The 115,343-nt window shown below is 47.7% G+C and carries 93 protein-coding genes, 3 tRNA genes, 1 pseudogene and 1 other annotated feature (2 of these 98 running past the window's edge); of the genes and pseudogenes, 52 read left to right on the forward strand and 45 right to left on the reverse strand.

Annotated features, from left to right (window positions below):
* The 4 genes from bchH to phoU form a co-directional block, all read right to left on the reverse strand.
* A protein-coding gene (gene bchH, locus OZ401_RS12320) for a magnesium chelatase subunit H (protein ID WP_341468541.1) crosses the window boundary here: on the reverse strand, positions 1 to 77 show its 5' portion. 3,802 nt of this gene lie to the left of the window's left edge; 77 of the gene's 3,879 nt are visible here — the first part of the coding sequence; the start codon lies at positions 75 to 77; its stop codon lies off the left edge, out of view.
* 157 nt (positions 78 to 234) lie between these two features.
* Positions 235 to 1,542: a glycosyltransferase gene (locus tag OZ401_RS12325; protein WP_341468542.1), complete on the reverse strand. Its 1,308-nt coding sequence runs from the start codon at positions 1,540 to 1,542 to the stop codon at positions 235 to 237.
* 237 nt (positions 1,543 to 1,779) lie between these two features.
* Complete coding sequence (locus tag OZ401_RS12330) at positions 1,780 to 2,592, reverse strand: SDR family NAD(P)-dependent oxidoreductase (protein ID WP_341468543.1); 813 nt, start codon at positions 2,590 to 2,592, stop codon at positions 1,780 to 1,782.
* A gap of 17 nt (positions 2,593 to 2,609) precedes the next feature.
* A complete protein-coding gene (gene phoU / locus OZ401_RS12335; RefSeq protein ID WP_341468544.1) occupies positions 2,610 to 3,314 on the reverse strand; it encodes a phosphate signaling complex protein PhoU in 705 nt (234 codons plus the stop codon).
* 281 nt (positions 3,315 to 3,595) lie between these two features.
* Between phoU and OZ401_RS25900 the strand changes: the two genes are divergently transcribed.
* Positions 3,596 to 4,006 (forward strand): response regulator, encoded by a 411-nt coding sequence (locus OZ401_RS25900; RefSeq protein WP_425607602.1) that lies wholly within the window; start codon positions 3,596 to 3,598, stop codon positions 4,004 to 4,006.
* Here the strand turns inward: OZ401_RS25900 and OZ401_RS12340 are convergent.
* The 3 genes from OZ401_RS12340 to OZ401_RS12350 all read right to left on the reverse strand — a co-directional run bounded on the left by OZ401_RS12340 (position 3,969) and on the right by OZ401_RS12350 (position 7,724).
* Positions 3,969 to 5,591 carry a ComEC/Rec2 family competence protein gene (locus OZ401_RS12340; RefSeq protein WP_341468545.1) on the reverse strand — a complete coding sequence of 541 codons (1,623 nt, stop codon included), beginning with the start codon at positions 5,589 to 5,591 and terminating at the stop codon, positions 3,969 to 3,971. The genes OZ401_RS25900 and OZ401_RS12340 overlap by 38 nt on opposite strands.
* 6 nt (positions 5,592 to 5,597) lie before the next feature.
* Positions 5,598 to 7,580 carry an amidohydrolase family protein gene (locus OZ401_RS12345; protein WP_341468546.1) on the reverse strand — a complete coding sequence of 661 codons (1,983 nt, stop codon included), beginning with the start codon at positions 7,578 to 7,580 and terminating at the stop codon, positions 5,598 to 5,600.
* Positions 7,581 to 7,650: 70 nt separating this feature from the next.
* Positions 7,651 to 7,724 (reverse strand) — tRNA-Arg (locus OZ401_RS12350).
* 152 nt (positions 7,725 to 7,876) lie between these two features.
* Between OZ401_RS12350 and OZ401_RS12355 the strand changes: the two genes are divergently transcribed.
* The 5 genes from OZ401_RS12355 to OZ401_RS12375 all read left to right on the forward strand — a co-directional run bounded on the left by OZ401_RS12355 (position 7,877) and on the right by OZ401_RS12375 (position 13,074).
* Complete coding sequence (locus tag OZ401_RS12355; protein WP_341468547.1) at positions 7,877 to 10,492, forward strand: ABC transporter permease; 2,616 nt, start codon at positions 7,877 to 7,879, stop codon at positions 10,490 to 10,492.
* An 18-nt stretch (positions 10,493 to 10,510) separates the two neighbouring features.
* Positions 10,511 to 11,203: an ABC transporter ATP-binding protein gene (locus tag OZ401_RS12360; RefSeq protein ID WP_341468548.1), complete on the forward strand. Its 693-nt coding sequence runs from the start codon at positions 10,511 to 10,513 to the stop codon at positions 11,201 to 11,203.
* A gap of 137 nt (positions 11,204 to 11,340) precedes the next feature.
* Positions 11,341 to 11,544, forward strand: a complete 204-nt coding sequence (rpmI, locus tag OZ401_RS12365) for a 50S ribosomal protein L35 (protein ID WP_341468549.1) — start codon at positions 11,341 to 11,343, stop codon at positions 11,542 to 11,544.
* Positions 11,545 to 11,653: 109 nt separating this feature from the next.
* Positions 11,654 to 12,037, forward strand: a complete 384-nt coding sequence (rplT, locus tag OZ401_RS12370; RefSeq protein WP_341468550.1) for a 50S ribosomal protein L20 — start codon at positions 11,654 to 11,656, stop codon at positions 12,035 to 12,037.
* 71 nt (positions 12,038 to 12,108) lie between these two features.
* Positions 12,109 to 13,074 (forward strand): TrmH family RNA methyltransferase, encoded by a 966-nt coding sequence (locus OZ401_RS12375; RefSeq protein ID WP_341468551.1) that lies wholly within the window; start codon positions 12,109 to 12,111, stop codon positions 13,072 to 13,074.
* A gap of 230 nt (positions 13,075 to 13,304) precedes the next feature.
* On the opposite strand, the gene OZ401_RS12380 is transcribed toward OZ401_RS12375, so the two are convergent.
* Positions 13,305 to 16,142 (reverse strand): nSTAND1 domain-containing NTPase, encoded by a 2,838-nt coding sequence (locus OZ401_RS12380; RefSeq protein WP_341468552.1) that lies wholly within the window; start codon positions 16,140 to 16,142, stop codon positions 13,305 to 13,307.
* 212 nt (positions 16,143 to 16,354) lie between these two features.
* Positions 16,355 to 16,625 (forward strand) — a binding site (T-box leader).
* A gap of 54 nt (positions 16,626 to 16,679) precedes the next feature.
* Here OZ401_RS12380 and pheS point away from each other — a divergent pair.
* The 4 genes from pheS to OZ401_RS12400 all read left to right on the forward strand — a co-directional run bounded on the left by pheS (position 16,680) and on the right by OZ401_RS12400 (position 21,630).
* A complete protein-coding gene (pheS, locus tag OZ401_RS12385) occupies positions 16,680 to 17,711 on the forward strand; it encodes a phenylalanine--tRNA ligase subunit alpha (protein ID WP_341468553.1) in 1,032 nt (343 codons plus the stop codon).
* A gap of 21 nt (positions 17,712 to 17,732) precedes the next feature.
* Positions 17,733 to 18,491 carry a hypothetical protein gene (locus OZ401_RS12390; protein WP_341468554.1) on the forward strand — a complete coding sequence of 253 codons (759 nt, stop codon included), beginning with the start codon at positions 17,733 to 17,735 and terminating at the stop codon, positions 18,489 to 18,491.
* Between the two features lie 59 nt (positions 18,492 to 18,550).
* A complete protein-coding gene (pheT, locus tag OZ401_RS12395; protein WP_341468555.1) occupies positions 18,551 to 21,058 on the forward strand; it encodes a phenylalanine--tRNA ligase subunit beta in 2,508 nt (835 codons plus the stop codon).
* Positions 21,059 to 21,144: 86 nt separating this feature from the next.
* A complete protein-coding gene (locus OZ401_RS12400; RefSeq protein WP_341468556.1) occupies positions 21,145 to 21,630 on the forward strand; it encodes an NUDIX hydrolase in 486 nt (161 codons plus the stop codon).
* Positions 21,631 to 21,634: 4 nt separating this feature from the next.
* Here OZ401_RS12400 and OZ401_RS12405 read toward each other — a convergent pair whose 3' ends face one another.
* Entirely contained in the window at positions 21,635 to 21,991 is a 357-nt protein-coding gene (locus tag OZ401_RS12405) for a VOC family protein (protein ID WP_341468557.1), read from the reverse strand.
* 140 nt (positions 21,992 to 22,131) lie between these two features.
* Between OZ401_RS12405 and OZ401_RS12410 the strand changes: the two genes are divergently transcribed.
* Complete coding sequence (locus OZ401_RS12410) at positions 22,132 to 22,527, forward strand: TIGR03618 family F420-dependent PPOX class oxidoreductase (RefSeq protein ID WP_341468558.1); 396 nt, start codon at positions 22,132 to 22,134, stop codon at positions 22,525 to 22,527.
* 168 nt (positions 22,528 to 22,695) lie between these two features.
* Here OZ401_RS12410 and OZ401_RS12415 read toward each other — a convergent pair whose 3' ends face one another.
* On the reverse strand, positions 22,696 to 23,322 hold the full coding sequence (locus OZ401_RS12415; protein WP_341468560.1) for an SH3 domain-containing protein: 627 nt from the start codon (positions 23,320 to 23,322) through the stop codon (positions 22,696 to 22,698).
* 287 nt (positions 23,323 to 23,609) lie between these two features.
* Here OZ401_RS12415 and OZ401_RS12420 point away from each other — a divergent pair, with 287 nt between their 5' ends.
* The 8 genes from OZ401_RS12420 to OZ401_RS12455 all read left to right on the forward strand — a co-directional run bounded on the left by OZ401_RS12420 (position 23,610) and on the right by OZ401_RS12455 (position 30,335).
* Positions 23,610 to 24,677 carry an alpha/beta hydrolase gene (locus OZ401_RS12420; protein ID WP_341468561.1) on the forward strand — a complete coding sequence of 356 codons (1,068 nt, stop codon included), beginning with the start codon at positions 23,610 to 23,612 and terminating at the stop codon, positions 24,675 to 24,677.
* Positions 24,678 to 24,697: 20 nt separating this feature from the next.
* Positions 24,698 to 25,240 (forward strand): hypothetical protein, encoded by a 543-nt coding sequence (locus OZ401_RS12425; RefSeq protein ID WP_341468562.1) that lies wholly within the window; start codon positions 24,698 to 24,700, stop codon positions 25,238 to 25,240.
* A 153-nt stretch (positions 25,241 to 25,393) separates the two neighbouring features.
* Positions 25,394 to 26,617 carry a C39 family peptidase gene (locus tag OZ401_RS12430; RefSeq protein ID WP_341468563.1) on the forward strand — a complete coding sequence of 408 codons (1,224 nt, stop codon included), beginning with the start codon at positions 25,394 to 25,396 and terminating at the stop codon, positions 26,615 to 26,617.
* A gap of 64 nt (positions 26,618 to 26,681) precedes the next feature.
* Positions 26,682 to 26,755 (forward strand) — tRNA-Val (locus OZ401_RS12435).
* A 96-nt stretch (positions 26,756 to 26,851) separates the two neighbouring features.
* On the forward strand, positions 26,852 to 27,844 hold the full coding sequence (locus OZ401_RS12440; RefSeq protein WP_341468564.1) for a polysaccharide deacetylase family protein: 993 nt from the start codon (positions 26,852 to 26,854) through the stop codon (positions 27,842 to 27,844).
* A 376-nt stretch (positions 27,845 to 28,220) separates the two neighbouring features.
* Positions 28,221 to 28,481, forward strand: coding sequence for a hypothetical protein (locus OZ401_RS12445; RefSeq protein WP_341468565.1), 261 nt, complete (start codon positions 28,221 to 28,223; stop codon positions 28,479 to 28,481).
* Positions 28,482 to 28,620: 139 nt separating this feature from the next.
* Positions 28,621 to 29,193 carry a DUF4126 domain-containing protein gene (locus tag OZ401_RS12450; RefSeq protein ID WP_341468566.1) on the forward strand — a complete coding sequence of 191 codons (573 nt, stop codon included), beginning with the start codon at positions 28,621 to 28,623 and terminating at the stop codon, positions 29,191 to 29,193.
* A complete protein-coding gene (locus OZ401_RS12455; protein ID WP_341468567.1) occupies positions 29,190 to 30,335 on the forward strand; it encodes a glycosyltransferase family 4 protein in 1,146 nt (381 codons plus the stop codon). Before OZ401_RS12450 ends, OZ401_RS12455 begins: the two co-directional genes overlap by 4 nt.
* 5 nt (positions 30,336 to 30,340) lie before the next feature.
* On the opposite strand, the gene OZ401_RS12460 is transcribed toward OZ401_RS12455, so the two are convergent.
* The 11 genes from OZ401_RS12460 to aroQ form a co-directional block, all read right to left on the reverse strand.
* Positions 30,341 to 31,276 (reverse strand): alpha/beta fold hydrolase, encoded by a 936-nt coding sequence (locus OZ401_RS12460; protein WP_341468568.1) that lies wholly within the window; start codon positions 31,274 to 31,276, stop codon positions 30,341 to 30,343.
* A gap of 37 nt (positions 31,277 to 31,313) precedes the next feature.
* Positions 31,314 to 32,048, reverse strand: a complete 735-nt coding sequence (locus OZ401_RS12465; RefSeq protein ID WP_341468569.1) for a hypothetical protein — start codon at positions 32,046 to 32,048, stop codon at positions 31,314 to 31,316.
* A complete protein-coding gene (locus OZ401_RS12470; RefSeq protein WP_341468570.1) occupies positions 32,045 to 33,781 on the reverse strand; it encodes a penicillin-binding transpeptidase domain-containing protein in 1,737 nt (578 codons plus the stop codon). Before OZ401_RS12470 ends, OZ401_RS12465 begins: the two co-directional genes overlap by 4 nt.
* Positions 33,778 to 35,106 carry an FtsW/RodA/SpoVE family cell cycle protein gene (locus OZ401_RS12475; RefSeq protein WP_341468571.1) on the reverse strand — a complete coding sequence of 443 codons (1,329 nt, stop codon included), beginning with the start codon at positions 35,104 to 35,106 and terminating at the stop codon, positions 33,778 to 33,780. Before OZ401_RS12475 ends, OZ401_RS12470 begins: the two co-directional genes overlap by 4 nt.
* Positions 35,107 to 35,243: 137 nt before the next feature.
* The gene (locus tag OZ401_RS12480; protein WP_341468572.1) at positions 35,244 to 35,396 is read right to left on the reverse strand and encodes a hypothetical protein; all 153 of its coding nucleotides are present in this window, start codon (positions 35,394 to 35,396) and stop codon (positions 35,244 to 35,246) included.
* Between the two features lie 302 nt (positions 35,397 to 35,698).
* Positions 35,699 to 36,886: an exodeoxyribonuclease VII large subunit gene (gene xseA / locus OZ401_RS12485; RefSeq protein ID WP_341468573.1), complete on the reverse strand. Its 1,188-nt coding sequence runs from the start codon at positions 36,884 to 36,886 to the stop codon at positions 35,699 to 35,701.
* Positions 36,887 to 36,908: 22 nt separating this feature from the next.
* The gene (locus OZ401_RS12490; RefSeq protein ID WP_341468574.1) at positions 36,909 to 37,049 is read right to left on the reverse strand and encodes a hypothetical protein; all 141 of its coding nucleotides are present in this window, start codon (positions 37,047 to 37,049) and stop codon (positions 36,909 to 36,911) included.
* A gap of 76 nt (positions 37,050 to 37,125) precedes the next feature.
* The gene (locus tag OZ401_RS12495; protein WP_341468575.1) at positions 37,126 to 37,923 is read right to left on the reverse strand and encodes an alpha/beta fold hydrolase; all 798 of its coding nucleotides are present in this window, start codon (positions 37,921 to 37,923) and stop codon (positions 37,126 to 37,128) included.
* A gap of 190 nt (positions 37,924 to 38,113) precedes the next feature.
* Entirely contained in the window at positions 38,114 to 38,659 is a 546-nt protein-coding gene (accB, locus tag OZ401_RS12500) for an acetyl-CoA carboxylase biotin carboxyl carrier protein (RefSeq protein WP_341468576.1), read from the reverse strand.
* A complete protein-coding gene (efp, locus tag OZ401_RS12505; protein ID WP_341468577.1) occupies positions 38,660 to 39,217 on the reverse strand; it encodes an elongation factor P in 558 nt (185 codons plus the stop codon).
* A 33-nt stretch (positions 39,218 to 39,250) separates the two neighbouring features.
* Positions 39,251 to 39,697, reverse strand: a complete 447-nt coding sequence (gene aroQ, locus OZ401_RS12510; RefSeq protein ID WP_341468578.1) for a type II 3-dehydroquinate dehydratase — start codon at positions 39,695 to 39,697, stop codon at positions 39,251 to 39,253.
* Positions 39,698 to 39,965: 268 nt separating this feature from the next.
* On the opposite strand from aroQ, the gene OZ401_RS12515 reads away from it, so the two are divergent.
* The gene (locus OZ401_RS12515) at positions 39,966 to 40,661 is read left to right on the forward strand and encodes a SanA/YdcF family protein (RefSeq protein WP_341468579.1); all 696 of its coding nucleotides are present in this window, start codon (positions 39,966 to 39,968) and stop codon (positions 40,659 to 40,661) included.
* A gap of 1 nt (position 40,662) precedes the next feature.
* On the opposite strand, the gene OZ401_RS12520 is transcribed toward OZ401_RS12515, so the two are convergent.
* Positions 40,663 to 43,194, reverse strand: coding sequence for a serine/threonine-protein kinase (locus OZ401_RS12520; RefSeq protein ID WP_341468580.1), 2,532 nt, complete (start codon positions 43,192 to 43,194; stop codon positions 40,663 to 40,665).
* A gap of 358 nt (positions 43,195 to 43,552) precedes the next feature.
* Here OZ401_RS12520 and OZ401_RS12525 point away from each other — a divergent pair, with 358 nt between their 5' ends.
* The 4 genes from OZ401_RS12525 to OZ401_RS12540 all read left to right on the forward strand — a co-directional run bounded on the left by OZ401_RS12525 (position 43,553) and on the right by OZ401_RS12540 (position 48,446).
* Complete coding sequence (locus OZ401_RS12525) at positions 43,553 to 44,962, forward strand: S41 family peptidase (RefSeq protein WP_341468581.1); 1,410 nt, start codon at positions 43,553 to 43,555, stop codon at positions 44,960 to 44,962.
* A gap of 20 nt (positions 44,963 to 44,982) precedes the next feature.
* Positions 44,983 to 46,095 carry a M24 family metallopeptidase gene (locus OZ401_RS12530; protein ID WP_341468582.1) on the forward strand — a complete coding sequence of 371 codons (1,113 nt, stop codon included), beginning with the start codon at positions 44,983 to 44,985 and terminating at the stop codon, positions 46,093 to 46,095.
* Between the two features lie 59 nt (positions 46,096 to 46,154).
* Positions 46,155 to 46,766 carry an RdgB/HAM1 family non-canonical purine NTP pyrophosphatase gene (rdgB, locus tag OZ401_RS12535; RefSeq protein ID WP_341468583.1) on the forward strand — a complete coding sequence of 204 codons (612 nt, stop codon included), beginning with the start codon at positions 46,155 to 46,157 and terminating at the stop codon, positions 46,764 to 46,766.
* Positions 46,767 to 46,841: 75 nt separating this feature from the next.
* Positions 46,842 to 48,446 (forward strand): DNA repair protein RadA, encoded by a 1,605-nt coding sequence (locus tag OZ401_RS12540; RefSeq protein ID WP_341468584.1) that lies wholly within the window; start codon positions 46,842 to 46,844, stop codon positions 48,444 to 48,446.
* 58 nt (positions 48,447 to 48,504) lie between these two features.
* On the opposite strand, the gene cofC is transcribed toward OZ401_RS12540, so the two are convergent.
* Positions 48,505 to 49,170, reverse strand: coding sequence for a 2-phospho-L-lactate guanylyltransferase (gene cofC / locus OZ401_RS12545; protein WP_341468585.1), 666 nt, complete (start codon positions 49,168 to 49,170; stop codon positions 48,505 to 48,507).
* Between the two features lie 152 nt (positions 49,171 to 49,322).
* On the opposite strand from cofC, the gene OZ401_RS12550 reads away from it, so the two are divergent.
* Entirely contained in the window at positions 49,323 to 49,550 is a 228-nt protein-coding gene (locus tag OZ401_RS12550) for a hypothetical protein (RefSeq protein ID WP_341468586.1), read from the forward strand.
* 44 nt (positions 49,551 to 49,594) lie between these two features.
* Here OZ401_RS12550 and OZ401_RS12555 read toward each other — a convergent pair whose 3' ends face one another.
* The gene (locus OZ401_RS12555; RefSeq protein WP_341468587.1) at positions 49,595 to 50,113 is read right to left on the reverse strand and encodes a hypothetical protein; all 519 of its coding nucleotides are present in this window, start codon (positions 50,111 to 50,113) and stop codon (positions 49,595 to 49,597) included.
* 86 nt (positions 50,114 to 50,199) lie between these two features.
* A complete protein-coding gene (locus OZ401_RS12560) occupies positions 50,200 to 50,970 on the reverse strand; it encodes a hypothetical protein (protein WP_341468588.1) in 771 nt (256 codons plus the stop codon).
* 348 nt (positions 50,971 to 51,318) lie between these two features.
* On the opposite strand from OZ401_RS12560, the gene OZ401_RS12565 reads away from it, so the two are divergent.
* The 4 genes from OZ401_RS12565 to ltaE all read left to right on the forward strand — a co-directional run bounded on the left by OZ401_RS12565 (position 51,319) and on the right by ltaE (position 56,545).
* Positions 51,319 to 52,746, forward strand: a complete 1,428-nt coding sequence (locus OZ401_RS12565) for a hypothetical protein (RefSeq protein WP_341468589.1) — start codon at positions 51,319 to 51,321, stop codon at positions 52,744 to 52,746.
* A gap of 139 nt (positions 52,747 to 52,885) precedes the next feature.
* Positions 52,886 to 53,950: an ABC transporter ATP-binding protein gene (locus OZ401_RS12570; RefSeq protein WP_341468590.1), complete on the forward strand. Its 1,065-nt coding sequence runs from the start codon at positions 52,886 to 52,888 to the stop codon at positions 53,948 to 53,950.
* Positions 53,950 to 55,473 (forward strand): stage II sporulation protein M, encoded by a 1,524-nt coding sequence (locus OZ401_RS12575; protein ID WP_341468591.1) that lies wholly within the window; start codon positions 53,950 to 53,952, stop codon positions 55,471 to 55,473. Before OZ401_RS12570 ends, OZ401_RS12575 begins: the two co-directional genes overlap by 1 nt.
* Positions 55,474 to 55,501: 28 nt before the next feature.
* Positions 55,502 to 56,545 (forward strand): low-specificity L-threonine aldolase, encoded by a 1,044-nt coding sequence (gene ltaE / locus OZ401_RS12580; RefSeq protein WP_341468592.1) that lies wholly within the window; start codon positions 55,502 to 55,504, stop codon positions 56,543 to 56,545.
* 830 nt (positions 56,546 to 57,375) lie between these two features.
* Here the strand turns inward: ltaE and OZ401_RS12585 are convergent.
* The 8 genes from OZ401_RS12585 to OZ401_RS12620 form a co-directional block, all read right to left on the reverse strand.
* The gene (locus tag OZ401_RS12585; protein ID WP_341468593.1) at positions 57,376 to 58,437 is read right to left on the reverse strand and encodes a DUF362 domain-containing protein; all 1,062 of its coding nucleotides are present in this window, start codon (positions 58,435 to 58,437) and stop codon (positions 57,376 to 57,378) included.
* On the reverse strand, positions 58,434 to 59,483 hold the full coding sequence (locus OZ401_RS12590; protein ID WP_341468594.1) for a prenyltransferase/squalene oxidase repeat-containing protein: 1,050 nt from the start codon (positions 59,481 to 59,483) through the stop codon (positions 58,434 to 58,436). Before OZ401_RS12590 ends, OZ401_RS12585 begins: the two co-directional genes overlap by 4 nt.
* Positions 59,484 to 59,507: 24 nt before the next feature.
* Positions 59,508 to 60,242 carry a nuclease-related domain-containing protein gene (locus OZ401_RS12595; protein ID WP_341468595.1) on the reverse strand — a complete coding sequence of 245 codons (735 nt, stop codon included), beginning with the start codon at positions 60,240 to 60,242 and terminating at the stop codon, positions 59,508 to 59,510.
* 8 nt (positions 60,243 to 60,250) lie between these two features.
* Positions 60,251 to 61,807 (reverse strand): ArnT family glycosyltransferase, encoded by a 1,557-nt coding sequence (locus OZ401_RS12600; RefSeq protein ID WP_341468596.1) that lies wholly within the window; start codon positions 61,805 to 61,807, stop codon positions 60,251 to 60,253.
* Between the two features lie 353 nt (positions 61,808 to 62,160).
* The gene (locus OZ401_RS12605; RefSeq protein ID WP_341468597.1) at positions 62,161 to 62,334 is read right to left on the reverse strand and encodes a hypothetical protein; all 174 of its coding nucleotides are present in this window, start codon (positions 62,332 to 62,334) and stop codon (positions 62,161 to 62,163) included.
* A gap of 413 nt (positions 62,335 to 62,747) precedes the next feature.
* Positions 62,748 to 63,845, reverse strand: a complete 1,098-nt coding sequence (locus OZ401_RS12610) for a sensor histidine kinase (RefSeq protein WP_341468598.1) — start codon at positions 63,843 to 63,845, stop codon at positions 62,748 to 62,750.
* A 164-nt stretch (positions 63,846 to 64,009) separates the two neighbouring features.
* On the reverse strand, positions 64,010 to 66,772 hold the full coding sequence (locus OZ401_RS12615; RefSeq protein ID WP_341468599.1) for a S8 family peptidase: 2,763 nt from the start codon (positions 66,770 to 66,772) through the stop codon (positions 64,010 to 64,012).
* Between the two features lie 234 nt (positions 66,773 to 67,006).
* Positions 67,007 to 69,472 (reverse strand): S8 family serine peptidase, encoded by a 2,466-nt coding sequence (locus OZ401_RS12620; RefSeq protein WP_341468600.1) that lies wholly within the window; start codon positions 69,470 to 69,472, stop codon positions 67,007 to 67,009.
* A gap of 455 nt (positions 69,473 to 69,927) precedes the next feature.
* On the opposite strand from OZ401_RS12620, the gene OZ401_RS12625 reads away from it, so the two are divergent.
* From OZ401_RS12625 to OZ401_RS12675, 11 genes and pseudogenes are all read left to right on the forward strand, one after another.
* The gene (locus OZ401_RS12625) at positions 69,928 to 70,317 is read left to right on the forward strand and encodes an NADH-quinone oxidoreductase subunit A (RefSeq protein ID WP_342398981.1); all 390 of its coding nucleotides are present in this window, start codon (positions 69,928 to 69,930) and stop codon (positions 70,315 to 70,317) included.
* Positions 70,305 to 70,769 (forward strand): annotated as a pseudogene (locus OZ401_RS12630) (NADH-quinone oxidoreductase subunit B); the annotation flags it as partial. The gene OZ401_RS12625 and the pseudogene OZ401_RS12630, both read left to right, overlap by 13 nt.
* A 324-nt stretch (positions 70,770 to 71,093) precedes the next feature.
* A complete protein-coding gene (locus tag OZ401_RS12635) occupies positions 71,094 to 71,555 on the forward strand; it encodes an NADH-quinone oxidoreductase subunit C (protein ID WP_341468601.1) in 462 nt (153 codons plus the stop codon).
* Between the two features lie 109 nt (positions 71,556 to 71,664).
* Entirely contained in the window at positions 71,665 to 72,822 is a 1,158-nt protein-coding gene (nuoD, locus tag OZ401_RS12640; RefSeq protein ID WP_341469881.1) for an NADH dehydrogenase (quinone) subunit D, read from the forward strand.
* A 78-nt stretch (positions 72,823 to 72,900) separates the two neighbouring features.
* Positions 72,901 to 73,992 carry an NADH-quinone oxidoreductase subunit NuoH gene (gene nuoH, locus OZ401_RS12645; RefSeq protein WP_341468602.1) on the forward strand — a complete coding sequence of 364 codons (1,092 nt, stop codon included), beginning with the start codon at positions 72,901 to 72,903 and terminating at the stop codon, positions 73,990 to 73,992.
* 62 nt (positions 73,993 to 74,054) lie between these two features.
* Positions 74,055 to 74,915 (forward strand): NuoI/complex I 23 kDa subunit family protein, encoded by an 861-nt coding sequence (locus OZ401_RS12650; RefSeq protein WP_341468603.1) that lies wholly within the window; start codon positions 74,055 to 74,057, stop codon positions 74,913 to 74,915.
* An 11-nt stretch (positions 74,916 to 74,926) separates the two neighbouring features.
* Positions 74,927 to 75,718 (forward strand): NADH-quinone oxidoreductase subunit J family protein, encoded by a 792-nt coding sequence (locus OZ401_RS12655; RefSeq protein WP_341468604.1) that lies wholly within the window; start codon positions 74,927 to 74,929, stop codon positions 75,716 to 75,718.
* Between the two features lie 85 nt (positions 75,719 to 75,803).
* Positions 75,804 to 76,115 (forward strand): NADH-quinone oxidoreductase subunit NuoK, encoded by a 312-nt coding sequence (gene nuoK, locus OZ401_RS12660; protein WP_341468605.1) that lies wholly within the window; start codon positions 75,804 to 75,806, stop codon positions 76,113 to 76,115.
* Between the two features lie 71 nt (positions 76,116 to 76,186).
* Positions 76,187 to 78,550: an NADH-quinone oxidoreductase subunit L gene (locus tag OZ401_RS12665; protein WP_341468606.1), complete on the forward strand. Its 2,364-nt coding sequence runs from the start codon at positions 76,187 to 76,189 to the stop codon at positions 78,548 to 78,550.
* Positions 78,550 to 80,325, forward strand: a complete 1,776-nt coding sequence (locus tag OZ401_RS12670) for a complex I subunit 4 family protein (protein WP_341468607.1) — start codon at positions 78,550 to 78,552, stop codon at positions 80,323 to 80,325. Before OZ401_RS12665 ends, OZ401_RS12670 begins: the two co-directional genes overlap by 1 nt.
* Before the next feature lie 14 nt (positions 80,326 to 80,339).
* The gene (locus OZ401_RS12675) at positions 80,340 to 81,902 is read left to right on the forward strand and encodes an NADH-quinone oxidoreductase subunit N (RefSeq protein ID WP_341468608.1); all 1,563 of its coding nucleotides are present in this window, start codon (positions 80,340 to 80,342) and stop codon (positions 81,900 to 81,902) included.
* 131 nt (positions 81,903 to 82,033) lie between these two features.
* Here the strand turns inward: OZ401_RS12675 and OZ401_RS12680 are convergent, their stop codons facing one another.
* Together OZ401_RS12680 and OZ401_RS12685 are read right to left on the reverse strand one after the other, a co-directional pair.
* Positions 82,034 to 82,270 carry a hypothetical protein gene (locus tag OZ401_RS12680; RefSeq protein WP_341468609.1) on the reverse strand — a complete coding sequence of 79 codons (237 nt, stop codon included), beginning with the start codon at positions 82,268 to 82,270 and terminating at the stop codon, positions 82,034 to 82,036.
* A 256-nt stretch (positions 82,271 to 82,526) separates the two neighbouring features.
* Positions 82,527 to 83,552, reverse strand: coding sequence for a CPBP family intramembrane glutamic endopeptidase (locus OZ401_RS12685; RefSeq protein WP_341468610.1), 1,026 nt, complete (start codon positions 83,550 to 83,552; stop codon positions 82,527 to 82,529).
* 191 nt (positions 83,553 to 83,743) lie between these two features.
* Between OZ401_RS12685 and OZ401_RS12690 the strand changes: the two genes are divergently transcribed.
* Entirely contained in the window at positions 83,744 to 85,687 is a 1,944-nt protein-coding gene (locus tag OZ401_RS12690; protein ID WP_341468611.1) for an NAD-binding protein, read from the forward strand.
* Between the two features lie 4 nt (positions 85,688 to 85,691).
* Here OZ401_RS12690 and OZ401_RS12695 read toward each other — a convergent pair.
* Together OZ401_RS12695 and OZ401_RS12700 are read right to left on the reverse strand one after the other, a co-directional pair.
* Positions 85,692 to 85,764, reverse strand: a tRNA-Arg gene (locus tag OZ401_RS12695).
* 45 nt (positions 85,765 to 85,809) lie between these two features.
* The gene (locus OZ401_RS12700; RefSeq protein WP_341468612.1) at positions 85,810 to 86,568 is read right to left on the reverse strand and encodes a phosphatidylserine decarboxylase; all 759 of its coding nucleotides are present in this window, start codon (positions 86,566 to 86,568) and stop codon (positions 85,810 to 85,812) included.
* Between the two features lie 105 nt (positions 86,569 to 86,673).
* Here OZ401_RS12700 and OZ401_RS12705 point away from each other — a divergent pair, with 105 nt between their 5' ends.
* The 5 genes from OZ401_RS12705 (at position 86,674) to OZ401_RS12725 (ending at position 93,454) form a co-directional block, all read left to right on the forward strand.
* Complete coding sequence (locus tag OZ401_RS12705; protein ID WP_341468613.1) at positions 86,674 to 88,434, forward strand: sensor histidine kinase; 1,761 nt, start codon at positions 86,674 to 86,676, stop codon at positions 88,432 to 88,434.
* Between the two features lie 120 nt (positions 88,435 to 88,554).
* Positions 88,555 to 89,007 carry a response regulator transcription factor gene (locus OZ401_RS12710; protein WP_341468614.1) on the forward strand — a complete coding sequence of 151 codons (453 nt, stop codon included), beginning with the start codon at positions 88,555 to 88,557 and terminating at the stop codon, positions 89,005 to 89,007.
* 31 nt (positions 89,008 to 89,038) lie between these two features.
* Entirely contained in the window at positions 89,039 to 92,725 is a 3,687-nt protein-coding gene (locus tag OZ401_RS12715) for a tetratricopeptide repeat protein (protein WP_341468615.1), read from the forward strand.
* Between the two features lie 112 nt (positions 92,726 to 92,837).
* A complete protein-coding gene (locus OZ401_RS12720; RefSeq protein WP_341468616.1) occupies positions 92,838 to 93,059 on the forward strand; it encodes an Os1348 family NHLP clan protein in 222 nt (73 codons plus the stop codon).
* A 173-nt stretch (positions 93,060 to 93,232) separates the two neighbouring features.
* Positions 93,233 to 93,454, forward strand: a complete 222-nt coding sequence (locus OZ401_RS12725) for an Os1348 family NHLP clan protein (protein ID WP_341468617.1) — start codon at positions 93,233 to 93,235, stop codon at positions 93,452 to 93,454.
* 51 nt (positions 93,455 to 93,505) lie between these two features.
* On the opposite strand, the gene OZ401_RS12730 is transcribed toward OZ401_RS12725, so the two are convergent.
* Entirely contained in the window at positions 93,506 to 95,179 is a 1,674-nt protein-coding gene (locus tag OZ401_RS12730; RefSeq protein WP_341468618.1) for an ATP-binding protein, read from the reverse strand.
* 2 nt (positions 95,180 to 95,181) lie between these two features.
* Complete coding sequence (locus OZ401_RS12735) at positions 95,182 to 95,811, reverse strand: hypothetical protein (RefSeq protein WP_341468619.1); 630 nt, start codon at positions 95,809 to 95,811, stop codon at positions 95,182 to 95,184.
* 175 nt (positions 95,812 to 95,986) lie between these two features.
* Between OZ401_RS12735 and OZ401_RS12740 the strand changes: the two genes are divergently transcribed.
* Together OZ401_RS12740 and OZ401_RS12745 are read left to right on the forward strand one after the other, a co-directional pair.
* Positions 95,987 to 98,977: a hypothetical protein gene (locus tag OZ401_RS12740; RefSeq protein WP_341468620.1), complete on the forward strand. Its 2,991-nt coding sequence runs from the start codon at positions 95,987 to 95,989 to the stop codon at positions 98,975 to 98,977.
* Positions 98,978 to 99,001: 24 nt separating this feature from the next.
* Positions 99,002 to 101,548, forward strand: coding sequence for a penicillin acylase family protein (locus tag OZ401_RS12745; RefSeq protein ID WP_341468621.1), 2,547 nt, complete (start codon positions 99,002 to 99,004; stop codon positions 101,546 to 101,548).
* Positions 101,549 to 101,606: 58 nt separating this feature from the next.
* Here OZ401_RS12745 and OZ401_RS12750 read toward each other — a convergent pair whose 3' ends face one another.
* The 5 genes from OZ401_RS12750 to OZ401_RS12770 form a co-directional block, all read right to left on the reverse strand.
* Positions 101,607 to 103,463, reverse strand: a complete 1,857-nt coding sequence (locus OZ401_RS12750; RefSeq protein WP_341468622.1) for a DnaJ domain-containing protein — start codon at positions 103,461 to 103,463, stop codon at positions 101,607 to 101,609.
* 97 nt (positions 103,464 to 103,560) lie between these two features.
* The gene (locus OZ401_RS12755) at positions 103,561 to 104,889 is read right to left on the reverse strand and encodes a CCA tRNA nucleotidyltransferase (protein WP_341468623.1); all 1,329 of its coding nucleotides are present in this window, start codon (positions 104,887 to 104,889) and stop codon (positions 103,561 to 103,563) included.
* Positions 104,890 to 104,952: 63 nt separating this feature from the next.
* The gene (metG, locus tag OZ401_RS12760) at positions 104,953 to 106,740 is read right to left on the reverse strand and encodes a methionine--tRNA ligase (protein WP_341468624.1); all 1,788 of its coding nucleotides are present in this window, start codon (positions 106,738 to 106,740) and stop codon (positions 104,953 to 104,955) included.
* Positions 106,730 to 107,620 (reverse strand): dolichyl-phosphate beta-glucosyltransferase, encoded by an 891-nt coding sequence (locus OZ401_RS12765; protein WP_341468625.1) that lies wholly within the window; start codon positions 107,618 to 107,620, stop codon positions 106,730 to 106,732. The genes metG and OZ401_RS12765 overlap by 11 nt, the downstream gene beginning before the upstream one ends.
* 97 nt (positions 107,621 to 107,717) lie before the next feature.
* Complete coding sequence (locus OZ401_RS12770) at positions 107,718 to 108,347, reverse strand: hypothetical protein (RefSeq protein ID WP_341468626.1); 630 nt, start codon at positions 108,345 to 108,347, stop codon at positions 107,718 to 107,720.
* Between the two features lie 245 nt (positions 108,348 to 108,592).
* Between OZ401_RS12770 and abc-f the strand changes: the two genes are divergently transcribed.
* The gene (gene abc-f, locus OZ401_RS12775) at positions 108,593 to 110,251 is read left to right on the forward strand and encodes a ribosomal protection-like ABC-F family protein (protein ID WP_341468627.1); all 1,659 of its coding nucleotides are present in this window, start codon (positions 108,593 to 108,595) and stop codon (positions 110,249 to 110,251) included.
* Here abc-f and OZ401_RS12780 read toward each other — a convergent pair.
* Complete coding sequence (locus OZ401_RS12780) at positions 110,227 to 111,441, reverse strand: glycosyltransferase (protein WP_341468628.1); 1,215 nt, start codon at positions 111,439 to 111,441, stop codon at positions 110,227 to 110,229. The genes abc-f and OZ401_RS12780 overlap by 25 nt on opposite strands.
* A 248-nt stretch (positions 111,442 to 111,689) precedes the next feature.
* Between OZ401_RS12780 and OZ401_RS12785 the strand changes: the two genes are divergently transcribed.
* The 3 genes in view from OZ401_RS12785 to OZ401_RS12795 are tightly spaced (each overlapping or abutting the next) and all read left to right on the forward strand, a layout consistent with a single transcriptional unit that may run on beyond the window.
* Positions 111,690 to 113,150 carry a glycogen synthase gene (locus OZ401_RS12785; protein ID WP_341468629.1) on the forward strand — a complete coding sequence of 487 codons (1,461 nt, stop codon included), beginning with the start codon at positions 111,690 to 111,692 and terminating at the stop codon, positions 113,148 to 113,150.
* Complete coding sequence (locus OZ401_RS12790) at positions 113,147 to 114,232, forward strand: hypothetical protein (RefSeq protein ID WP_341468630.1); 1,086 nt, start codon at positions 113,147 to 113,149, stop codon at positions 114,230 to 114,232. Before OZ401_RS12785 ends, OZ401_RS12790 begins: the two co-directional genes overlap by 4 nt.
* Positions 114,214 to 115,343 carry the 5' portion of a THUMP-like domain-containing protein gene (locus OZ401_RS12795; RefSeq protein ID WP_341468631.1) on the forward strand. The gene runs 64 nt beyond the window's last position, so 1,130 of the gene's 1,194 nt are visible here — the first part of the coding sequence; its start codon is at positions 114,214 to 114,216; its stop codon lies beyond the right edge, outside the window. Before OZ401_RS12790 ends, OZ401_RS12795 begins: the two co-directional genes overlap by 19 nt.

Here is a 115,343-nt window from a genome sequence, read left to right on the forward strand (position 1 = left end):
ATTACCATGCGTGTTGTTATACGCGACTTGGGTGTTTCCGTAGCGTTACGCGGCGCTTGCCGAGTCTGCGTGGCCATTAACTACCTCCAGATTTTCGATTTTCATAAAAAGGGATCTTCCTTGCCTATAAAATGTTCTATCATAAGAATTAACCGATTCAGGCTTGCGTTACTGTAGTACAGACTACCAAGTGAGATCGGTATTAGGGAAACAAAATCTAATCTAAGTTAGAGTCTAGAAACTAGCTTTTTTTATAAATAAGAGTTTGAATTTCTTCCGAGCATTTGAAACAAACCCCATTAGACGCATAACGCGCCCCGCAGAAATTTTGTCAAGCAAAGCTTTCAATTCGCGATTATGGGCTTCAAGGGTTTTAAAGTCTTGCGCAGCATGGTTGTAGGTGGTTTCTAGAGTCGTAAACTCATAAAAAATGGTTTCAATGTAGCTCTGCAATTCCTTGCTCAAGTTAGGAGCATCAAGCACTTTCTCAAAAAGCCTGTTCTTTTTTACCAGTAACCCGGCGCTATTAGTATCCTGATCCTTGAGAAAGATTAAATAATCTCCCAAGTCCTTCAACATGGCTTGAGTTTTTTCTAGATAAGCAGCAGCAGTCCAGCGGGACTGAAAATCAGCAATGGCACGCTTGTAAACATTTAGCAATTTATCCGCAGCGCAACTGACATCCATTTCCTGGCGCACCCGATACATAACCGCTTCAGCGTCTTCGCGGTTATATTTATTAATTTCAGCCGCCAGTTGAGCAGCATCATAGTGAAAAGAAAAAGCTAGACTACTGAAATTATTGGCACATAGTTTTTCAAAGTTTTCGGTAGTAACCATGCCATCCGCGCCTACCGGTCTGTAAACAATCACAGCACGACCCATTGCCATAGCCTCAATCGCCCCTTTGCCAACAGTTATTACCAAATCGGCGCGCTCAATATAATTTTCAACGTCCCATACTAATTTGGAAGGTGCGCCAATTTTCTCAATTTCCTGAATACCGGCAAGGGTGCAGGCTTCACGAATAATGTCATTTATCTCGTAATAACTGGAGTTTATCAATACACGTTGGGGCTTTTCGGCAATACGGTTTTTTGCGGTAAAACGGGGAATATCTGCAAAATTTGGAACAATATCTATTAGGTCTGGTGATATGCCCTCAGTCTCTATTAGCAACTTGCCCACAGCTTCACTTACAGCCACATAGCGAGTAATGAGGTTTTTACCGCCGGTAGGGCGTTCCTGAGGATGGAGTGGACCATGGCTGACATAAACCAGCGGAGTAAAGGGAAAGTAAGCAGCCGCTATCTTAAATTCGTGACGATGGTGTGCGTGAATAACATCAATATCTTTAACGGTACTCAAATCATTAGTGGTTTCAATCCCGAATTCCTTGAGCTTATCCGCAACCTTTCCTGCATTAAGGGTAAAACAGGTAATCTGGTGATTACGTGCTTTTAGTTCTCTGGCAAGATCGTATATATAAAGCTCAGAACCCGCAAATGAATCTAGCGTGTTATTAGTAAAAAGTATATGCATTTTCCCTCAGGTTTATACTGGCACTAATTACGATGTATAACTTAATCTGTGCTCTTAGTATACTTAAAAACCCTTCCAGTTGTTTGGAATCAGCAGAGGGTTTCAATATAAGCTGAGGGAGAAATTATAACATGTATGATAGAAACCAAAAGCGCAGATTATACTTTCGGCGAACCGGGTAAGCGATCTTTCAAAGGCAGCGAAGGTTTGCAGATATTAACATTAAGATAGGAATTGTTAAATGTTGCTCCTGCCTTGGCTTCCATCTACCGACCAACATGCTCCGGTAACAAGGCTGGCACGTTCGCTGGCGAGAAAGGCGATTACATTCGCCACTTCTTCGGGAGTACCAAAGCGACCAAGCGGCATTTCTTGCTTTACGAACTCTGCCATTCCTTCTGGGTCACTCTCTACCTTACGTGCCCAACTTCCGCCGGGAAAGATAGTTGAACCGGGTGCAACGCTGTTCACCAGAATACCATAACGGGCAAGGTCGGTTGCCATTGATTTGGCAAGGCTTATTTCGGCAGCCTTAGCGGCATTATAAGCAGAACCGCCGCCACCCTCGCGTCCCCATACGCTACCAACATTGATAATACGCCCCCAGTTATGGGCTTGCATATAGGGTACAACCGCTTTGCTGAGATTATAGGAAGCGAAAAGATTAATTTCAAAAACCTTGCGCCATTGGTCTTCGCTGGATTGCGCAAAGCCGCCACCGCCAAAAGAACCGCCTACATTATTTACGGCAATATCAATACGCCCATAGGTAGCATGCACTTGCTCCACAAAACGGGTGACATCTACGGGATTATTCATATCGCCCTGAAAGGGAAAAGCTAAGGGTAAATCGGGTTGAGGCTTAAAGGCAGGGACTTCTCTACCAAAAGCTGCTTCAAACTCACGCCGAGTTTTCTCCAGAGATTCAAGACTTCGCCCTGAAAAAGCGATATAACAACCTTCTTCAGCCAACGTCAGCCCGGTGCAGCGTCCAATACCCTTGCTGCCCCCAGAAATTATTGCTACTCTACCTGCAATTCCAAGATTCATTTTACTTATATTCTCTTCTAGTCAACGTGCATATGAGGGTGATAAGATAGGGTTTGACCGGTTTCTACAAAGATGATTCTTTCACAAATGTTGGTAATCCGATCGCCCAAACGCTCAACATTGTGTACTGCCCAAAGCATATAAGTCGCAAGATCCACTATCTTGTTATCTTCCATCATACGTTTCAGCAAATCGTGATAGGCTTCGTTGTAAAGCGCGTCAATCTCATCATCTCGCCTTATAACCTCGCGTGCCAATTCCACATCGCCTTTAATAAAAGCGTCAATCGAATGGTTTAACATCTCGCGCGAGATTTGCATCATCTTATCCATAAATACAATAGCACTGGTTGGGGAAGGTCCTTCCATTTTCTCGCTGATACGTGCCAAGCCTTTAGCATAATCGCCCATGCGTTCCAACTCACCGGCAATATGCATAACGGCTGCTACTAGGCGCAAATCCCTAGACAAAACAGGCTGTTGGGTAGCCAGCAAGCGCATTGCTTCTTCTTCCAACTCATAACGTTTGGTATTGATATCGGAGTCGGCACGGATAAGGGATTCAGCCTGACGGTGGTCGCGAGTCTTCATAATATAAAGCGAAAGATGCATCGCCTTATCGACCATGCTTGCCATATCTATTAAGCTGTCCTGCAAATCAGACAGGCTTTTGCGAAAACGCGCCCTGTTCTCAGGCAGCTTGTGATCTGAGGGTTGCAGCATCCAACCGTTCTCCTTCCAGTTGCGTTCCTAATAAGCCAAGCTATTATAAGGTAATATCCGGCTAAAAGATAGATATAAGTTTAAAAAAATGCGTTTAAGTGACAAGGCTTGGTTTTTACTTTATTTGGAACTTTTATTGGAAGTAATAACCTTAACAAAACCTTAACAAGATTTTTATATTCAAGGTAAAATCTCTAAAAATAATAAAATAATCTTAACGATGTATAAATATTACCTATACTTTTTACAAATTCTTTGATATACTCTAAACAGCTTTTAGGGTGATTTTTAGTCTTAGAGTAGGCAAACATTTGAAAATCTTGTTTATCCATGAAGAACCATCGCTCCGTTCTTTCATTCAACGAATACTTGAACCCGCCGGATATGAAGTAATTCATGCACGATCATTTAATGAAGGCTACTCTAAAGCAATTGAGTACAAACCTCAAATTGTTATAGCCGATAACATATTAAGCTCAAAACCGGGTATCCTTTTATGTCAGGAAATCCAGAGGACGGAAGGTTTAGAAGCTACAGAATTCTTACTCCTAAACGATTATGATGGGGAATCAAAGGATACATACGGGATAAGACTAAAGGGTGTAATTAAAAAGCCTAACCTTCTCCCTGAGTTGCGAAACTATTTTCCCAAAATTAACCAAAAAATATCGCAAGCCACACCAGCCCAGTAATACCCAAAAGAAGTGGTAAAACTGCTGGCGAACGAATAAGCCGATTGAGGTTTACCCGATATGGGCTATCGGGCATAGCTCGCCAATAGCTTATGCCAAAAGCCAGCAGACCATAATATATTACCAGCCAAACCGGATGCAATTGCGGTACAGAGATAGCCGCGAATGGGATAGCCGCAAAGAAATTTACCACCTCCGCTAGATATACGACAAAAGACCATGAAAGCCAGCCTAGTATATTTACTAATAGCGGAAGCCATGCGGCAAATAACCAACCGCCTATTACCAACAGTGCGCCACTTGCCATTATCATAGGCAAGGCTGGTAAGCCTACTACCCCGACCGGCAATGAGAATAAAGCAAGTTGCTTGAAATAAAAAATCACCAATGGTAGCGTCATAAGCTCGGCGGCAACCCCCATAACTACCCCTTCACGATAGAGAGGAGGTAAATTTTGCACCCAGCGATATTTTTGTAAAGGGGCAGCAATCAGAATCAAACCAAGCGTAGCAAGGCAAGATAGCTGAAAACCAATATCATAAAACACTTGTGGAGAGGCTAGAGTCATCAAAAATACTGTGCCCGCCAGCCCCAATAATGAAAGATACTCACGCCCTAACAATAAACCCACTATAGCAAAACCGCCCATCACTCCCGCCCGCACTACACCCGGTGACGCGCCCACCAACAGTACATAACCCGACACACCCGCGAGTGAGAGAATGAGGGCAGTACGCTTGCGGAACAAGCGTTGGAACAATAACATCATTGCCCCTACCGCGATAGTAATGTTCGCCCCTGAAATAGCTATTATGTGAGAACTGCCGGTAATTTGAAAATTTTGCTTGAGCTGTGGGTCAAGCGTGCGCTGTTCACCAAGCAGAATACCACCCAACAGCCCGGCTTCGCGGGCAGGCATAAAGTTACGGATAATTTCAAGCGAGTTATTTCGGAGAGTGTTAAGCCAGCGAAACAGAAAGAAATTTTGCCCGGTCGCTACCACTTCCACTGACGGCTTGTACATTACGGCATAAATTCCCTGCCGCTTGAGATAATCGCGGTATGGAAATTGGTCTTCGGTAAATTCGACAGGAAGACGCAATTGACCGGAAAGCTCTACCTGATCACCCGGCTGAACAATAACGCCTTCCTCAAAGGTAACAAAAATATCGCCCGCTACCGAACCAAAGCTTCTGCCACCGGGGGGGAATAGTTGAGTGGTATTCAGGCGAAAGCTGCCGCCTTTTTCGCTATAAATCGGGTCGTTGGCTATCAAGCCAATCACCCGCAACTCCGGCACACCGTCTTTATCGCCTGCCCAGTAGGTAATACTCTCCGACCCTTCCGGTAATAGCGACATTTGGTAGCGCAAAGCTCCGGCACAGACAAAAAGCAGGCAAAGCGGTAGCATTATGGGCAAGCGTTTTAGCGATTCAGAACTACGGTTAACCAGCCAGTAGAAAAGCGCAATCAAAATGGAAGCCCCTACCCCTACCCACAACCACCGCGTTTCAAATACCAACCAGCCTTGCAGGAAAATGCCAGCCAGCCACAGCGGAGTGAGTATCAGTAGAGGCGCCCACATATAGGGTTACTCTCTCGTAGCCAGCGAATAATACTCGGCTTTTAACAAGTGGCTTTCTGCAATCCCCAGTTTAGCCAATAGCTCTACAATAAAGTCGGCTTTATTTTCAGCGTCGCGGCTCGACCATGTGCGGCTTTTGATTTCCACATAATATCCGGGTCGCTCAGGCGCAGTAAGACGATCTATATTAATCGCAAACTGGGTATCGTGGAAAAGGAAGCGATGTCTGCGCCGCAATTTGACGATTTCACGCTCTTCGGAAGGGTTCAAATATTCACGATAAAAGCGTACCGATTGTTCGGCAGAAGCGGTAAAGCGAGCGCGACTCAAAATTACCCCAAGCGGATACTCATGTTCGGAGGCTTCCCCTGTTAGAGTAAGGCGATAGCGACTACGCGGGGTGGGGCGATCAAATTCATCGAGATAAATATCCTCACGGATACGTAATTGCCCCTGTCCTGCCAAATCAAAAGAGAAATAGGTATCGTACTGGCGATAGCGTGAAGATTTCATTATCGTTAGCTCAGGGTCGTGCAGGAATTTCTCAACCATCGTCAGATCATCCAGATGTGCCTTGACCTGTACCTCGAAGCTCTCCTCTTGGCTTAAGCCGCCCAATGCCAGCAATTTACGTACAATATCGCCCTCACGCGCCAGCAAAAACTTGTCGATTTTCTGCGCTACCAGCGCCGATTCGCGGGATAGTTCGGCTTCATCCAGCGTCAAAAGTTTGCGATTACGCAGCAACCAACGCCCGTTACAAATCACGTGAGATACATCGCTACCTTTGCTGACATAAACCAATTGCGAGTAAATCGCGTCAGGGCTGCGCTGGAAACGTGGAGTGTTGTGTAACGTGCTGAGATCGACAACCACAATATCGGCACGTTTTCCCGGTTCAAGTGAGCCGATAATATCACCCATGTGTATGGCACGCGCTCCGTAGATAGTAGCCATTGCAAAAGCTTCGGCGGCAGGCAAGGCGGTGGGATCGCCGGAAAAGCCTTTAGCCAGTAAGGCGGCAAGGCGCATTTCCTCGAACATATCCAAATCGTTATTGCTGGCAGGTCCATCGGTACCGATGCCCACGTTTACCCCGATATTAAGCATTGCAACGATAGGCGCAACACCGCTGGCAAGTTTCAGATTACTGGTGGGGTTGTGTGCCACACCTGCCCCCGCATGTTTAAGGGTACGTATCTCACCTTCATCTATATGTACACAATGCGCGGCGATAACTTTGGCATCCAGTATGTTCTGCTTCTTAATCCAAGGAACCACCGGCATATTATTTTCCTTGCGCATATTTTCAACTTCGAGCGCGGTTTCGGAAATGTGAATATGTAGAGGTACATCAAATTCCTGCGCCAGCGCAGAACAAGCTCGCAAAACTTCAGGTGGGCAGGTATAGGGAGAATGCGGACCAACCGCCGGGACAATCAGGGGATGTCCTTTCCATTGCTGGATATATTCGCGGGTGCGTGCCAACGCATCTTCATAACTCGCCGAGTCGGGGCTAGGATACTTCATAACGCTCTGAGCCAGCACTCCGCGCATGCCTGCCTCAGCAGTAGCAGCAGCTATTTCTTCTTCAAAATAGTACATTTCGTTAAAACAGGTAGTACCGGTTTTAATCATTTCCGCGCACGCCAGTTTTGTCCCCAATCTTACAAATTCTGGGTTAACAAATTCGCGTTCTACTGGCATCATGTAACCCATCAGCCACACATCTAGCCGCAAGTCATCGGCTAAGCCACGCAGCAAAGTCATAGGCACGTGGGTATGGGCATTTATCAAACCGGGAATTATCGCCTGACCGCTACAATCTACAACTTCAACGGCATCGTACTGTGCTGCTATAGCTGCGGTAGTGCCAACTGCCAGAATTTTATCTTCTTTTACTGCAATAGAGCCATCTTCAATTACGGTGCGGGCTTCATCCATCAGCACTACTGTGCCACCCGCCAATATATAATCAGCCTTTTCCATTTTTCCTTCCTTTGCTTATGAATAAAAAAAACCGCCCAAATAGGCGGTTAAGGATTTCTTATTTTGCTGATACGCGTGAAGGGACTTGAACCCCTGACCTTTTGGTCCGCAACCAAACGCTCTATCCAACTGAGCTACACGCGCATAATTTTGTAGCTTTTTACAGGTGATAATTATAAGACCTAGCACCTTGTTTGTCAAACCTTGAAAGCTTCTGAAACTTTTGCCTTTCTACATGTGTATAATACTACATAGCGTGCGCTTAGAATAGTCACAATTTAAGGATTGGTGAGACATTGAAACGCTTTAAATTTTATTTTACCTATGCTTGGCGTTCGGTATTGCGTGGAGGGCAACGCAGCTTTTTTGCTATCTTGTGTGTAGCGGTTGGCGTAGCAGCATTGGTAGCGTTACAGGTACTGGGCAGCAGTATTCAGGATACGCTGACGGGCGATACCAAAGCTCAGGCAGGGGGCGATATTGTTCTACGAATAGCTAACTCTCGCGGCACCAATACCAACACTAACCGGGTATTTACCACCGATGATCAAGATAGATTAAATAAATTTAAATCCGATGGTGTAATAACAGAATGGTCTCCCCTGATTGTGCAAAGCACTATCCGTTTGCGCAACTATTTCAGCTTTCCACCCACGCTATACGCGGTTGATCCGGCTACCTATCCGCTCTACGGCAATTTTGAAATAATAGAGCCAAAAGGTAAAAATCTACGTGAGCTAATTGGGCAACCCGGTACGGTAGTGGTCAGTAAAAACCTATGGGAAAAGCTCGGACTAAAGCTCGGACAGGATTTGGAAGCTTCTGGGAGCAACGGGCAAAATATCAAGCTCAAAGTGGTTGGGGAGAGTAATATTGTATTGCCAGGGGTAATCTTTGGGCCGGGGCAATTCTTCGGCTTTATGATTACATCTATACCAACTTCCGCCAGTATGTATGACGCTGCCGACAATTTACCCTCCCAAGTCTTCGTTAAAACTTCTAGCGACAAAGTATTAGACTCTGCCAAACAAACCCTGACTAGCGGGACGCGCTTTAGAGGCGATACTGCTTACGAAATCCAGAGCCAGCTAACCAAAGGCATCAGTATTACCCAAGATTTTCTGTCCTATATCGGGTTGCTATCGTTGCTCGTAGGTGGCATCGGGGTAATCAATACCATGCTGGTGGTTATCGGGCGGCGCACCACCGAAATCGCTACCGTAAAAGCGCTTGGCTTGAAAACGCGCCAGACCCTTTTCATCTTTACGCTGGAAGCCTTATTTCTAGGCATAATGGGCAGCCTATTGGGCGTTATTTTGGGTGAGTTGCTAGGACTTGGCATAAAAGGAGTAGCCGAGGGCTTCTTTGCCCGCCCGCTGGTTTGGTCGCTCTACCCGGGACCTATAATTATAGGTATGTTGGTGGGCGTAATCACATCGGGAGTCTTTGGCTTCCTGCCGAGTTATGCCGCTGCCAGAGTACGCCCGGCGGTAGTGCTACGCGCTCAATCTACGATGGTGCCACGCATCGGCGGTATTCCGGGCTTCATCATCCTACTATTAATGACTCTTGCGCTAGGAATCATCGCGGGTGTTTTGATTAAAAACCTCGTGTTGGGAGTGATAATCGCCTTTATCACGCTGTTATTGATGGCGGTGTTAGTGGGAGTGCTATGGCTCATAATTCTGTTGTTCGGTTTGTTGCCTACGCCTCGCAACCCTGCTATCAAAATGGCGGTGCGTAGTTTCAGCCGCAATAGGGGGCGCACTGCTACCACCGTAATGGTCATGGTAGTGGGGTTATTCTTCATCAGCTTTATTACCTTTGTGGCTGACAGCGTGAAATCCTCCATCCGAGAGGCTTTCGACATTCAGTTAGGCTATAACACTATCGGTTTTACCGGGCTACTGGCAGGCGGTAACACCCCCGAAATTACCGCTAACAATATTGCCAGCCTCAAACAAATACAAGGCATGCAAAAAGTCTTTCCAAGCAATTTTGCCAGCGTAAGACTTGAAGCGATAAACGGCAGCACCCCATCGGGTGGTCGCATTACTATTACCCTAGATGGGCGAGCTTACATAAACGGGGAATCTACCGGAAACACCGCTACCCAGAAAATTGCGGCTGGACGTAACCTTACCCCCGAAGATGCCGATCAGAACGTGATTTTACTCTACAAAAATACTGCCGATGCGCTTGGACTCAAAACGGGTGACAAGCTAACGGTGCGACCTCAATCCACTACAGGGCAAACCAGCCAAACTACCGAACTTGAAGTGGTAGGTATTGCCGAAGAATTTACCTCTTTTGTAAATTTTGAGGACAGCTATGTTGTCCCGTATAATGTGGTAGCCAAACTGGGCACACCCTTTACCCTCTACTATATGCTCATAGATCGCCCCTTCAAGCAAGCCGCGCTTCAGAACGCGCAAGCTATTGTGCCAACGGTGCTAGATTTGGACGATCTGATAGATACCTTTAATCGGCTTCTCGACCAAATTTTGGCGTTTCCCTTAATTCTAAGTCTGCTGAGCCTGTTCAGTGGGGCAATATTGGTAGCGAACAATGTGGCGCTGGCTGTGCTGGAACGGCGCACCGAAATCGGCGTGCTTAAAGCGGTAGGCGCAAAGCGCAGGCGGGTTATGAGTATCCTGCTGTGGGAAAGCGGTTTGGTAGGCTTTTTGGGTGGCTTGATCGGGATAGGCGCAGGCATCCTACTGGCGCTAGGTGTTAACACCTTTTCCTCACCCTCAGATGGGCGGGGCGCAAGCGCGATAACCTTTACATGGTCGCCGGGAGTTGCGGCGCTTCTCATGCTGCTAAGCATCGGCTTGGCGTTGGTAGCTACATTAATCAGCGCGTGGGGCGCAGTGCAAGAAAAACCGCTGGTAGTTTTGCGATATGAATAACAGCTTGAAAGGATAAATATGCCGACCATACTAGAGGCGCAAAATCTGGTAAAAGAACTCCCAATGGGACGCGAAAAGCTCAGTATTTTAAGGGGAGTAAACCTAAAAGTAGAGCAGGGCGAAGTGGTGGCAATTGTAGGACCTAGCGGTTGCGGCAAAACTACGCTGTTGGGCTTAATCGGGGGGCTGGATACCGCTACCAGTGGCTCAATTACGGTTGCCGGGCAAGAACTCAGCCGACTTTCCGAAGACAAACTGGCGGACGTGCGCAACCGCACTATTGGTTTTGTTTTTCAGTTCTTTAACCTTGTCCCTACGTTGACCGCATTGGAAAATGTGGCGCTGCCGGTGCAATTTGACGATAAAAGCCGCTTCCAGCCCGAAAAACGCGCCGCCGAGTTGCTAACATTGGTGGGGCTTGGGCATCGCTTGAAGCACAAGCCTAAAGAATTATCCGGCGGTGAGCAGCAGCGAGTAGCCATTGCCCGCGCCCTTGCCAATCAACCCGCCATCTTGTTGGGAGATGAGCCTACCGGAAACCTCGATAGCGAACGCGGACAGGAGATTCTGGAATTAATTTTCAAACTGCGGGATGAATTGGGTTTGACGGTTATTTTGGTTACGCACGACCCCAAAGTGGCAGCACGCGCCGACCGGGTGTTGCACATGAAAGACGGGCAATTCATCGAGACGAGCGTGATGCAGAGCTAAAAATTTGAATTAATTAGCCGTCCATGTTATTATTGCTATTCGTGCAATGCGCTGGAACTTATTGGTTCGGCGCATTATCATGTAAAGATGTTTCTGGCAAGCTCACTGAGCAAGCTCACTGAAAGGACAAAGCGCAAATGACCAAGCTCAAAACCCATAAGGGTGCGGCAAAGCGCTTCAAACTGAGCGCAACCGGGAAGGTGATGACCCCTAAAGTAGGTCGCTATCACTTCCGGGCAAAGCGCGCTAAGCGTAACAAATATTTGGCGGATAAATCCCTCGTGATGAATCCCGCGCTTAGTAAACATGTTGTGAAGGCGCTACCCTACGGTCTTGATTAGTTAGAATTTCTGGTTACCCCCGGCTGGCTGCGCCCGTGCCAGACCACCCTCACCGGGTTTTAGGGGATTAGAATTTGACCTTGACGGTCAATTTATGGAGGTATTATAAATGCCCAGAGCAACAAACGGCGCAGCGACCCGACGCAGGCACGATAAGATTCTAAAAGCAGCGAAAGGTTTCCGCGGCGCACGCAGCAGACAGTATAGGATGGCAAAGCAGATAGGCATGAAAGCCCTTGCTTACGCCTATCGCGACCGACAAACGCGCAAACGTGATATGCGCGCGCTATGGATTCAGCGTATCAACGCCGCTTCCCGCGAACTGGGTTTGCCCTACAATCGCTTGATTGAAGGTTTGACCAAAGCCGGAGTAGAGGTTGACCGCAAGATGCTGGCAGAATTGGCAGTAAATGATCCGGAAGCCTTCAAGGAAATCGTGGAGCTTGCCAGAAAAAACCAAACTGCGCCCGTAGCAGTAGCCAAATCCGCTTAAGCGCAATAATTATAGAAGTAAGAAACTACAGGGGCGGTGTGAAACCGCCCTTATAAATTTGAGCAGGTTTTATGCCCGAAAAACGCCGACCCGCGCCATTTGGTTCAGCCAGAAAGAGCGCCCCTCCTAAAAGTGACTTCAAGAAACCGCAGCCCCAGCCCGAACCGGAAATTGAGTTGTCCCAGAGCGGTTTTATCACCAGCCTTGAAAATGACAAGGCAAAGTTTGTGCGCTTGCTGCTCAACAAAAAGGAACGCTACGCCTCGCGCCACTTCCTGATTGAAGGGGTCAGGCTGGTTAAAGAAGCCTTGAAAGCGGCAATCGCCCCTACCTTCACCCTGTTTGAGCCGGATTCGCTTCGCAAAACCGAGTCGGGGCGCAGCTTATTGTTCGACCTGAGCGAAATGGTGGAGCAAAAAAAGGGCGCGTACCCGGTTACAGAAAGAATAATCGCAGCGGCTTCCGATACCGTAACCCCGCAGGGAGTAGCCGCCGCCATCCCTTTCCTGACATGGGAAGATGAGCAGTTCGCCGCGAAAAAGCTGCACCTGATTCTCGATGGCTTGCAAGACCCCGGCAATCTCGGTACGGTGTTGCGCTCGGCATGGGCAAGCGGCAATGCGGCGGTTTGGCTCACCGAAAGCTCGGTGGATTTCTATTCGCCCAAAGCGGTACGCGCCGGAATGGGCGCACATTTTCATGTGCCTACCCGGTTCGACCAGAAATGGGCTGATTTAGTAAAGCAGCTCAAGAATTTGGGTATTAAGCAGGTGTTATTGGCAGAAGGCGAAATCTCCGAAGGGGGCGAATCGCGGGCGAGCTATCGCGCGTTGCCGGGCGTGAGCTTGTACGAGGTGGATTGGAATCAGCCGACCGCCATAATCATCGGCAACGAGGCGCACGGACCTAGCGCGGATGGTTGGAAAGCCGCCAATAGCCTTCTGCACATCCCCATGCCCGGTGGCGCAGAATCGCTCAATGCCTCTATCGCCGCCAGCCTCATCATCTTCGAGGCGTTGCGACAACAAACCAATTAATTTCCCGATTCGTTTTAACCCGTAGGGGCGGTTCGTGAACCGCCCTTCATGCCGTTGCACCCATCCCCGCCACCCCACGCGGGCGTGTCCAGCCCCAACCCCCCAATTTTCGGGCGGCGCTTCGCGCGTACGGAATTCCCTTTACTCCTTACCCCCTTGACCTTACCCTCTCCCCAGATTTTTGGGTTAATTTAGAGGAAAGAGCGCCAGAGGCTCAGAGATCAGAGGATTCAGAGTTCAGAGTGGCGCATAGGGGCACAAACCACCACCCGAAAACCATAATTGAGGAAATCGTTGTAAGGGTTGAAGAGGTTGCGGTACACGCAGGACGCATTAGCCTGATTGCTGCCGTCAGAGCCGCCCCGCAGCACTCGACTATCTCCGCTACCATCCACCACCACTTCCGAAGGCTTCCCATACTTGTTCAAGCACCACTCCCACAAGTTTCCGCTCATATCCAACGCCCCGCATTTCGCCGCCCCTTGCGGGTACATGCCCACGCCCACCGCCCGGTTCAGCCCCGCCTCTGCGGTATTGGCATAGCCTTCTCGCCACTCCTCGCCCCATGGGTACTCCCGCGCTTCCGCGCCCCCCTGCGCCGCCCACTGCCATTCCCATTCCGTAGGCAGCCGTATCTGCGCGTTTTCACCCACCACCAAGGGCGTACCCTGCGCATTTCCCGGATTGCCCAATTGTAAGCCCCGCATCCGTTTGTTCAACCACCGCCCATATGCCACCGCCTGATACCAAGAGATTGTATCGCGCGGGTTATTCCACGTTTTGGTGCGCTGTTCAGCCAGCTTTTGCGGTTGGTAATCCTTCGGAAATCCTGCCCACCACTCCCGGTTCTGGTAGCCATCCCCCGCTTTCACAAAGGCTTCATACTGCCCATAGGTTATCTGATATTGCCCGATGTAGAACGGCGCTACCTTGAAAGTAGCCTTTTCTATTTCCACTTCCCCGCCCGGCGCAACAGGCAGCCACGCTATTTCGGGCGTGCCTATCCCTCGCCGAGTATCCCCGATTATGTTCAGCCTATCTCCTATCTCTCGTCTCCGCGCATGTGTAGTTTGCAGTAGGGTTATTTCCCGCAGCAGTCGCGCCTGCTCAGGCTCAATGAATTCTTCTTCCAACACCTCCGGCTTCCACTCCAAACGCTGCTTCATCTCGTACACCAGCAGCAACCGCTCTTGCTGCCAACGCCACGAGTCGGGTTTGCCCCGCTTTAACCATTCTGCCGCCGCGCTTTTCACCTGCCGTTTGAGGATTAAATCTTCCTGCACCTCCTCCAGCCATTGCCGCAGCCGTTTCCAGTTTCGGAATAACGCCTCGTGCGCCACCTCCACTTGTGTTTCATCCATCACCAGCAACCGCGCCTGCGTGAAGGCTTCCACCAGTTCCAATTCCGCTGTCCCGAAACAGGCATGCTCAACGCGCTGGCGCGTGGCAGCAAACTGCCCCTCTACTTCGTTGACCGCCACCAACTCCCGAAAGACCCGTCCCAACAGCCGCTTTTTGGCTTCTTCCTCTCCCGGTAGCTGCGCAAAAACTTGCTCAGCCCGCTTGCCGATTGCCCCCGCTACCCCGCCCAACCCCTCGTAATCCGCATAGGTCAGGCAATGGTCGCGCTTCACCGCCACCTTATACAACTCGTCCAGCAAGTACGCCAGCAACGCCAACGACCCGGCAGCGCTGCCCGTGTCGTGCAGAATCAGCGTGGGCAAGCCTCCCTCAAATGCCAGTCCCGCCATTTCCGCCGGACGCTCTATCATTTGGGACAAGGCGGCAGCGGTAGGCGCGGCTAGGCTGAAAAAGCCCGGTCGCAGCAGTTCCGCCATTATGGGGATTTCGATGGCGCGATGCACAAAATCGTGCCGTAGCGTGGCTACCACCCGCAAGCGCGGATGCTTTGCCAGTGCGCCTAGCATAGCGGTAAACGGTTCTATCGCATCTTGTTTTGCCAGCGTGAACAGTTCCTCAAATTGGTCAATGAACAGCAGCGTTTCCGCCCATTCCGGCGCTTTTACCGTGTCCAATGAAGCCTTGAGTATTTCGCCGAGATAGGCAGGTTCGCGCCGTACATTCTCAATAAAGGTTCTCTTCTTGTCGGGATAATCAAGCGGATGCGGGCGTAACGACTCGAAGGTATTCAGAAAGGCATCAAACAACGCCTCAAACGGTTCTTTTCCGGGCGTGAACTGCACCCCCCGCCAATCTTTGCTGCCGGGAATTGCGCCTGTTTCCAAACGAGGCAACAAGCCCGCGCCCACCAGCGAGGATTTACCGCTGCCCGATGCGCCCACCACCGCCACAAAGCGACTCTCCGCCACCTTTCGCACCAGCGCATCGGTCTCATGTTCGCGCCCGAAGAAGATAGGCGCGTCTTTCTTTTTGAAAGCGACCAAGCCGGGAAAGGGCGAACCATCCCATATAGTAGAAGTGAAAAGGGGCGTTGTTTCTGGCGTGGAATCAGGAATAGCAGGTACAAGCGGACGCTTTAGCAGTTTCTGGACAAGGCTTTCAAGGTCGGTCTCGAACTTTTCCTTGAACTCGGCAGGGCTGGCGTAGCTATTCACGCCACGCTGTATATACCCGGTAGCAGGGTCGTAGAACATGTCGCTCTTGAAAAAGTCTTGCACCTTCTTGTACTGCGCTATGCCTTTATCATCGTCAAAATCAAAAAGCTTTTTCTCGGTGCGATGATAGATGAGCGTATAAGTTTGGGGATTGCTCAGCGCGTCCAGCAATTCATAGTGCGTGCCGGAAGGATATGCTACGCCTTTATAGCTAAAGGGCGTACCCATGCGCGACCACAAGATTACCACCACAATGTCACACTTGGACGGTTTGGGCAAACCCTCGTCAATCGCTTCTTGCGGAGACTTGCTGGCGATCATCGGCGTACCTGCGCCAAGCTTGTCCCATGCCACCGCGCGGAAACTCACCTTGTCGCGTAAAGAGGGGCGGTTGGGCAGATTCGCCAGAACGTCCAACGCCAATTTACGTTCTTCGTTGACATCACCCGGCGATGAAAGAAACACCTTAACCTGTGGTATCTGCTCTGGCATTAGCATACTCCGGTGTAAGTTTATCGGTAACGCAACTACGGTTTAATTATACCCAAAGGGGGAAAGATTCGCTACTTGAAATAAAACCGGGTGTGTCGAGCCACGCCCCTACCAAATCAACCTCAACGCCAAAAAATCGCTGGACAAATGGCGTGAATTAGGCTAAAATTACTACTTGCAAGTAGGTACAGATGGCTGTGCTTGCTGAAAGCAATAAGGCTGAGACGGAGAGAGTAAGCCCGCCGTAACCTTCAGGGAGAAAAGGTCGCAGACTGAAAGCCTTTTCGGAGTAGGCGCGCCGAAGTTCACTCCTGAGCTTGCGGGTGAAAAGCAGCAAGGCTGTGTGAGTAGTCCGGCACGGAAGCATCCCGTTATCGAGCGTTTGAGCGGTTTTTCCTTAGAATGGGAAAAACAACCAGGGTGGTACCGCGTGGCATTTTCTGATAGCGCATTTGGAAGCTGTCGGTTTACCGCGTCCCTGTTGGGGCGGTGGCTGGACGGTTTTTTTATTTTATAAACTCAGGAGGAATCGGCGACATGTCGCAGTTGCAGGAGCAAATAAACCGGGTCAAGGAAACCGCGCTGGAAGAACTGGCGGTGGTAACAGACCTCACCGGGCTTGACGAATGGCGTATAAAATTTCTCGGCAAGAAGGGCGAATTAACCGGCTTCCTGCGGAGTATGGGCGCAGTTTCGGCGGAAGAACGCCCGGCAGTAGGTCAGGCGGTAAACGCGGCGAAAGTAGCGCTGGAAAGCGCAGTGGATGAGCGAGCAGTGGTCTTGAAAGAAGCCGCCATCGAATCGAACCTTGCCAGCGATAGGGTGGACGTAACGCTACCCGGTCGCCCGGTTACGCCCGGCTACATCCATATCATCAACAAGACTCTGCGCGATATTACCGAAAGTTTCACGGCAATGGGCTTTCAAGTTTACGAAGGACCCGAAGTGGAACTGGATTATTACAACTTCGAGCTGCTAAATATGCCGCCCGGACATCCCGCCCGCTCGATGCACGATACTTTCTATTTCAGCGAGTCAACCTTGCTGCGTACCCACACTTCACCTAACCAAATTCGCGTGGCGGAAAAGCTGCAACCGCCCATTCGCATTATTGTGCCGGGCAAATGCTACCGCAGCGAAGCCACCGATGCCACCCACGAGTTCATGTTCTACCAATGCGAACTGATGGTGGTGGATAAAAACGTAACGCTGGCAGACCTGCGCGGAACGCTGGCGGACTTTGCACGCCGCCTGTTCGGGCAAGAACGCAAGGTGCGCTTCCGCTGCGACTACTTCCCCTATGTAGAGCCGGGCGTTGACCTTTCGATTGACTGTGGCGTATGCAAGGGAGTAGGCTGCCGCTCTTGCAAATATACCGGCTGGCTGGAAATTATGGGCGCGGGCATGATACACCCGCAAGTGCTACGCAACGTGGGCATTGACCCGGAAGTGTATAGCGGATACGCCGCCGGAATGGGACCGGAGCGCATTTCTATGCTCAAGTACGGTATTGATGATATTCGCCAGTTCTACCGCAATGATTTGCGCTTCCTGTCACAGTTCGCTTAAAAATCAACATGTAGGTGACAAATGGCTGACCATTTTGCATGTATCGGATACAGGTTCGAAAATCAAGAAGACTGGAATACGCTAATCGTACGCTCTGCGAAGAACGGTGGAATAATTCAGTCCAACTTAGGCTATTACAGTTTGCTTGCCCCCGGCGAAGGCGTAGAAGTTTGGACACAGCTTGACGCAAGCATAGAGGGGAAAATTATCGGCTGTAACCCTCATTTTCACGGAAGCAGCCGGGTAAAAGTGGGAATTACAAAAATCTGGCGAGATGAGGAATGGCCCCTCGAAGGTAGCCTGCATTGCTGGTCTAACCCGGACGAGCAGAACCCAGAGCAGGGCGATTATCCTTTTGTGGTAGATGTGCCTGACCTCGATTTGGCATATGAAAATCTGGCATGCCCCGGTTATGTCACACTACAGCTTGCGGCTTTCGCGCATCAGTTGGAATGCTACCGGGATGAAGAAACCTATTACAATTCGCAAAGCAGACAGCGGAAATTCGCAGCAGAGTCGTTTTTCCCCACCGGGCTTTACCAACAACCCCCAGAAGGGGAGCAAACAACGCCACCCGCCACCGCCATTTTTGCTGGACACATTGAGGCGGTGGAAACTCGCACTAACCCTGATAGCGGCTATGAGTTTCTCTACATGTCGATCAAAACGCTGGCAATGACGATAGATGTAGTAGCCGACTCGGAAATGGTAAAGGGCGAGCCGGTAGTCGGTGGAATAGTATCCGGTAGCTTCTGGATAAGCGGACGGGTTGTGGAATAACAATAATTCCCATCTTGCGGGATATGTCGTGATAAATAATTAATGGAGAATACCAGACCATGATAAAAGCGCCGATTAGCTGGCTAAAAGATTACGTGGATATTGTATGGACACCGGAGCAGATTGCTGCCGGTTTGACCCTGCGCGGTCTGGAAGTGGAAGCGGTTATTCGCACCGGAGCAGGCTGGGATAAAATTGTAGTAGGCGAGGTACTCTCAACCGATAAGCATCCTAACGCCGACAGGCTAGGGCTGGTGCAGATTACCGACGGAACGCGCACCTATCAGGTAATTACCGGAGCAATGAACCTTAAAGCAGGCGACAAATGTCCGCTCGCTTTGCCCGGCGCACGCCTGATTGACGGGCATAAGCTACATGCCGATGGAACACTGGAAGGCGCGCTAGAACGCAAGCGCAGTGAGTTGCCATACTTCACCGTTAAAGCGGGGAAAATGCGCGGCGTAGAGAGCGATGCGGTAGCCTGCGCCGAACTGGAACTGGGCGTGAGTGAAGAGTTCGATGGGATTATGGTACTTGACCCTAGCGCCCCGGTGGGCAAGTCACTGGAAGAAGTGCTAGGCGATGTGATTCTTGACCTCGACCTCAGCCCGAACCTAGGACGCGCCCTATCCATCTTCGGTATTGCGCGTGAAATAGCAGCAATGACTGGGCAGAAAGTGCGCTTCCCTAAAATCGAAATCGTAGAGGATGGCGACCCCGTAGAAGGGAAAATCTCGGTCAGAATTGACGCTCCAGAGCTTTGCTCTCGTTTCAGCATGATGGTAATCGAAGACGTAAAAATCGGGCAAAGCCCCGCATGGATGCAATATCGTTTGCGCGCCACCGACCAGCCCGTGATTAATAACGTGGTGGATGTTACCAACTACGTGATGCTTGAACTTGGACAACCGCTGCACGCCTACGATTATGATGATATTAGCGGCAAGCAATTCATCGTGCGGAGGGCATACCCCGGCGAAAAAATGGAAACGATTGACCACGTAGAGCGCACCTTCACCCCCGAAGTTTTGCTGGTAACGGATGCCGCACGCAGCGTAGGCATGGCGGGTGTCATGGGTGGCGCTGACTCCGAAATCAAGGATACCAGCGTAAACATCGCGATGGAAGGGGCGCACTGGGATTCTTTCAATGTCCGGGCAACCGGGCGCGGGTACTTTGCCAAAGTCAGTGAAGCTGCCAAACGCTTCGAGCGTTTCGTTGACCCTGAACTGACGGTGCTAGGAGTGCGCCGCTCTATTCAGCTAGTTCAACAACTGGCGGGTGGACGTGTCGCTAAAGGAATGATTGATGAGCACCCGGTAAAACACCCTCAGCGAGTGGTGGACTTACCGATTTCGGAAATCCCGCGCGTGCTAGGCATCGAGATTCCCAAAGAAACTATCATCGAGATGTTGGAACAACTAGAGTTTGTAATCGAGGATAAAGGCGATAGCCTTGCGGTTACCGTGCCAACCTACCGCAACGACGTGACTATCAAAGCCGATTTGGTGGAAGAAGTGGCGCGTATGTACGGCTACGATAAAATCCCCGAAAAGCGCATGAGCGGGGAACTACCTGTACAAACCTTCAATAGCGTACTCGCCTTTGAGGATAAAATGCGTGACACTTTAACCGCTTGCGGCTTGAGTGAGATTATCACTTACCCGCTGGTAAACTTGGCAGATTTGGAAAAGCTGCATGCTGGTGGGGTTAGCGCGGAAAACCGCTGGAGCGATCCGGCGAAATTACTCAAGCTGGCAAACCCGTTGAGCAGCGAACACGAATATATGCGCCCTACTTTGTTGGCTTCTACTCTAACAGTTCTGGGTGAAAATCGTCGCTTTGTGAACCGTGTCGCCATTTTTGAAATTGGGCGTGTTTATCTGGTAAGAGAAAACGAACCGCAACCGGAAGAACGCAGGACGCTCTCAATTGCGATGAGCGGAGAGCGCAATCCACTTTCGCGCTTCACCGCTGTTAAAGACACCGAGAAACTGGATTATTTTGACCTGAAAGGGGTGTTGGAAGCAGCATTAACTCGGCTGAACCTGAACGGCATCACCTTTGAGCCATTAAGCGGAGCACCAGTGCTACATCCGGGACGGGCGGCAGCCATTTACGTTACTGTAAAAGGCGAAAAGAAGCAGATCGGTATTCTGGGTGAATTACATCCCAAAGTGGCGATGGCTTTCGATTTGTCGGAAGAGCGTGTGGGAGTTGCCGAACTCGACATTGAACTGATGGTAGAGTTGGCGCAACCTGTACCCTACAAAACCGTTACGCGCATGCCAATGCTTTCCCAAGATTTGGCGGTTATAGTGGAGGAGGACGTACCCGCTTCCAGAATCGAAAAGCTGATTCTCGAAACGGGCGGTAAGTTGTTGGCAAGCGCCACCCTCTTTGACCTGTATCGGGGCAAACCCATTCCAGAAGGCAAAAAGAGCCTTGCGTATCGTCTGGTATTCCAACCGGAAGAACGCAACCTGACCGACGAAGAAGGCAACAAACTGCGCGAGAAAATCGAGAAGCGCTTGACTCGAGAAGTAGGAGCCACTTTCCGAGGTTAATACTTTAAACCCAAAGAGACGGAAGTTTAATTCCGTCTCATCACTTGCTTATCCATACTATCTTTAATTCGCAAGGATTAATAACATTGTACACACCCATACTTGCTACACTGGGCTATATCCTCTCACACGATGGTTCGCAGGTATTGATGATTCATCGCAACAAGCGCCCGGACGATATCCACTACGGCAAATATAACGGGTTAGGCGGGCGGCTTGAGCCAAACGAGCATGTAACAGGCGGGATGAAACGCGAGATTTTCGAGGAAGCAGGCATCCATGTGGAAGCCTTGAACTTACGCGGCACAATCTCATGGCCCGGTTTTGGCAAACACGCTGAAAATTGGTTTGGCTTTATCTATCTGATTGATAAATGGAGCGGTGAACCGCACGAAGGCAACCACGAAGGCACGTTGGAATGGGTTCCAGTTTCAGCTATTCTGGATTTGCCATTGTGGGATAGCGATCGACTGTTTCTCCCAATGGTCTTTGATGGCGACACGCGCCCTTTCCATGGCTTTATGCCTTACAAGGATGGGCATATGGTTAGTTGGAGTTTTGAGCGGTTGTAGGGCATCAATGCGCCGCCACGCAAAACTCGTTACCTTCGGGGTCTTGCATCACTGTCCACACAATACCCAATTCGGCGCGCTCGATAATTTTCTTAGCGCCTAAAGCGATGAGTCGCGCTACTTCAGCATGCATTCCGGTGAGGTCGCCCGCTCCAAAGTCGAGATGCATACGGTTCTTGAGCGTCTTTTTCTCTGACACTTGCTGCAATAAGATGCCCGCTTCAGCCTCATTGGGATTAACCAGTTGCATGTATTGCCCAAACGGTCCTTGCTTCTCCCAACCTGTTGCAAGCGACCAAAATTCTGCCAATTTTACGGAATCTTCACAATCCAGCACAATGTTGGCAATTTTAAGGCTCATCGCAAACTCCTTTCCATTTCCATAACCTGATGTATTATAAACCAATCCGCAATATAACAATAACTATGTTTAACTTCCATATTTTGTAAAAATAGGGTAAAAATAAAGGTGGTATTAATCTATTATCGGAGGAATTAAAAATGTCGATCTTTTCAGCAGAGCAACGCAAATTATTTGAAGGACCTAATTTTGTTAATGTAGCTACCATAAGCATGGATGGAACCCCTCGCACCACTGCTATTTGGGTTGATATAGATGGCGATGATATTTTGTTAAATGGGGCACGTAGCCGTAAATGGATCAGCAATTTACGTAATAACCCAAACATAGCTTTGAGTATTTTCGATGTTACAATGCCTTACCACCAAATAAATGTGCAAGGTGAAGTAATGGAAATAACCGAAGAAGGCGCAGAGGAGCATATTGATAAACTCTCCCAGAAATATTTTGGGCGTGATTATCCGGATCACAATCCAAATGACCCGCGTACCATTGTCAGAGTCAAGGTGAAAAAATTCAAGAGTACTGGGGTTTAGGGGGAGGTTAGCAGCTATATCAAAACGCGGGTGATGGGAAAAGACTCGCGTTTCGGTATAGTGTAATTTTTCATTATTAGAAGAGAAAAAAAACAAAAAAGCCCTGCTTATACTGCATTATAGGCAGTACATTCAGAGCTTGCAAATTAGATTATTGAGCGGACTAGCTTATTTCTTCTCCGCAGCGTAGCGTGGTATGTAACCGATAACCCCAGTTGAAAGCTGAATTTGGAAGAAATAGCCGTCATCCGAGAGTAACCCGGCGCGTTCACCACGTCGCATCTTAGCAATCTGCCGACCGATAATGCCCGGTTTGTCATAAACCGCAATTTCAGCCGATGTTACCGAGATGGTAGAAGCAGATGATACTCTTGTAGCAGGACCAGACGATTCGCGACGAGAATTGCTGGAAGAACTAGAAGACGTAGAAGCTGGAGCGGACTTGGGCGCAGCCTGGCGAGGAGCGCGAGCAGCTACTGTAGGAGCGCTGGATCCGTTAGCGCTTCTAGTGGCTATAGGTTTGGTGGCAGCTTCGGCAGGAGCAGGAGAATCGATAAGGGGCAACTTAGAAAGTGCTACACCCTGCACAATTTCCCCGGCAGCTTTGTAGATGTAACCAGCCAACCCGTTGTCTAATTGAACTTTGAAATAGTAAGGATCGCTATCCTCAATCACCAGAACTACAGCACCCTTTGAGAGATTGCCTAGTACATTCGAGGTGCCCTTTGGCGCTACCAGCAAATCGGCTACTTGGTACTTAATTTTAAAAGGTGTACTACCCGACATCTGATTCAATTTTACCCCTCCTAATTGGAGATTCATCGCCGTTGATAAGCAGTTTCTAAAGACCGAGGGAAGTGTTGCCAATCTATAAGATTACACAAATCTCACACAATTTTACCACATTCTTTGTATTGTATATATTTTAACAGATGTTAGAAGGGTTTGCTAACGGAATATGGGTTTTTCTATGAATCATTTGTGTCTTTTGAGTAGATTCGGTTGTGAGTATTGTAACAGCGTGGTATACCCTTTCGTATAGGTTATAATTAATTGAAATCTAATAAAGATAGGGTTTTGCAATGAGAATACTCCAATCAATTTCATTGTTGCTGGTTTTGGTACTGGGCGCGTGTGGCGAATCAGCAGCAACTTCTACACCTGTTCCTGATAAAGCAACTCAGCAGATTATACCCACTCAGGGAATCTCGACCGTAAGCACAATATCACCCGGTGTAAAGTTACCAAACCAACCGGAACAACCACTCTCAGGTCCGGGCGGAAGCAGCTACAAATACGGTGGAAGCGTCAGCAACAGCTATGGAGAAGGCGCTAGCAAATATTATATTTTTGAACCTACAAACCCCACACCCGCTACCGCACCTGTAATTGCCCTACTACATGGTTATACCGATATTAACCCGCAAAGTTACAAATACTGGATTGACCATTTGGTTAGGCGCGGGAATATTGTGATTTTTCCGGTATATCAAGCAAACATCCTTGATATGAACGGTTCGAAATTTACTGATACCAGTTTGACGGCGCTGAAAGCCGCCCTAGCGCAATTACAACAAAACGGTAATGTCAAACCTGAACTGGATAAATTTATGCTGGTCGGTTACAGCGCAGGCGGTATTATTGCTACTAATCTGGCAGGGCGTGCAGCTAGCGCGGGTTTGCCGGAACCCCGTGCTCTTTTTGACATCACGCCGGGTGGTTGTAATAATTGCGGGGCAATGGCAATCGGAGGTTTCCCCTTAGAGATGGAGGCTTTGCCTGCTATCCCCGCTTCTATGAAAATGCTGGTGCTGGTAGGAGACCGGGATATCATAGTCGGGGACAAACCTTCAAAAGTTATCTGGCAAAATACTTCGCAAATATCGTCGGAAAATCGCGATTTCATTAAAGTTATCAGTGATAGCCACGGGGCACCACCGTTAATTGCCGATCATGGCATGACGAATCGCCGCACACAGGATGCGCTGAATTACTACGGCATATGGAAATTGACCGATGCGCTGCAAAGTTGTGCGTTATATAATAAAGAGTGTGATAGTGCGCTTGGCAACACTCCGGCGCAACGTTTTATGGGCAAATGGAGTGACGGAACCGCTGTAACAGAATTGGTAGTTACTAAAAACCCATGAGTCGGGGAGGTAGAAAATAAATGCAACTGATGATTGCCGCTCAATTTCAAGGTACGCTGCCAGAAATCCAGCAGAAAATGGCAAAGGTAGCCGAAATTTTCTACCCAAAAGATATTTATTACCAGTTAGAAGCTATCCCCAAAATGATGCGCTTCAAAGTGCTGGTCTATTCCGATGATTTAACCAAAGCCAAAGATGCGCTTTTTGGGATATTCCCCAACGAACCACGCAAGTTACAGGTACAGGTTGATTCTCAAGTGCCGCTCAAACTTTCAAAAAACGTGATTAAGCCGGGACAAACTGCGCTTTTTGGGCGTTTGCCCTTTGCCTTAAAAATTCCCGGCTCTGAAGCTTTCCAACTGGATGGGGATAACACCATCGCTTTGAATGAATTTGCGGTGGAATGGGACGGTTTTGGAACTTTGCGCATTCGCGATTTGGGAGAAGGTATCGGGGTAGTAGTGGGCGAGGTAATGGCTCCCGCTAACGAATGGTTGCAAATTGAAACAGGGGCAAAGGTGCGAATCGGACGGCAGGCAGTGCTACGCTTTGTGGAAATATAGAAACTCTAATTGAGCTTTAAACAAACCCCTGTGTGTATAGGCAATTCTGCTTTGCATTGAGTCAAGGAGTAGCTTAAAATAGATGAAGCTTGCTTACTTTTAATAAGTGCATTAGTTAAATATGGTTATAGAACTGGAAATTATAAAACTGGTATGTTAACGCGAGTAGTAAATAAGAATCACCGCAAATCCCCCCTTATTCTTTTGATAACTTTTTTGCTCATTAACTTGCTAGCTATATTTGGTGAAGTCGTACCCGCCCAAGCCTATAAAGCAGAAGCAATACCTGGCAGTTCCAAAATAGATAACATGCCGGTTTACGCACAGCAGCGCACCCTTAGCTGCGAATATGCTGCCACACGCGCCGCATTAGGGCGGTGGGGCATAAATATCAGTGAATTAGACTTTATTAACGCTATACCACAAAACCCCAATCCACATTTCGGTTATCGCGGAAATATCAATGGGGTATTCGGTGGAACGGTAGATTACGGCATTTATGCTGAACCGATTGCACTCTATCTCAACTCGCGTGGAATAAATACCAAATTGTTGTCGGGAGGCGTAGAGGAACTTAAAAGCGAAATTTCCAAAGGTCGCCCAGTAGTAGTGTGGGTTCCTAGTGGGGTAGGCTGGGGTAGCCCATACCTTACTAGTTACGAAGGCATAAACTTCAAATTAATGGCTTACGAGCATGCGGTCACTGCTTACGGCTACGATGAGGATGGGATTTATATTGCCGACCCGGGTTTTGGCACTTACGATTATTATAGCTGGGATCGCTTTATACGAGCGTGGGGCTATCTAGATAACATGGGTATGTCGATTTTACCCGGTAGCCCGGCTTATACGGCAGATGAAACCTATGGAATCGCGCCCCAATTCTACCGCCAGTGGCTTTTAGAAGGTGGACTTGATCTCTACGGCTACCCGATTTCGCTGTCGGTGGAAAATAATGGCAAAATCGTCCAGTATTTCGAACGGGCGCGTATGGAATATGATGTAAGCGAACCAGTTACCCAGACTATCGCATTGGGACTATTAGGAAGTGAGATAACAGCAACCCGTACAAATGAACTGTTCTTCCGCCCTGTTGCGCCCTTAAAATCCGATAGTATCTGGTATCTGGAAGAAACCGGGCATACGTTAGGAGGGGCTTTCCTATCGTACTGGCTTAGCCAAGGCGGGTTAGCAGTTTTCGGTTATCCCATCTCAGAACCTTTTGTAGAGCATGGTCAGGTAGTGCAATACTTCGAACGAACTAGGCTTGAATTGGTTCCGGGCACTAGTAACCAAATTACGTTGGGCTTGTTGGGTAGAGAATTGCTCATTAGAAAACCTGCTACCATACTGACCCACCTGCCGATTATGGATTAAAAATTCGAATTTCTTTGGTTGCAAAGCCCTACCCATCGTGCTATAATTTTTGTCACCTGAATAAGGGCAATTAGCTCAGTTGGTTAGAGCGCACGGTTCACATCCGTGAGGTCACTGGTTCGAGCCCAGTATTGCCCACTTTTTATGTCTGCTATTCCTCATTGCTTGTAACCTCTCTCCAATCAGTTCGTTTTATATAGTGTGAAATAATAATCTTTATGAGGATTCATGTATATGCGGAAGCGCTTAATTCTACTACTTTTGTTTTGCATGCTTTTCAGCGCTTGTAGCTCCGATAGTGTGCCGAATGAAACGCTTACTCCTAATCCGGAAGTGTCGTCTGCACCTTTCTGGTTTCTTAGAACACCTACACCACTTGAAGAAACAATCAATACCACCTTGGAACCCGCAATAACCATTACGCCGATTCCTATTGCTACCGAGCCGCTAACTACTGCGCCAGTCACTACTATTGATATTACAGAGCCAACTGCCAGCCCGGTGCCGCTAAATACTACTACCGTGGCAAAAACGGTTGCCAGTCCACCTAAAACCACCACGATTGCAGCTAAAACCACTATAGCCGCCACCGTTGCCTATGCAACCCCTATACCCGGTTTAAGTGAAATTGCAAAAGGGCGAACCGGCAAAAAACAGGTAGCCATTACCTTTGATGCCGGATCGAGCGGTGAGGCTTTTCCTTTGATTAAAACCGCACTTGACAAGTATGGCATAAAAATCACTTTCTTCCTGACAGGTCTATGGGCAGAGCATTACCCACAATATGTTAAACAACTCGCGGACGACAAAATGGAATTGGGCAATCATTCTTGGAATCATCCCGATATGACCAAAATCGGGATGGAGGAGATTCGTACTGAGCTTTTACGCACCGATGCGCTAATCCAACAACAAGCCGGGAAATCTACCAGACCGCTTTTCCGCTTTCCCTATGGAGCGCGAACGGCTCGAGAACAAGGTATCGTAAACGGGCTAGGGTATCGCTCAATTTTCTGGACGCTGGACAGCCTCGATTCAGTGGGTGCGCCAAAAAGCGCGGATTTTCTGGTACAGCGCATAAATGGACAAACCGATGCCCAATTAGATGGGGCAATTATATTAATGCATATAGGTGCACAAACTTCGGCAGAAGCATTGCCGCTAATTATCCAGAAATTACAGGCGCGTGGATTTAAGATAGTGACCGTTTCACAGCTAATAAATTAAGAAATAGGTAAAAACTTCACCATTTTTCTATTGACTCGTTATTGTTGAGAGAATATAATCGTTGCATCACGGTAATAACACACTCTTTACCGCTTACGAAGGGTTTACAGGTTTAAATTGAAAGTCGCCGGGGGTGCACGATGAAGACAGCACCAATAGAAAAGGTAGAAAAATCAATCAAGACTGTTTCTTCGGATACGGAGTATATGCGCGAGTCTGCGGCACAGGTACGATAACACGTCCTGTGCCGTTTTGTTTGAGTGTGAGTTTTAGGGGAACTCTAACGGGCTTGGTTTACCAGACTCGCCGAGCAAACCAGTTAGAGCATTAATACTTCCCGGTTAATTCCGGAAAGTTAGAGTTTAGGAGGCAACACATGCACAGTAGCTTTATTGGGAAGATTGAAAAAGCCAAACGCTATCAAACTGAGCCTGGGCGCATTCACTTCCTGAACGCGACAGCCGAATTTCATGGTGAACACGACAACTATGTAGTAGAGCTTCGCGAAGGGCATTGGCATTGCACCTGCCACACTTTCCAAATAGGACTTGAGGAATGTGCGCATATTATGGCGATGCAACGAATACTAGATCCAATGTTGGATATAGAGTCTCGCTCTGCGCATCACGAAGGGTAACCTGAAAATTATTCGAAAATCAGGTAAGACTGCTCTATACAAGATAGGGCAGTCTTTTTTTGCCTAAAATTGACGCATCCACGGGCTTTTTGTATCATGCTGTGTACACAGCTTTTTTATTATTGGAGGAGGCACAGTTTTGGATTTATTTTTAGGGTTATTGGGTGGTCTTGGTATAGCAATCCCATGCGGCTTTAATCCTTATTTACCCTTATTGGTTATTAGTGTGGCAGGAATGGGCAAACTAACTACACTGAATCCTGATATCGGGTTTTTAGGTTCATGGACAGCCTTAATCGTGCTGGCAATCCTTGTCGGGTTGGATATTGTTGCCGATAAATTGCCACAGATTGAGAACTTGTACCGCTGGGTAAATCTTCTGATATGTCCCATCGCCGGGGGACTAGCAATGGCAGCTATAATCCCTTCCAGCACTGTGGCAACACCCGCCAGTTTTGCAATCGGGCTGATTGCCAGCGAATTGATGCATCTAGTTAAAAGCGGGCTACGCCCTGCACTGATAGGTTCCAGCAAAATGGCGCTTGCCTTTGAATCCATGATCAGTATGGGCGAAGATATGTTGGTAGCGGTGCTAGCGGTGCTTTCGATTGGAGTAGCTATTCTGGGAGGCTCTCTCTCGATTCTGACTCTGGGAATGAGTTTCTGGTGGATGTCTAATCTCAAACGACGCAAGCTACCGGCTAAAGTATGAAAATAGGCATAGATGCCAGCAGGCTGGCGGTGGGCAAGCGCACCGGCACCGAAAATTATGCCTATCAAGTGACGCGGCGAATTATCGAAAACCGACAGCATGATTTTGCGCTCTATTTCAATAAGCCCCCTACCAGCTTGCAATTGCACGGATTGAATTTGGGAAAAAATGTAACCACATGTGCAATGCCTGCACCGCGCTTGTGGACGCATACGCGCTTGAGCTTTGAAATGCTGATACATGCGCCAGACGCTCTTTTTATTCCGGCACATGTGTTGCCGCTGTACCACCCCTTACGTTCGGTAGTTACAATCCATGATTTGGGCTACCTTTACCACCCGGAAGCGCATACCCCACTTTCCCGTATGTATCTGAACTGGTCGACTCGCTTTAGTGCGCTTAAATCGCGCTTAGTGATTTCGGTAAGTCAAGCCACCGCAAACGACCTTGAGCGCCATTATGGAATCAGCCCTGAGAAAATCCGAGTAATCCCACATGGTTATGATCGTGAGCAGTTCAAGCCTATCAAAGATTCCAGCCTGATTGCATATGTGCGCACCAAATACAATATAGAGCCGGGACCCTACATCTTTTATGTAGGCACTATCCAGCCGCGCAAAAATCTGGAGCGTTTGATGGAGGCGTTTGCAGCATTGGTACGAGATGAAAATTTCGATTATCCGGCGCGCCACCAATTACAACTGGTGTTAGGGGGTAAGCCGGGCTGGATGAGCGAACCGATTATGCAGAAAGCCGTTGCGCTAAACCTACCGGAACAAATCAAACTGGTGGGCTATGTCTCTGATATGGATTTGCCCGCACTCTATAGCGGCGCAGAAGCTTTCACATTTCCTTCGCTCTACGAAGGGTTCGGTCTACCAGCGCTGGAAGCAATGGCGTGTGGGGTGCCAGTAATTTGCTCTAACGCCGGAAGCCTACCTGAAGTAGTGGGGGATGCTGCTTTGTTACACCACCCGCTCGATGCCAAAGCAATAGAATGGAACTTGCGCCGCCTTTTATGTAACCCACAACTGCGAGGCGAAATGATAAATAAGGGCTTACGCCGTGCAGCTTTATTCTCGTGGGAGAAATGCGCCGACGAAACCCTAGCTACTTTGATGGAAGTGGCAGGTAAGAAGTAATATTTTTAGGCAAACGGTTGGAAGTGATTAGTAAACATTCCATTGGTTTGGTAATTACCACTTTCCTTGCGGTCAATCCAATTTATTATACGTTTGCGTACCTCCGGAGCATCTGGGTCATTCAGGATTGCGTGGAAAGCCTCCGGGAAAACATGCATCTCCTTATCAGTTGCAGCAATACGATGGAAAAAGGCTCGGGTAGGGCGATGACGTACCGTTATATCCTTGCCACCTTGTAAAATGATAGTTGGCATGCTGAGAAGATGGTGGGATTGCGCCGCTCGGTTCATCGCCTTTGTCATATTAAGCAAAAACCGCACGCTGACATGCTTGTTGAACAGCACATCCGCTTTCAAAACTTTGATAAATTCAAGGTCTCGAATACCCTGCTCTTCGCGCCCGGTAATGGGTAAAGCCGGTTTACGCCGATTAGTTGCCAAGTAAAAGGCGGTACGCAATATTTCATCGATTCTAGGTGTTATGGTCGGCGCTACCACACACGCTGCGAGTATAAGATAATCCGGCTTCAATTCAGGCTTGCTGTTAGCGGCATGTAAAATGGCAAGCGGAGTTCCCATGCTTTCACCAAGCAGGTAAAACGGCAAATTCGGATGCCGATTGCGTACCCAAGATGCCGCTGCCGCCACATCTCCTTCTAGTTCGCCAAAAGATTCTATATCGCCACGCACTCCATCGCTGCGCCCATGTCCGCGTAAATCCGGGGCATAAACCATTGCGCCTAGTGGCACAAGGTAAGGCGCAAGGGAAGAAGCGTAATAAGCGCCATGCCCACCCAGACCATGCACTATAAGTACCACCCGCGAGGCAGGAACGTCGGAAGGCTTCCAGCAATGCATATGTAGTCGCATGCCATCATGGCTCAAAAACTGTTCAGTTTCTTCCTGTAATAGCTCGTAAAGATTCTTCGTAAAAATACCCATATCCTTTAATTTAAACCGAAAGTTAGAAGTTAATCTGCTAATTTGATGATTTTTTCTTGCTACCAATAAAGCGGAAGTATCCCAACGTAACAAAACCAGTAAATAATACCAGTATAACAAGAAGGGCAATTAAACCCTGCTCATACCAAAAATGCAACTTCACCCAAAGCCATGGGAAAGTCAAGGTATCGGCTAAACTCGCCCCATTACGGTTGCCTGTTAACAGCACATATTTACCACCATGCTCAGCCTGGTCAAAAACCGCTACATAATAAGTGCCATCCTGCGTCAATTCGCGCCCGATACGTTGCCCTTCCCAGAAACCGATCTGGGTATAGGGTTCATCTACTAAAATTCTAGCCTTTGGTTCATTGGGGTCGTCCTGTGAAAGCACCATACCGTATTCGGGAGGAAGTGTGAAAGGCAATTTCCTTAAATCTGATTCGGGAGGCATGGGTAGACCGGGTCCAAAAAGCGCCAGAGAAGGGCGAAAATTATCTAACCCCTCTAGGCGTGGGATGTTTAGTTCAAGGTTTATTTCTAGACCCTTGCTGGCAGTAAAAGAATAGAATTGCGCCTTATCAGAGACTAGTTCGCTCACAAACTGACGTGCCCGATCAGGGTCATCGTAAGAAATTACGTCGCTAGAAGATAAATTGTAGTTGGCAGTGAAAACATTTTGACGAGCAGCAGAAGCGCCAGAGTATAAAAGAATGAATACTATCCCTAGTACACTTAGAACAATAATAGCTTTTAAAATCCGGTCTATCATTTAACCTGTGACAAAACGCGCTTGAGTATGGTATTTGCTTTGGGCATTGCATCGGTTAAGCCTTCGGCACCGCGCTTGTTATCTATCACCACCGCAATAGAGAAAGCTCGATCACCCTTTGTCGCCCAAGCGATATACCAGCCATTGTTAATACCCTGCTGAGGGTTTACTTCGGCAGTGCCGGTTTTGCCACCTACTATTGCACCAGAGCCGGGCAAACCGCCCCCATTAAGTCCCACATAACCGTTCGTGGCAGATTTTACCATAATATCGCGTACTGCTTTAGAGGTTTCCGGCAAAAGTGGTTTGAGCCATGCTTCGGGCTTGGTTGCTTTGACCAGCACTTTTTCACGGGTGCGGATTTCTTTCACCAATATGGGTTTGGGAAGCGCCCCGTCATCGCGGGCAAAACTGGCAGCCAACATCGCCCAATGTAGCGGTGTTACTAGTATCTCGCCTTGACCAAAGCCGGTGGAAGCCTGCGCCGGACGCTTGTCTAGAAAACCCGTAGTTAGGAAAGGACGGCTCTTTTCCACCGGAATATCAAAGGGAATTGCTGTATTGAAGCCGAAACGTTCCATATAACGCAATTCGTCTGCGCCGCCAATCGCCAACCCGATTTGCCCGAACACAGCATTGAGCGAAAAGATATAGCCTTCGGTGGTAGTCCAATCGGTGCGAGTCTTGTCTGGGCGATTCGGGTCGTTAAACACCGCGCCATCCACCGTTAGTTTGCCTTCGTCTTTCCAAAGCGTATCGGGAGTAGCTTTTCCCAAATCGAGTAAAGCGGAAAGTGAAAGGGTCTTAAAGGTTGAACCGGGAATGTATAAGCCCTGAGTTGGGCGGGTGAGAAGCGGCTTTTTAGGGTCATCGCGAAGGGCGTTCCAGCGTTTCTGAATTTCTTTGGTTTGCGCATCCCATAGGTCATCCGCCACCGTTGGGTCAAATGCCAGTTGAGCCGGGTCGAAGTGAGGATTGCCGACCATCGCCAATATTTCCCCGCTTTTGGCATCCATCAATACAATAGCGCCATCCTGAGTACCCAACTGCTGTTGCGCCAGTTCCTGATATTCCGGCACAATGCTCAAATACAAATCGTTGCCAACTATCGGTTGGTGAGTTAAATCGCGGGTCAGCGCCACAAACGGATTTGTCCCAGAACGCCCGGAAAGGTAATCGTCGTAACTCGCCTCTAGCCCGCTACTACCGAACTGAAGCGGACTATAATAACCCACCAGCGGGCTGATATAAGGATTCAGGTAGGTGCGACGTACCACGCCATCCTTGACTTCAATACTTACCAGCGGGTTGCCAAAAGTATCGCGAACCGTCCCACGCTGCACCGTTAGTTGTTGACGAATAATGCGGGGGTCTTGGACTAATTCGTTTTTGGGGGTGAAATAAGGTTTGCTGATTTCGTCCGTAATTACAATTTGGTTGCGCAGCAGTTGAAAGCTGAGCAGGATAAAACCTGCCAGAATGAAAGTCATAGCGCGTTGTGTATTATGCGCAATCCGTTCCTGACTAGAAGCATCTTTTTTGATGGGCGCGTTGCCATACCAGAAAGCCAAGAGCAGCAGAAGCCCGGTGACGAGCATACAGATTAGCCAAACGGAGTCGCTACGCCCGTTTGCATCCCAATCTGGACCGAACAGGAAGCCAAAAGAAAGTCCAAAACCGATTATACCTGCTGCCAATATCAAGCTCAGGTATCGAATTGTTTTTGGATTCATACTTTGCTATCTCGCTCTAACGAAAGGCGCACCAATAACCCTGCCATCAGAAAGTTTACTAGAATTGAACTACCCCCATAACTGATAAAAGGTAAGGTCATGCCGCTTAGGGGGATAAGTTTGGTCACACCACCTACGATAATTAAAGTTTGAATGCCAAAAATTGCGCTGATGCCGATAGCCAGAAATTGGTAAAAGCCATTGGTGGTATGCAAGGCAATGTGGAAACCGCGATATACCAGCAAAACATCCAAGCCTAATATACCAAGCGCTCCAGCCAAGCCCATTTCCTCACCAATAGCCGCCATTACATAATCGGTATGTACTTCCGGGATAAAATAGGGCGCGCCTTGTCCAATACCTTGCCCGAATACGCCACCTTCCGCGAAAGAGAATAGCGCCTGAACAATCTGGTAAGAACGTCCCTGCCCGGTAGGCCATGGGTTTAGCCATGCATCCACCCGCACGCGCACATGCGCCAGTTGGTCAATATTGGCAGATAATACATAAATCAAGGCAAACCCGGCGATGATTAAGACCAATCCTACTATTACATAGCTGGCGCGTCCGGTAGCGGCAAAAAGCATTATGAGGAATACGCCGAAAAATAATTCCGCTGCGCCTAGTTCTTTTTGAACAATCATGGTCAAAAGGGCTATACCCAAAATACCAAGCATTGGCATAAGATAAGGAAAAGGCGGTAGCGGGATAGGACCTAACCTGAAATTGGTAGAAAGAATTACCTCACGTTTATCATCTAGATAGGCGGCGAGGAAAACCACCAGCATCACTTTTAAAAGCTCGCTAGGCTGGAAACTGAAAATTCCAAAACGAAACCAAAGCCGCGCCCCGTTTACTTCCTGACCAAAAATAGTTACCGCCGCTGTGAGAAGCAAACCTAGAAAAAGGAAGGTGTATTTGTAGCGTCGCAGCGCCATAATATTGCGCAGCCCTAACGCTACAATAAGAAAGGTGGTATAACCCAGCACTACCCATAGCACTTGCCGACTGGCAATATTGCCCGTTCGAGTGGTTTCAAGACGCTGGCTCATTATCAACCCAAAAGCGGACAGAGCAGAGACTAACGGCATAATAAGCTGGTCTGAACGTGGCAACCAGATGGTAAGTACCAGATGCGTTACCAACAGCAGACCGATAAATACAAAGGGCATCCACAGGTCTTTGGCATCCCAGCCAACCCGCTGATTTGGTACAGAAATGACAATCAACATTCCAAGCAGCACCAGTAGCGCTGGCGCAACCAGCAATTGGAGTTCTACCAGCCGTAATGGCGGTTTTTTCTTTAAAGTTGGGGTTATTTGCATAATTGGCTATAAAAACGAAAACGAGCAGACTCAACCAAGCTGCCCGACTTCAATTCACAAGGGGTATCTAGAAATAATTTGCCCAAGAGTTTTGCGGATAATTATCTATAATAGCTTAATCTGGAAGGACCACGCCACTAATGGCGAGGTCGCCGCTCCACAGATTTTTCATCTACACGAACAGGCACACGTACACGACGCTTTTCAGCATCTTTTTGTTGGCGTTCTATTGCTTTAGCGGCAGCTATAGCAGCGGTAACGGCAGCGATGACGGCAGCTAGTAATTCCATAGTGTAAAACCTTCCTATCCCAAAGAATTTGTAGCCCCAGCCTTTCTGAGTCAGGACCAAACTAGAGCGGTGACCGATAGCTGGTATATTAGGTAGACCAAAGACCGCCCAGATAGGGTTCTGGTGCTATCTGCAAATTTATCTTAACCCATGTACCGTACCAACGCAATAGGATATACATATAATGTTCACTATTTTTAAGACTCTTTTAACACTTGGTGCGGGAGGGTTATTGTGGCGCTAGATTCGAACACAATTACATTTAGGTGGTTTTCTTCTCGGCATAATTTGAGAGCTGAAAATTAACGCACCTCAGCCTCAAATTCGCCGTTGCTTAGTCGAACTCGGATTTTGTTTGTATTGGCTATTTGGGATATGTCGTGAATAACTTCGCCCGATTCTTTCTTGGTCACTATGGCATAGCCGCGTTGCAAAATCTGTTGAGGGTCAAGCACTTTGAGACGGTAGGAAAGGGCGCGAGTCTCCAGTTGTAAAACCTTTAAACGGTGGTTTGTATTTTGAGAAATTTGAGCGATTAATTGTTCTACCCGGTTGCGCTGCTGCGCGAGCAAGGTGGAGGGCGAAGCCAATTCAAGTCGTCTTTGTAAGGCGTTTATAGCCGCTCGACTCTCCTCCAAGCGGTAATCGAGCGAGGCGGAAAGTTGCGATTGTAATTCTTCAAGCTCACTCCGAATATCGGCAATATCGGGGGAGACGAGTTCGGCGGCGGCGCTAGGAGTAGGGGCGCGCATATCCGCCACGAAATCCACAATCGTGAAGTCGGTTTCGTGACCAACCCCGGTGATTACTGGATGCCTACTGGTAAACACGGCACGCGCCACCCTTTCATCATTAAATACTGCCAGTTCTTCGGGCGCACCACCACCACGCGCCAGTATTATAACTTCAACTTCTGGCATAGCATTGAGGCTGTGCAAGGCAGCCACAATCTGCAGCGGTGCATTTTCGCCCTGTACCAGCGTGGGAGACAATACTACGGTGGCGAGCGGGTAGCGACGGCGCAATACATTCAGGATGTCCTGAAAAGCGGCAGCTTTCCCGGAAGTTACCACCCCGATAGTTTTCGGGCGTTGAGGGAGGGGGCGTTTGCGTTCCGGTGCAAACAGTCCTTCCGCTTCCAGCCTTTGCTTGAGCAATTCAAATTCGAGCGCAAGTTTGCCCTGCCCTTCCGGCTGGATCAAATCCACATAGAATTGCAGCTTTCCGGTCTGTTCGTAAATCGAAACTTTACCATGCATTAGGTAATTGGTTCCGTTTACAGGCTTGTATTTTTGGCGCAGAGCGTTACCCTTGAACAATACGCAATCCACCACACCGCTGGCATCTTTAAGACGAAAGTAGGTATGCCCGTTCTGATAGGTATTGCTGTTTGATACCTCGCCGCGCAACCACATATCACTGAGGCGCTCGTCCAGAGCCATCAAGGCTTTGAGATATTCGAGTAGTTCGCTAACACTGAAAATTTCCAAGATTATCCCCAATTATCCCAAGTTATCCCAAGTTATCCCCAGCGGGTAGCAAGCGAGTAGGCGGTTCACTACTCCACGTTGGTGTTGCAACTTGCACACCGCTGTCGCTGATGCCGCTAATCGGCACATACCGGCTTTTCATTGCTACGTTCAGCTTTACCACATCCCAACACTATCCCGCTCGGTGTTATATATCGCCGCCTTCTATACAAGCTTAAAAGCGTATAACAAAGGTTATATTAAGGGCGATAAGTCTCGCGAAGGCGTTTTTTACGTTGGCGTTCCAGAAAGTCCAGCACCACCATACCGGTAAGTTCGGGGCGTTGCTGCGGGACAGCATGGGCAACACCCGGCAAGATACACAACTCGCTGCCTTCGATAAAGCGGTGCATTTCCAAAACCTGATCAACTGTGCCAAAAGGGTCACGCTGCCCAGTCATCAATAGCACCGGAAGCTTCATAGCACGCATCTCTGCTTCGGTGGGATAGCCGGAATCATCCAGCCACATCGCAATCATTTGCGCACTCAATTTTTTCCAGTAGCCCGGTTCACGGTGCGCATATTGCCTTTCGAGAATAGCCGCCCACTCCTTGAAGTTCTGCTCAATGTAAGCGCCATCAAGTTTATACATTGCAGCAAGAATCTCAGGTGTATTACGGTAGTTCACGCCGATTGCCACCAAAGTATCTACCAAAGCGGGATATAGGGAAGCAAGCTTTAGCGCGGTTATACCACCATCGCTGAAACCAACCACATGCACTTTTTTGATACCCAGATATTTCAGCAACCCTGCGGCATCGTCAGCCAATTCACTATAACCGGAAAACTTTTGAGAGGGATTATCGGTGCGTCCATGCCCGCGATGCTCATAGGCAATCAAGCGATAGTGACGGGCAAAAACTTCAAAGTGCTTACCCCAATCGCTGGCGGAATCAATCAGACCAAAAGCGCCGTTGAGGAGTAAAAGCGGCTCGGCTTCTTCAGCCCCGCTTACTTCGTAATAGATCTTTAAATCGCGTAGAGGTGCATAAGGCATCTTCTACCTCTGGATTCTGTGGAGAAGGATAGAAAAGACGCTACAGTTATAAAGATAAATTAGAGAAACAAAGAACTAAATCAAGACTTTCACTTGGAACAGAAATGAATCTAGATTAGAGACAAGAGGCTTAAGCCCCTTGTCCGAAAATCCATCTGATGCGAAAGTTCTACATGAGCTAAAAGGCAGATTAAATCGGCTCCAGCAAAAACAGGGTTTGCCCGTATTCTACAGGCTGACCGTTCTCAACGCTGATTTTCACGCAGCGACCGGTATGATCGCTGGTTATTTCGTTCATTATCTTCATAGCCTCGATAATGCCGATAACCTGTCCTTTTTCCACCACTTCTCCTTCGGTCACAAAGGAGCGAGCTTTGGGGTCGGGCGAACGGTAGAAAGTGCCGACCATAGGCGCAACAACTTTGTGGAAAGAGTCTTCCGGTGGCGCGCCGGGATCGGTAATCGAACGACCATCCATTGCGGATACAACATTGCCCTGCCCGCGTGAAGCGCGATTCGATCGATTAGGTGAAACCTCTAATGTTTGTACCACCATCTTTTCGCGCTTGATAAGAAGCTTATGTGAGCCATTCTCAATAGCCAATTCCGTAATATCACTGGCTTCGACCATTTTGATAAGCTCGCGAATTTCCTCATTAAGGAAATTTCCTGATGGAGATGAGCCTTTTTCTGGTTCACCGGATGGTATCCGGCTGCTTGAGCTGGAAGTAGTCAATTAAGCACGCTCCACATAAGACCCCGAACGGGTGTCTACCTTAACTTTATCGCCAATATTAATGAATAACGGGACATTGACGGTTAATCCTGTATCAGTAGTTGCCGGTTTGCTGGTACCACTGGCGGTATCGCCTCTGATACCCGGCTCGGTATAAGTTACGGTTAAAACTACCGAAGGGGGGATTTCAATATCAATAGGTTCACTGTTATAGGTAATTAGGTCAACTGTATCATTTTCGTGGATATAATATTTCACGTCACCCATCTGCTCATCGTTCAATATCGACTGCTCGTAGTTATCCACGTTCATAAAATGATAGTCGTCGCCATCCTTGTAAAGAAACTGCACCACTTCGCGCTCTAGCCGCACATCGTTAAATTTGGCACCGGCTTGGAATGTACGCACAGTATTAGAACCGCTGCGCAGGTTCTTAAAACTAATTTTCACCTGAGCGCTGCCTCGCCCGATCTTCTGGTGATCAAATTCCAGAATCTTCTGAAGTTGACCATCAAGGTCAATTACCATTCCGCGTTTAATTTCGCTGGTCGAAACCATACCTTCTCCTGAATAAACTGGTGTTATGATATCCTAGAAGCTGCCAACAAGCGCTTCTAAAGCAAGTAAGTAACCTTTGGGACCAAAGCCGGCGATTTGACCCTTAGCTATGGGCGCAATCAGACTGTGATGCCGGAATTGCTCACGGGCATATACATTGGATAGATGTACTTCCACAATTGAGACCCCATCCAACGCTGCAAGACAATCACGCAGTGCAATACTGTAATGGGTAAAGGCTCCCGGGTTAATAATTATACCACAAATCTCCTTGCGTCGCGCTTGCACAAAATCTATAAGCGCCCCCTCGTGGTTGCTCTGGAAGTCTTCGAGTTCATATTCGGCATTGATAGCCGCATTTCTCACTTTTTCCACAATTTGGGACAAGGTAGTGTAGCCATATACCTGTGGCTCGCGTTCACCTAACAAATTTAGGTTTGGTCCGTTAATCAGCAAAATCTTTTTTGGTTTTGGTTCCATAACTTCAACCTCCTTAATAGGTTATAATAGCGGTTGGGTGCTACTACTATGTAATATAATCAGGGCAGTTGCAAAGGTGGAAAGCGGTGTAAACCCTTACGGGTCACACAGGCAATGGAAAGCCTACCGAGGTCGCAAGGAGTGACCTTTTGAACTTACATCCCCTTCCTACTCTGTGGTGGGCGCAAAGAATTACGTCCTAAAATCGTTTCTTGCAACAAACCTGTTAATGTAATATAACGTCCGTTATATTACTGGAAGGTTTTTGATGGCTCAATCTGATACGCGGAGAGGTAATAAAAAAGCCTCCAACGCGACTCTTGAGAAAAAAAAACCAGCAAGGCGCGTTTCAAAATGGCGAATACGCTTACGACTAACGCTGATATTATTAATAATAATCATATTATTGCCTCTCTTGCTGGTTTATTTTATCACCGAAGGTCAAAACTCACTTATATACAACGAGGTCTCCGGAATACCTTCGCGTCCGGTTGCGCTTGTCTTTGGAGCAGGCTTAAATCGCGATGGTACTCCCAGTTGGATGTTGGCTGATCGAATAGATGCTGGAATCGCCTTGTATAAAAGCGGCAAGGTGCAAAAACTGATGATGACCGGAGATGGAATCGACAATAACGAGGTAAACGCCATGAGCTTGTATGCCCAACAAAGGGGTGTTCCGGCTTCAGCGATTATTAAAGACTCAGGGGGGCTACGTACTTACGATAGTTGCTGGCGCGCTTTAAATAGTTTTCAAATACACAGCGCGATACTGGTAACGCAAGGTTACCATTTGCCCCGTGCGCTTTACCTGTGCAAATCGCTAGGAATCGACTCGATAGGGTTGAAAGCAGGGCTAGAACGCTACCCGGGGCAGGATTTTTACAACGGTCGGGAATTTTTTGCAATTCTCGGCTCGTGGTTTGACATTAATATCTTCAAACCTACCCCGGAAGCCAATCGCTAAGCTAAGGCACTTTTATTCTGCTCAACCCATCCTTGGCATCCATATTAGTAGGGTCGACATCCAACGCTTTCTGGTATGCCTCACGCGCTTTCAACGGTTGGGTAGTAGCTTCATAGCAAAGCCCCAAATTTGAGTAATAGACCGACACTTTGGCGTTAAGCTGAATTGCTTTCTGGTAAGCATCAATTGCCGCGGGATATTTCTTTTGCTGATAAAGCGCAATTCCTAGCAAGTTATAGGCGCGAGCATTGCTGGCGTTGTTAGGGTCGATATCGATAGCTGCTTGAGCTTCCTGCGCTGCCTCGGTATAACGTTTAAGCTCAATCAACGTACCCGCCACATTCCGATGATAAAGCGCCACTTTAGGTTCTATTTGTACCGCCTTGGCATAAGCAAGGTTGGAGTCGCCCCATTTCTCTTGCAACTCAAGCGTCAGACCTAATAGGTTATAACCAGCAGCATAATTTGGATCGAGCGAAATTGCTTTGCGAGCTTCCGCTTCTGCAGCCGGATATTTCTTTTCGTAATAAAGCGCATTAGACACGTTAAGTTGATAAATGGCAGAGTTAGGCACCAGCGTTACAGCATCGCGATAAGCTTTCTCGGCATCAGGGTATTTGTCCTGATCCAGCAAAGAATCACCCAAAATGTTATTTGCGGCTGCCAGATTCTTGTCTTTATCTTTGCTTGTGTCAGTAGCATAAAGAGTAATAGCCCTGCGTACTTCCTGTTCTGCCACGTCCGGCTTTCCTAGATCAACCAGACATTCAGCGAGATTACGATGGTAAAGTGGTTCGCTAGGTTTCAAGCGGGTGGCTTCCTCGTAGGATTTCTGCGCATCCGATTTTTTACCCTGATTGAAAAGCGCCAAACCCAGATTGTTATGGAAACGGGCTATACTGGCATCAATACTGACGGCGAGACGCGCTTCGTTTTCTGCCAGAGCGTAATCTTTGGTAAGATTATAGGCAGCTGAAAGATTATCATGGTAAATTGCTACGTTGGGCGCAAGCCTGACAGCTTCTTTGAACTTGTCAATTGAACCTTGCACATCACCGCTAGCCAGTAATCCTTCGCCGTCTTTATTTAGCTGCACAGCGAAATCTATTGCCGAGGTAGTGGGTGTAGGAAGGACGCTGGTGGCAGTAGGCGGCACGGTTGTGATAACCGCTGTGGTTATAGCTACAGTTGCAGTAGGGGTGGGTTTGCTACCACCAACCACCACTATAAGTATCACGGCGATTGCTGCAACTACTACTACCCCGACTATGGCAAGAATCAAGCCTGTTTTTGATCCGCGTTTTGGAGACACCACCGCGCCGCCACCGGTGGAAGAAGTAGCACCTTGTTGGGTATAGTTTGACGGTAAGGGAGTATTAAACCCGTAATTAGCAGCGGGGGCAGTGCCGGGTACTCCGGTAACGCTGCCCGTCATGCGGGCGCTTGGCACATAACCTTGGCTTACATAGAAACGGTAGCGGGTAGTAATGTTGGTATCAGCAGGAAAGCGCGATTGCAAGGTATGCAACCGATTGAAGGCTTCCTGATATTGATTTTGTCTTTCGAGTTCGGTAATGACGTTGAGTTCCTGTGTAGCAAGAGGATTTGAAGAGGGTGCAGCAGCCATCCCAAAAGTGCTGTTCTGCGGCGAACCATAGTGGGAAGGCGAAATCGCGATAGTAGCCGGATTTACAGACCCGCCTTTTATAGCCATTTCCAATGCCCGCGCCATTTCCCCGGCAGATGCGTAACGATCTTCTTTCTTTTTGCTAAGCGCTTTATTTACAATCGCTTCAACCGCTGGCGGGATATCAGGGTTCATGGAACGGATAGGTGGCACTGGTTTTTGAATATGCCCCATTACTACCGAAATAGGCGTATCTCCCCGAAAAGGCAACGAGCCTGTCAGCATTTCAAAAAGCACCACACCTAGCGCGTAAATATCGCTTCGGCGGTCGAGCGGTTCACCCATAGCCTGTTCAGGACTCATATAATCGGGCGTACCAACGCCTTCACCCAAAGAGGTAAGTTGGGTACTACGGCTAACATCTTTGGCTATACCGAAATCCCCAAGCGCTACCCGCTTGCCACCTTCGAAAAATACGTTGCTGGGCTTAATGTCGCGGTGCACAATATTATGGGCTTCGTAGGCGTAGTCAAGCGCAGAGGCAATTTGGTTAATAATTCCAGAAATCTCAGCCAGATTTAAATTGCCTTCATGCAAACGGTCGCGAAGAGTAATACCGCCTTCGATGATTTCGGTCACGATATAACTATCTGCACCGGGAACTTCTTCGTAGTCATAGACGGTTACAATATTTGGATGTTTTAGCTGTGAAGAAAGTTCTGCCTCGCGCCGGAACCGTTCCAATGCACCGGGAGAGGAAAGAAACTCTGATTTTATGGTCTTAACTGCAACGTAGCGTTTCAAAGGGGGTTTATAAGCTTTATAAACAGACCCCATACCGCCTTTTCCCAACAGATCAACTACGTGATAAGGTCCTATTGTTTCGGGCATTGCATCCGCAGGCATTTTATTCTTGCTCCGTTCTAACCCTGAGACCGCTTGCGGCAAGGGTACAATATATGCAACCATTCTCCATGTTAAGCCGCAATTAACGCCTATTTTATCAGTAGTCGCTTCACAAAACAATTACGATTCTGGAAGAATAACGCTCAATTATAATGACTGATATCGTGCTATCATGTATAATTCTTTTATCGGTGGAGCAATTCTTATATCTTGTGGGATATGTGTTCTTAAAATGCGCTTTTTTATCTTAAAAAATCTAAATTGGCAGAAAAGTAATCGTAAATCTAACTTGGCAGGGTTAACGATCCTTTTGTTGTTATCCTTGCTATTGGGTGCATGTAGCGCCAGCAGTCCTAGTGTGGTTACTGCTACCCCCGCGCAAAAAGATATCGCTTTAACCCAAGCGGCAGTTATACCTACCATTACGCCACTACCGCCACTTCCAACCAATACTCCACGCCCAACCCTGCAACCTACCTCTGGCAGCGTGAAACCTTCGAAAGCTGATATGGTAAAAGCGGCGTTTCAGGCGCTAATCGGCAGTTATTTTTATCCCTTGAACAGCGCAAATGTATATGAAATTGCGCTACGCGGGATGAAAAATTATCTACAAGATAATGGTATAAACGATCCTCAAGTACCTATTCCCGATTTTAGCGGAGACCTAAACGGAGACTGGCAATTATTCTTGCAAGCGTACACATTGACCCTAGAGAAATACCAGAGCCAGATAGGAGAAGAACCGCTGGCTTACGGGGCAGTGCAAGCTGCCACTAGTTCGTTAGGAGAGTGCCGCACCGGTTTTTACCCTCCTGCCAATACAGATGATCTAATTCAGAATGTCGCGGGTACAGCCCCTGCGCTTGGTTTAGGAATTATTGTAGTAGCGCCAGCAGGAGGCGAAGGGCTATATATCTCTAGGGTAGTGCCCGGTAGTCCGGCTGATAAGGCGGGCTTGAAAACAGGGGACTCCATCAGAGGAGTCGGTGGTCAAAGTATCGTAGGGATGAGTATAGGAACTGCTTCACGCCTGCTGGTTGGCGGAGATAAACCCACACCCGGTACACAGGTCAGTATCGAGATAAAACGTGCGGTAACCGGAAAAACCGAACAGCTACAAATCACCCGCGGTAGTACGCAGGTGCAAACCTTTGAGCGACAGATTATTGGCAACGTAGGCTATCTGCGAATAAATAGCTTTCCTAACCGCAGCCAGTTAACCGATCTGAACCTTGAATTTGACAATAACCTCAGTGAATTGAGCAAGCAAAACGTTAAGGGTCTTGTGATTGACTTACGCGGCACTCGCTACGGCAATTACAGCACGGTGCGCAGTTTCTTGAGCCGTTTTGTACAGGACAACGGCTTGCTGATAATGTCGGGGCGCAATGCTCAGGGTAAATTTTCGGCGTTACAAATGAACAGCATACCGGGCGTTACCGTCTTCAATAAGCCCTTAGCAGTGTTGGTAGATGGCACTACTGCCGCCGAAGCTGAGCTTTTCAGTTATGCGCTGCAACTCAAAAAAACCGCCCGCCTTTTCGGACAGCCCACTGCCGGGTGTCTAGTAGGCAGTGACCTAGTACGAATGCCCGATAGCTCGATCCTAAACCTTGCAATTTTCCGAGTAATACAAGACCCTACCCAATTGGACTCAGTAGTAGACCGTGTTATACCCGATGAAGTTGTAGATATGGAATTATCTTCGCTCAACCAAGGCAAAGACTCAATACTCGAAAAAGCCCTAGCTTATATCCAATCTTTATAGAAAACGGAGAAATCAGTAAAATGAGTGCAAATATATATGAAGAACGCTGTCGCCAAGCGCAAGCGGTGATGGCTTCACTTCAAATAGATTTCCTATTTCTTGGACCCGGCGCAGATATGCGCTACCTAATCGGCACACCCGGCATGGAAAACGAGCGTATGATGCTCTTTATCGTGCCTCAAACTGGACAGCCCGTTATGATAGTACCAACACTGGAAAAACTTGCTACCGGCAAACACGCTACTTATTTTGATTTGCTGGATTGGTCTGATGGGGTCGGACCACAGGGCAGTTTGCTGGAAGCCTTGGGCGATTCTGTAAATCGGGAAGTCAAAGCGGCAGTTGGTGCGCATTTGTGGAGTATGTTCCTGCTGGAACTACAGCGTATCTTGCCAAATTCAAGTTGGACAACCGCAACCGAGATACTTAAAAAACTGCGGATAAGCAAATCTGCCGCAGAGGTAAAATTGCTCAAGGAAGCGGCAGCAATCGCAGACCGCACCTTTGATGATATTCGCCAACTTAAATTTGCAGGTAGGCGCGAACTTGAAATTATGGGCGATATCAATAACCTGTTACTCAAACACGGCCAAGAAAGAATGGAGTTCTGTATCGTGGGGAGTGGACCTAACGGGGCGCAGCCACACCACCATACCGGAGATAGAATAATTCAGCCGGGCGATGCGATTGTACTGGACTTCGGTGGGATGTATCAGGGTTATTTCAGTGATATGACTCGCATGGTGTTGGTAGAGGGTGCGGATGCCGACCCCCTTTACCGTGAAGTATATGACGTTGTAAATAAGGCACGCGCAGCGGGACATGCACAGGCAAAGCCCGGCGTTACCTGCGAAAGTGTGGACGCAGCAGCGCGAAAAGTAATTGTGGATGCAGGCTACGGCGAGTTTTTTGTGCATCGCACCGGACACGGCATCGGTATGGAAGTACACGAAGAACCTTATATTGTAAACGGCAATCAGCTTATATTAGAACCGGGTATGGCCTTCAGTATCGAACCGGGAATATACCTGCCGGGTCGTTTTGGAGTGCGCATTGAGGACATCGCAATAGTAACCGACAACGGCGAAGAAAATATCAACCTCAGCACGCATGAAATTGTCACAGTACGCTAATAACAATATTCAGAAGGGCGCAGGCAAACTGCGTCCTCTTTATTTGGGAGTAAATTAACGTGAAAATACTGGTCGCAACCAACAACCGAGGCAAAGTGCTAGAACTGGCAAGGCTATTTAATATAGAAGGCTTGGAACTGGCTTTACCAGCCGATTTGGGTTTGAAGGATTTTGATGTTGAGGAAACGGGACAAAGCTATTACGAGAACGCCGCGTTGAAAGCGGCTGCCTTTGCACGCGCTTCCGGCATACCCGCACTGGCAGATGACTCCGGGCTAGAAGTGGATGCGCTAAACGGTGAACCGGGTCTGTATTCCAAACGCTACGCCGGAGAAAACGCCACCGATGCTTACCGGATTAGTTACCTTTTGAAAAAACTGGAAAATGTATCACAAGAGAACCGCACTGCACGCTTCATAGCTTTGCTGGCTTTAGCCGCGCCGGACGGCACGATTATAGAACACGAGCAAGGAATCTGCGAAGGTGCGATCGGGTTTACGCCAACCGGAAATAATGGGTTCGGTTATGACCCGATTTTTCTGCCGAGCAAAGCAGGCAATAATAATAGTATGGCTGACCTGAGTAACGAAGAGAAAGACTTAATCAGCCACCGTGGTAACGCGGCGCGCAAACTTGCTCCTTATCTCAGGAAATATATACAAGCAATTTGATAGAACATTTATGCTATAAGATGATATAATAATTCTATCAATGTTCACGAGTAATCTGAGTAAGAAGGCTATCATATGGTTAAAGGGCGAGCAAAAGTAGTATTTACATGTGAAAAATGTGGCTTCGAGAGTCTCAAATGGCTGGGCAGGTGTACCGAATGTAGCGCTTATAATAGCTTCACAGAAACAGTCAAAGTGGCAGAGCGCACAGTGGGTAGTAGTGGCGGAGAAAGCGCACGGCAAAATCGCGCCGCCTTAAGCAGCAACAAACCTGAAAGCATAGCTAGAATAAGCTCTGAAAATTTCAAAAGGATTCCCGTACCGATTGGCGAGTTCGAGCGAGTTATGGGCGGCGGTATTGTGCCCGGCTCACTTACACTTATTAGCGGCGATCCCGGAATCGGCAAATCTACCCTGCTCTTACAAGTAACTGCGGCTTTGGCAGAATCAATCGGCAAGGTGCTATATGTCTCGGCAGAAGAATCTGCTAACCAGATAAAGCTGCGCGCCGAACGATTGGGGCTTGCCCCTGAAAACCTTTACCTACTGGCAGAAACTAACCTCAACTTGATTCTAGACCACATCGAACACCTGAAGCCCGCTTTGGTAGTAGTAGACTCGATCCAGACGGTGTATCTTACCCACAAAGAACGGCAGGAAGAAGACCTCTCTTTAGGCTTTGGTGCAAGCGGCTTTGAATCGTTGGGCGCAGAAATTAACTCGGCGGCAGGTAGCGTAACCCAAGTAAGGGAATGTGCCGCAACCTTGATGCGCCTTTCTAAGAAATTACACTTGCCCGTATTTCTCGTGGGGCATGTTACCAAAGAAGGAAATATAGCCGGACCTCGCGTGTTAGAGCATATGGTGGATTGTGTACTATATCTGGAAGGTGACCGATTTCATCAGTACCGACTTTTACGTGGTGTAAAAAACCGCTTTGGTTCTACCAATGAAGTAGGTGTTTTTGAAATGCGCGGCGAGGGTATGGCAGAAGTGACTAACCCTTCGCAAGTTTTCTTGGAAGAACGGCAGAAAGGTGCGCCCGGTTCGGCAGTTGCGGTAACGATGGAGGGTACTCGCCCTATTCTGGTAGAGGTTCAAGGTTTGTGCAGCCAATGTTACACCCAGATGCCGCGTCGAACCACCAACGGTATTGATATGAACCGCCTGCTAATGCTTAGTGCAGTTTTGAGCAAACGCTGTGGGCTTGGTCTGGGAAATCAGGACGTTTATGTAAATGTGGTAGGTGGTTTAAAAATCACCGAGCCAGCTGCCGATTTAAGTATTACCGCTGCTATCGCTTCTTCATATAGAGAAGCGGAAATAGACTCTAATACCGTATTGATAGGCGAGATTGGTCTTTCCGGTGAAGTGCGTATGGTCAGTCAGCTTGAACGTAGGCTGGCAGAAGCAGCAAAACTTGGCTTTACCCGCGCAATCTACCCCAAAAGCGCACATAGTAACGGTCGCGATTTGAAATTACCGGAGGGGTTTAAGGGCGTGCCAGTAGCTACGCTGGCAGAAGCGTTGGATAAAGCTTTAGCGGATAGTGGAAATGCCCGACGCCACAAACCGAATGCACCGCAGGAAAAAGAGATTTCACCCAGTTATACCCAATTTGACGAATATGGGAACGAGCTTGAGAAAGAGTTGGAAGTTTCCGAGCTTGGGGATTTTTGATTGCATGCAACGTTATCCACAGTAAATGTGGAAATGTGTGGAAAAGTAGTGGGTTTTACTAAAATACAGAAATCGTTTGCCATTTCTGAGGCAACCGAGCAAAATCTTCAGGGGTGTCCAAATCGTAAGCTAACTCAGGTATATGGCATTGCCGTATATTCTTTAGCCCGCAAGAATGAAATTTCCTCAAATGAAGCGCGAAGCTATTTTCCCCAAAACTGTAAGAAAAATCGAGTAATTCTGAAGGAGCAAGAAGTAGCGCGTTAGTGCCCTTGTGCAGACGATCAGGCGCAATTGCAACAAATGGAGTATCTTGCAGGAGTAAAAAATTATGCAAAACTCCGATATCCAGTAGCGGCAGGTCGGCTAACAGTATTAGCAAGGCATCACAGTGTGTGTTATTGGATATTTGACGAGCAGCTAACTCCAATGCGGCATTTAATCCGATTTCCTGACCGTCTGAGCTTTCTTCAAAGGATGTTGCGCCATAAAAACGCCCCATGCGCAATGCCTCCTGATCTGCGCTCACAACGTTATACCCCGAAATAAAACCCAACGCGGAAATATCTTTAAGTACCGAAAGGGTATGCAATAGTAGGTGTCGTGCCAAAATAGTACGATGGTTTAAATCCAGCAATGGCGCTATACGGCTTTTGCCTTTTGAAAAAGGCTTGACCGGCACAAGCACTTGTATATTCGGTTTGGTATAAAGCGTATTCTGCAACTCTCAGTCCTCTATAGTTCTATGAGTATAACTGATTATAACATTGTGAAGGTTTTTATAAAGTTAGAAATGTGCTATTATCATGGAGAAGTAGATGGTGTTTAATCTTAACAAGCTGTTACAAATTGGTGCGAAACAAAAGGCTTAAATTTATGTTGGAAGATTATTTGCAAAAAATCGAAAAGCTTTCTGATGAAAAGTTATTAGCTTTAGCAAACCGCTACCGCAATACGATTCAGGAAATTCGAATTTATCGACGCGATGCGGAAATTGTGGCTTTTACAACGGTTGTGAAATACACCGACGAGGAGTTAAGAAAGAAAGAAGAAGAACTGGCAATTATCCAAAGCATGATTGAGAAGCGAGGGTTAACAGAATAAAAAAAGCGCGAGACTTGCATCTCGCGCCGTTTCAGCATAAGAAGTTAGTTGTTCTCAGCCGCCAGTTTAGCTGCTTGCTCAGCCCATCTATTTCGCTCAATCCGAGTAGCGTTGATGCCAGTTTTCTCAGCAAGTTCTTCTGGGCTCAACTTAGAAAGAGCTTTAAAAGTGGTAACACCAGACTCATAGAGTTTGCTGCGAAAAACTGGCCCGATATCCTCGATTAAAGTAAAATCATCCTGACCTTCCAAAACAATCATCGAAGTGTCTTCAACAGCCTCTTTTACATTCTCGGCAACCACTTCGGTGGAATCGGATGCAACTACAGGCTTTTTAGCGGTAAGAGTGATTTTGTTTTCTGCACCTACAGCGGCATTAACTTCATCAATGACATTAGGACCATGTGGCTTGGGACCGGAATTACGAACGGTAAACCTAGCAGTGCTCTGAGGGTTAGAAATCTGCATCGTTGGCGATTCAGACTTAGCGGGCGTGGCAGACTTTGACGCTGTAACTGCCTTTTGCTTTGCGGAATAACGTCGTAGTAAATAAAATGCTAGCAATCCCACTCCAGCACCTAGTGTAAAACCCAGAAATTTTTTAAACACAGTGAAATCTCCTCTTAGTCTAGTAATTCTATAATCAGCAATCAACCACGTTGAACTATTTGAAGCTTGCTAAGATAAATCAAGGTATCGTCTACCTCTGCCTTACGACCAACCAAATCGGTTCTTTTCTTTAATTGGGTCTCATTCAAAAGCTGTTCATAGCGTAAAAAAAGCACATCATAAACTCGTGGGTCTTTAGTAGAGCGAGTGTAATAATAGATAATAAAAGTGCTGGTCTGTTTACTTTTGGGATCAACAGTAGGCTCAGGACTTTTACTTGGCGGTGTAGCATAACCAGTTACGCCATAATCTACCTCAAGTTTTTTCTGATTGAATTGCTTCCATTGTAACGGGACAAGCTTCTTGCTGTAGTAGTTGTTAAGCTCTTCAGCAGATTGCTTTATAACATAAATCTCCGTTTTGTTAGAAGCAACCCGGTAATTAGGCATAGCAATTGAAACAATATTATCTGCCAAGCTCGATTGAATCGAGTCTGGTGTTTTAGTAATTTCTCGGATGCCGGCTGGCAAAGGCACATCACCCATTGTAATAGATTCGGTGGTAGTGCCGGGCTTAACTTCACCTGCTGCTGAAACAAAGGTTAGATATATAACAAGAATGATAGAGGCGATAAAAAAGGTTGGAGCAAAGATAAAAAGCCCGTAGCGAAAAAGACGGCGGGTGCGTTGCACTTCAGGATTCTTATAAACTGCCACTGGAACTCTAGGTGATAGCGAAGGAGGCATGATGTTTTTGCTATTGCCGATTCCAGACAAAGAGCCAGTGCTATTTTTATCGGTGGTATTACTCATAACCAAACCTATATTTAAGCCCATAATAGCAATATAAAGTATAGCTTGCCTGTACATTATAACACTACAATGATAGTAACTGCATCAAGAGGGTAATTCCCGTCTAATACCAACATGTTTCACGTTAAACATTATAGGGATGTTTCACGTTAAACATGTGGCAGTTGCTACAATCGGAAGTTCGTTTCACGTGAAACTAAGATCAAGGGTTGTTCGTCATTATTATGGGGGGTACATAGCCTATAAGTCCGATATGTTTAAGGTTTGACTCTGCTATAATTGGTTTTCTAGAAGTTTTATTAGGGTCAATTAGCTATTAACCCACAGTCTCTTGAAAGGAGAAACAGGTTGTTTGGTTCCATGCCCTCTTCTAAAAAATTCCGGTCTCTGCCGCTAATAGTGGTTTTCCTTCTGATATTACAACTTGTAGCTACCACGCTGCTCTTGCCTAGAAGCGCAACCGCCCAAACTCAGACCATAAACCCTTACGGGGTTAACACTTTCCTAGAAAAGGAAGTGGAAAACTGGAAGAAAGAGAAAACTTTCCAGTTGATTTCCGAGGCTGGTATCGGTTGGGTGAAGCAAGAGTTTTCTTGGGATGAAATCGAGTTCCGCAAGGGCTACTTCTATGATGACAAATTCCAGAAATCGAGTTGGGAGAAGTTTGATCAGATCGTAAACCTAGCAGTGAAGTACAATATCAATATTGTTGCACGCCTCGATCGCACCCCGTTATGGGCTAATCCCCAGAGTGGCGACCCAATGCACCCACCCGCGAATTTCCAAGATTATGCCGATTTTATCAAAGCATTTGTGACTCACTACAAAGGCAAGATTAACTATATTCAGGTCTGGAACGAACCGAATCTAGGCTACGAATGGACAGGCACACCGGATGCTAAGAAATATGTAGAGATGCTTAAACTTGCTTACCAAGCGGCTAAGAGCGCAGACCCAAACATTAAGGTCATGAATGCGCCGCTTGCTATGACAGTTGAGAAAGGTCCTACCAACCTGAGTGAACTGGATTTCTTTAGCCAAATGTATCAGGCTGGCGCAAAACCCTACTTCGATGTAATAGCCGCTAATGGCTACGGCTTGGAGTTTCCGCCTGAAGATGCGCCCGATCCTCAGAAGCTTAACTTCCGCAGAGTGGAATTGCTTCACGATATAGCGGTTAAAAACGGTGATAGCACTAAACAAGTCTGGTTCAACGAATATGGCTGGAACGCCTCCCCAGCAGACTTTCCCGCAGATAAACTCATCTGGAGACGTGTCACCGAACAACAACAGGCTGATTACACGGTACGTGGCTACAAATATGCACGTGATAACTGGTCATGGTCTGGTGTTATCTTTATGTGGTATTTCCGCCAAGTGGGAGATATTACACCTGATCGAAGTGACTATTATTTCCAAATGGTCACCACCGATTTCAAAACCAAGCCTGTTTATGATGCCTTAAAGAAAGATGCGCTGGCATTTATAAACCAAAAAGGTTTACCAACGCCGGTGCCTTTTACACCCGTCACACAACCGGTTACTACTACAGCAGCGGTGGCAACTACGCAAGCTAACACAACAGCGGCAGTTACTACCACAAAAGCAGTTGCTACTACAGCAGCGATAGCAGCTCCTACGCAAACATCCAGCAGCAGTTCCGGGAGTGGGGATAATTCCAGTGCGTTAAATCTCATTATCGTTGGTATCGTAGTCTTGTTGGTAGGCGGCGGTGGCGCGGCGTTCTACTTTATACAGCAACGTAATCGACAGTAACTTTACTCCGCATTAACAAGTCTGACTTGATTAACGTAAGCAAGAGCGTCCCGACTTTCGGGATTGCTCCTGCTATCTATAAAAGCCATATCTTGCGTTATACAGTTTTCTTCAAACAAATTTTATCTGGAAGTGAAGTATGATAGAAGCAGTTAACCTAACAAAAGTATTCGGCGACTTTATGGCAGTAAACGATGTCTCGCTTACAGTTAAAGAAGGACAGGTTTTGGCGTTATTGGGACATAATGGCGCAGGGAAAACCACTACAACCCGTATGTTGAGCGCTATTCTTGCACCAACCAAAGGCTATGCCAAAATTGCCGGGTACGACACTGTAACACAAGCTCTTGAAGTGCGTCGCTCTATCGGTCATCTCACTGAGCTACCCGGATTGTACTCGCGTATGCGGATTGAGGAATATCTGGATTTCTTCGCAGAAGTTTTCAATGTGCCTAAAGAAACCAGACGCAGCCGCACCGAAGAAATGATGCGCCAATTTGACCTATGGGAAACTAGAAAGCTAAAAATCGGCGAGTACTCAAAAGGGATGCGCCAGAAAACTGCCCTTATCCGCGCTTTAATTCATGACCCTAAAGTGCTGTTCCTCGATGAACCTACCAGTGCAATGGATCCTTATAGCTCGAAGTTGGTACGAGATTCTATTTCAGAATTAAAAAAACAAAATCGCACGGTTGTCTTGTGTACCCATAATCTATACGAAGCAGAAGAACTGGCAGACCATATTGCCATAATTCGCAAAGGTGAAATCCTAATCGAAGGAAGCCCCGACGATTTGAAACGCCGTTTACTTGGCGCACCAAGCTTTACCGTGAAGTTGGCACAATATCAGCAACCGGATAATTTGCCAACCCGTTTGAAAGAGCTAGTCGAAGTAAGCGACTCCGGTGTAGATTGGTTCACTTACCGATGCGAGGAGCCAGAAAAATACAATCCGCACTTGCTAAAAATTCTGGTAGAAAGTGGCTATCAGGTAATTACTATCAGCGAAACGCCGCGCAGCCTTGAATCTGTGTATCTCAAGATTGCAGGAACCCCTGCTACCGCCAACCAGAACCGCGATGAAAGCGAGCAAACCCTGTCAAAGCTCAAAGAAAAACGCAAAGGCTGGTTTAGAAACCGCAGTAAAGAAGAAGCCAACAAGACGCAAGAAACACAGGCTGAGCAAGAGGAGGCAGTACGTTAATGCTAAAAAATTTAACTTTTAGAATTGGTAACCAGCCACCCTCCTCTATTGCACGCGCTTTAATAATCACCCGGCGCGAACTTCGGGACAGTATGCGTGATTGGCGTATTCTCTCCCCCCTAATAAGTCTGACTTTTATTGTCCCTTCGCTGGTGGTGCTGGCTATACGGTTCGGTAAAACTATGCTGGAACGCCTTGAACCGGGCACTTTCGAGGATAGGGTGCTACCCTTTGCTACATTATCGGTTGGGTTCTTCCCAATGTCCTTCTCGCTAATCATCGCTTTTGAAAGCTTCGTGGGCGAGAAGGAACGTAATAGCTTAGAGGCTTTACTTTCGGCTCCCCTAACCGATCTGGAATTATTCATGGGTAAGTTTCTGGCAGCAGTAATTCCTACTATACTTTCCAGCGCTTACGGCACACTGGTATTTGTGATAGGAATTCTGCTCACAGGTGGACCAATGCCAGCCGACCCCTTAAACCTCATATTCTTTATACTGCTTGGAACGGCGGAAGCGTTGGTAATGGTGACAGGGGCAGTAATAGTAAGTAGCCATTCAACCAGTGTGCGAGGGGCAAACCTGTTAGCCAGTTTCGTCATTCTGCCAATGACTATCATCGTACAAATAGAAGCGCTTCTGGTAATCAGCGGTCAGAGCAATATGCTTTTCTTCGTATTGCTTAGCCTGTTATTTATCTTCGTGATTTTACTACGCACGGGTGTAAGAGTCTTTAATCGTGAAGAAATTCTCGCGCGCGAAGGTGGAGATAGCTTGAAGATAAAAGCAATCTTCTCCAATTTCCTTTATCTGTTCGCGCGTACTCCTGAAGAAGCCATTTACAACCGGAAAAGCAACCTACGAAAATTCAGCCTGTGGCGCTTGTACCGCTACGACATTCCCCAGATTATAAAGCTCAATGGACCGGCTATCATTATGGTAGTGGTAAGTCTGATGATTGCAATATTTATCGGCTGGTGGGTTACAACCCTACAACCCGTAAAAGAGTTATTAGCGCAATATCAAGGAAGTATCAAAGATCAGGTAGCCAGCGCCCAGAATCCCGCCTGCAATTCCCAGCTACTGGCAGATTACGGGATAACTTGGCAATTCATTTTCTTCAACAATGTTAAGTCGGTACTCATCGGAAGTGGGCTTGGCTTCATATCAATGGGGATAGGGGGTTTGCTCCTTCTCATGGCAGCGATTGCCCCAATCGGCGGGTTGGGTAATATAATGGCGCAATCGGGAGCAAATATATTTCTGCTATTTATAGGCTTTATCCTGCCGCATGGAATTATTGAGTTACCCGCCGCGATTATGGCTACCGGCGCGGCATTACAAGTAGCTACTTGCTTTATAGCACCGCCAAAGGGTATGAGTATTGGGCGCAGCCTACAATTTTCTCTGGTAAACTATATAAAGCTGATGGCGTTGATAATTCCTTTGTTATTTGTAGCCGCATTAATTGAGGGCAATTTAACGCCTGTAATAGGATGCTGGATTACCAATTCGAGATTTTAACTTTACATAACTGATAATAGGAAAGAAAATGTCGAAAATTATAGACCTACGCAGCGATACAGTAACCAAGCCTACCGCAGCAATGCGTGAAGCTATGTACAAAGCTGAGGTGGGTGATGACGTGTATGGAGAAGACCCCACTGTAAACAAGCTGGAAGAAACAGCCGCCGAAATAATGGGAAAGGAGGCGGGATTATTTGTAACAAGCGGTACTATGGGTAATTTGATTGGGGTAATTACCCATTGCAGCCGAGGGCAGGAAGTAATAATGGGCGCAGAGTCCCACATTTTCTATTATGAGGTAGGTGGGGGCGCAATAGTAGGCGGCGTGATGTACCACACCGTTGCGGAAGACCGTCTGGGAAAGTTCACTCTCGAACAGATTGAGCATGCCATTAGAGGTAAAAATATTCATTATCCTGTAACTGGGTTAGTATGCCTTGAGAATAGCCATAACCGCAAGGGTGGTACGGCTATGAGTATCGAGGCTACAAAAGAAATCTGCGATACAGCGCATGCACATGATGTACCAGTCCATTTGGACGGAGCGCGGGTATTTAATGCTGCTACCTATCTTGGCAAAGATGTACGAGAACTGGTAGCCGAGATTGACTCGGTTCAGCTCTGCCTCTCAAAAGGTTTGGGTGCGCCAGTTGGCTCGGTGTTGGTAGGTAAGCGGGAGTTCATCGAACGCGCCCGCAAGAATCGAAAGATGCTAGGCGGCGGTATGCGGCAGTCGGGGGTGTTAGCAGCGGCAGGTCTTATTTCTCTGACTGAAATGACCAAACGACTGGCTGAAGATCACTACAATGCACACCTCCTCGCTAAAGGCTTACAACAGGTAAAGGGACTAGAGGTAGACCTAGAAACGGTGCAGACTAATATTGTGATGGCAGATACTACAGGTTCAGGGCGTACCGCCGATGAATGGGTAGCAAGCTTGAAGCAAAAAGGTGTTTTGATTAACTCAATGGGAGCTTATACCATCCGCTTTGTGACCCATTACGAGGTAGATCGAAGCGGAATCGAGGAAGCATTGACCACAATCTCAGGCATTTCTAGTGGGAATTAATAAACTTTGCTCCCTACTACAGTCAGGAGAAAGGCATATAATTAATTGCTCTTGTAAAGTGCTTAATAAAAAAATATCTATTAACGATTTGTTAATTTTTAACAAAAATACTATTGACTCGCATACAAAACCGCTATATACTGTGGATGTAGAGAGAATATCTACACCCCACAGAATTGAGAAGCTACAATTCTTGGGAAGATAAATAAGGATGTTCACCTCAAAAGTGCGCATCTTTCTCTGTTATTGGTGGTAGCTTCACTTGCAAGTCCCAAATAGGAGGTGTACTGGTATGGTTAAACCTCATGTGCTATTTGGAGTTTGGCAGGAAGACAGATAAAGCCCCAGTACTACTGCATCTGATCTTTTAGTAAATTTGTGTAAACTTGTAGTGTAAACGCGCTGGATAAGCCCTGATGCTATAGGTTTTAAGTGGTGAGTGTAGTTGAACTGTAATTAAACTAAGGTGTATGTAGACACACAGAACCAAAGTAAAATTACAGGGTTAACAAAATCGGTAATAAAAAGATCAGCGGTACTCACGAGATAAATTAGACAGTATGCTGGGGCGATAAGCAATAGTTGGTTCCTGTAGCTCGGTGTAAGTAAGAGGAATGCAAAGGCGTATAGAAAGCCACGCATCCACTTCCAAGATGGTTCCGTTAGAACCTTCACCGCTGCTTGAGCCGAGGAGTCGTGTAACGCAAAAGCGACTCAGGTTAATCTAGCGCAAATAAGCTGGTTAGCCCGCGTGTCTTCAGCCCATAAACTAAATAGAGAACTTTAAGAAGCTTTGGAACTCTTGCCAGAGCTTCTTTCCTTTTATATTCCTAATACCGGGCTACATCTTCGGGTTTTGGGGCAGGGGTGAAATTCTGTTTCACGCTCTCAACAGGTAAAGCTTTCTGTATAATCCGATCCTTGCTCATCACACCCTGACCAAGCCAATCGGCATACCAGATATGTTTAAGGAAATCTTTGGTTGGTTCAAAGCCCATTATACGAGCACATGTAGCATCAACCGCTACCAGATCGCGCCCGATTACCAGCACCTGCGCGGGTTTAGGTGTTCCAAACAAAGGACCGTCTCCCTCCATCGCCATAATTCCATCTACAATGGTAGCTTGTGGAGGCATTGTTTCGTACAATTCAACGATATTTTGCTCAATCCCGGTCACATGCAAAATATTCTTGGGCCAGCCGTATTTTATGCCCGGCACAATCCCGTACAAATTCTTCATGCTCAGAGTCACACCCGCCCAGTGATGAGTTTTCATTTTAGGCATCGAAACCAGCAACTCTGCATGAGCAATTGTCTTTGGCAACCACATGAACTCTAGACTGTTGTAACCGCCTTTGGTATTCACCTTAACCAAATCATCGTGATTCAAATCTACGAAAGGCACATTCAGTTTATCCAATACCTGCTGAATACCACTCTGATACAATAAATCGGTAATATCGCGCTGGTAAGCTGAGCCTTCCGCCACGATAACCTCTTTCGCGCCCTGCTCCCGGAAAAGACGTATAGCTGCCTCCAATACGGCGGGGTGCGTATTAATAGCTGAGTCGGGAAAGTTATAAATAATATTGGGCTTTAAAACAACACGCTTACCGGTTGCCGAGGGAGTATCTACCGCTTCCCAAGCAGTGCGTAAGGGCGTTAAAATATCACCCTCATAGGTTGCGTTAACTATCGCCACCTGTGATTTCTCCCCAAAGCCTTTTCCAATGCGGCGGAAATTTAAGCTAATCCACTTAATTATCCCAAGGGGACGACTGGCAAATTCAACCAACACTAAGGAACCACCGATTGCACCTGTAAGCATCAGGCGTGTAAACTGGCGGCGACTAATTACTCTACGTCTGGGACGGTTAGGATTTATTGTCATTGCGGTTGTACAAAATAAAGATTATCGCTTAAAGCTAGAATTGCCAAGGCAGTAGAATGAGGACTATCCATCCAACCACCACTGAGAGCTTGTCCTTTTGAGGCAGGTTTACCGGTTTGGGAAGGAGTGCCTTTGAGTAGCTTGATATAAAAGCGATTCAGGCGATCTGAGTTATTAGTACCGATATCCGGATAAAAGCGTAAAGCCGTCAAGCCAAGCGCCAACACATGGTCACTGTATGTTTCTTCTACAAAATCGGACAACACTGAAACACCACTCCACACTTCCTGTGTCCCGCCAAAATCTGAAGTGCTAAGCGTGACGGCAAAAGCCAGTAAAGCATAGGCGGTTCCATCCGGGGTTGGAGGCAATTGTTTATCGTACATATAAGGGTTACCTACGTTCCAACCACCGCCAGCGCATGCGCGGTCACGTAGGTAAGCCTTACCTTCTTGAATCTGGTCACTATCGGCTACTATTACGCGATCTTCCACCGTCAAGGCTATCATTGCCAAAGCAGTTGGAATCACAAAGCCTGCTTCGGTAGCGTTAGGTCCCCATTTCCAACCTAACAGATTCGAGTCAATACTCAGTAGTTTTTTATAAATATCCCACTCTTTCTGAGTGACCTTTGGTTCGCGCTGTTTATTCAAAATCACGCCACGCGCCCTGCCCCGTAAATCGGTATCCTCAGGTCTGGCATAGAGCGCTGACAGTTCGGGGATTTTAAGCAGAATATTAAAACACCAAGTTGCAAGGTAAGTCATCCAGCCGCTAAACTGATCTTCCTTGAAAATGCCCCACCCACCGTCTTGATGCTGATCAGCACGCAGCCTCGTAAGCCCCTTCTGAACCGCATCTACATAGGGCTGAGGAGCATTCAACCTGCCAGCCCCAATATCGGGGTGGAAAAGCGCCAACAAAGCCAGAGCAGTTGGCTCTGCAAAGCTTTGACCGCCAACTTTATAACCCCAACCACCGTCAGGGTTCTGTGTTTTTACCAGAAAATCAAGCGCCAGACGTATCTGGTTATCATATATTCCCACAAAAAACACCTTGATGGAAATGGTTCAAGCGTTTTTTAAGCGTTGGGCAATTTGCTCCAACATTCCTTCGCTAACGACAGATGCCTCGGAAGATGACCCTTTGTGGAATAAATGCTCTTTGAGATAATTCTCCAAATCAGCATGTTCGACAATAGGGCAATTGGGGTGTTTAGAAGAAAATAATTTGCCCCTATCCAGCACTACCACTGGTTGAACCGGAACCTGCGGTAAGTTCCGCACCGACAACCACGATTTTACCTCACGGGCGGCACGTATTACCTTCCAAGTGGGACTATCCTTGAGACGTTTGCGGTTAAGAATAGGCTGTTCTTTGATGTCTGCGCCTTGTTCTCCCATGTACTTGTACCAAGTGTCTCCCTCGCAAATATATTGACCAGAAAAAGGGGCTACTTCTAGTACCAGCGCGCCATAAGGACCTAATAACACCCCATCAATCATTCCAATTGAACGGTTCTCAGATAACAGCAGATTGAGGAAATATATATAATTCTCACCCAGAACTTGGTGCAATAGTGTTGCCAGTCGCTCTTGGCTGCGCCATTTCTGGAGCGTGACACGCGCCCGATTGCCAAACCAGAATGCCCCTGCTAAAGGGGGCAAGCCTAGCGCCAGTATCCAAATGGAAATCGAAAATGCCAGAAATATAAATAGCAAGGCAACTATACCAAGTCCCCCTGCCAAACCGAGGTCTCGAAGAATCAACTGACGATAAGCTGAAGAAGTGCCTTTAGCTTGCAATAGTGCCTCTAATTAACCGGTTCTATCCTGTAAATTTGGCTACCCTTAAATTCTGCAATAAATTGCAATTTCAGACCAGCCGCTATTGCCCCACTCTTATCTTTATACAAAGCGTCTAAGGCTGAATAACGCTCTACGCCAAGCACCAGATAATTTGCCCCAAAGCGGCGGGCAGCTTCTAGATTAGCCGCTACACTATCGCTTGCCAGCGCTATAGCCGGATTCCCAGTAGTGTAGTAGTAGCTTAACGGCTCGCCAATAATTATAGCATAGTTTGAAATACCGTTTGCCTTGAACCAATCATTTATCTCAACAGCATAATTAAAATCGTTATCCCAAGTGCTAGCACCAGAAGCAGCTGCTATTAAAGTGATTACAGCAGATACCACCAGCAACGGCACCGCGATTCCGTTAGCGAAAAACTTGAAACGGTTAGGTCGTTTGCGCCATACGCTATATTTTCGTGCTAACCATTCAATCGCGAAAAGAGCCGCACCCGCTTGATAAGGTATAAGGCTACCAGCAGCGTGAAAAAGCGTTCCGTGCAAACTAATTTCAGTAAATACCAATGCCATTCCGAAATATAAAAGCGTTAGATGGATTAAGAATGGTGCATAAGCCCGATTCTTAAAAGTTAGAAGAAAGATACCTAGCAGGAAAAAAGGAGCTAATAGGAACAAGCCCTGTGCGCTTAGAATAAGGGCACCTATCTCCAGAGCGTTGAGTTTGCTCATAAGAATATTGCCAAAACCCCACTCGAAATACCGTGCAGGTGTTAGTGAAAGGCTATGGCTGAATAGTTCGTTATAAGTGCGCAACCACAATACCTTGCTACTGTTGGGAGAAAAGAGTGTGCCAAATTCTGACAGATTGAGCCATAACCATGGGGTTACCACCGAAAAAGCAGCAATTAGGGCTAAACCCAATCTTCCCCAACGTGGCTTCCAAATTTGAAGCCCTGTTTGTGGTCGCCAGCGCACCCAAAGAAAGGATAGTACAAGAGTAGCAGTAAATAACACCCCATCGCTTCGGCACAAGTAAGCTAGCCCACTAAATACACCCGCCAAAACCAACCAGCGGTCGTCTTTGTTCAGACCCAAATGAATAGTAATAAAGCAAAGCAAGCCGAGCAAAGCAAAATTTGCAAAATTATCCGGGGCATTCCAGAACAAGAAATAGCGTCCCGGAAAGAGCGTAGCAACCGCCATAACCCAGCTATAACGCCGCTGTGCCTCTCCAAAAGTCAGTTTCCCGGCATAAAAAGCCAAAGGTGGTAATAACGCTGCACACAGCATAAATGGCAGGGAAGCTGCAAAAGAAGACACTCCAAATAAAGCAAATGAACCGAGAATAAGCCAGCTAGACAAGGGATTCCAGTAATCGAAGGCTGGGTGGGTATAATCAAAGGTCGGGTTGGGAGGATTAAAAGCAGTTATCTGATAATTCCAGACTGTGTTGATTACAAAGCCATGACCCTCATGCCAATTCTGGGCAGCTTGGTAATAATAATAAGCATCTACAAAACCGGGTTGCTTTACCCAGAAAAACGCAACCAGTAAACGCAAAATCAAAGCCGCGCCTAAAAGGAATAGGTACGGGTGACGGTTTAGGAGTACAAAAGCTTGCTTTATGGCGTTCGTAGTGGAATTTCCCCTACTATAAGTAAAAAAGGTTATAACTCACGCTAATAATAACCTGTGAAGCTTGTATTTTCAAAAACAAAGAAAAACCCCACCGATTAGGGTGGGGTGTCCGTGTAATATCCCTATTTTTATTCATATAGCCTAGATAGCTATATTTGGAACAGTATCAGCGTATAGCCCGTGACCTTATTTTTCCGATTAAGATTGAGCTATAGCTTCAGCGTAGAAATAAAATGCCTCTGCCCCAAACGGAGCAGAGGCAAAATTCCAGTTAATTAGGACAGGTTCTTAGTTACGCTGCTGAAGACGTTACCGATCTGAGGTCCGAGGAACACCAGAATGGCGATAACTACTACGGCTACCAAGAAGAGGATCAAAGCATACTCTACGAGACCCTGGCCTTCTTTTTCTTCGGTCTGTTTGCGGAAAAGTTTCTTGAAGTCCAACATTGTCGTTACCTCCAACATAAATAGTAAGTTGTTAAAGATGAGATTGACAGTGTGGTTACAAAGGATAACTCTTCAATGCAAGAGGGACTTAATTGCGAAACAGCGGAGTGTGATTAGCAAAGGTCAGGCAGAATTAGGAAAAAAAACTTTGAATAATATTTTTTGCGCCGCGCCTATTGCTTGGATACCAGTACAGTTTGCAACTCGTCTCTTCTAGAACTGAAGCATTATTATTTGCTTCCACTATATCTATTTTAGGATTATGAGGTTCTAATAACAATAGCCATTTGGTATGTAGTACTTTTAGATTGCTGCTATTGTGTTTTCCTCATCTGGGTCTACTATATCATTTAAACATTACGGATTCCATTACGATTATTTCACACATAAAGTTTATTTAGCAACTATTTATATCAAACAGTAACCAAGGGGATATACGCCGCTACACGAGTACCCCGACCCGGTGTACTGGCTATTTCCAACCTGCCGTTTAACATTTCGGTGCGCTGCCCCATACTGTGAATACCCAGTGATTTCTGCTGTTTCTCACCTTCTAGCTTGCGAATATCGAAGCCATTACCGTCATCTTCTACGCTCAGGGTTACAGCTTGTTCACCCAGATCAAGCGATATATTAACGTGTAAGGCATGGGCGTGAATTGCCACATTGCTTAGGGCTTCTTGAATGATACGGAAAACAGCTACTTCAAACTGGTTGGGCAAACGACGCTCCACCCCACTGCTTACCAGATTAACTTCAATTTTATTTTTCTCTTGGAAATCCTTAATATAGCGACGTAAGGTAGGCAACAAACCGAGATCATCCAGAATCATAGGGCGAAGTTGGAAGATAAAACCGCGCGTTTCTTGTAAAGTATCGTTCACCATAGATTTCAAGCCGGTTATTTCAGCTTTCGCCCGCGCAATGTCCGCTTCCATCCAACGTTCGCAAATTTCAGCACGTAACACTAGGTTGCTCATTGCCTGAGCGGGTCCATCATGCAACTGGCGGGATACGCGCAAACGCTCGTTTTCTTGCGCTTGAATAATCTTACCGACCATTTCCTGAGCTTCAACGCCCTGTACCCCACGCACATGGCTGGAAGTTTGTACAGCCTGACTTTTGGGACGCTGATTCAAAATCTGGTAAAGCTTGAAATTTTCTTGCTGTTGCTCTTTTAGATATTTCTGTCGCTCTCTGAGCAACTCGACTTCCTTACGCATAGAGTTGAGCCGTAGCTGCACCTCATGGTAGCTGTTATATAGCACCTTGATGTCTGGCAAGCTATAAGCATCCATGTTGGTTTCCATATCTTTTAAGCGCGCTGAAAGCTGTCCCTCTCTGGCGCCGAGCCTGTCAACCTCTGTCTGGTTCTGCCGGATTAGCATCTCAACCTCACTCAGACGTTTATTAAGCTCTTCTGCTCGGTTACGAGCTTCAATCATCAGTTCATCTAACTTTTGATCGATTTCCTCGGGATCTGGATTTGAACCAAGTGGGGACATACTCATTTGGGTGCCTCCATTAAGGTAGCTTTATTGGCAATTATTGCTCCAATGTGTAGCCATCATGATAGCACAAAGAGCAAGCACAAGCCATAATCAGGAAAAAAATCTGTAAGGACAGAAGTCCCTACAGATTAGCGATACAATATAGTTAAGGCTCAAATTAAGCCTTATCTTATGTAATTGCGATTGCGTGCTAAATCAACCCCTAGCAAACCAAGCAGCACATCGTATTTACTACCCGCATTTTCAGGATGGTACTCAAAGCGATTGCGCTCAAAGTATTGCACCTGCAAACCATTTTCTAGCAATGGCTCGCTTACGGGATAGCCAAATATATCTAGTCCACCACTTTTATTCCAGTATTCTAGGAAGCGACCGCTCAGGGTATGACCAGTTTTGTCAAAATAAATCAGATTGCCCGCAGATGAAACAGGCGCTATCGGCGGGAAATTCCGGTTTTTAACCGACTCACTCCCAAGCAAGCCCAGTAACACCACGTAAGCGGTTCCGGCGTTTTCAGGGTGTAATTCGAAGCGGTTACGCTGGAAATATTGCACTGTATAGAGTTTTCCATCAGTCTTACTGACCTCAAGGAACTCTTCGCTCAAAGGATAGCCAAAGACCTCTAAGCCACCACGCGAATCCCAGAACCGCTTGAATTCGCCTTTGAGAGTATGCCCTGTTTCAGAGAAATAACTTAGTTCATTGCTACTGGAAACCGGGGCTACTTTATTGAAATAGATCGATTGGCTGGCAAGTTGATCTGGTGGAGCAACTGTACCTTGCCCGGTAGGCGGTTGCGTCGAATTTGGTCCTACTGCGCCCGGACCGGCGATTACCTGACCGCTGGCAAAATCAAAGTTTACCGGCACTGCTGCATTGGAGCTACCATCTACCGTAATTGTGACAGGTCCTAGAATACGCGCTGCTTTAGGCAAAATTGCGCGTAAAGTGTAAACACCTGCGCCCAGATTATCGAAACGGTATCTCCCTGCCGAATCCGTATTTTTTACTTGCTGTCCCGGGTCCAGCGACATTACTACATCTGCCGGGTTAGCTCCTGCGACAAATCCGTAAACGAAAGAGTTCCGATTCGGAGTCAGATTGTTGTTTATAGCTGCCCTTACCGCAGCGCCCGCATTAACCAGACCATACCCTGTTCGGTCATCCCGACCCGGAGCATCAATGTCTGTAGCAGTGCCTTGCAGAATAGACTTTACCTGTTCAGCAGAAAGGTTAGGATTTACCTCCAACATCAGGCTGATAACACCAGCTACTATTGGAGCGGAAAAACTTGTACCATTTACAACTGTATAGTCGCCAGAGTCTCTGTTATGTCCAAACGCATCGTCGGTTAGGTAAGGGTTGCCTTTGTTAAACGCAGTACCAGGCCAGTTAATATTGGTGGTCAGGATGTTAGTTCCCGGAGCCGCAACGCTAACCCATGAGCCAAAGGAGGAAAATTTTGCCGCATTATTGTTTTCGTCGGTAGCAGCAACTGCGATTACGCCATCGTATGCTGCCGGATATTCTGCCACACCGTTAGCCGCATTACCGGAAGCCGCTACAATTATCGCCCCTTTGCTCTGAGCATATTTTATCGACTCAGCCATTGCCTTGGAGTAGTTTGGTCCGCCGAGGCTCAAATTGATTATGCGTGCGCCTGCATCAGCAGCCTGAGTTATACCTTCAGCTAACCACGAGTCGGCACATTCGCCGTTCCAGTTACAGGCACGTACTGATAAAAGTCCGGTAGAGGATGTACCAGTTTTAGTCTCGTCCCCAGGAAAATTAATGTTAGCAGAAGCAGGATAATTCCAGTTAACCCCCACCATTCCATAGCTATAGTTACGTTTATAAACCCGCATTTTTACTATAGTCACTTTAGGTGGGGTTGTAGTTGGATCTGTAACAATCGGAACATCATCTACTTCGCTATAATCATTATTCGGGTTAGCAGCAATAATACCAGCAACAGCCGTACCATGACCGTTATAATCGGTAGTACATTCCGGAGTATTAGGTTTCCAACGAGGAGAACCACAATCCGGTACGGTGCTGATACCCTGCGCGTAATAGACCCTACCTCTAAGATCCCAAACACCATCACCGCCATATAATCCCAAAACCGTACAACCGGCGTTTTGTTGATCTTGCCCTTGCCCTGACGAAGGGTAAGGAGAAGGTTGGGGTAGATAGCAAGGATCAGATTCTACAATACCTTTTGGAAGCGGCGCCGCCGGACCATTTGGTGATCTTAAAGGAGTAGTAGAACTGGTTGTAGTATCGCCGTTTGGTACAAAAGAACTGTATAAATCCCATTCACCAGAATCGAGAGTTAGGCTACGATTATTGCGAATGCCAGTATCTACCACCGCAATAACAACACCCTGCCGAGGAGTATAGGCATTAGTAGCAGAGCCGTAAACCTGTTCCCACGCATCCGGCAAATTTATCCGCTTTAGATAATCCTGTCTGCCTTGAGTGTAAAAGCTATCCGCAGGTTCTCTAGAAATATGCCTGATATAGTTAGGTTCAGCATACTCTACTGCCGGATTAAGGCTAAAGGCAGTAACCAAGGTTTTAACATCGGCGCCGGGTGCAGAAAGAACGCTTATGCGCGGTAGCGATGCTAACCCTATCACATTGGTCAGACCTAAATTTTTATAGTATGCAATATCGGTATTACCGGACAGATAAGCAACCGCAAGATTTTGAAATTGCCCAACGGACGTATCTTTGAATTTTACTATTACTTCGCCTTGACGGTATTCAGCGCCATCAGGGATTACGGTTGCTGCGGGTGTTTCATCTTGCGAGGGTGCGCCCAACGCAGTCGGTACAATGAAAAGCTGCAAAAGCAGTACAATTGCCAGCCAATGATAAGCAAAATGGGCGCGGCTGGTGAAAAATCGGTTTGGTCGCCTCATGAATTGGTTCTCCTGATTCCGACCCCATACGGTCAAAAGCCCGTTGAGTTTTGACTAGAGCTTAGTCGCACGCCATATAGCATGGGCTGTGTGGAGTTGTGAGCCAAACAGAAACGTCTAGAGGCATGGCAAGCCGTACCTCTACTTGTCATAACAACTTGTCATAACTTAATCTACCATCAAATCGGGGATTCTGCAAGTAGTATTTAAAGAAATTTGGTCGAATCGAAAGGATTAATAGCCCGGTCCCAACAAACCCTGAGTTCGCGCATAGTCCCGCGCTACCAAAGCGCCAAGAACATCAAGACTTTCTGAAGAAAGTTCAGGATGAAGTTCGAGAATCTGCTTTTCAAAATATTGCACTACCCTGCCACCATCATTAAAAGGCTCGCTGATGGGTAAACCCAAAGTAATCCAGTTCCCATTATCTTGCCAGTATTTAAGAAATGAACCGCGTAGAGTGTGACCCGTTTCTTTCCAGTAAAATACCTGAGAATTGGCTAGTTCTACCGCGGTTGGTTCGGGTACTTTGTTGAAAGCCGGATTGTTTTTTACCTTTTCAGAGTATTCCACTCCCAACCGACGCACCTGTACAGCAAAGGGAGTTCCTGCAAACTCAGGATGAAATTCGCAAACCACTCGCTCGAAATATTGCACCTGCATACCGTTTTCGATAAAGGATTCGCTTATCGGATAGCCGAGACCCAATAAACCGCCGTTATTCTCCCAGAATTGCCGGAAGGGCTTGCCGATGGAATGCCCTGTATCGTCGAAATAAAGTGTATCTCCACCGGGAGCGCTATCCAAAGAAACGAAAGCGCCAAACTTTACCCCGCTCGAAAGTAGCTTGGCGGAGGGTGAAAAATCGAAGGCAAAGTTCTTCGTATTATTTCCATTGCCCGTAATCTGAAAGCTGAAATTTTGGAGCGGGTAAGTTTTATTGGGTAAACCGTATTTGCTGGAAGCGGCAGTGAGGCGATAATTTCCGGGTGGTAAATTTGAAAAGGCAAGACTGCCATCAGCGAAAGGAACTCTAGTGTCACCTGGCGTTAGAGTCACAACCACATCACGCGGATTAGGAATGCCCGATACTTTTATTAGAGCTTGCCCACGTTTGGAAGCGACCGGATCGCCTTTTTGTGCCGCCAGAACGGCGCGATAGGCGTTCAATCTGCCAAAACCGAGGCGCGTATCATAATAAATCGGTGTAATTGGGGTAGCAGTTGTAGAAAATACAGGCGCTATAGTACGTTGGGTAATCGTAACCGGAACGGTAGCCGTTGCAGTATCGGTATCGGAGAAAGGAGCCACCGCAGCGGGAGTGGTAAAACCAACTGAAGGGGTCAAGGCAGTGGTGGATGTTGGAGAAATTGCTGTAGTAGGGGTCTGTACTATGGGAGCGCCCGGATAATCGGCAGTAGCCTCCAAAATATTTCGCACTTGTGAGGGTGTCAGGCTAGGATTAACCGAAAGCATAAGCGCAACTGTACCTGAACCATAGGGTGCGGAAAAACTTGTGCCTTTATCAAATCCGAAAACCGAAGCGTTTGGTTGCGACCATGTCAGGCTAAATATGCTGGTGCCCGGCGCTACTAGAGATATTTCAGGACCGCTATTGCTAAAAGGTGCTACACCGTCAAACTGATTGCTCGCCCCAATAGCAATTACCTCATCAAAAGAAGCGGGATATTGCGGTACCGAATTACCCTCGTTACCGGCAGCGCCGATCAACACCACTCCTTGGTTATATGCCTTCAACACCGCTTCGTAAACTGCTTCCGAACGTTCCGGCGCACCCAAACTCAGATTGATAATATTGGCATGCCGTTCAGTAGCATAGTTAATACCCATTGCCACTACCGCATTGGAAGTCTGCAGCCGTGAGTTGAGGACTTTAATCGGTAATATACGCGCACCCCATGCTATTCCGGCAATCCCATAATTGTTATCGCCCCTAGCAGCAGCTACACCCGCTACGAAAGTGCCATGCCCTGCATCATCAATTGTTGAAATGGTTGGGGGCGTGACTATAAAATTCAAACCCCCTACCACCTTACCTTCGAGGTCTTGGTGTAGCGCAGCTACTCCGCTATCAACCACTGCAATGAGAATATCTTCCGAACCGGTGGTAATATCCCAAGCAGAAGCTGCATCTATTTTAGCTAATCCCCACTGGTCGCCCCGTAAATAATAAGGATCGTTCGGCTCTCGAAAACCATAAACCGGATAATCGAGTTCTGCAAAACGCACTTGCGTACTTTGTTGCACCTCATACAGCATTGCCCATACATCAGCATTTAGATTAGCATTAAGTCGGTAAGTACCGTTTTCCGGGTCAATAGCATCGGCTGCCCACACCCCATACTTGCTAAAAACCTCGCGTAATTTTGGAACTCCTTCTATCAAGCTTGAATAGGGCAAACGCTGACCGATATAACTTGAATCGCCTTTAGTTTGAATGACGTTATAGCGCAATTCATTATAGAGAATACGCGCGGAGTCGGGCTGGAAAGAAGCAATAATTTCTCCCGGTATAGGTTGATGTTGGGTATTATCGAGTGACGTTTCTGAAACGCTTTGATTTGAAGGATAGGCTAGAAAATGAGGTAGGCAATTAAGGAGCAAACCCGCAAACAAAACAAAAATAAGCCAGTAACCGGCTACACGAAGAAAAGTGGAATATCCGTTACGGGTTTTCATCTAATATCTATATCTCCGCCAACGATTCGCTTGCACGGTTTTTGGAGGGTTCTTGCTTATAGTAAATATTATAGGCGGGAAATTCCGGGTTACTATCTCAAAAAGCCAGATTTCATAATTAGACAATCGGGACTAGACTCAGTTATACACGCTTTAGTAAAAGTATGCAAGCATGTCACAATCTAGAAAAAAAGAGCCTTCCCCAAATAATCCCTAATCGTACCCATTTTCTACCTATAGGAAAGCCATTAATTTCACTAGAAAACACTTGTACCTGAATTGCATGGTTTAAACCAGCATGCTATAATCCCATCGCACATTGTTCAGCATATCACGAATTTAAGCTGACTTTGTATCCTCCAACAAGGATAATATGCTCAAGTCCACTTCTACACGTCCGTAGAAGTCTAAAACCGATAAAATCGAATAATAGAAAAAAACAAGGCTAACCCGGTATGAGTTTAGAAGATTTCAACTTGGCGTATCTCTCCACTGCTATCTTTCTGGTAGTAATAACAATCATGGGTATGACATTGTTATTGCTCGGTTTTCTTATCAGACCAAACAAACCAAATTCCCGCAAAACTATTCCTTACGAAAGTGGTGTGCCGCCTGTCGGTCACGCTCGCGAACGTTACTCAGTGCGCTTCTATATCATAGCAATGCTGTTCGTGTTGTTCGACATAGAAGCAGTGTTCCTTTATCCGTGGGCGATTAACTTTGATGGCTTTGTACGCCGGGGTGATGGATTGTTCGTACTGATAGAAATGGGTATCTTCATCTTTGTAATCTTGCTGGGTTATGCCTATGCTTGGTTGAAAGGAGCCTTGGATTGGGTCTTCTAAACGAAAAGTTAAACGATAACTTTGTAACCACCACTGTAGATGCTCTGCTCAACTGGGGTCACCAAAACTCGCTCTGGCCGGTTTTGTTTGGTACAGCTTGCTGCGGTATCGAAATGATGGCGCACGCAAACAGCCGCTTTGATATCTTGGAACGCTGGGGAATGCTCTTCCGCTTCTCCCCGCGTCAATCAGACATGATGATGGTCGCCGGCACAGTAACCAAAAAAATGGCACCTGTGATCAAGACCGTTTACGACCAAATGGCAGAGCCAAAATGGGTAATGGCAGTTGGTAGTTGTGCAATTAGTGGCAACATCTATAACAGTTACAGCACATTACAGGGAGTGGATCGCATCATTCCGGTAGATGTTTATGTACCGGGTTGCCCACCCATCCCTGAAGCCTTTGCTTATGGCATTGACGAGTTGCGCAAGAAAATAGCCAAAGAAAGACGTATTCGCAAACCGCTGCCGATTTTGAAGCAGGATGGCAACGAGTTTGAACGTACATGGGATACTTCTGAAGTCAACCGTCCCGGTCATATTGCTTTACCGAGTGCCGCCGATTATATGCAGTTCATCGACGAAGAAATCAGTAGCCCTCCTACCCTGTTAAAGTAGAGGCTACCCTGAATAAACTTGTGGCAAAAGTCAGATATCAAGGCTATATGGTTGCTTGCAAGCTTGTAACAAGCAGTCACTTACAAAGCAATCTTGGATTCTTGAAATCTGACTTTTGATGATGTTTGAAAACAGGAAGAAAGAGTTAAAACGCAAATGAAGGAAAGCCTTCAGGTAGTTGCACAGAAGTTACAGGAAAAATTTGGCGATAAGGTCTTGGCTATAACCGAATTTCGCGATGAGGTTACTGTCCGCGTAAAGAAAACAGCCTGGTTCGAAGTTCACCAGTTCTTGCGGGATGACCCAGATTGCGCCTTCGATATGATGATTGACGAAACCGCTGCCGATTACCCGTTAAGGGATGAGCGCTTCGATGTTATTAGCCATTTGCTTTCCATACCCAAACGTCACCGTTTCCGGGTAAAAGCCAGCACCAGCGAGAACATCCCTAGCCTTTGCGCTGTCTGGAAAACTGCCAACTGGTTGGAACGCGAAACCTACGATATGTTCGGAATTATTTATGACGGACACCCCGATTTGCGCCGTATTTTGATGGCTGAAGATTGGGAAGGCTTCCCGTTGCGCAAGGATTACCCGACCGAGGGATACGATATTTAATCGAGGGCTTATTTAACCCTTGCTTTTCTAAATAAATGACGAGGTTCTTATGCAGAATGTGGTGAACCCTGTAGGCGGGGATAATTTACAAGAAAAAGGCGATCGGCGAATGCGCCTCAGCATTGGTCCGCATCACCCCAGCACCCACGGTGTGCTTCAGGTGATTGTAGACCTTGAGGGCGAAACGATAGTACGCTGCGACCCTGTTCCCGGTTACCTGCATCGCGGCACTGAAAAACTGGCGGAAAATAAATATTATTCCCAGATTCTTCCGCTCACCGACCGCCTTGATTACATGTCCCCTTTTAATAACAACCTAGCTTACACCATGGCAGTGGAAAAACTGGTTGGGGTTGAAGTGCCTGAAAGAGCGCAATGGATTAGAGTGATTCTAAGCGAATTGCAGCGCATCGCCAGTCACTTAATTTGGTTCGGCACCCACGTAATGGACATTGGGGCAATTACCCCCTTCCTGTGGGCTACCCGTGACCGCGAAACCATAATGGATATTTTCGAGATGTGCAGCGGTGCGCGCCTGACCGTCAGCTATACCCGTATCGGTGGCTTGATGTCAGATGTGCCTCCCGGCTTCAATGAGAAAGTACATGAATTTACCGAGCTTTTCCATAAAGCCCTAAAAGACTATCACAAGGTAGTCACCAAAAACCCTATTTTTATGTCTCGTACTCAGGGCGTAGGGGTTGTTACGGCGGAAGAAGCCATTCAGTATGGGTTTACCGGTCCAAGTTTGCGTGGTAGCGGAGTCGAGTGGGACTTGCGCAAGCACGAACCCTATATGTACTACGATCAATTGGATTTCGAAATTCCACTCGGCGCTACCGGGGACAGCTACGACCGCTATCTGGTACGTATGGAAGAAATGGAACAGTCCAATCGCATAATCCAGCAGGCGTTGGCGAAATTACCTTCGAAAGGTTCTGTCAAAGCAGATGACCCTAAGATAGTATTGCCCGATAAAGAACTCTCAATGACTCGTGCCGAAGAAATGCAACGCCACTTCTATCAGGTCATCCACGGGTTCCCTACCCCTGTAGGTGAATGCTATTTTGGTTTGGAAGGTCCTAAAGGAGAATTGGGTTTCTATATTATCAGCGATGGGTCTCCGCGCCCTTACCGACTGAAAATTCGCGCTCCCAGTTACGTTAATTTGCAGGCACTTCCGCTAATGACCGAAGGTCGTATGATAGCGGATCTTATTACCTGCATAGGAACGATAGACATCGTTCTAGGTGAAGTTGATCGGTAATGCCATGATTCGGTTGCCGTTACAGTAGCAACCATTGACTTATAAGTATAATCTGCTCACTACAGGAAAACAAAGCTCATGTTTTCACTCGCATTATTTGATGTTGTAAATGCAACAGCGGCAAAGGTAAATGCCCCAGAGGAACCTGTAATCTGGTTTCTCCAAACCTTCGTGACCCTGTTCATTATTATGAACGTTGTATTGGTAATCATGGCATACCAGACTTGGGCAGAACGCAAAGTAATGGCGCTCTCCCAGCAACGTCTTGGTCCAATGCGCACAGGTCCTATCGGTTTGTTACAGCCTATTGCCGATGCCGTCAAACTGCTGAACAAAGAATACATCGTGCCGAGAGATGCCGACAAAACGTTGTTTTTCTTTGCTCCGATAATCGGCTTTATTCCGGCAGTCGCTGCTTTTGCGGTAATACCGTGGGGCGATGCTACCAGCGAGGGGTTGTTGGGTGGTTGGTTACGCCCGATAATTGCCAACCTCAATATGGGCATCCTCTACCTGCTAGCGCTTAGTTCAATCGGCGTGTACGGTATCGTAATGTCCGGTTACACCAGCGGTAACAAATACGCGACACTTGGGAGTATCCGCTCATCGGCGCAGGTGGTTAGCTATGAACTGACATTGGGTCTGGGCTTAATGGGTACGCTAATAATGGCAGGCTCACTAAACCTGAACGATGTGGTGTTAGCACAGAAGAACACGATGTGGTATATCATTCCACAGTTCTTCGGCTTCGTTGTTTACGCCATCAGCGGTATCGCCGAAACCAACCGCAACCCCTTTGACTTACCGGAAGCCGAATCGGAACTTGTAGCCGGTTATCACCTTGAATACGGCGCAATGCATTTCGGGATGGTCTACCTAGGTGAGTATATCAACATGAACGTGATAGCAGCTACGGTAGCAACCCTATACTTAGGTGGTTGGGCAGCGCCTGCTTCATTCCTTGAGTTCATTCCCGGTCCTATCTGGTTATTCCTGAAATTTGGTCTCTTCCTATTCCTGTACTACTGGATTCGGGTTACTTTGCCACGTTTCCGGTACGACCAGTTGATGGGTTTCTGCTGGAAAGTATTGTTCCCAATTGCGCTTGCTAACGTAGCAATTACCGCAATCTTTAAATATTTAGGTATAACCTTCGGTTGGTGGGGATAAAGTACAGTTTTGAGGTTCAAGTGTTAAATTTCTCAAAACTTTCTGATAGAGGAGTGGTCTAGATGATAAAGGAAATAGCGCAAGGTCTGGGTTTGACGCTCCGGCACTTCTTTAAGAAGAACGTGACGTTGCAATACCCCAAGGAAATGAGAAATTTCCACCCGCGCTTCAGAGGCGCAGTCGGTATGGTGCGCGATCAAGATACAGGCAAAGAACGTTGCGTTGGTTGTGGTTTGTGTGCCGCCGCTTGTCCGGCAAACTGCCTCACGGTAGTACCCGGCACTGATGATGTGGGTCTCCGCAATGCAAAAATATATCTCTATGATATGAGTCGCTGCGTTTTCTGCGCAATGTGTGTGGAAGTTTGCCCAGAATTGGCGCTGGTTATGACGCATGAATTTGAATTGTCGGTTTACGACCGCAGCCAACTTATCCTTGATGCAGAAGCGATGTTGCGGCTTTCCGATCGCGAAAAAGAACGCAGCGGAGAGGCTATTGAAGAACCCGGTTTCCCGGCTGTTACAAATGCGCCTTCTACCTTCCTCAAGCACAACCAGCTTGATCCGCGTATCCAACGTGGCAAGTTTCAGAGTCACCAACCAGCGCTTGGAACTTTACCGCACGGCTACCCGATGAAATACGAAGACTATCTTAAGAAAATACGTGAAGGTAAACCATTGGCGCAAGGCACCCTGCCTCCCAACCTTCAGGAAATCCAAAATAAGTATCTACCGGAAGACTCCAGAGTACCTATGCCCAAATTCGTGGAGAATCAGGCAGATACCGCCGCCGAAGTACGAACCAACCTGCTGACCGTAGGTGATGTCAATAAAGTGGAAAAACACAAGTATTATGACGAAGACGGTCAGGGCGACAAAAAACGCGTTGAGCTTGGCAAGGGCGAGTGGACTGACAAGAAATAAGGATTAGAACAATGTTTGGATTGCCGCTTGAGCAAATTATATTTCTGGTATTATCGGGACTTTCGATTGTCTGCTCACTAGGTCTGGTAATTTTCAAAGACCCGGTGCATTCTGCCGTTTCCCTAGTACTTACCTTCTTCAACGTAGCGGGTATATACATCCTGATGGGCGCCGAGTTTATGGCGGCGCTGCAAGTTCTGGTGTATAGCGGCGCTATTCTGGTTTTGTTCGTCTTTGTGATGATGCTGTTACAACTCCGCCCCGGGCCGGTGCTGAATCCGTTTCGCTTTTTCCAGAGCCGCCTAGCTCCGGTAATCGCCTTAGCGTTTCTGGCTGAAGTTTTGCTCATAGTTTTTGCCAGCAACTACTATAATAACGGCGGGAAAATTACAGACTCCGCCAATATCCAAGCAGCAAACATGGCGAAAAACATCAGCTACGTGGTTTCTAGCAAAGTGCCGATGACCGATACGCAAGGCAACAGCGTGGTCAAGAGCAATGAGGGCTGGTTTGCCGAACCTAACAGCGTCGGGCATACCGCGTTGCTAGGTAAAGAACTTTACAGCAAGTTTATTCTGCCTTTTGAAATTTGTTCCTTAATCTTGCTGGTAGCTGCCATTGGCTCAATCGTAATCGGCAGACGTGGACTTGAGCGCGATCGCAAAGAGTTTCGTTCAGTTGGTATCAGCCTTGGTGGTGTGGCAGGACCCGGTTCGGCACAAGAATTTGAATACGAAAAAGAGCTTAAAATGCTCGGTATGAACGAACTTGATAAAGAGCGCAAGCTTACTTTGAAAAAATAATGTGAGAGGCTGAGTTGCCTTTCGCTTGTGGCGTATGCTCGCTACGCCATAAAGTATCACTAGTACAAAACAAAGAGAAGATTAGATGATACCGACAGCTTGGTTTTTGATTTTAAGTGGAGTTTTATTCTCGATAGGGCTTACGGGCGTACTTATGCGCCGGAATGTTCTGGTTATTTTTATGTGCGTTGAATTGATGATGAACGCCGTGAATATCACCTTCGTAGCATTTGCCCGTAGCTTTACTAAGGGAATTAATTTGGCCGGTGACAATTTTGTGGTTTTTGTAGTAACGGTTGCAGCTGCCGAAGCTGCCGTAGGGCTGGCTATCATAGTAAGCCTTGCTACTAAGCAAAGTTCGGTAGATGCAGACTCAATAGGTATGCTCAAAGACTAATAATTTTACCCTTTTTGAGGGCGTGATTCGCAACACGCTTTTCTGAAACGTGTGGGGAGTAATTCTCAAGAATGACTGCAAAAGACGTAGAGAGCATTCTCTGGCTCGTCCCTATCATACCGCTAGTCGCCAGCTTCATAAATGCCTTTATTAGCCTTGCATTTTTGGCTTCTCGGAAAAAATCCGATTTGACGGCAGGGCAGCGATTTGCGCGGGGCTTAACGGGAGTTATCGGGATTACAGCGATTATCTCTTCCCTGACCATCTCGATAATCTTGCTCGTCTTCCTGCAAGGCTCGAGTGAACATCTGGTAAGCGTTAAAGAAATCTTCATTTGGATACCCAGTGGTGATGATTTCCAAATTAGATTTGGTCTGATGCTAGACCCGCTAACCTCGGTAATGACGGTGGTAGTTACCACTATCAGTCTGATGGTACATATCTTCAGCACAGGCTATATGAAGAACGAAGACGGCTTCCACCGCTTCTACACCTACCTGCCATTCTTTACCTTCAGTATGTTGTTGCTGGTAATGTGCAACAACTTCCTGTGGTTGTATGTAGGCTGGGAGTTAGTGGGCTTGAGCAGCTACCTGTTGATCGGTTTTTGGTTCGCCAAAAAATACGATTGGGGTCGCATGCTTCCTTCTTCCGCCAACGTCAAAGCCTTTGTGGTCAACCGCATCGGTGACTTTGGGTTCGGTCTGGGCGTAATGTGGTTGTTCGTAATTATGCTACCACACGGTGAAGGAATCCCGCTCTTTGACCGTCTGAACTACGAGAACGTCTTTAAAGTCTTTGAAGAAGGTCTAGTAGATGGCAAAGTAGTATTTCTCGTAAGCATTCTATTGTTTATGGGCGCTATGGGTAAATCGGCACAAATACCGTTGCATGTGTGGTTGCCAGACGCAATGGCTGGTCCTACTCCCGTTTCAGCCCTCATCCACGCCGCAACAATGGTGACCGCCGGTGTATATCTGGTAGGACGGATCAACCCCATCATCGTGCGCTCGGAAGAAGCCATCGCGGTAGTGGCAGTCATCGGTATCCTGACAGCCTTCTTCGGAAGCACCGTAGGTACTACCCAGAAAGATATTAAAGCGGTTATGGCTTACTCAACTGTAAGCCAGTTGGGTTACATGTTCTTTGCTTTGGGCGTGTACGGTTGGGTAGCGGCTTTCTTCCATCTTATGACACACGCTTTCTTCAAAGGTTTGCTCTTCCTCGGCTGTGGCGCAGTCATACACAGCAACGAAGACACCATCAAGGAAATGTTTGAAGAAATTCATCATAATGCTGAAGAATGGGCGAAGAAGAAGTATCCTGATGATCCGGCAAAAGCAGCCGAATATGCCTTCGAGTTATTCGAAGCGGCTGAAAACGCCATCGAATACGGCGTTGACCCCAACAGCGATGATCGCCTAATGCGTGACGGTTTAGACCCGCAGGATATGGACTATATGGGCAACTACTTCAAGCAAATGCCCGTTGTTGCCATCAGCATGACCTTTGGCGCTGCTGCTCTTGCCGGTGTACCGTTAACCGCCGGTTTCTGGAGCAAGGACGAAATTCTAGGTACTGCCGCCCTGCAAGGGCAATGGTGGATTTACTTAATCGGTCTTTTCTCCGCTCTGTTAACCGCCTTCTATAGCTTCAGAATGATCTTCTCGGTTTTCTGGAGTGGTAGCTACCGCTTGCCGAATGCTCTTACCAGACTTGCGCACACCGGTATGCAGAAAAAAGCGACAGAGTTGGGTATCCAATACTTCAACCCACGTGAAATCATTGAGTTCGTAGGTGGCAACGCCGATAAAGCTCGCAAGCAGGTTAAGGTACATGTCCACAAACCGGGCTGGAATATGCAAGCGCCGCTCGCCTTCCTAGCTTTTATGTCCATTGCAGCGGGCTATGTTGGTCTACCGAATGTAATCTTTGGCAATGGGGTAAACCAGATCGAGAAGTTCCTAGAACCCACCTTTGAGCCTGCGCTTAAAGTAATGGAAAATAGTGACATTGCTAAACAGCCTGACTTCACCGGAACCTTGATTCTATTACTGGTTTCGGCAGTAGTATCACTTACTGGCGTAGGCATTGCCTACGTGATGTATCACAAAAACCGGGAAACGCTACCGGAACGGGCAATGCGCCTCTCCGGACCGCTTTACTATATCTCGCGCAACAAGTGGTACTTTGATGAAGTGTATGACCTAATCTTTATAAAGGGTGGTCTGGCGTTCTTCCGCTTCCTGTGGCGAGGCATCGACGTATTCATCATTGACGGTATCGTCAACGGTGTAGGCTACGTGACCCGTCTTATCTCGCAGGGCTTGCGTAAAGTACAGACCGGATTTGTAACCAACTATGCGCTCTATATCGCGCTCGGTCTGGTAGTGGTGGTGGCAATCTTCTACTTGACGGTGGGGGTTAAATTTTAATGCTATCCTTAATGACTTATCTGCCGCTTGCTGGAGCGGTGCTGATACTACTAGCGCCAAAGAATAATGACATTATAAGAGGCATTGCGCTTGTAACTACCTTCGCCAACTTTATAGTATCGTTGATCATCACCATCGGTTTTGATCGCTCTTTGACCGGATACCAGTTTACTGAAAAAGCAGATTGGATACCCGGCTTGGGTGCAACCTACCATATGGGTGTGGACGGCGTTTCAGTGCTAATGCTCCTACTCGACGGCATACTCTTCTTCTTGGCAATCATTGCCAGTTGGAAGCCCATCCAAACCCGCATCCGTGAATATTATTTCTCGATGCTGCTGTTGAATGTAGGTCTGGTTGGAGTCTTCTGTGCGCTTGACTTCTTCCTGTTCTACATCTTCTGGGAACTTGTGCTTATCCCGATGGCGGTACTTATCGGGGTTTGGGGCGGCCCGCGACGTATCTACGCTGCCGTCAAGTTCTTCCTTTACACGTTAGTAGGTAGCCTTCTGATGCTGGTGGCGATTATCGCCCTGTATTTTGAGTATATAAAAGTAACCGGCAAAGCAGCTACACTGGATATTGTAGAAATAACCGACGGTTTGGCAAAAGCAGGTGGCTTAAACCACGACTTCCAATTCTGGGCATTTCTTGCCTTCGGCGTGGCATTCTGTATCAAAATCCCGATGTGGCCTCTGCACACTTGGTTGCCCGATGCACACACCGAAGCACCGACCGCCGGTAGCGTTATTCTGGCTGGCGTAATGCTTAAAATGGGCGGTTACGGTCTTATACGCTTTAACCTGTCGCTGTTCCCGAATGCCAGCCACGACCTAGCACCGTTTATGATTGTTCTGGCACTTATCGCCATCATTTACGGAGCGCTGGTAGCGTTGGTACAACCGGATATGAAACGTCTGGTAGCCTATTCCAGCGTAAGCCATATGGGCTTCGTAGTATTGGGGTTGTTCAGTTTTGCGGCAGGCTTTGGTGAAAAGGCAATCAAGGGTGAAGTTAACCCGCTGATCAACAATCGGCAGGGTTTTGATGGCGCAGTTTTCACAATGTTCAGCCATGGACTTTTGACCAGCGGCTTGTTCCTTTGCGTAGGTGTTATCTACGACCGCCTACACACTCGCGATATAAACACAATCTCGAATACACTCCGCATTGGAAATCGCATGCCTGTGTACGCCACCATTATGATGGTTTACACAATGGGTTCGCTAGGATTACCGATGTTGAGTGGTTTCGTGGGTGAATTCCTGTCTATGCAAGGCGCTTTCCGAGTAACCGGATGGTATGCCTTTACGGCTTCCTTCGTTATTGTCTTTGCGGCAGTCTACATGTTGTGGTTGTACAAACGTGTCTTATTCGGGCGCGTAGATGATTACGACCTCGCTTTTGTAGAAGGTAAAATCAAAGAAGCGGAAGAATATGAACGCAGCCATGGCGGTCACGCCAGTCATAATGCTGAGCATAGTCACGAAGAACACAGCCACGCCGAACATGCTCACGAAGAACACGGGCATGGACATGGACACGCTGACAAAGACATGCTTCGCAACGGTGCGAAGTTAAAAGACCTAAACTTCGCGGAATGGTTCACGCTTTACCCGATGGCTGCTTTTTCAATAGTTACGGGCGTTTTCCCAGTGCTTGTGCTTGATTTCCTAGGCAAGCCTGCCGAGGCAATTACCAATGTGGCTTCTAAATCTGTCGATATTGCCGGTTCCATAGACTTCGCGGCAATTGTACATCTATTCTCTAAATAAGACGGAGATATCAAGTGTCTCTAGAGTCGGTTGTATTACAAATTTCAAATGTTAAGCCGAGTTTCACTGGCGACGATTTTATCAAACTGTTGCCTGAACTCATTGTGTTGCTTAGCGGCACTCTGATTACCATCATTGATATGCTGATACCCAAAGACAAGCGCCCTAGCTTAGGCTGGTTGGCACTGATAGGGTACAGCGGTGCTTTGGTAGCAGCTGTAGCATTGTTCAATTATATGCCACCTACAGGAGTACCTAGTAGTTCTTTTGGTGGTATGTTCATCCGTGATAATTTCACCACTTTCCTAGAAATTGTCTTCCTGATTTCCGCCATTCTCAGCGTGCTAATTGCGCCTGATTATGTGCTGAAACGGGATATGCCGATCGGCGACTTCTATAACATCCAGAGTTCCGCCGTATTAGGTATGATGGTGACTGCTGCCGCAGGAGATTTGACGGTAATATTTGTGGGTATTGAACTCATTTCTATCTCCGTTTACATCCTTACCGGCTTTGCCCGCAATGACAAAGGTTCGGCAGAAGGTGCGTTGAAATACTTCTTGCTCGGTATTATCGCTACTGCCATTCTGGTGTACGGTATGGCATGGTTGTTCGGTATGACGGGATCAACCAACCTAAACGAAATCCGGCAAGCTATTACTGCAACCCCAGGTCTGAAAGACGATCCGGGCTTAACCTTCGCAATGCTGCTTTTGCTGGTTGGTTTCGGCTTCAAGATTGCGGCGGTACCGTTCCATATCTGGACACCGGATGCCTATGAAGGCGCACCTACGCCAATAACCGCTTTCATGTCCACAGGACCAAAAGCAGCGGCTTTTGCTGCAATGGTTCGAGTTATGGTGCAGGGGATACCGCAACTTTCTGAGCAATGGACTATTGTTATTGCTGTGCTGGCAGTGCTGACAATGACTCTCGGCAACTTGGTAGCAATCGTGCAGAAGAGCGTCAAACGCATGCTGGCTTACTCCAGTATCGCCCACACCGGCTACATCATGATCGGTCTGGCAGCCTATGTTAATAGCCCTGAAAAGGGTCGGGATGCTATTGGCTCGATTCTGTTGTACTCAGTGATCTACGTATTTATGAATATGGGTGCGTTTGGTATCGCCATCTGGTTGCAGAACACTGGAAACGGTATAGACGAAGAAGATTACAACGGGCTGGGTAGCTGGGCTCCAATTCCGGCGCTAGCAATGGCTGTTTGTCTTTTCTCGTTGACCGGATTGCCACCTACGGGCGGTTTCTTCGGCAAGTTCTTTGTGTTCCGAGCCGCTATTGATAGCGACCTTACATGGTTGGTGATTATAGGCGCGTTAAACAGCGCGGTATCGGCTTTCTTCTACTTGCGTATAATTGTGGCGATGTACTTCCGTCCTGCCCCGGAAGGTATCAAAGAAAGAGCACAACCCACCAGGGCGTTGTTTATCACAACTGCGTTGGTGCTAATTACCGCAGCAATTTTGATACTGGGCATTTATCCCGGTCCCGCGCTGGACTGGGCAAGAGACGGTGCAACTCCTTTCTTTGAGGGGATAAAAACTGCGATAGGAAAATAGTTAAAAGCAGTTAATCGAAAAAGCCCTCTCCCTAAAAAACGGACGAGGGCTTTTTTTGACTTTTAAAAAGCAAAACCCCTCAATTTTATGAGGGGTGCTATGAGTATACTGCTATTATGTGAGATTAATTTTTAGTGACTGTTAATGCGTTCCTCCAGTAAAGCTTGAAAAGCGGTATCGCCTTCAACCCAACCGCAATGTACGCAAACCAATGCTTCATGATTAGGCTGCGGCAGTTGTGCTCGCTTGTACATCAAAAATAAACGATTTCCTATAGGTTCAAGATTACTACCGCAATTATTGCAGCGCACCTTATCATAAGAAATACCAGCTTTGCTGCCGCGGATTGTTGCCTCGTTTCGAGCCATGCTGCTACCCTCCCGTAGAACGCAAAAAACTACGTCATACTTAATTATGTCGTTTCATCGCTAAATTGCGGCACCTGTACTAACCCCAATTCCGATTTTTATCGAGTGTATTGACAGGCGGAGTTCTTATCTTTAAGAGCAGAGCAGGTTAGATAAGTTTTGTAGAAGTTTTTCCTGTATTTATTATTACAATATTTGTACAATTATACTTTTGTTAACAAACAGTGTCAAGTAGATAAATTTACATATATGAAGCTTAATTCTTTGGGAATTGTCTAGTTTTGCTCCAACCATATAACAACAAAGCGGCTGCCAGCAAAGCTACCATACCTACCAGACCACCCTCGGGACCGAATGACCCGCCTGTAACAGCGTCTGGGCCATCTACTAAAGGTTGTAACACGGGGGATGACACGGTGAAACCACTTACCGGGAAGCCAAAAATCACACCCTGCGCGAAGTTCCACGAAAAATGGAAAGCCATGGGCAACCACAAGTGTCCGGTAATCATATAAGCATATGCAAAAACCAGACCAGCCACTGCAATATTAACCGCCGCAAGGATACTACCATGAGGATTCAAGAGGTGGGATAACCCCCAGAAGACTGAGGAACCAACTACAGCGGCTACTCCGCCCCAAGTAAGATTTATAGTTTGAAGAATGTAGCCACGTACTACCAGTTCTTCAGCAATAGCCACACACAGAAAGATTGCTGCCCATTGTAATATCTGCCCAGCATCATAGTTTGGACCCGTATTACTAAGCATCAAACCGGTAGAACGCTCAAAAAAATAAACCAAGGCAAATAGTAACGGACCAAGCAAAATACCGAGAATAATATCAACCGGTACCGCCGTATATAAGCGCAACCCAAGATCGAGGATAAAATGCCCTCTAGCCACGCGCTGACTAACGAAAACGGCTGCTACTGCCCCAACCAGCAAAACCAGTGCGCCCCAAATACTACTGACGCTAAGCACGCCTCCGTCCTGTGAAACTGAATTGACAATTTGCCCGAACGAGTCTAGATAATTAAACTTGTTAGGGGGGTTTATTAAGGCATAGATAAAGGCAAAACTAAAGATTAGCAAAGTGGTTATGATAAAATAAAGGCTAAAGAAAAAAGCCAAATCCCTAAATGTTCGAATCCAGCCCAACCTTTGCTCGGCGCTGGCGGGATCTCGCTTTTGAATTTCGGATTTCAATCCCAGAAAACGCAGGCTAACAAACCAACCTGCACTTACCAGCAATGCGACTACAAGCACTACCAAGAAATTCATTACTCAGCCTTCAGTTGAATGTGCCAAACAATCAAAAATAATATTGGCATTATACACTAAAAATTGACACAACTAAATTTGGTATATTCAATGCAAAAGTTATCTACATTTTGTGTATAGCGGTTGATAACTTTAAATAATTCCTCAAAATAATACTCGCAGGAAGTTATTTTGTGCAAGCAGAGGTGACAATGCAACAAATTACATCCGAATTCGACGAAAAACAGTTACAACAGAAACCTGAGCGTGAAGATGACCCCTCTACATGGCGCGATCACATAATTATTTGTGGATTACACAACCTCGGCTTCAGAATAGTTGAACACCTGAGAGCAGTCGGTTTGCGTTTAATTGTCATAGACGATATACCAGATGAACGATTCGAGCGACGCTCCCGTCGTATGGGGATTAAATTTCTGCGTGAAGATAGCCGTAACCCTGAAGTGCTGGTTGAAGCAGGCATTTTGGGAGCCAAAGCAGTTATAGCCTGCGAAGATAACGATCTGGAGAACCTTGAAATTATTCTAGCATCGAATGAACTGGTACCGGGAATTCGTACCGTTGCCAGTTTTTTTAACCAGAAGATTGGAGACCAAATTGCACAGGCTGTCGCCAACGCCACTGTACTAAGCTTATCTAAAAAAGCCGGACCTTCTTTCATTGAAGCCTGCGTAAATTCCAGCGTATTACACCTGTTCAACTTGCACCATGATGATATAGCAGTGGTGGAAGCAAGCGTCAGTACAGAAGGTAACATACAGGATTTGTACTACCCTGCTACACCGATTAAAGTGCGAGGTACAACAAAACCACCTTCTAAATCAGTCTTAATGCCGCCACCGGACTATATTGTAAAACCGGGACAGACCGTTGTGTTAGCCGGGCAGATAGAGGTGTTGAAGAAGCTACCGGGGGTACGGTTACAGGAAAGCGATCTGGTTAAGGCACTTAATATGCAAGAAACGCCCAAGGCTAGTTCCAATAAAAATAAAAAGCCGTTGGACAATAAAGCGCGCCGCTTTAACCGTTTGAACCGTATGCGAAAAGCCGTTTTAGACCTTATCCGGGATATAGAAAAGCCCTTTCGTTTTGCCCTTCTGATTGTAGGCTTAATAATCATGTTCAGTACTGTAACTTTATGGTTTTTCTATCATCCTAATATCGTTGATTCTAGAGGTAACTCAATCGAGTTTAACCTTTTAGATGCACTCTATTTTACGGTTACCATCATCGCTACGGTTGGATTTGGTGATTACAGCTTCGTTAATCAGGATTGGACTCTCAAAGTATTTGGGATAATGTTGATTCTGGTTGGAGCTTTATCAATGTCAATAGTGTATGCCTTCGTAACCAATTTTGTAATCAGCCGACGTATTGAAGCCGTTGTAGGTCGCCAGAAAGTGCGCGATATGGAAGGACACGTTATATTGTGCGGTCTTGGCACAATAGGCTATCAGGTAATGCTAGGTTTGATTGCGCAAGGTAAACCGGTAGCGGTTATAGAAAAGAGCGAGAATGGACGTTTCAATAGTGAAGCAGCCGCGTTAGGGGTTCCGGTAATTGTCGGAGATGGGCGGCTTCCTCAAATGTTAAGCCAACTAAACGTGGAAAAGGCAAAAGCAATTGCCGTTCTTAGCAATGACGACCTAGCGAACCTAGAAATCGCTTTGAATGCCCGTGCGGAGTTTTATGCTAAGGAATCGAATAAGCAAAAAAAACTGCAAATAGTGTTGCGCGTTTTTGACAAAAGTTTGGGTGATAGAATAACCAAAAATTTTGACATACAGAAAATATATAGCGCGTCTGCGCTGGCAGCACCCTATTTCGTAGCAGCAGCGTTGGACTACGAAGTTATCACAACCTTTTATATAGACCTTCAACCCTATATTGTGGCAAAACTGGCGGTACAAGCGAACAGTGGGTTGGACAGGATTACTATCGGTGATTTATATGAGCGTAAAAAAGTGGTGGTAATGTCTTATATTTACGAAAATGCAAGCTATAGCTCTATTAAAGAGCCTGTATTTCAGCCTCGTAAAAATGTGGTGCTAAAAAGTGGGGATACTATCTACATTGTGGGTATGTATGAGCGGGTTTTAGAAGCGTACCTGTTGAATAAAGTTGTGAAGCAATAAAAAATACGCCCGGTTGGGATCGAACCAACGACCATCCGCTTAGAAGGCGGATGCTCTATCCACTGAGCTACGGGCGCAAAACTTTTTTGCAATTTTGAGTATACTCAGCCTCTAAATTTTTGTCAATCGTTCTTTGGCGTAAAACGTCCTAGCACAGTTGTACCGGCACGAACTTTCATACCGATAACCGGTACAGGCTGTACAATACCATCTGCTGCGATATAAAGCTGAACGATAGTGCCTGTTCCAAAGCCACATGCCCCTATCTTTTGAGCTACCTTTAAAGGCGTACCGGCTTCAGTTCGTAGGGTAGAAACTCTCTTTGTACCTAGCGGAGTAGGCAAAAAGTTTTTACCGTAGCGCCATTGGTGGGTAACCAATACTTTGTGAGAATCAGCAGTGACAAAGCCTAGATTATTATTGCTAATTCCGGGTAAATTCTCGATAAAATGGTAGCGTAACTGCCCGGAAACGGGTGACCTGAGCAATTGCACATTAAATAAGCCCACCACAATGCTGATACGCAGCGCCTTACCGCCGATAAATTTGGGTTCCAGAACCTCTTCTACAGAAACAACACGACCTTCCGCAGGCGCATAGATATAATTCGGGTCACTGCCCAATGGCTCACGGATAGGGTCGCGGTAGTAGAAAAGCATAAAAGAGAGGGTAGCCAACGATGCATTGAGTAAGGCTGTTGACAAGGGGCGCAAGGGAGTTTTTCTGAGCGTATTATGCAGGAAAACTGCCAGCACTAAAAGCAGAGTAGCCAACCCAATACGTAAATACCCTTCACGTATTACGCGAGGGCGTGGGGATAAATCAACAAGAAGCTCAATAAAGTATTTCATGCCGAAATAGAATAGTGCGACATTACGCAATTGTCAACTAAGGGACTCAGCTACAATTCCTGTGCTATAATCGAAGGGTATTTACCCGCAATGGAACGTTATAACCAACCTTAGCTGTTTCGGAATTCTGCCATTATGAGCCAAAACTCGGGATATAACCAGAGTAAAGATAATGCGTCCTCCCTTACAAACGTGGCGAAATTCCTAAAGAAGGATTCGCAGCGCATTCTCAATGAATGGTGGGAGGCAATAAAAAAAGAATCCCCTTCTTTCGCCGAGTTGGAAAAGTTGCGCAACCCGGAGCTTTACCACGAACAAAGCCTAGAATTAATCATCAAAGCCCTAATGGCATATACCCGTAAAGAACAGGATACCCTGCTCGATCAGGTTAACCGGATGGCGCGAGAAATGGCAAGCGAACGATTGCGACAAGGTTTCCAGATGAAGGATTTACTCATGTCGCTGGCGGTTTTCCGCAGAGCCGTGCTAGACTCGGTACAGCGAATGTTACAAAGTCGCTTGTGGGTAGCCTTTCCTGCCAGTGTAATGCAAATGGAGAAACGCATTAACGAAGCTATGGATATTCAAGTAGCCGCGGTAGCGGAGGCGTATATGACAGCACGTGACTCTATTATCCGTCACCGCGAAGAAACCATGCGGTTTCACAATTATCAGCTTGGTAAGCTAAACGATCTCAGCAATCGTATCGGGCAAACGCTCGATATGGTAAAGGTGATGAATTCAGCAGCGGCAGCGCTTTGCGAAATGGCGGAACTTAGCGCCGGAGCGGTGGCTTTGCATGACCAAAAGGCTGGACACCCGCTGGTTCACCCGGATTACGGGCATCACGGTTGCACCAATGAAATCATAAACTGGCTCAATTCCTCACTATTTGTAGAAATTAGTGGCGAAATTGTGGAACGAGAGCGTCCGTTGGTGGTAATGAGCGTGGCAGATGATGCGCGCTTTAGTAATGCAGTAGCTTTCGGAGTTAGCTCGCTGTTGTGTATTCCGCTCAAGTCTGCCGATAAAATCGTAGGGGTGATGTACGGAGTGGATTATATCGTGCGTGATTTTAGCCCGCATGAAGTAAACCTGTTACTGACCTTTGCCAATCAAGCGGCGCTGGCAATCGAAAATGCGCGCCTCTATACAGAAGTCCAAATTGCTTATGTGGAGTTAAAAGAATTAGATCGGGTTAAAGACGAGTTTGTAAGCATCGCCAGCCATGAAATCAGAACCCCGCTTGCGCTCATAAAAGGCTATGCCAGCACCTTGTTACGGGCAGAACAATTAAAGTTGAGTCCAGAAAAAGAGCAACGCTTTATCAACGGTATTGATGAAGCTTCTAACCGCTTGATTACTCTAATTGATAATCTGCTAAGTGTATCGCGCATCGAATCGGGACGCTTCAGGATTAATCCTCAGCCGGTCAATGCACGCGAAGCCATTAATCACGCCGTATCAACTTTTCAGGGGCAATTGGGTAATCACGAACTTGAGCTTGATTTGGTACACGATGAAGCCCGCGCACGTTGCAACCGCGATCAGTTCGAACAAGTAATTATCAACCTTGTTTCCAATGCCATTAAATATTCTCCAGAGGGCGCAAAAATCAGTATTAGCACGCGCCGAATTGACAATGGCGAGAAGGTCGAAATCAGGGTTAGCGATCAAGGTTCTGGTATTGCACAAGAACACCTCATGCGCATTTTTGAGAAGTTTTATCGGGTAGAAACAGGTTTAACCCGCAAAACGCAGGGAACCGGGCTTGGCTTGTATATTTGCAAAAATATCATTACCAGTTATGGTGGCGAAATTTGGGCGGAAAGCGCTGTAGGACAAGGCACTACTTTTGTCATCACCCTACAGGTGTGGAAAGTGGATGCAGAGTGACAGGTATTGCGGCTTATCTGATAAAAGGGTAGAATAAATCTTACCGAAGCCGTATCTTTACTATATTTAAAGTAAATTTCGGGGGTATTTCTCTAACTCTTATGTTTTCAGGAGTGGTTTATGAATATCGAAACTGCGGGACGCAAGATTCTGGTTATTGACGACGAACCGGGCATTGTTGATATTGTCGAAACCAATTTGTTGGGTGAAGGATTCGATGTTATATCTGCCAAAGATGGTAAGGAAGGTCTTGATAAAATCCGCAGCGAGTTTCCTGATCTTGTGATTCTGGACGTGATGATGCCGGAAATGGATGGCTGGCAGGTACTTCGCGAGCTGGAAAAAGAACCGGATACTGCCGGTATCCCGGTTATTATGTTAACCGCCAAAGCCGCCGATGAAGATTACATTTATGGTTTAGAAGAAGGCGCAGTAGAATATCTGACTAAGCCCTTCTTCCCACAAGAACTTATCAATCGGATCAAAATCACGTTGATGATACTTAACCCACGTATGCGCGATGAACGAAGGCGCAACCTGATTGCCAAACGCAAAAAGTTAATGGAGCATTAGACTCTAAGGTATCTCTTTTTCATTTGCGAAAATGTTAATTTGTAATTATTGCCGGAACGATAACCCCAATAATGCCAACTACTGTGGGCGTTGCGGGAGACGCTTGCGCGACCAGCGCAGCCTTGCCAAGCTCGAAAAAGCCTCGTTTTGCATCGAGTGTGGTAATCGAAGAGAGCGTTATCCCAACGACCGCCGTATCTGTACCATCCTCTTTGCGGATGTTCACGGCTATACTGCTATGACCGAAAAAATGGACGTGGAAAAGGTTACGAACATCATGAATGAGGTGTTCAGTCTCCTTACTGCGGAAATCGTGGGAGTGGATGGCAGTATTGATAAATATGCCGGTGATAACATCATGGCGCGATTTGGTGCGCCCGAAGCGTTGGAAGATCACCCTGAACGTGCTATTCATGCGGCGCTAGGGATGCAACGCCAACTTTCCCGCTTCAGCCTGAAATTGCAAAAGGAAGAGGGCGTGGGGCTGGAAATGCGCATCGGCATAAATACAGGTTGGGTTAGCGCTGCCGAAGTGGGCGGTGAAGTAGATGGGGTTAGCTACCGCACCTATACTGTAATGGGTGACACGGTAAACCTCTCTTCGCGCCTCGAACATGAATCGCGCGTGGGCAAAATCCTAGTTGGCGAAGAAACATATAAATTGGCAAAACACGCCTTTGAATTTTTGGATACGGGCGAACGCCAAATTCGAGGCAAGCGTGAGCCAGTTCGTACTTATGAAGTAATCGGACCTAAACCGCAGCGAGCCAATCGGCGCGGATTAGCCGGAAAAGATTTGCAACTGGTCGGGCGTGAAGCAGAGTTGCAGCGTCTGGCAAGTCGCTTGCTGCAAGCAATAGAGGGCAAAGGTCAGGTTGTTTCGGTAATGGGCGAGGCAGGCGTAGGTAAGTCCAGCCTCCTACGCGAATTTAAACGGCGCGCCACCATCACCTACCAAGACGTGCGCTATATTTCTGGCGCAGCTTTCAGCTACTCGTACACCCAGTCGTTTAGTCTTGTGCGCAACGCCATCTTCAAAATGTGCGATATCAACGATAATGATGATGAAGAAACAGTGCAGGAAAAACTGCTGGCGCAAATTCATCTATTGATGGGCGAAGGCGAACAAAACGAAGACGGCGAGTATGGCGAAATACCCTCTTTACTGGGGCGGGCAGTTGGTATCAATTTCCCGAATTCCTTCGTAGATAACTTAGATCCCCTATTGCGTAGCCGACTATTGAACGACGCAATCAGCGACTTTCTGCTCAAAAAAGCCGAGAGCAATTCGCTCCTTATTGTGCTGGATGATTTGCATTGGGCTGATAACAGTAGCCTTGAAGTGCTGGATTTGATGGTACAGAAGGTTACCAGTTCAAGTAATAATATGTCGGTGCTGCTGTTGCTGGTACATCGTCCTGATTTTAGCAGGCAATGGAACGTGCCAAAAGAGCGCTATGAAGAAATCGCCCTTGAAAGCCTGAACCCTGAGCAGATAAAAGTTTTAACGCGCCAATTGCTCGATGCCAGCCTAGGCAATATGGATACTCCCATAAACCTTGAGCATGAAGAACCGCCTGAATTGCCAAGTCCGATGGTCAAAATATTGGAACGCGCCGGTGGTAACCCCTTCTTTGCCGAAGAAATTCTAAAAGCCTTGCTGGATGCACAGCAAATTGTGCAAGACCCCACCGAAACTGCTAGTTGGAAAATTGTTGGCGATCTTGAAAATTTCAAGTTGCCCGAAACCTTGCAAGAAATTTTGCTGGCGCGGGTAGATAAACTGGGTGGACGCGATAAGCGCGTGCTACAGGTTGCCTCTGTTATCGGCTTGCGCTTTGAACAACGCTTGTTACTAGCAACCGAAGACCTATTCGATCAGCAAATACAAGTAGAAGAAGCGCTTACCGATTTGCACCAAGAAGATTTTGTATATACCGAGCGGCAGGAACCAGAACCGGAGTATGGCTTCCGGCACTCTCTTACCCGTGAGGTGGCTTACAACAATCTTCTAGGTACCGAGCGCCGTCGCTATCATGAGCAGATAGGACGCGCTATCGAGCATTTCAAATCTGACCGCCTCCATGACTATACCGTAATAGATGACTTAGCCTACCACTATGAAAATAGCGATAGCGATGAAAAAGCGGTGCATTATCTTATGCTAGCAGGACACATGCGCAAGACCCTTTACCGCAATGATGAGGCGCTAAAAGCATTCTATGAAGCCCGTGAACGCCTTAAACGCAATCCAGAAGCAGGTGAAGAGCAGCAACTGGTCGAAATAAACAGCAATATCGGTGACATTCGCGCCTTGAAAGCGGATTACAGCGAGGCGCTTCAAGCATATGAGGCAGCGCTGGAAAAATCTGCTAACCCGTTTGAGCGCATAGACCTAAGGGTAAGAATAATTGAAGTCTTGGGCAAACGTGGCGAGTTTGAGGAAGCCGCGCGGAGTTTTGAAATTGCCCAGAGGGAAATCCAAGAAGCATCCGGCGCACCTGACCCAGAAAACCGCCTGACACACCTTCGCGCCAAGTTATTACTCCAGATAGGCTGGATTTATTATCTGCAAGGCAAGCATGAAGCAGCCCTTCGCGTAAACGAAGAAAGCTTGCAAGCTCTCAAATCCTTGCCCGATACTGACCGTGACGTACAGGTTGAAACCGGTAGAGCTTACAATATGCTTGGTACAATCTTTAGCGATATTGGGCAACTGGATCAAGCCGAAGTTAATTTGCAACGCGCCATCGAAATGCACCAGCGCGCCTCTAATATCCAACAGGTAGCGCGGGTTTACACAAACCTTGCGGTAGTAATGATTCTGATTGGAAACCTGACCCAAGCAACCAACTACTTGAAACAGGCACGGGCGAATGCTGAAAAGGTCGGCGATGTGGAAACCCTCGGCGGCATTATCGGCAATCTGGGTTTTGTAGCTGAACGTCAGGGGCAATTGGTAGCCGCCTTTAAATATTTCCAAGATGCTTGGCGCATCTTTGAACGCGCCGCCAATCAGGTATTGGCAGCAATGGCGCTCCAGAACTGCGGGCGTGTAGTTTTACAGCAGGGAAATGTGAAAAACGCGCTGGAATATTTCCAGCAAAGCTTGAAAATGGCAGAGAGTATAGGCGCAACCTCGATACTGGCGGAGGGCAGCAACAACATCGGCTGGGCGCTCATCATTGACCAGCGTTTAGCAGAAGCCGAAGAGTGGCTCGAACGCGCCTATGTCAAGGGAATGGAAAGCGCCAACCCTGAAGTGTTGGCTAATAATTACATGTATCGGGGTATGCTAGAGTTGGAAACCCACAACTACATCAAATGTAGCGAATACTTTGATGAGTGTCTCAAGATAATCGAGGGGCAATTGGGCGACCCGGTTATGCTAGGACAGATTAAACGGCGCATGGGCAGATTGGCTTCCAACCAACACAAATTCAAGGAAGCCGAGCAATACTACAATGAAAGTCTTGAAACGCTCGACCCGATGCGCGCCTATCTAGAAATGTGCTACACTAAATTCTATTGGGCAGAACTTATACTCCACGAATTATCGGAAGGGCTAATCGAACCTGAACGCCAGCAGGAAGAAATCGAAAAAGCGCAGCGTTTCTTGATGCAAGCCAGTTTTACATTCGATGCTTGCGAAGCCCGCCCGGCTTACAATGGGGCGATACTTCTATTGGAACAATTTGAGCAAACGGCACCCGTGTGACGAAAATCATACCAACCTGCCACCAGTAGAATTACAATGTTCTTAAGGGGTAATAGAGTTGGTTTCGTCGGTGAATATAACCCCACCTGAAGGAAGGGAGGTAATAAACACTATGTCGATGGAATCGATGAGAGCAGTAGTAGCAAGGGCAAATAACGATAAAGAGTTCTTACGCCGCTTGCTGGTAAATCCTGAAGAAGCGGTAAAAGTGGCAGGCTATGATCTATCGCAAGAAGAAATAGATATGCTCAAAGCCAGTCGCGGAAATACCAAATTTAATGATGAAGAACTCGAAAAGCGGGTAAGCTACGGTTTCTTCAGGCTTGGACCATAAATAGTATTTATAATAATATTTAATATAAAACGGACAGGAAGTATTTAATTGCCCTTAGCTGTAATAAGAAGAATTTATATCCACAAAACGCATCAAAAGGTGTTAAAATAAATTTAGTGAGTATTGGGCGCAATATTCCACATAGTTTGGGGAGTAAATGAAAGGGGTCAATTATGTCTATCGAAGCGATGAAAGCGGTGATAGCGCGCGCGAATAATGATAAAGATTTCCTGCGCCTGTTACTGTCTAACCCGGATAGCGCTATCAAAGCCGGTGGCTATGATCTGACTGAGCAAGAAGTCGAAATGATTAAAGCCAGCCAAGGACAAGCCCGACTTAACGATGAAGAATTGGAAAAGCGAGTCAGTCGTGGTTTCTTTCGCCTAGGTCCGTAGTCACAGACTTTAATATAAAAAATTCGGACGGGCGCATAACCCGTCCTTTTTTTACCCATATAAATCATTTGCCTCTGCAATAGCTTTTTGGCGTGCTTCTTCCTGCGAATCCGGGTCTAACTCTTCCCATGCTACGGTGCTACGCGCCAATTCCAGACCTGAAATAATCTGTTTGTAAAAAGCCTCGTCGTAGGGGCGGGTGCGAATTACCACCGGCATCGGTGCAGCATGTCCCAACACCAACGCTTGTTGCTTGCTATCTAGCGAAGCCAGCACCGTTTTTAGACCGCTTGAACCGCTTACTCCGGTAAAAACCGCATCAATATCGCGCTCATCGTTGATAAGCGCCACTACCCGTGTGCCGATTTGTGACATAATTTCGCTATCAATACTACTAGGGCGCTGATCTACCACTAACAGCGTCACATAATATTTACGCATTTCACGGGCGATAGTGCCAAAGATGGTTTGCCCTGCCACCGCCGGAGTCAGGAACTTGTGCGCTTCTTCGATGGTAATCATAACGCGGCGTGGTTCGTCCGAAGCTTTTTGAGATTGACGGTATTGATCTACTTTATCTTTGTATTTTTCATGGATTATGCGGGTAACGATATTTGCCACCAGAATGTAACTCAGCATGTTATCGCTTTTACCAAACTGAATGACGATATGCTTGCCCCGCGCCAAATTATCCACGATTTGGTTAACCGAATCTATACTGGAATGGTCAACTACGAAAGGCAAATTTTTCAAAGCATGCAGTTTGTTACGCAATGCCTTTACAGATTGGATATTGGCTCTACTATCGGTGGCTATTTGCTCCGGGTCGCCGTTTAGCAATTCTACAATCCACTTATCGCCATATTTTTCTTTGAGGATATAAGCGGACTCGGAAGCGGTAGCGTTCAGATTCAGTTCGTCCTGTAGCAGCAAAATATCCTCGACTTCAATTTGGTTCAAGCCGATAAAGATTTCGCCATCTATACTGCCGCTTCCACCCAAGCGCGTATTCTTTAATGACCAAACCTGCACCTTCTGGCTGAATAGGGCGCGCAAACCTTTAACAAATTTCTTATTCTCGGCTTGCGCCTGCTCGCCATATTCATTGTGCATATCGAAAATAAGGTTCGAGCAAATATCGGCGCGAATAAGCCCTGCCAGCAAAAGACGAGTCAGGAAGCTCTTGCCCGTACCGCTCTTGCCGAAGATACCGTTGGAACGCTCTACAAAACGCTCAAGGTCGATGCAAATATCAATTTCCATATCCAAGGGCTTGCCGATAGCGAAATTCTTGCCGCCCTGAAGCAGGTCTTCGCTGCCGAAAACCGCGTCAAAGTCGGTTTCTTCGGCAATGTAAACAGAGGTAAAATGGGCTGGTATGCTGCGAACAGGACGCGGATTAGCATCGCCTTGATACAGCGCAAGGCGATTGTCCACATGCGCGTCACCGTAAGTATAAACGCCCTGCAACACTTCACGCACCAGCGCGGAAGTATCCTCGCCGGGTGGATCGAGCAAGATACTATCGGTAGTGGCTTCCAACGCTACATCGGTCAACATCCCAAAGAACCGCACGCCATTGCTCTCAATCGCCACAAATTGCCCGGTCTGAATATGCTCAAGCGGGGCAGAACTGCGGATACGCACCTGCAAACCTTTAGAAAGCGAACCGCTCGTGACCAAGCCTAGGTATTTTTCAGGTTTACGCTTAAAATTACTTGACATAACTAATTCTCACATTTTTCCAGAATAGTACGCAGCCTGTCAAAATCTTCCTTGAGCAAACGCGCCAATTGCCGCCCTGTATCCACCAACCATTGCCGCCCACTCGAACCGCGTACTGCTGTGCCATGTCGCAGTAATGCTGCCGTCAATTCCTCTACCGGAGCTTGGCTGGCTTGCAGTATGGTACGCAGATAAAGCGCGCTGCTGGTAAAATCAATTAATTCGTCATCGCTACAAAGCGTCACGCTATAGTGCAAGGGAGGGGGATAGTCAGGGTAATTATAAGTGATTTTGCCAGATTCCAGTTTGCGGCAACCCAACACCACCACCGCAAATTCGGTACGCAGCAAGCGGGTTAGCTGAGGGTTAGCGTTGTAAACTTGCTCATCTATCTGGCGAGGCTCGCCCTCAACCGAACGAGCATAGGCGCGTCTGCCGGGGTCAATACCACCAGTCGCAATATGATACACCGCACCATAAATCAGGTTATTGCCGCCCTTATCTTTAACCTGTACCAGACCGCCAAAGGGTGGCGGGTTGTCCAACTCATAAGCTTGGGCGGTATATCCGGTGAGGCTGGTTTCCACCACTTCGCCGATACCAGAGGCATTATTCAGAAAAAGCTCGGTCATAGTTTCTCCCCAAATAAGAACAACGGTGCTAGGCAGATTATAACATATCGAGAGAGAGGAAAAAGCAAGGGACAGCCTCAACCCAACTTGCTCTGGGAACGCGCACAAGCGGCTGTGGTATAATTTGCAGCAGCGTATTCCTATAAAAGGAAATTCAGGAGGGCTATTTTCACCTTTGTCTGCTATCTCTTTACCCCTTTTTCTAGCTATACCAGCCGCGCTGTTTCTGATACTTGCGCCCGGTTTGGTTACTCTACAACTTATGCTGGCTTTCGGGAAAGCCCGTGCGGGAGTGCTAAAATCGAGTGAGCAAATCTTTCTCTCGATCACGCTGAGTGTAATGTTTAGCGGGTGGGTAGGGCTATTGCTGGCTTCATTAGGCATATTCTCGATATGGGCATTGCTGGCAATTGGCGCATTGTGGTCACTGGCAGGAGCATACTGGCTATCGAGGCGAGGCTATCTCTGGCAAATCCCGCGCTTTGGGAAGAAAGCGGTGCTTGGAGAGTGGTTGCTGACGATTTTGTTAGTGGGTACAGCCATTCTATTTTTCCTCGCTCCGCATGAAACAGTGGCAGGAGCACAGGACAGCGGGGTGTATTACAACACCGGGGTTAATATTGCCCGCACCGGCGCATTGGTGATTCAAGACCCGTTGCTGCAAACCATCGGCAGCCAGAGTAGCAAGCTTTACCCGGTGCTGATGATGGGCTTGCCCGGAGGAGCAGGGCGTTTCCTATTTGTGGACTTCCAACGCATGAACGGCTATTTCGTAATGGACAACATGGAAGGATTAACTACGGGCAAAGTTATTCCACAATTCTTCCATTTTTATCCTACCCTTCTAGCAATCGGAGTCAGCCTGTTCGGTTTATACGGTGGGGTGCTGGTCAATCCATTTTTAGCCCTAATGGCAGTTTTCGGCTTGTACCTGACGGCGCGGAGAATCCTGCCCGGTAAGCGAGGCGAATGGGTAGCATTGCTAGCCGCTCTGCTGCTGGCGTTAAACGGGATACAGGTTTGGTTTGCGCGTGAGACTCTGTGGGAAACGTTGGGTGAGTTTCTGGCATTTGCCGCAATTTACGCCTTCACCATACTGGTCAACCCGGTATCACTGGATCAAGCAGAAAAGGGTCAGGAAGATAACGGGTTAAGGGCGTTGGGTGGTTTTGTAGTGGGTAGCGCGTTGGGGATTCTATGTCTGGCACACGCCTCTCAGGCGCTATTCACCCTGCCCTTGGTAATTCCTTACCTGATCTGGATACGCTTGTCGCGCCGCTGGAATGCGGGGCATTGGTGGCTATTGGGCGCATACGGGCTACTGTTTATACACATGGTGCTGCATATCTGGCTTTTCGCGCTGGCTTATTGGGAAGGCATCTATCACCACGTAATTATAAACTTCACCAAAGCATTGCCCATAGTAATTCCAATAGCCATAATAGGTTTGTTGGTGGTCATTTTCCTGAATGCAATTCCAAAACAAGTGCAACGGTTTGAAGGATGGCTGGCAAGGCACTGGCGCTGGGTTTCGCTTGGGTTGGCGCTCATAGTGGCAGCTTACCTGATTTTCAATTACTTCATCCGAGTTTACCGAGTCGGTACAGATGGCAAGGGCAACCCCTTCGATTACATGGTGAATTGGCAGAGTTATATCGGTGCGCCTACCAGTCTCGGACCGGAACGCAACCTGCTACGGTTGGGTTGGTATTTCTCTCCGCTTGGTATTGTGCTGGTGATTATCGGGGTAACTGCGATGCTAGCGGGAAAACTAAACTGGCGGAGTGCGATGTTTTTTGCCTTTACGCTGGGCGTTACCTATTTCTTTCTGGACGAAAGCTACACCCAGGAAGGTTATATCTATAGCTTGCGCCGCTACGTAAACCTGACTATACCGGCTTTTTCGCTGTTCATTGCCTATGCTGCGCTGGAAACGCTGCCTAATCTTACAGATAAAGCAGGAAGACTGTTAAACCGCTTATTCGGACGCAAGGTAGCATATATGCAAGCGGCAGGGGCAGAAAGTAGCGCCACCATCGCCTTTGCCGTCACGCAGCCACCCACCAATGAGGTAACCGAATCTAAGCGCGGTGCAAGTACGAGCAACCCAACTGAAAAGCGCACAGGTTATAAAATTGGGCTGGCATTAGGGTTGCTCTCAGCGGTGGGGCTGGTAAGCTTCATGCTATATACCAACCGCACCATTTACACCCTCTCTGAATATGGGGCAGGACCTGATGCGCCCAGTTTGCTCAAGCAAATGGAAAATTTAGCTGATAAGTTTGGTCCTAAAGACATCATTATTTACAGCGGGGAACGAGATGCGGATGCCAAATCAGCTACCATCCTGACGTACGCCTTTAATCATCCTGCCTTCCTGCTCACTGCTGCCCCTCCTACCGGAGACGTTCTCAGCAAATTAATCGCAGAGTGGGAAAAGCAGGGCTATACCGTCAAGGCGATGCTAGGTCCTGATGGCGGCAGACTCGCGCCACAGGGCTATAACCTTAAATGGGAAAGCGAAGTAGTGCTACATTTCCGGCAATTTGAAAGCCTTCAGACCCAAAAACCCTACAATATTCAGGACAATACCCTGACCTACGGCATCTATAGGCTAACCAGTGATGCCAATGTCAATGATGTAGGCACGGGCGCACCCGATACAGCGCAAGGCTGGAAACTGGAAATCGGTAAGAAAGATTTCGCGGCACTGGTAATGGGCTTCTCCAGCCTTGAAACCAAAAAAGACGGTGCAATTTACCGCTGGACTACACAGGATGGGGTATTGCGTGTACCATGCCTTGACCCCACGCGCCCTTACCGCCTTGAACTGACGCTTGACCCCGACATTACGCGCCCGGCGAGCCTCTCACCGCTTAATCTCTCGGTTTACCTCAGCAACGACCCCTATGATTGGGATCCGGGCAGATTGGAAAAGTTGTCAGCGTTGGGAGTTTTAAGCTTGCAACCGGGCGCTAAAACCTATACGCTTGATATACCGGGAAGCGTTCCGGCAAGCCAATTGACTTGCAAACCGGGTGCGAACTCACTAATCTTGCAACTCGTAGCCGACAAAACTTGGAAACCAAGTAGCTACGGTCTGGGCAACGATAGCCGCAGTTTGGGAGTTAAATTGTTAAAAGTAGCAGTACAAAGCAAGCAATAAAGGTATGCAGAGGAGTAGAACTTTATGAAGGGGCAGAAAAGCTCAAGCCGTAAAGATATACAAAAAGTAGCAGAAGTCATTTCAAATAATATAACCGATGTTATAGAAAACAGTGAGGGTAAGCCTCGCAAACGCGGACGCAAGCCTCGCAACCTGTTGTTGGCTACTAGTGCACTAGGTGCAGTCGGTTACAGCGCGTGGCAGGCAAGCAAAACGCGCTTCAGCAGCAAAATAAACGGCGAACTTAAACTGTCTGGCTTGAAATCCCCGGTTGAAGTGATACGAGATAAATGGGGCATCCCGCATTTATACGCGCAAAGCTTGTCCGATCTGGCATTTGCGCAGGGCTTTGTACAGGCGCAAGACCGCATGTGGCAAATGGAATTTCAGCGGCGGGTGGCTTCCGGGCGATTATCCGAAATCTTTGGGGATGCCACCCTAGAAGCCGATAAAATGATGCGCCGCTTGCAATTACGGCGGGCTGCTCACAATGATTATGCCCATATGGATAGCGATAGCGAAGAAAAAATGGTGCTGGAGCGTTTCGTGGAAGGGGTAAACGCTTATCTGAATACCAAGAAATTGCCGCTTGAATTTTCGCTGGTGCGCTACAAGCCCGAACCTTGGAGTCCGATTGACAGCCTGACATGGGCTAAGATTATCGGAGTGCAACAAAGCACCAACCTCGACTCGGAATTGGTCAGGGCGCAGATGGTGCAAAAGCTTGGCGCAGAACGTGCCGCCAAACTTGAACCTACCCAGATGGTTACGGGCGCACCCCTGATTATACCGCCGGATGCCGATTATAGCGGTCTAGATTTCGAGCTTATCCTAGAAGAGTACCGCAAGATGCAGTCCACGATAGGCGCATTTGCCGGGGGTAACAGCAACAACTGGGCAGTGAGTGGCAGCCGAACTGTTACCGGAAAACCGATGCTGTGCAATGACCCGCACATGGCAGTTACGATGCCTTCCACATGGTATGAAATGCACCTACACTCGCCTGAAATAGATGTGACAGGGGCAAGCATTCCGGGTATTCCGCTGATTGGCATTGGTCATAACCGCCATATTGCGTGGGGTATCACCAACACTATGTCTGATTCCCAAGATGCCTTTATCGAGAAAATAGACCCCACCAACCCGCAACGCTATGAATACAAGGGCGAATGGCGTGAGTTTGAAGTGGTGCAGGAAGAGATCAAAATCAAGGGTAAAGCCAGTTTTTTTATGGATTGCGCCCGTAGCGTACACGGTCCGTTGCTTAGTTCGCTCAAATTACACGGGACTCCTGCTGCCGATGCGGGCGGCAAAATCGAGGCTCCTCTCGCAGTTTCGTGGAACATCTACGAACCATCAAAAGGGATAAGAACTCTGCTCAAATTGAACCAAGCTACCAACTGGCAAGAGTTCCGGGAAGCTTTGAGTACTTGGGATGTGGGTTGCTTTAACTTCGCCTATGCCGATGTAGAAGGCAATATAGGCTACCAGTTCACCGGGCTTATTCCCATTCGGGGCAAAGGGTTGGGCTTAGCGCCAAGCCCCGGAAACACCGGGGAATATGATTGGCAGGGCTATATCCCCTTTGAGGAATTGCCGCATATCTACAATCCTGAGCAGGGCTATATTATTACCACCAATCAGAAAGTGGTCGGCAACGAGTATCCCTATTGGCTGGGCAGCGATTATCTTGGAGAGAACCGCGCCATCCGCTTGCGCCAGCTAATCAATAGCCGCGAAAAGCTCAGTCTGGATGATGTAGCGCGTTTCCAGAAAGACCAACTCTGCCTTCCTGGCTTGCGACTCACCCGCCGCCTCTTGCAGGCAGATGCCACCAAAGGGAACGACTGGCAAAGACGCGCACTCGGCTATCTAGCCACATGGGACGGGGTATTGACAGCGCATAGCGTAGCCGGAAGCATTTACCATGCCACGCTGCAAAAACTGGGAAGGTTGGTTTTTGAGCCGATTATGGGCAGCAGCCTTACCGAAAGCTATTTGGGGAACAGCAAAGATGCGTTGGGAGCGCACCCCAATAGTTTGCAGAGCATTACTACTACCTTCCTAATAGGCAGAATTGAAGCTAATGACCACGATTTGCTGCCAATGGGCAAAAGTTGGGACGACCTGCTATTGGAAGCCTTGAGCCGAGCGATTGAGCTTTTACGCAAAAAGCTAGGCGATGATATGAACGATTGGGAATGGGGTAAACTACATGCGCTCAACTATGTACACCCGCTAGGAATGGTAAAACCGCTAAACCGTATTTTCAATCGTGGGCCTTACCCGCTGGGGGGTGATTGGGATACGGTGTGGCAAGCGGGTTACAACGGCAGTGACGATAATTTCAGCTTTAACGGAGCTACCAGTTCCATTCGTCTTGTCACAGACTTGAACGATTGGGAGAATACCCGCTTTGGTTGTACCAGCGGTCAGAGCGGCGCACCGATGAGTCCGCATTACAGCGACTTGATAGAGGAATGGTTGGCTGGAGCATATCATCCGCATCTGTTCAACCGCGCTGCGATTCTAGACAATGCCGAGGGCAAGTTGACGCTGAACCCGGCATAAACACGAATATCAATTAAAAGCATCAAAAAGAAGTAGCCGGAAGAGGGTTGCCTCTTTTTTAATTCAAGGGCAACACCACTGTGGAGGTATCATCCTGCATTACCAAGCGCAGGTTAGAGGAATTATCGGGAATATCAAAAACCAGCAAGATAGTAAAGCTCTTGCTAGGCTCGATTGAACCGTAGGGAGCAGCGTTGCTAGGCGGGGTGAGGTATTGCGCCAACGCCGCGATTACATCGGTGCGATAGGAATAGCCCTGCCCATCCAGCAGGGTAAACAACTGCGACACATTGGGCCAATCACGCACCGTATTAATATTGGTTAGTTTCAGATTAAGCAGCATGAATTTGCCGCGCTCGCTGGTTAGGTTACCAATGCGAGCCTGTAGAAGATAGCGGCTGGGGTCTGAAATTTCCCAATTCTTGCCTTTCCCGCTACCACCGGGTTTTACTTCCACCTGAATAGTCTGGGGCGGCTGAAAGCTGAGGGAAGGGTCGTTGGGAAGGCTGTCTATGAGGCTCTTGGGGTCGGCAATACCTTTAGCGAAAAGGCGTTGCGCCCAACCTGCCTGTGTAACCCGGTTAAAGAGGCTACGCTCACTGACCCGTATTTCAGTACCCGAAGTACCTACAACCCCTTTGGTTATGCTGATTCGATCAAGATAGGGAAAACGAGTATAGAGCGCATAGAAAATCTTCGCCCAATCGCTTTTCATCTCTTGTTCGTTTTTGTTGATAAGATAGCCGATATTGATAGCGCCACTACCCTCTACCTTTACCTGAATACCATCGGAGGGAACCCATACACCTGCTTCTGCCAAAATATTCTCAGGAGTAGGGTTGCTAATAATCTTATGGGTTTGGTCATCCAAAGATGCGCCGTAATGGTATGCCATTCGATCTTCAGCGGCAAAACGCGCCATGTCCTGAACAACTTGTTGGCGAGGATTCACTTCGCCCCGCCAGTTGAAAAAGCTAAAAGCAGAGTTGCGGGTGGTATCAGCACGATAAACCTGCCGCTTTTCATCCTTCGGATCGGTCAGGGTCAGCACCAGACGGTTTAAATCTGGGTATTGGCGGTAAAGAGTATAGATTAGCACATAGGCGGTCTGTTCGGATTGGCGTAACAGGTCAAGCGAGTCGGGCTTGTTGGAAGTGGCAACGGTTTCGGCGTTGGTCGTACCGCCCTTCTCGCTCAAACGAATAGTAACCCGCATTGTATCAGGCTGAGTAATAGTCAGGTCGAGTACGCGACGGTCAAATGAATCGGGAGTTTGCAGGAAAGCTAAAGCACCTTCGCGACTAAGCACCCCCACCGGAGAAGGTGTAGCAGTGGAGGGAGGCGCGGTAATTACCAGATAACCGGATTGGGGGAGATTCGGGTTTTTTGTAGTTATAAAGCTGGTAGCAAGCGGATTGCCAAATGCTGTTTCAAGTAACAACAGGCACCCTGTCAACAGGATTAAAAAAACCATCCCTGCGATAACCCAAGGCAAAGGGTTAAACCCGTGGGATGCCTCTCGCGCCTCTCGCTCTACGAAATAATTAGGGCGTGGTTTAGTACGCGGCGGCGGTGGTTCTTCCTGAGTGCTGGGGCTAGTGGCACTCTCATTAGTAGTAACCGGTTTCTCAGTAGGGCGCGGGCGAGCAGTTTGCTCAGGCGGATTGCGATTGTAGCGGTCAAGGCTATCACGAATCTGGTTGTAATCGCGCCGCTTTTCAGGGTCGCGTAACACATCAAAAGCCATGTTAATCTGCGCCATGCGCTGCTCGGCTTCGGGCGCACGATTGCGATCGGGGTGATATTTCTTGACCAGCGCTTTATAGGCAGCCTCAACTACCTCGGTTTCTGCGGCAGGGTCAACCTGTAACACCCGATAATAATCTATTTGTTGTCTGCGTCGAACTTCCGCCATTAATCTCGTTTCGTATAAAAAAACCGTCCGCTTGCCGCAAAACGGTTATACTAATCGCACTTATAGATTATACGTTCAGATTGAGTCACAAGTCAATTCATGTGAAATTACTATCTAGAGCTTTTTGCCTTAAAAAGTGGGCTTCGTCTTCAAGGCTTTTTAACTCGCCATCCAGAACTGCATTGAGTAAATCTTCTAACAATGCCTTGAACTGCTTACCCGGTTTCAAACCCATATGGATAAGATAACCACCGCTCAGGTGCGGCTTGCGGCGACTAACCACTTCCAGATAATGGCGCAATAACGGTGCATGGAAAGGTTGCAGAATCGCAGCGGCTTCGATTGCGCCACGTTCGTAAGAATTTAGCAACGCATAGAGAAGGCTGTTTTTCAAATCCGGTTGCAGCATGGGAAAAACCGCTTGCCGCAAACGCGCTACTTGGGGGGGTATGTTAGCTTCTTGGTCAAAAAATGCCAACGCCGCCAGTGCATGTTCCACCTGCTCAGGCAAACTGCGCCAGCACAGCGCGGAAAGATAAGCGGGAACGCGGTTCAGCAAATCGACAAAGCGATATTCCTTGATACGCCTGAATTCTTCTAGGGTATCGCAATCCCAGATTAATGCCGGATCAAATTGATCTAGCAAGTCATACTTCTGCAATAAATTCAGCCCACGTTCAGGGGCATCCTCGCGCAATATTTTAACCAGTTCGTTGCGTTTGCGGACAGGTGTTAGCAATTCAAAGTGTCGCTCCCGCACCGATTCCCGAAACAGTTCTTCGGTTGCAGGGTCAAATTGGTAGCCAAAACGGGCAGCGTAGCGCAACCCGCGCGGCATGCGGGTAGGATCATCAATAAAGCTGCGAGGGTGCAATACTCGCAAAAAGCCATCGCGTAGGTCTTCTAATCCGTTGTAAGGGTCAACTAAACCACCGCTAAGAGAAAGTGACATAGCGTTGATAGTATAGTCGCGCCGCTTCAAATCCACCTCAACCGGAGCGGGTGGATCAATCCTAACGGTAGGAAGTGCGCCGGGATGTTCATAGGTTTCAAGACGGGCAGTAGCAAGGTCTATATGCAGGTAATCGCCGCTCTGAAAAAAAATCTCGATTTTGGCAGTACCAAAAGCTTTATGCTTGTGCAAACGCACGCGGTCAACATGGGGAGCATGCTTGAAATGGGCAGTCAGGTGTTCAGCCAGAACGTGGCTATAATCGAGCGTCATAAAATCAAGGTCGAGGTTTTGCCGACCCAGCATCAAATCGCGCACGATACCACCCACCAAAAGCGCGGTTACCCCTTCACGCTCCGCTACTTCCGCCACCTGATTTACCGCATAGAAATGAGCATCAGGCAGCAGTTTGCGAAGCTGTTCTATCAGCACATGCGGATCATTATGATTAAACGACGGAAAGTTTGGTTTCATAATTATGCGGAAGACGGGTACGTTTACCCCCTCTAATTCAGCAAAAGAGGGGGTAAAACCGGGTTACTTCTCGATTTTGTTAGCGTTGAGCAACGCCAATTCTTCGTCCGCTACGGTCGGCTCAAGTTTGATAAACAGCGCACTTGGAGGCGGCAAGACTTGCCCGGCAGGCACTGGCTCAAGCGCCCAAGCTGCGAAAGCCGGAATCTTGATTACCCCATCTTCCGCTACACCGCTATAGCTGGAAACTTCAGGATTACCTGGTTCAAAGCCCAGTAATTCATGAAGTTTTTCAGCAGAGAAAGGCAAGAACGGATAACTCATTACTTTAAGGGCGTTTGCAATTTGCGCTGCCACATAATAAGTCGTTCCGGCACGCTGCACATCCTGCTTGATAACCTTCCAAGGTGATTTCTCTTCCAAATAACCGTTGCCAAGCGATGCCAACGCCATTACTTCTTTCAAAGCATCGCGCAAGTGTACGCCTTCCAGCAATTCGGTTACGCGGGCAAAGGTCTCCTGTGCATCCGTCAGCAACTTGCGGTCGCTCTCGTCCAGTTCGTCGGGTGTTGGCACTATGCCGCCGAAGTTCTTCTGGAGCGGGTTCAGCACTCGGTTGATGAAATTACCGTAAGTGCCAATAAGCTCATTGTTGATTTTGGCGACAAAATCCTTCCAACTCCAGCTACTATCGCGAGTTTCAGGCGCAATCGCAGTCATGTAATATCGAATAGCGTCAGGCTGGTAACGCTCTTCGATGTCTGGCAGCCAAATAGCCCAGTTGCGGCTGGTACTCATCTGGTCACCTTCCAGATTCATAAATTCGCTGGCTGGCACATCAAAAGGCAGGTTCAATTCGCCGTAACCGATCAGCATAGCGGGCCAGATGATGGTGTGGAAGGGAATATTATCCTTGCCTAGAAAGTAATACTGGCGCGCAGGCAATTTGCCATCCTTGCCCGAATGCCACCAGTTTTCCCAAAGTTCCGGCTTGCCTTGCCGTTGCGACCATTCTTTGCTGGCGGAGAAATAGCCGATAACCGCATCGAACCAAACGTAAATGCGCTTGTCCTTGAAGGAAGGATCGTCCAAAGGAATAGGTACACCCCATTCAAGGTCGCGGGTAATGGCGCGTCCACGCAAGCCCTGATTCAGCCAATTAAGGGTGAATTGGGTGGTATTGTTGCGCCAGTAATCGCGATCGTAGCTATTAATCCAATCGCGCAGAGAGGGTTCAAGTTTGGCGAGATCGAGAAAGAAATGCTCGGTCTCGCGGAACTCGATAGTCTGGCGATCAACCACGCTATAAGGGTTGATCAGCTTCTGAGGATCAACCAGAATACCGCAGTTGTCGCACTGGTCACCACGCGCCCTGCCGAAATGGCAATTGTAGCACTCGCCTTCCACGTAGCGGTCGGGAAGGAAGCGTGACAAGCTAGGACTATATGCGCCGATCATTTTTTCGCGGTAGATATAGCCATGCTCTAACAAACGTAGGAACATATCCTGCGTCACGGCATAGTGATTTTCGGTCAGGGTTTTGGTGAATAGGTCAAACTCGATACCAAGCCGATTGAAGGTTTTCAAAAAGCTGGTATGAAATTCGTTTACTACTTCTTGTGGGGTGCGATTCTCGCGTTCGGCGCGCAAAGTTATAGGCGTACCGTGACAGTCGCTACCGCTGACCATCAGCACCTTGCGCCCACGGGTTCGCTGAAAGCGTGCGAAGGTATCGGCGGGGAGATATACCCCGCTCACATGCCCGGCATGGAAAGGGCCATTTGCATAGGGCCACGCTACGCTGACTAGAATTGTGTCGGGATCGTAGCTGGCAGGAAAATTATCGCTCATCTCTATAAAGTCCTCTCAAGTCGTTCAATTTCACCTGAATTATATCACGCAACATGCGAATTGAATCTTTGAGGGGGTTGACTTTGCTTCCGCCAACATAGTACCAGCTAACCGGCACTTCCTTCAGCTTATAGCCACGCTTGCGAGCCAAAAAAAGCACTTCCACATCAAAGCCTGTGACCATTGCGCCTTTGACCGTTCTGGCATTATCCCCGTAAAGCTTGAGGCGGCGGAACAGGTCATGGCAGGCTTCACGCCGGAAAGCTTTGAAACCGCACTGGGTATCCTGCATGTTCGCGCCGGTTACAAAACGCACCAGGCTATTAAACACGCGCCCCATCAGATGGCGGTAGAAAGGCTCACCGTAGCGGTGCGCTTCTTGTCCTTCGCGGCTACCTACTGCCACATCGTAGCCTTGCTCCAACCAGTGCAGCAGTTTTACTACGTCTACAATGGGAGTAGAGAAATCCGCGTCAGAAAAAAGCACATACTCGCCCTTACTTGCCAGCATACCACGGCGCACCGTGTAGCCTTTGCCGCGATGTTCGCTGGCGATAAGCTTCAATTCGCAGTTGTTGGGCTGCTCCGAACGCTCCGCCATTGACCGCTGAACGATGCCAGCCGTAGCATCGGCGCTGCCATCGTCAACGATTATCACCTCCACCGAATAACTTTGCTTTTCGAGGTATTCCAGCACAGTTGCAAGAGTGCCGGGTAGGCGCTTCTCTTCATTATAAGCGGGGATAACTACGGACAGGTAGGGCTTAGTAGCAGAAGCGGGGCGCACCGAATCCACCCTGCCGGGTTCTGCCTGATTATTGGGTGATTTAGAGTCGAGCGCTTGTGAAGTCACTTGCTCGTTCTCCTTAGAAAATCCCATTCTAAAAACCTATCCTGTATAAATATTTACGCCACGTCATTTGCCGCAGCGTTTTTGAAGTCTATAGCATTATAAACTCAGCGTCAAGCAATAAAAATCAGGGTGTCGTTTGTGGTGCAGGGGTGCTAGTCCAGAGCGCAGCAGCGGTAGTCACCACTGGATTCCGAGGGATAACAGGTAGTGGCATGGATCTGCCATAGTAACATACAAGGGTAGTTCCAGCCTTCAGCAGTTTCCTTAACTCGTCCGGTATATTAAAGCTATCCATTTCTGAAGTCGAGGCATTTGCAGTAACCAGAACAAATTCGTACTGGTAAATTGCATAACAGTTTTTGATACCCCGCCCGTCTAACACACACTCATCTTTGTACGCGCTAAAGGGGTAAAGCTCTTGGCAATCGGTTTCGGTTCTACAGGAATAGCCCGGTTCAGTGCCAAGCCCGGCAGTGGCAAATTTCTCACGGTAGAACTGGGCAATTTTTTCAACACTATCGCCGGAAGAAAAGATTACAATATTATTCCCTTGCAAAGGTACTGATAATAAACCCTGTGGCAAGATTACTTTCGCATCAAAATAAGTTGCGCCGGGATAACGCAGATCAATTTTAGCGGGGTCAGGCGTAGTAGCGAGGGTAGCAGCCGGTAAAGTTTCGGGAGTGGCTGCGAGAGTACCGCACGCACCGAGTAAAAGTGTAAGCGCGAATAAAAAAACCAATAACCTGACCATCCGATTCCTCCTGTTAGAAACTCAAATACCATGAAAAAGCAGCACTACAATTAATACCAACGACCGATATGCCGGACAGGTTACGGCATGCTATAATCTTAAGTGAGGCGGTGTATAACCTTTTTCCGTCTCCGGCATTGGCTTTTGTAGGAATTAAGGCAAGTATGAGAAGAACTCTTTCTATCTAAATATGGTTGCAGCGGCAGTTTTGACCTGCCCTTAATCAAGAAGAAAGAGTATTAATCATGCTTAAAGTTTCTGGAATAAATAAAAGCTTTGGCGATGCCGTTATCCTCGAAAAAGTTGGCTTTATCCTCAACCGGGGTGAGCGCACCGGGCTAATCGGACCAAACGGCTCAGGCAAATCCACCCTATTAAAAATAATCGTAGGCGAAGAACAAGCCGATTCGGGCAAAGTATGGCTCGACCCATCGGCGCGTTTTGGCTACCTCGAACAAGCGCTAGAATACGCGCCAGATGATACCGTTGGCAAAATAATCGGCAAAGCGATAGGTCAAGCATTAGAAATTCTGCTTGAAATAGAGCAGCTGGGCGTAGCAATTAGCGCGGCGCAAGGCGATGAATTTGAGGTGCTGATGGCAAGTTATTCCGAAGCGTTAGAAGAAGCCGAAAGGCTGGACGCTTACGGGGCACAAGCGCGACTCGCCGAAGCGCTGAACGGGTTAGGGCTGGAACATCTCGACCAGAAAACCCCAGTGACGACTCTGAGCGGTGGACAAAAAACTCGGTTGGGATTGGCGCGTCTGTTGCTTTCTCGACCAGACCTACTACTTTTGGACGAACCAACCAACCATTTGGACATTACCGCACTGGAATGGTTACAGGAATTTGTGCGTCAGTACAAAGGGGCAGTGCTGATTGTGTCGCATGACCGCGCTTTTCTGGATGAAGTGGTTCAGAAATTGCTGGTGCTGGACGAAAAAACGCACACCCTAAAAGAGTTTGTGGGCAATTACAGCGCTTATATGGAAGATGAGGAGAGGCAACGCCGAAAATACGAAGACGAATACCAGCGTCAGCAAGAGTATATCGGCAAGGTGGAAGCCGACCTGCACGCCACCGAGCAACACGCCCGCAATATCGAAGGCTCTACCATCGATTTCTATGTTCGCAAACGCGCCTTGAAAGTGGCGCGGCGGGCGGTGGTGCGCAAAGCTAGGTTGGAAAAGTATCTCGATAGCGAAGAGCGGTTGGAAAAGCCCAAGAAGGGCTGGCACATGAAGTTGGAGTTCGAGAATACGCCCACCAGCGGGCAAATTGTACTTACGCTGGACAATGTGGCGAAAGCCTTTGGCAACTTACGCCTGTTCGAGCGGGTTACGGGCGAACTAAAGAAAGGTGAGCGGGTAGTGTTGTTGGGCGCGAACGGTACGGGCAAAACCACCTTGCTAAAAATCATCGCGGGCGAACTTGCGCCGGACAGTGGCATTGCCCGATTGGGCGCGAATGTGCGAGTGGGATACTTCTCGCAGGAACAAGAGGGATTGAAACCGCAGCAAACCGCGTTGGAAGCGGTGCGCGAGGTAACCGCGCTCTCCGAAACCGAGGCGCGTAACTTCCTGCATTATTTCCTCTTTTCAGGTGATGAAGTGTTCACGCCCGTAGGCAACCTCAGCTACGGCGAACGGGCGCGACTAGCGTTGGCGCGTTTAGTGCTGAGCGGGGTTAATTTCCTGCTGCTGGATGAACCACTCAACCATCTGGACATTAAATCGCGAGAGCAATTCGAGGAAGCATTGGAACAGTTCGAGGGCACTATCCTAGCCGTAGCGCACGACCGCTATTTCGTGGCGCATTTCGCCGAACGCATCTGGGCAATTCAGGATAAAGCACTCAAAAGCTATTATGCTTTGGAGGATTACGAACGGGCTGTGGCAGTGTAAGCCGCTTCTGCCTGTTCCACCAGTTTTGACCAGCTAAATTCAGAATAAAGGCGGCGGGCGGCAATTGCCCCCAACTCATGGCGCGATTCTGGGCTTAGCTGCAAAAGTTGAGCGGCGGCAGCAGCAAAAGCGGCAGTGTCACCCGGCGCGACTAGATGCCCACCCTCGCCTTCGCGTAAATACTCGCTCTGTTGCCCTACCGCTTCGGTCACAACCGGGCGTTCTGCCAGCAACAATTCGAGGAATTTCACCGAACAACGCGCCCGATTTATCAGGGTATCATCGAAGGGATAGAGCGCAACATCTCCGCAGCGCAACAGACCGGGCAAATCCTCCCAAGCAGCTTGCCCGGTAACAATTACTTTTCCGCTTAACCCATAGTGTTGTGCCAATTCGTGAAGCCCTTTTTCTTCTCCAAAAAAGCCACCACCTACTACCAGCAAGCGCGTATTTTCGGCTTGTGCTGGAGGCAACAAATCCAAAGTACGGCGCACGATTTCCAGCAAACGCGGCGCTTTAAACTCGGCAAAACGGGTGTAAGCCAGCAGTACCGTTTTACCTTCTAGACCGAGTTTTGCCTGCCAACGTTGGGTTGCTTCTTCTGCTTTAGCACCCTGCCACCCCGCATATTTGGTGGGTGAAACACCGTTTGGCAGATAAAAAACCTTGTCGCGCGCTACCCCAAAGCCCCATACCTGAGTTTGCAAGGTGCGGCTGGCAACGGTAACGGCAGCGGCGCGGCGTGGCAAGTCTCGTTCTTGCCATGCAAAGAGCCTTTTTTGCAAGAGAGAATATGGGTTAATATCATTCCAGCCGCCCGCACCTTCCCAATCGTCAGTATCCAGTACGAAAGGTTTGCCTCGCAAGGAAAACAGCAAAGCAGTAAGCCCGCTATAGGCTTTGGGCTTGAACACATGGATTACATCGGGCTTGAAAGCCAGCGCAGTCTGCCCCAACCTGCGGGGCAATTGCAAAGCAAGCGGTGCCGGTCTTAACGAAACGGTCACTAGCTCCACCCCGTTGCAGCGTGCGAAACTGGGCAGAGACGGTTCGGGGTCATCCCATGGGGGCACACACACCCGCACTAGATGCCCACGCTCTGCCAGCGCTTCCGCCAAAGGTAGAATCCGGGCGCTGGCAGTACCTTTGTGTTTCAAACCGAAAGGGGCAATGAGGCTGATTCTAAGCAAATTCTAATCTCTTCCAAGTAATATAAGGCTACCGAATAACGTATAAGTAGTACCACAGGAACGATATTTACACAAATTTAAGGCTATAGATTTTTATTTTCCACATTCCATATCTTTACTTAGAACGGCACTATGCTAAAATTGGTAAAATTATTGGTAGTATCAGCAAAGAAATCGTTGGGAGTTGAGGAGCGGAAAGAGTTTTCAACAAATTTCCGCTATTCCAACAGAAAGATCTCAAAATACAATTGAAAATACTGATAGTCGCTGCAGAAGCAACGCCGTTTGCCAAAGTTGGACATGTAGCGGAGGTCATAGGTTCTTTACCTAGCGCGCTGGCAAAGCTGGGGCATGATGTTAGGCTGGTAATTCCGCGTTACGGCAGGATAAGCCCGAATAAATTTGACCTTAAGCCCGTTATCAATCAATTAAATATACCGCTAAAAAACGAACGAACCGAGCCTGTATCAGTGCTAGCAAGTAGCCTCAAAGAAGAAGTGCCGGTTTACCTGATTGATAGTGACCGCTATTTTAATCGCGAGGGTATTTACGGTTATCCAGACGATGATGAGCGTTTTATTTTATTCTGTCGCGCCGTGTTAGAAATGTTGCCACAACTCAACTGGCAACCGGATGTTATCCATTGCCACGAATGGCACACTGCTCTTATCCCCTATTGGCTGAAAACCCAACACGCCACTACGCCTTTCTATCGCAATATAGCCAGCGTATATACCATCCACAACCTAGCGTATCAGGGTATTTTCGGTTACAGGGTGCTTGAAATTGCCGGAATAGCCGATTACAATTTTATCTATAACAATGCGCAGGAACACTCCGAACTGGTTAGCTTGATGAGTCTGGGTATTCGCCACGCCGATATAATCAGCACCGTCAGCCCTTCTTATGCTAAGGAGATATTGTCACCTCAGTTTGGGGAAAACATGAACGGTTTGCTGAACGAGCGCAGCGACAGACTTTGCGGTATTCTGAACGGGATTGACACCAACCATTTTAACCCTGCCACCGACCGCTATCTGGCGGCTACCTTTGATGTCAAAACCTTGAAAAAACGTGGTGCGAACAAACTCGATTTGCAACGTGAGATAGGGCTACCCCAGAATCCGGACATTCCGCTGATTGGAATGATTACCCGCCTTGCCAGCCAGAAGGGGCTTGATTTGCTGGAACAAATTATTAACCCGCTGATGCAACTCAATATACAATTCGTGTTGATGGGTACCGGCGACCAAATGTATCATGAATTTTTCAGCCAGATTGCCCAGCGTTATCCTGATAAAATGGCTTTACGCTTAACCTTTAACGCGATTTTGGCGCAGAAAATCTACGGAGGCAGCGATATTTTTTTGATGCCTTCCCGCTTTGAACCATGTGGTCTGGGGCAGTTGATCGCCATGCGTTACGGCTCAATTCCGGTGGTCAGAAAAACAGGTGGGCTTGCCGACACCGTGCAGGATTTCGACCCTGCTACCGGAGAGGGAAACGGCTTTTCCTTCGTAGAGTACGACCAATGGATGCTTTTTGCTACAATAGTGCGCGCGCTTGAAACTTACAAAAACCGGGAAGTGTGGCATAAACTGATGGAACGAGATATGCAACGGGATTATTCTTGGGATAGCAGCGCAGTTGAATATGTCAAAACTTTCCAACGTGCCATCAAATTGCGGCAAAAGGTAGAAACAGTTTGAGCAATATCGCGCATTTGCCCGATCTCGTAGCGGCGCTTTCCCCAGCCGACCGTGCAACAGTAGAGCGGATATTCCACATTAGTGCTTCTATAGGAGTAATGAACCCTGAGCCTTCCTTTTACCCAAAGTTGGAAAGGTTGTTTGGTTCTGCTCAAGATGGTTTGCGCCAGCCTGTAGTAAAGGTGACCAACCGTGTAACGCTGGACTCCTCCCTATTCAATCCCTTGCGGGCTGCCCGCCCACACCAGACTCTCGAAAATGTGGAACTGGAAAGCCTGATTGAAGAGGGGCGTACAACCGACCAATTCACCCACCCTTTGCGGGATACAGCGCCAGATGTTTTCGGACGGCTGGAAACCGATTACGCTATTACCGCCAGTAATATTGCCAAAGTGGACGGTTGGAGCGGGGTGATTATTTTCAAGGAATTTCACCCGCACCGCTTCTCACGTGAGCAGATAATAGATTACCTTATGACCGGGCGCGCTTGGGCGGAAAAAGCGGTAGAGCATGACCCGCTCTCTCCCTATTTTTTACTGTTGTGGAATTGTCTGTGGAAAGCGGGCGCGAGCCAAATTCACGGGCATGCCCAAGCACTACTGACACGCGGGATGCATTATGGGCATGTTGAACGCTTACGGCGGGATGCTCTTAGTTTTGAAGCCACCTACCGCCGCAACTATTTTACCGAGTTGGTTAATGCCAGTCGGGCGCTAGGGCTTACCGCCGACCCGGCAGACCGGGTTAAAGCGCTGGTATCCATTACACCGGTGCGTGACCGAGAAATATGGCTGATCACCGACAACTATTCAGCCGAATTGGGGGAAGCAATTTACAAAACACTTTCTTTCTATCTGCATAGTGGAGTCACTTCTTTCAATCTAGGAGTGCAAATGCCGCCTATTCGCCCTGTCTCCGAAAATTGGTCGGGCTTCCCGGTCATTGCCCGGTTAATAGCGCGAGGTAATCCGTTGAACCGCCAGAATGATACCGGAGGAACCGAGCTTTTCGCAGCTAGCGTTATCTCCAGTGACCCTCTAAAGGTAGCGGAAAGTTACCGCACATGGTTGCTCAAGAAATGAACCCCGAAATTGCTCACTTTCTGGTTAGCGAAAAGGGTAGAGCGGCGCTTTCCAGCCTTGAACTCGAAGAACTGAACGAAAATAACCGACTGGCGGTTTTGATGCGCTTGCGTAAAAGCTACGCCCCAGAACTGGCGGGCGCACTGATAGAACAGGCTTTACTACGCCGCAAAGCTACCAGAGCAGGCAAGTTCGGAAAAGCAGCGGAAATGTTTTTCACCCCGGAGGGATTGGAGCAGGCTTCCGGTGAAACTGTAGCGTGTTACCGGGTAGAGCGCATAAGGCAGGTTTGCAGTGAGCATGCGCCTGTAGCCGACTTGTGCTGCGGGATTGGCGGAGATGCGCTAGTACTGGCACAATATTTCAAGGTAACCGGAGTAGATTTGGAAGAAACGCGCCTGACGTTGGCAGAAGCTAATTGTGCTGCCAACGGGGTTAGTGCCACATTCAAAATAGCAAATGTAAAGAGCTTTGAGGTTGCTGGCTTTGAAGCGCTTTTCTTCGACCCGGGGCGGAGAGTGAATGGCAAGCGGCTTTTCTCGGTGGAGCAGTATTTACCGCCGCTTTCGACCATCCGAGAATGGCTTAAAAAAGTGCCGGAAATTGCAGTGAAAATTTCGCCGGGAGTGGATTACAGCGAATTGTCGGGATACGATTGCGAAATCGAGATTATCTCCGAAAACAGCGATGTAAAAGAAGCGGTGTTATGGTTTGGGAAATTTCGCCAAACTACTCGCCGCGCTACCCTGTTACCTAGCAGGCATACCCTCACTTTCCAACCGGATAAGCCAGAAATAGCTTGTGGTGAACCACTCGCTTATTTATACGAACCCGATGGCGCAGTGATACGCGCAGGGTTGGTAGAAGAACTTGCTTTGCTTTTAGGCGGCTCTACCCGCAAAATTGACCAAGATATTGCCTATTTAACCTCGAACGAAGCAATCGAAACCCCTTTCGCACGCCGCTTCCCGGTGCTGGAATACCTGCCCTGGAACTTGAAGAAACTGAATCGACGCTTACAAGAGCTTGACACCGGAAAGGTGGTAGTGAAAAAGCGCGGTTCGCCGATTGATCCTCAATTCCTCGAACATGCCTTGAGCTTGAAAGGCAC

This window comes from Candidatus Chlorohelix allophototropha, from assembly GCF_030389965.1.
Taxonomy (GTDB): domain Bacteria; phylum Chloroflexota; class Chloroflexia; order Chloroheliales; family Chloroheliaceae; genus Chlorohelix; species Chlorohelix allophototropha.

Bases quoted from the DNA above. Each gene is read 5' to 3' on its own strand.
- OZ401_RS12325 (WP_341468542.1), bottom strand. From the start codon at position 1,542: ATGCATATACTTTTTACTAATAACACGCTAGATTCATTTGCGGGTTCT.
- OZ401_RS12330 (WP_341468543.1), bottom strand. From the start codon at position 2,592: ATGAATCTTGGAATTGCAGGTAGAGTAGCAATAATTTCTGGGGGCAGC.
- phoU (WP_341468544.1), bottom strand. From the start codon at position 3,314: ATGCTGCAACCCTCAGATCACAAGCTGCCTGAGAACAGGGCGCGTTTT.
- OZ401_RS12340 (WP_341468545.1), bottom strand. From the start codon at position 5,591: ATGTGGGCGCCTCTACTGATACTCACTCCGCTGTGGCTGGCTGGCATT.
- OZ401_RS12345 (WP_341468546.1), bottom strand. From the start codon at position 7,580: ATGGAAAAGGCTGATTATATATTGGCGGGTGGCACAGTAGTGCTGATG.
- OZ401_RS12360 (WP_341468548.1), top strand. From the start codon at position 10,511: ATGCCGACCATACTAGAGGCGCAAAATCTGGTAAAAGAACTCCCAATG.
- rpmI (WP_341468549.1), top strand. From the start codon at position 11,341: ATGACCAAGCTCAAAACCCATAAGGGTGCGGCAAAGCGCTTCAAACTG.
- rplT (WP_341468550.1), top strand. From the start codon at position 11,654: ATGCCCAGAGCAACAAACGGCGCAGCGACCCGACGCAGGCACGATAAG.
- OZ401_RS12375 (WP_341468551.1), top strand. From the start codon at position 12,109: ATGCCCGAAAAACGCCGACCCGCGCCATTTGGTTCAGCCAGAAAGAGC.
- OZ401_RS12380 (WP_341468552.1), bottom strand. From the start codon at position 16,142: ATGCCAGAGCAGATACCACAGGTTAAGGTGTTTCTTTCATCGCCGGGT.
- pheS (WP_341468553.1), top strand. From the start codon at position 16,680: ATGTCGCAGTTGCAGGAGCAAATAAACCGGGTCAAGGAAACCGCGCTG.
- OZ401_RS12390 (WP_341468554.1), top strand. From the start codon at position 17,733: ATGGCTGACCATTTTGCATGTATCGGATACAGGTTCGAAAATCAAGAA.
- pheT (WP_341468555.1), top strand. From the start codon at position 18,551: ATGATAAAAGCGCCGATTAGCTGGCTAAAAGATTACGTGGATATTGTA.
- OZ401_RS12405 (WP_341468557.1), bottom strand. From the start codon at position 21,991: ATGAGCCTTAAAATTGCCAACATTGTGCTGGATTGTGAAGATTCCGTA.
- OZ401_RS12410 (WP_341468558.1), top strand. From the start codon at position 22,132: ATGTCGATCTTTTCAGCAGAGCAACGCAAATTATTTGAAGGACCTAAT.
- OZ401_RS12420 (WP_341468561.1), top strand. From the start codon at position 23,610: ATGAGAATACTCCAATCAATTTCATTGTTGCTGGTTTTGGTACTGGGC.
- OZ401_RS12425 (WP_341468562.1), top strand. From the start codon at position 24,698: ATGCAACTGATGATTGCCGCTCAATTTCAAGGTACGCTGCCAGAAATC.
- OZ401_RS12430 (WP_341468563.1), top strand. From the start codon at position 25,394: ATGTTAACGCGAGTAGTAAATAAGAATCACCGCAAATCCCCCCTTATT.
- OZ401_RS12440 (WP_341468564.1), top strand. From the start codon at position 26,852: ATGCGGAAGCGCTTAATTCTACTACTTTTGTTTTGCATGCTTTTCAGC.
- OZ401_RS12445 (WP_341468565.1), top strand. From the start codon at position 28,221: ATGCACAGTAGCTTTATTGGGAAGATTGAAAAAGCCAAACGCTATCAA.
- OZ401_RS12455 (WP_341468567.1), top strand. From the start codon at position 29,190: ATGAAAATAGGCATAGATGCCAGCAGGCTGGCGGTGGGCAAGCGCACC.
- OZ401_RS12460 (WP_341468568.1), bottom strand. From the start codon at position 31,276: ATGGGTATTTTTACGAAGAATCTTTACGAGCTATTACAGGAAGAAACT.
- OZ401_RS12465 (WP_341468569.1), bottom strand. From the start codon at position 32,048: ATGATAGACCGGATTTTAAAAGCTATTATTGTTCTAAGTGTACTAGGG.
- OZ401_RS12470 (WP_341468570.1), bottom strand. From the start codon at position 33,781: ATGAATCCAAAAACAATTCGATACCTGAGCTTGATATTGGCAGCAGGT.
- OZ401_RS12475 (WP_341468571.1), bottom strand. From the start codon at position 35,106: ATGCAAATAACCCCAACTTTAAAGAAAAAACCGCCATTACGGCTGGTA.
- OZ401_RS12480 (WP_341468572.1), bottom strand. From the start codon at position 35,396: ATGGAATTACTAGCTGCCGTCATCGCTGCCGTTACCGCTGCTATAGCT.
- OZ401_RS12495 (WP_341468575.1), bottom strand. From the start codon at position 37,923: ATGCCTTATGCACCTCTACGCGATTTAAAGATCTATTACGAAGTAAGC.
- efp (WP_341468577.1), bottom strand. From the start codon at position 39,217: ATGGTTTCGACCAGCGAAATTAAACGCGGAATGGTAATTGACCTTGAT.
- aroQ (WP_341468578.1), bottom strand. From the start codon at position 39,697: ATGGAACCAAAACCAAAAAAGATTTTGCTGATTAACGGACCAAACCTA.
- OZ401_RS12515 (WP_341468579.1), top strand. From the start codon at position 39,966: ATGGCTCAATCTGATACGCGGAGAGGTAATAAAAAAGCCTCCAACGCG.
- OZ401_RS12520 (WP_341468580.1), bottom strand. From the start codon at position 43,194: ATGCCTGCGGATGCAATGCCCGAAACAATAGGACCTTATCACGTAGTT.
- OZ401_RS12530 (WP_341468582.1), top strand. From the start codon at position 44,983: ATGAGTGCAAATATATATGAAGAACGCTGTCGCCAAGCGCAAGCGGTG.
- OZ401_RS12540 (WP_341468584.1), top strand. From the start codon at position 46,842: ATGGTTAAAGGGCGAGCAAAAGTAGTATTTACATGTGAAAAATGTGGC.
- OZ401_RS12550 (WP_341468586.1), top strand. From the start codon at position 49,323: ATGTTGGAAGATTATTTGCAAAAAATCGAAAAGCTTTCTGATGAAAAG.
- OZ401_RS12560 (WP_341468588.1), bottom strand. From the start codon at position 50,970: ATGAGTAATACCACCGATAAAAATAGCACTGGCTCTTTGTCTGGAATC.
- OZ401_RS12570 (WP_341468590.1), top strand. From the start codon at position 52,886: ATGATAGAAGCAGTTAACCTAACAAAAGTATTCGGCGACTTTATGGCA.
- OZ401_RS12575 (WP_341468591.1), top strand. From the start codon at position 53,950: ATGCTAAAAAATTTAACTTTTAGAATTGGTAACCAGCCACCCTCCTCT.
- ltaE (WP_341468592.1), top strand. From the start codon at position 55,502: ATGTCGAAAATTATAGACCTACGCAGCGATACAGTAACCAAGCCTACC.
- OZ401_RS12585 (WP_341468593.1), bottom strand. From the start codon at position 58,437: ATGACAATAAATCCTAACCGTCCCAGACGTAGAGTAATTAGTCGCCGC.
- OZ401_RS12605 (WP_341468597.1), bottom strand. From the start codon at position 62,334: ATGTTGGACTTCAAGAAACTTTTCCGCAAACAGACCGAAGAAAAAGAA.
- OZ401_RS12610 (WP_341468598.1), bottom strand. From the start codon at position 63,845: ATGAGTATGTCCCCACTTGGTTCAAATCCAGATCCCGAGGAAATCGAT.
- OZ401_RS12615 (WP_341468599.1), bottom strand. From the start codon at position 66,772: ATGAGGCGACCAAACCGATTTTTCACCAGCCGCGCCCATTTTGCTTAT.
- OZ401_RS12620 (WP_341468600.1), bottom strand. From the start codon at position 69,472: ATGAAAACCCGTAACGGATATTCCACTTTTCTTCGTGTAGCCGGTTAC.
- OZ401_RS12625 (WP_342398981.1), top strand. From the start codon at position 69,928: ATGAGTTTAGAAGATTTCAACTTGGCGTATCTCTCCACTGCTATCTTT.
- OZ401_RS12635 (WP_341468601.1), top strand. From the start codon at position 71,094: ATGAAGGAAAGCCTTCAGGTAGTTGCACAGAAGTTACAGGAAAAATTT.
- nuoD (WP_341469881.1), top strand. From the start codon at position 71,665: ATGCGCCTCAGCATTGGTCCGCATCACCCCAGCACCCACGGTGTGCTT.
- nuoH (WP_341468602.1), top strand. From the start codon at position 72,901: ATGTTTTCACTCGCATTATTTGATGTTGTAAATGCAACAGCGGCAAAG.
- OZ401_RS12650 (WP_341468603.1), top strand. From the start codon at position 74,055: ATGATAAAGGAAATAGCGCAAGGTCTGGGTTTGACGCTCCGGCACTTC.
- OZ401_RS12655 (WP_341468604.1), top strand. From the start codon at position 74,927: ATGTTTGGATTGCCGCTTGAGCAAATTATATTTCTGGTATTATCGGGA.
- nuoK (WP_341468605.1), top strand. From the start codon at position 75,804: ATGATACCGACAGCTTGGTTTTTGATTTTAAGTGGAGTTTTATTCTCG.
- OZ401_RS12665 (WP_341468606.1), top strand. From the start codon at position 76,187: ATGACTGCAAAAGACGTAGAGAGCATTCTCTGGCTCGTCCCTATCATA.
- OZ401_RS12670 (WP_341468607.1), top strand. From the start codon at position 78,550: ATGCTATCCTTAATGACTTATCTGCCGCTTGCTGGAGCGGTGCTGATA.
- OZ401_RS12680 (WP_341468609.1), bottom strand. From the start codon at position 82,270: ATGGCTCGAAACGAGGCAACAATCCGCGGCAGCAAAGCTGGTATTTCT.
- OZ401_RS12685 (WP_341468610.1), bottom strand. From the start codon at position 83,552: ATGAATTTCTTGGTAGTGCTTGTAGTCGCATTGCTGGTAAGTGCAGGT.
- OZ401_RS12690 (WP_341468611.1), top strand. From the start codon at position 83,744: ATGCAACAAATTACATCCGAATTCGACGAAAAACAGTTACAACAGAAA.
- OZ401_RS12705 (WP_341468613.1), top strand. From the start codon at position 86,674: ATGAGCCAAAACTCGGGATATAACCAGAGTAAAGATAATGCGTCCTCC.
- OZ401_RS12710 (WP_341468614.1), top strand. From the start codon at position 88,555: ATGAATATCGAAACTGCGGGACGCAAGATTCTGGTTATTGACGACGAA.
- OZ401_RS12715 (WP_341468615.1), top strand. From the start codon at position 89,039: ATGTTAATTTGTAATTATTGCCGGAACGATAACCCCAATAATGCCAAC.
- OZ401_RS12720 (WP_341468616.1), top strand. From the start codon at position 92,838: ATGTCGATGGAATCGATGAGAGCAGTAGTAGCAAGGGCAAATAACGAT.
- OZ401_RS12725 (WP_341468617.1), top strand. From the start codon at position 93,233: ATGTCTATCGAAGCGATGAAAGCGGTGATAGCGCGCGCGAATAATGAT.
- OZ401_RS12730 (WP_341468618.1), bottom strand. From the start codon at position 95,179: ATGTCAAGTAATTTTAAGCGTAAACCTGAAAAATACCTAGGCTTGGTC.
- OZ401_RS12735 (WP_341468619.1), bottom strand. From the start codon at position 95,811: ATGACCGAGCTTTTTCTGAATAATGCCTCTGGTATCGGCGAAGTGGTG.
- OZ401_RS12745 (WP_341468621.1), top strand. From the start codon at position 99,002: ATGAAGGGGCAGAAAAGCTCAAGCCGTAAAGATATACAAAAAGTAGCA.
- OZ401_RS12750 (WP_341468622.1), bottom strand. From the start codon at position 103,463: ATGGCGGAAGTTCGACGCAGACAACAAATAGATTATTATCGGGTGTTA.
- OZ401_RS12755 (WP_341468623.1), bottom strand. From the start codon at position 104,889: ATGAAACCAAACTTTCCGTCGTTTAATCATAATGATCCGCATGTGCTG.
- metG (WP_341468624.1), bottom strand. From the start codon at position 106,740: ATGAGCGATAATTTTCCTGCCAGCTACGATCCCGACACAATTCTAGTC.
- OZ401_RS12765 (WP_341468625.1), bottom strand. From the start codon at position 107,620: ATGGGATTTTCTAAGGAGAACGAGCAAGTGACTTCACAAGCGCTCGAC.
- OZ401_RS12770 (WP_341468626.1), bottom strand. From the start codon at position 108,347: ATGGTCAGGTTATTGGTTTTTTTATTCGCGCTTACACTTTTACTCGGT.
- abc-f (WP_341468627.1), top strand. From the start codon at position 108,593: ATGCTTAAAGTTTCTGGAATAAATAAAAGCTTTGGCGATGCCGTTATC.